The sequence below is a fragment of the Pedobacter rhodius genome (assembly GCF_027213645.1).
Lineage (GTDB): Bacteria > Bacteroidota > Bacteroidia > Sphingobacteriales > Sphingobacteriaceae > Pedobacter > Pedobacter rhodius.
In genome coordinates this window covers 288358-403700 of record NZ_JAPWGL010000004.1, presented here as the reverse complement: position 1 = coordinate 403700, position 115343 = coordinate 288358, and the positions used below count along the sequence as shown (strand labels likewise).

General features: G+C 41.9%; 106 protein-coding genes, 1 pseudogene and 1 riboswitch (1 of these 108 running past the window's edge). Of the genes and pseudogenes, 58 read left to right on the top strand and 49 right to left on the bottom strand.

Going from position 1 to position 115343, the window contains the following annotated elements:
• Positions 1–78 precede the first annotated feature (78 nt).
• Genes O0931_RS16090 through O0931_RS16075 form a run of 4 tightly spaced genes read left to right on the top strand, consistent with a single transcriptional unit; the run spans position 79 to position 6208 of the window.
• Positions 79–219, top strand: coding sequence for a hypothetical protein (locus O0931_RS16090; protein ID WP_269416499.1), 141 nt, complete (start codon positions 79–81; stop codon positions 217–219).
• Between the two features lie 33 nt (positions 220–252).
• Positions 253–1575, top strand: coding sequence for a TlpA family protein disulfide reductase (locus O0931_RS16085; RefSeq protein WP_269416498.1), 1323 nt, complete (start codon positions 253–255; stop codon positions 1573–1575).
• Positions 1576–1590: 15 nt separating this feature from the next.
• Positions 1591–4809 carry a SusC/RagA family TonB-linked outer membrane protein gene (locus tag O0931_RS16080; protein WP_269416497.1) on the top strand — a complete coding sequence of 1073 codons (3219 nt, stop codon included), beginning with the start codon at positions 1591–1593 and terminating at the stop codon, positions 4807–4809.
• A 28-nt stretch (positions 4810–4837) separates the two neighbouring features.
• Positions 4838–6208 (top strand): RagB/SusD family nutrient uptake outer membrane protein, encoded by a 1371-nt coding sequence (locus tag O0931_RS16075; RefSeq protein ID WP_269416496.1) that lies wholly within the window; start codon positions 4838–4840, stop codon positions 6206–6208.
• Between the two features lie 58 nt (positions 6209–6266).
• On the opposite strand, the gene O0931_RS16070 is transcribed toward O0931_RS16075, so the two are convergent.
• Positions 6267–6518, bottom strand: coding sequence for a DUF6520 family protein (locus O0931_RS16070; protein WP_269416495.1), 252 nt, complete (start codon positions 6516–6518; stop codon positions 6267–6269).
• 118 nt (positions 6519–6636) lie between these two features.
• On the bottom strand, positions 6637–7059 hold the full coding sequence (locus O0931_RS16065) for a MauE/DoxX family redox-associated membrane protein (protein WP_269416494.1): 423 nt from the start codon (positions 7057–7059) through the stop codon (positions 6637–6639).
• An 88-nt stretch (positions 7060–7147) separates the two neighbouring features.
• On the opposite strand from O0931_RS16065, the gene O0931_RS16060 reads away from it, so the two are divergent.
• Complete coding sequence (locus O0931_RS16060) at positions 7148–10177, top strand: lantibiotic dehydratase (RefSeq protein WP_269416493.1); 3030 nt, start codon at positions 7148–7150, stop codon at positions 10175–10177.
• On the opposite strand, the gene O0931_RS16055 is transcribed toward O0931_RS16060, so the two are convergent.
• A complete protein-coding gene (locus O0931_RS16055; protein WP_269416492.1) occupies positions 10165–10902 on the bottom strand; it encodes a LytR/AlgR family response regulator transcription factor in 738 nt (245 codons plus the stop codon). The two genes, O0931_RS16060 and O0931_RS16055, sit on opposite strands and share 13 nt — an antisense overlap.
• A complete protein-coding gene (locus O0931_RS16050) occupies positions 10899–11564 on the bottom strand; it encodes a sensor histidine kinase (protein ID WP_269416491.1) in 666 nt (221 codons plus the stop codon). The genes O0931_RS16055 and O0931_RS16050 overlap by 4 nt, the downstream gene beginning before the upstream one ends.
• 687 nt (positions 11565–12251) lie before the next feature.
• Between O0931_RS16050 and O0931_RS16045 the strand changes: the two genes are divergently transcribed.
• Together O0931_RS16045 and O0931_RS16040 are read left to right on the top strand one after the other, a co-directional pair.
• Positions 12252–13412, top strand: a complete 1161-nt coding sequence (locus tag O0931_RS16045) for a hypothetical protein (RefSeq protein ID WP_269416490.1) — start codon at positions 12252–12254, stop codon at positions 13410–13412.
• Positions 13413–13701: 289 nt separating this feature from the next.
• Complete coding sequence (locus O0931_RS16040; RefSeq protein WP_269416489.1) at positions 13702–13965, top strand: helix-turn-helix domain-containing protein; 264 nt, start codon at positions 13702–13704, stop codon at positions 13963–13965.
• Between the two features lie 586 nt (positions 13966–14551).
• Here O0931_RS16040 and O0931_RS16035 read toward each other — a convergent pair.
• From O0931_RS16035 to O0931_RS16025, 3 genes are all read right to left on the bottom strand, one after another.
• Positions 14552–17293 carry a family 78 glycoside hydrolase catalytic domain gene (locus O0931_RS16035; protein ID WP_269416488.1) on the bottom strand — a complete coding sequence of 914 codons (2742 nt, stop codon included), beginning with the start codon at positions 17291–17293 and terminating at the stop codon, positions 14552–14554.
• 508 nt (positions 17294–17801) lie between these two features.
• On the bottom strand, positions 17802–18395 hold the full coding sequence (locus O0931_RS16030; protein WP_269416487.1) for a hypothetical protein: 594 nt from the start codon (positions 18393–18395) through the stop codon (positions 17802–17804).
• 343 nt (positions 18396–18738) lie between these two features.
• Positions 18739–19053: a hypothetical protein gene (locus O0931_RS16025; protein ID WP_269416486.1), complete on the bottom strand. Its 315-nt coding sequence runs from the start codon at positions 19051–19053 to the stop codon at positions 18739–18741.
• A gap of 264 nt (positions 19054–19317) precedes the next feature.
• Between O0931_RS16025 and O0931_RS16020 the strand changes: the two genes are divergently transcribed.
• The 5 genes from O0931_RS16020 (at position 19318) to O0931_RS16000 (ending at position 22279) form a co-directional block, all read left to right on the top strand.
• Entirely contained in the window at positions 19318–19500 is a 183-nt protein-coding gene (locus O0931_RS16020) for a hypothetical protein (RefSeq protein WP_269416485.1), read from the top strand.
• A 399-nt stretch (positions 19501–19899) separates the two neighbouring features.
• A complete protein-coding gene (locus O0931_RS16015; RefSeq protein WP_269416484.1) occupies positions 19900–20742 on the top strand; it encodes a helix-turn-helix domain-containing protein in 843 nt (280 codons plus the stop codon).
• A gap of 25 nt (positions 20743–20767) precedes the next feature.
• Positions 20768–21130 carry a response regulator gene (locus tag O0931_RS16010; protein ID WP_269416483.1) on the top strand — a complete coding sequence of 121 codons (363 nt, stop codon included), beginning with the start codon at positions 20768–20770 and terminating at the stop codon, positions 21128–21130.
• A gap of 16 nt (positions 21131–21146) precedes the next feature.
• Positions 21147–21674: a DUF892 family protein gene (locus O0931_RS16005; RefSeq protein ID WP_269416482.1), complete on the top strand. Its 528-nt coding sequence runs from the start codon at positions 21147–21149 to the stop codon at positions 21672–21674.
• A gap of 143 nt (positions 21675–21817) precedes the next feature.
• Positions 21818–22279, top strand: a complete 462-nt coding sequence (locus O0931_RS16000) for a PA2169 family four-helix-bundle protein (RefSeq protein WP_269416481.1) — start codon at positions 21818–21820, stop codon at positions 22277–22279.
• Between the two features lie 125 nt (positions 22280–22404).
• Here the strand turns inward: O0931_RS16000 and O0931_RS15995 are convergent, their stop codons facing one another.
• Both O0931_RS15995 and O0931_RS15990 read right to left on the bottom strand, forming a co-directional pair.
• Complete coding sequence (locus tag O0931_RS15995; RefSeq protein ID WP_269416480.1) at positions 22405–22860, bottom strand: response regulator; 456 nt, start codon at positions 22858–22860, stop codon at positions 22405–22407.
• Positions 22861–22976: 116 nt separating this feature from the next.
• Entirely contained in the window at positions 22977–23297 is a 321-nt protein-coding gene (locus O0931_RS15990) for a hypothetical protein (protein WP_269416479.1), read from the bottom strand.
• Between the two features lie 447 nt (positions 23298–23744).
• Between O0931_RS15990 and O0931_RS15985 the strand changes: the two genes are divergently transcribed.
• Positions 23745–24638 (top strand): bestrophin family protein, encoded by an 894-nt coding sequence (locus O0931_RS15985; RefSeq protein WP_269416478.1) that lies wholly within the window; start codon positions 23745–23747, stop codon positions 24636–24638.
• A gap of 63 nt (positions 24639–24701) precedes the next feature.
• On the opposite strand, the gene O0931_RS15980 is transcribed toward O0931_RS15985, so the two are convergent.
• Positions 24702–25916, bottom strand: a complete 1215-nt coding sequence (locus O0931_RS15980) for a sensor histidine kinase (RefSeq protein ID WP_269416477.1) — start codon at positions 25914–25916, stop codon at positions 24702–24704.
• Positions 25917–26270: 354 nt separating this feature from the next.
• On the opposite strand from O0931_RS15980, the gene O0931_RS15975 reads away from it, so the two are divergent.
• From O0931_RS15975 to O0931_RS15965, 3 genes are all read left to right on the top strand, one after another.
• Positions 26271–26630, top strand: coding sequence for a response regulator (locus tag O0931_RS15975; RefSeq protein WP_269416476.1), 360 nt, complete (start codon positions 26271–26273; stop codon positions 26628–26630).
• A 1-nt stretch (position 26631) separates the two neighbouring features.
• The gene (locus O0931_RS15970) at positions 26632–27162 is read left to right on the top strand and encodes a DUF892 family protein (RefSeq protein WP_269416475.1); all 531 of its coding nucleotides are present in this window, start codon (positions 26632–26634) and stop codon (positions 27160–27162) included.
• A 240-nt stretch (positions 27163–27402) separates the two neighbouring features.
• Positions 27403–27714: a YtxH domain-containing protein gene (locus tag O0931_RS15965; protein WP_269416474.1), complete on the top strand. Its 312-nt coding sequence runs from the start codon at positions 27403–27405 to the stop codon at positions 27712–27714.
• A gap of 267 nt (positions 27715–27981) precedes the next feature.
• On the opposite strand, the gene O0931_RS15960 is transcribed toward O0931_RS15965, so the two are convergent.
• The 9 genes from O0931_RS15960 to folE all read right to left on the bottom strand — a co-directional run bounded on the left by O0931_RS15960 (position 27982) and on the right by folE (position 35335).
• Complete coding sequence (locus tag O0931_RS15960) at positions 27982–28818, bottom strand: PRC-barrel domain-containing protein (protein WP_269416473.1); 837 nt, start codon at positions 28816–28818, stop codon at positions 27982–27984.
• Positions 28819–29126: 308 nt separating this feature from the next.
• Positions 29127–29585, bottom strand: a complete 459-nt coding sequence (locus O0931_RS15955) for a MaoC family dehydratase (protein WP_269416472.1) — start codon at positions 29583–29585, stop codon at positions 29127–29129.
• A gap of 273 nt (positions 29586–29858) precedes the next feature.
• Positions 29859–30050 carry a cold-shock protein gene (locus O0931_RS15950; protein ID WP_131531728.1) on the bottom strand — a complete coding sequence of 64 codons (192 nt, stop codon included), beginning with the start codon at positions 30048–30050 and terminating at the stop codon, positions 29859–29861.
• A gap of 473 nt (positions 30051–30523) precedes the next feature.
• Positions 30524–30817, bottom strand: coding sequence for a TIGR03643 family protein (locus O0931_RS15945; protein WP_269416471.1), 294 nt, complete (start codon positions 30815–30817; stop codon positions 30524–30526).
• Position 30818: 1 nt separating this feature from the next.
• On the bottom strand, positions 30819–31499 hold the full coding sequence (locus O0931_RS15940; RefSeq protein WP_269416470.1) for a MarR family winged helix-turn-helix transcriptional regulator: 681 nt from the start codon (positions 31497–31499) through the stop codon (positions 30819–30821).
• A gap of 28 nt (positions 31500–31527) precedes the next feature.
• A complete protein-coding gene (locus tag O0931_RS15935; protein WP_269416469.1) occupies positions 31528–32583 on the bottom strand; it encodes an oxygenase MpaB family protein in 1056 nt (351 codons plus the stop codon).
• On the bottom strand, positions 32580–33830 hold the full coding sequence (locus O0931_RS15930; protein WP_269416468.1) for an NAD(P)/FAD-dependent oxidoreductase: 1251 nt from the start codon (positions 33828–33830) through the stop codon (positions 32580–32582). The genes O0931_RS15935 and O0931_RS15930 overlap by 4 nt, the downstream gene beginning before the upstream one ends.
• Positions 33831–33941: 111 nt before the next feature.
• On the bottom strand, positions 33942–34658 hold the full coding sequence (locus tag O0931_RS15925) for an SDR family NAD(P)-dependent oxidoreductase (protein WP_269416467.1): 717 nt from the start codon (positions 34656–34658) through the stop codon (positions 33942–33944).
• Positions 34658–35335, bottom strand: a complete 678-nt coding sequence (folE, locus tag O0931_RS15920) for a GTP cyclohydrolase I FolE (RefSeq protein ID WP_269416466.1) — start codon at positions 35333–35335, stop codon at positions 34658–34660. The genes O0931_RS15925 and folE overlap by 1 nt, the downstream gene beginning before the upstream one ends.
• Before the next feature lie 439 nt (positions 35336–35774).
• Between folE and O0931_RS15915 the strand changes: the two genes are divergently transcribed.
• From O0931_RS15915 to O0931_RS15890, 6 genes are all read left to right on the top strand, one after another.
• Entirely contained in the window at positions 35775–36737 is a 963-nt protein-coding gene (locus O0931_RS15915; RefSeq protein ID WP_269416465.1) for a hypothetical protein, read from the top strand.
• 429 nt (positions 36738–37166) lie between these two features.
• Entirely contained in the window at positions 37167–37880 is a 714-nt protein-coding gene (locus O0931_RS15910; protein ID WP_269416464.1) for a class I SAM-dependent methyltransferase, read from the top strand.
• Between the two features lie 316 nt (positions 37881–38196).
• Positions 38197–42678: a PAS domain S-box protein gene (locus O0931_RS15905; RefSeq protein WP_269416463.1), complete on the top strand. Its 4482-nt coding sequence runs from the start codon at positions 38197–38199 to the stop codon at positions 42676–42678.
• Positions 42668–43048 carry a response regulator gene (locus O0931_RS15900; protein WP_269416462.1) on the top strand — a complete coding sequence of 127 codons (381 nt, stop codon included), beginning with the start codon at positions 42668–42670 and terminating at the stop codon, positions 43046–43048. The genes O0931_RS15905 and O0931_RS15900 overlap by 11 nt, the downstream gene beginning before the upstream one ends.
• Positions 43049–43411: 363 nt before the next feature.
• Positions 43412–44629 (top strand): MFS transporter, encoded by a 1218-nt coding sequence (locus O0931_RS15895; RefSeq protein WP_269416461.1) that lies wholly within the window; start codon positions 43412–43414, stop codon positions 44627–44629.
• Between the two features lie 108 nt (positions 44630–44737).
• The gene (locus O0931_RS15890; RefSeq protein ID WP_269416460.1) at positions 44738–45982 is read left to right on the top strand and encodes an arsenic transporter; all 1245 of its coding nucleotides are present in this window, start codon (positions 44738–44740) and stop codon (positions 45980–45982) included.
• A 728-nt stretch (positions 45983–46710) separates the two neighbouring features.
• On the opposite strand, the gene O0931_RS20185 is transcribed toward O0931_RS15890, so the two are convergent.
• The 7 genes and pseudogenes from O0931_RS20185 to nhaA form a co-directional block, all read right to left on the bottom strand.
• Complete coding sequence (locus O0931_RS20185; RefSeq protein WP_371566363.1) at positions 46711–46959, bottom strand: ArsR/SmtB family transcription factor; 249 nt, start codon at positions 46957–46959, stop codon at positions 46711–46713.
• A gap of 64 nt (positions 46960–47023) precedes the next feature.
• Positions 47024–47761, bottom strand: coding sequence for a metallophosphoesterase family protein (locus O0931_RS15885; protein WP_088300345.1), 738 nt, complete (start codon positions 47759–47761; stop codon positions 47024–47026).
• A 3-nt stretch (positions 47762–47764) separates the two neighbouring features.
• A complete protein-coding gene (locus tag O0931_RS15880) occupies positions 47765–48535 on the bottom strand; it encodes a metallophosphoesterase family protein (RefSeq protein ID WP_088300344.1) in 771 nt (256 codons plus the stop codon).
• Entirely contained in the window at positions 48535–49620 is a 1086-nt protein-coding gene (arsB, locus tag O0931_RS15875) for an ACR3 family arsenite efflux transporter (RefSeq protein ID WP_088300343.1), read from the bottom strand. Before arsB ends, O0931_RS15880 begins: the two co-directional genes overlap by 1 nt.
• Positions 49621–49637: 17 nt before the next feature.
• Positions 49638–50108, bottom strand: coding sequence for a DUF6428 family protein (locus O0931_RS15870; protein WP_269416459.1), 471 nt, complete (start codon positions 50106–50108; stop codon positions 49638–49640).
• A gap of 58 nt (positions 50109–50166) precedes the next feature.
• The gene (locus O0931_RS15865; protein ID WP_088300341.1) at positions 50167–50496 is read right to left on the bottom strand and encodes an ArsR/SmtB family transcription factor; all 330 of its coding nucleotides are present in this window, start codon (positions 50494–50496) and stop codon (positions 50167–50169) included.
• Positions 50497–50554: 58 nt separating this feature from the next.
• Positions 50555–51728, bottom strand: a pseudogene (gene nhaA, locus O0931_RS15860) (Na+/H+ antiporter NhaA).
• A gap of 270 nt (positions 51729–51998) precedes the next feature.
• Between nhaA and O0931_RS15855 the strand changes: the two are divergent.
• The 4 genes from O0931_RS15855 (at position 51999) to O0931_RS15840 (ending at position 57113) form a co-directional block, all read left to right on the top strand.
• Positions 51999–53537, top strand: coding sequence for a SulP family inorganic anion transporter (locus O0931_RS15855; RefSeq protein WP_269416458.1), 1539 nt, complete (start codon positions 51999–52001; stop codon positions 53535–53537).
• 295 nt (positions 53538–53832) lie between these two features.
• Positions 53833–55029, top strand: coding sequence for a sulfite oxidase (locus O0931_RS15850; protein ID WP_008245487.1), 1197 nt, complete (start codon positions 53833–53835; stop codon positions 55027–55029).
• Between the two features lie 92 nt (positions 55030–55121).
• A complete protein-coding gene (locus O0931_RS15845) occupies positions 55122–55718 on the top strand; it encodes a DUF305 domain-containing protein (RefSeq protein WP_082489588.1) in 597 nt (198 codons plus the stop codon).
• 3 nt (positions 55719–55721) lie between these two features.
• Positions 55722–57113, top strand: coding sequence for a beta-propeller fold lactonase family protein (locus tag O0931_RS15840; protein ID WP_056095402.1), 1392 nt, complete (start codon positions 55722–55724; stop codon positions 57111–57113).
• Positions 57114–57119: 6 nt separating this feature from the next.
• Here O0931_RS15840 and O0931_RS15835 read toward each other — a convergent pair whose 3' ends face one another.
• The 5 genes from O0931_RS15835 to O0931_RS15815 all read right to left on the bottom strand — a co-directional run bounded on the left by O0931_RS15835 (position 57120) and on the right by O0931_RS15815 (position 61485).
• Positions 57120–58106: a YeiH family protein gene (locus tag O0931_RS15835; protein ID WP_008245480.1), complete on the bottom strand. Its 987-nt coding sequence runs from the start codon at positions 58104–58106 to the stop codon at positions 57120–57122.
• Positions 58107–58223: 117 nt separating this feature from the next.
• Positions 58224–58973, bottom strand: a complete 750-nt coding sequence (locus O0931_RS15830) for a substrate-binding domain-containing protein (protein WP_008245473.1) — start codon at positions 58971–58973, stop codon at positions 58224–58226.
• Between the two features lie 11 nt (positions 58974–58984).
• Positions 58985–59905, bottom strand: coding sequence for a molybdate ABC transporter substrate-binding protein (locus O0931_RS15825; RefSeq protein WP_056870676.1), 921 nt, complete (start codon positions 59903–59905; stop codon positions 58985–58987).
• A gap of 19 nt (positions 59906–59924) precedes the next feature.
• Positions 59925–60380 (bottom strand): DsrE family protein, encoded by a 456-nt coding sequence (locus O0931_RS15820; RefSeq protein WP_008245470.1) that lies wholly within the window; start codon positions 60378–60380, stop codon positions 59925–59927.
• Between the two features lie 19 nt (positions 60381–60399).
• Positions 60400–61485: a c-type cytochrome gene (locus O0931_RS15815; protein ID WP_082491480.1), complete on the bottom strand. Its 1086-nt coding sequence runs from the start codon at positions 61483–61485 to the stop codon at positions 60400–60402.
• Positions 61486–61629: 144 nt separating this feature from the next.
• On the opposite strand from O0931_RS15815, the gene O0931_RS15810 reads away from it, so the two are divergent.
• From O0931_RS15810 to O0931_RS15800, 3 genes are read left to right on the top strand one after another with little or no spacing between them, the layout of a single operon-like run.
• Positions 61630–62529: a LysR family transcriptional regulator gene (locus tag O0931_RS15810; protein WP_056095397.1), complete on the top strand. Its 900-nt coding sequence runs from the start codon at positions 61630–61632 to the stop codon at positions 62527–62529.
• Positions 62522–63028: a hypothetical protein gene (locus O0931_RS15805; RefSeq protein ID WP_056095394.1), complete on the top strand. Its 507-nt coding sequence runs from the start codon at positions 62522–62524 to the stop codon at positions 63026–63028. The genes O0931_RS15810 and O0931_RS15805 overlap by 8 nt, the downstream gene beginning before the upstream one ends.
• 40 nt (positions 63029–63068) lie before the next feature.
• Positions 63069–63458 (top strand): YidH family protein, encoded by a 390-nt coding sequence (locus O0931_RS15800; protein WP_008245456.1) that lies wholly within the window; start codon positions 63069–63071, stop codon positions 63456–63458.
• Positions 63459–63618: 160 nt separating this feature from the next.
• On the opposite strand, the gene O0931_RS15795 is transcribed toward O0931_RS15800, so the two are convergent.
• From O0931_RS15795 to O0931_RS15780, 4 genes are read right to left on the bottom strand one after another with little or no spacing between them, the layout of a single operon-like run.
• Positions 63619–64911: a voltage-gated chloride channel family protein gene (locus O0931_RS15795; protein WP_008245455.1), complete on the bottom strand. Its 1293-nt coding sequence runs from the start codon at positions 64909–64911 to the stop codon at positions 63619–63621.
• Between the two features lie 18 nt (positions 64912–64929).
• Positions 64930–66210 carry a phosphopyruvate hydratase gene (gene eno / locus O0931_RS15790; protein WP_008245454.1) on the bottom strand — a complete coding sequence of 427 codons (1281 nt, stop codon included), beginning with the start codon at positions 66208–66210 and terminating at the stop codon, positions 64930–64932.
• A gap of 58 nt (positions 66211–66268) precedes the next feature.
• Positions 66269–66682, bottom strand: a complete 414-nt coding sequence (locus O0931_RS15785; RefSeq protein WP_008245453.1) for an EamA family transporter — start codon at positions 66680–66682, stop codon at positions 66269–66271.
• 4 nt (positions 66683–66686) lie between these two features.
• Positions 66687–67241 carry a phosphatase PAP2 family protein gene (locus O0931_RS15780; protein WP_124910972.1) on the bottom strand — a complete coding sequence of 185 codons (555 nt, stop codon included), beginning with the start codon at positions 67239–67241 and terminating at the stop codon, positions 66687–66689.
• 42 nt (positions 67242–67283) lie between these two features.
• Positions 67284–67352: riboswitch (Fluoride riboswitch) on the bottom strand.
• A gap of 227 nt (positions 67353–67579) precedes the next feature.
• Between O0931_RS15780 and O0931_RS15775 the strand changes: the two genes are divergently transcribed.
• From O0931_RS15775 to O0931_RS15740, 8 genes are all read left to right on the top strand, one after another.
• The gene (locus tag O0931_RS15775) at positions 67580–67918 is read left to right on the top strand and encodes a four-helix bundle copper-binding protein (protein WP_008245450.1); all 339 of its coding nucleotides are present in this window, start codon (positions 67580–67582) and stop codon (positions 67916–67918) included.
• Between the two features lie 1544 nt (positions 67919–69462).
• Positions 69463–70854 (top strand): TolC family protein, encoded by a 1392-nt coding sequence (locus tag O0931_RS15770; protein ID WP_269416457.1) that lies wholly within the window; start codon positions 69463–69465, stop codon positions 70852–70854.
• Positions 70855–70861: 7 nt separating this feature from the next.
• Positions 70862–74083, top strand: coding sequence for an efflux RND transporter permease subunit (locus O0931_RS15765; RefSeq protein WP_331283632.1), 3222 nt, complete (start codon positions 70862–70864; stop codon positions 74081–74083).
• Positions 74084–74095: 12 nt separating this feature from the next.
• Entirely contained in the window at positions 74096–75175 is a 1080-nt protein-coding gene (locus tag O0931_RS15760; RefSeq protein WP_269416456.1) for an efflux RND transporter periplasmic adaptor subunit, read from the top strand.
• 68 nt (positions 75176–75243) lie between these two features.
• A complete protein-coding gene (locus O0931_RS15755; protein ID WP_269416455.1) occupies positions 75244–75474 on the top strand; it encodes a hypothetical protein in 231 nt (76 codons plus the stop codon).
• On the top strand, positions 75471–76037 hold the full coding sequence (locus O0931_RS15750; protein WP_269416454.1) for a hypothetical protein: 567 nt from the start codon (positions 75471–75473) through the stop codon (positions 76035–76037). The genes O0931_RS15755 and O0931_RS15750 overlap by 4 nt, the downstream gene beginning before the upstream one ends.
• 31 nt (positions 76038–76068) lie before the next feature.
• Positions 76069–76251 (top strand): hypothetical protein, encoded by a 183-nt coding sequence (locus tag O0931_RS15745; RefSeq protein ID WP_056095295.1) that lies wholly within the window; start codon positions 76069–76071, stop codon positions 76249–76251.
• Between the two features lie 88 nt (positions 76252–76339).
• Positions 76340–76696, top strand: coding sequence for a response regulator (locus O0931_RS15740; protein WP_269416453.1), 357 nt, complete (start codon positions 76340–76342; stop codon positions 76694–76696).
• A 73-nt stretch (positions 76697–76769) separates the two neighbouring features.
• On the opposite strand, the gene O0931_RS15735 is transcribed toward O0931_RS15740, so the two are convergent.
• The 12 genes from O0931_RS15735 to O0931_RS15680 form a co-directional block, all read right to left on the bottom strand.
• Entirely contained in the window at positions 76770–77159 is a 390-nt protein-coding gene (locus tag O0931_RS15735; protein ID WP_056095288.1) for a YidH family protein, read from the bottom strand.
• A gap of 340 nt (positions 77160–77499) precedes the next feature.
• Positions 77500–77955: a DsrE family protein gene (locus O0931_RS15730; protein ID WP_056095285.1), complete on the bottom strand. Its 456-nt coding sequence runs from the start codon at positions 77953–77955 to the stop codon at positions 77500–77502.
• Positions 77956–77959: 4 nt separating this feature from the next.
• A complete protein-coding gene (locus O0931_RS15725) occupies positions 77960–79039 on the bottom strand; it encodes a c-type cytochrome (RefSeq protein ID WP_199562757.1) in 1080 nt (359 codons plus the stop codon).
• A 12-nt stretch (positions 79040–79051) separates the two neighbouring features.
• Entirely contained in the window at positions 79052–80392 is a 1341-nt protein-coding gene (locus O0931_RS15720) for an MBL fold metallo-hydrolase (RefSeq protein WP_056095282.1), read from the bottom strand.
• 122 nt (positions 80393–80514) lie between these two features.
• Entirely contained in the window at positions 80515–80796 is a 282-nt protein-coding gene (locus O0931_RS15715) for a hypothetical protein (protein ID WP_146202964.1), read from the bottom strand.
• A 110-nt stretch (positions 80797–80906) separates the two neighbouring features.
• On the bottom strand, positions 80907–81320 hold the full coding sequence (locus tag O0931_RS15710) for a DUF6691 family protein (RefSeq protein ID WP_056095276.1): 414 nt from the start codon (positions 81318–81320) through the stop codon (positions 80907–80909).
• Positions 81321–81331: 11 nt separating this feature from the next.
• On the bottom strand, positions 81332–81889 hold the full coding sequence (locus O0931_RS15705) for a YeeE/YedE family protein (RefSeq protein ID WP_056095272.1): 558 nt from the start codon (positions 81887–81889) through the stop codon (positions 81332–81334).
• A 163-nt stretch (positions 81890–82052) separates the two neighbouring features.
• Positions 82053–82391 carry a rhodanese-like domain-containing protein gene (locus O0931_RS15700; protein ID WP_197413310.1) on the bottom strand — a complete coding sequence of 113 codons (339 nt, stop codon included), beginning with the start codon at positions 82389–82391 and terminating at the stop codon, positions 82053–82055.
• Positions 82392–82407: 16 nt separating this feature from the next.
• Positions 82408–83028, bottom strand: a complete 621-nt coding sequence (locus tag O0931_RS15695; RefSeq protein ID WP_056095270.1) for a class I SAM-dependent methyltransferase — start codon at positions 83026–83028, stop codon at positions 82408–82410.
• Between the two features lie 7 nt (positions 83029–83035).
• The gene (locus O0931_RS15690) at positions 83036–84454 is read right to left on the bottom strand and encodes an MBL fold metallo-hydrolase (protein WP_056095268.1); all 1419 of its coding nucleotides are present in this window, start codon (positions 84452–84454) and stop codon (positions 83036–83038) included.
• A gap of 85 nt (positions 84455–84539) precedes the next feature.
• Positions 84540–85337, bottom strand: a complete 798-nt coding sequence (locus tag O0931_RS15685) for a sulfite exporter TauE/SafE family protein (RefSeq protein ID WP_056095265.1) — start codon at positions 85335–85337, stop codon at positions 84540–84542.
• Between the two features lie 124 nt (positions 85338–85461).
• Positions 85462–86103, bottom strand: a complete 642-nt coding sequence (locus O0931_RS15680) for a Crp/Fnr family transcriptional regulator (RefSeq protein ID WP_269416452.1) — start codon at positions 86101–86103, stop codon at positions 85462–85464.
• A 553-nt stretch (positions 86104–86656) separates the two neighbouring features.
• Between O0931_RS15680 and O0931_RS15675 the strand changes: the two genes are divergently transcribed.
• The 21 genes from O0931_RS15675 (at position 86657) to O0931_RS15575 (ending at position 113825) form a co-directional block, all read left to right on the top strand.
• Positions 86657–87589, top strand: coding sequence for an efflux RND transporter periplasmic adaptor subunit (locus tag O0931_RS15675; protein WP_159435276.1), 933 nt, complete (start codon positions 86657–86659; stop codon positions 87587–87589).
• Positions 87582–88796: an efflux RND transporter periplasmic adaptor subunit gene (locus O0931_RS15670; protein WP_056095258.1), complete on the top strand. Its 1215-nt coding sequence runs from the start codon at positions 87582–87584 to the stop codon at positions 88794–88796. Before O0931_RS15675 ends, O0931_RS15670 begins: the two co-directional genes overlap by 8 nt.
• 285 nt (positions 88797–89081) lie before the next feature.
• Entirely contained in the window at positions 89082–89519 is a 438-nt protein-coding gene (locus O0931_RS15665) for a hypothetical protein (RefSeq protein ID WP_056095255.1), read from the top strand.
• A gap of 108 nt (positions 89520–89627) precedes the next feature.
• Positions 89628–90116: a DUF3347 domain-containing protein gene (locus tag O0931_RS15660; protein WP_056095252.1), complete on the top strand. Its 489-nt coding sequence runs from the start codon at positions 89628–89630 to the stop codon at positions 90114–90116.
• Positions 90117–90233: 117 nt separating this feature from the next.
• Complete coding sequence (locus O0931_RS15655) at positions 90234–90806, top strand: DUF3347 domain-containing protein (protein ID WP_056095249.1); 573 nt, start codon at positions 90234–90236, stop codon at positions 90804–90806.
• Between the two features lie 7 nt (positions 90807–90813).
• Complete coding sequence (locus O0931_RS15650) at positions 90814–91290, top strand: heme-binding domain-containing protein (protein WP_056095245.1); 477 nt, start codon at positions 90814–90816, stop codon at positions 91288–91290.
• 12 nt (positions 91291–91302) lie between these two features.
• Positions 91303–94086, top strand: a complete 2784-nt coding sequence (locus O0931_RS15645) for a multicopper oxidase domain-containing protein (RefSeq protein WP_082489585.1) — start codon at positions 91303–91305, stop codon at positions 94084–94086.
• A 12-nt stretch (positions 94087–94098) separates the two neighbouring features.
• Positions 94099–96636, top strand: a complete 2538-nt coding sequence (locus tag O0931_RS15640; RefSeq protein WP_090985884.1) for a heavy metal translocating P-type ATPase — start codon at positions 94099–94101, stop codon at positions 96634–96636.
• Entirely contained in the window at positions 96620–96943 is a 324-nt protein-coding gene (locus O0931_RS15635; RefSeq protein WP_056095240.1) for a hypothetical protein, read from the top strand. Before O0931_RS15640 ends, O0931_RS15635 begins: the two co-directional genes overlap by 17 nt.
• Before the next feature lie 716 nt (positions 96944–97659).
• Positions 97660–99840, top strand: coding sequence for a TonB-dependent receptor (locus O0931_RS15630; protein ID WP_056095233.1), 2181 nt, complete (start codon positions 97660–97662; stop codon positions 99838–99840).
• Between the two features lie 419 nt (positions 99841–100259).
• Positions 100260–100580, top strand: coding sequence for a DUF6660 family protein (locus O0931_RS15625; RefSeq protein WP_146202963.1), 321 nt, complete (start codon positions 100260–100262; stop codon positions 100578–100580).
• 104 nt (positions 100581–100684) lie between these two features.
• Positions 100685–105067, top strand: coding sequence for a CusA/CzcA family heavy metal efflux RND transporter (locus tag O0931_RS15620; RefSeq protein ID WP_109932806.1), 4383 nt, complete (start codon positions 100685–100687; stop codon positions 105065–105067).
• A gap of 10 nt (positions 105068–105077) precedes the next feature.
• Positions 105078–106310, top strand: coding sequence for an efflux RND transporter periplasmic adaptor subunit (locus O0931_RS15615; protein ID WP_056095224.1), 1233 nt, complete (start codon positions 105078–105080; stop codon positions 106308–106310).
• Between the two features lie 148 nt (positions 106311–106458).
• The gene (locus O0931_RS15610; RefSeq protein WP_056095221.1) at positions 106459–108651 is read left to right on the top strand and encodes a heavy metal translocating P-type ATPase; all 2193 of its coding nucleotides are present in this window, start codon (positions 106459–106461) and stop codon (positions 108649–108651) included.
• A gap of 3 nt (positions 108652–108654) precedes the next feature.
• On the top strand, positions 108655–109188 hold the full coding sequence (locus tag O0931_RS15605; RefSeq protein WP_197413309.1) for a divalent metal cation transporter: 534 nt from the start codon (positions 108655–108657) through the stop codon (positions 109186–109188).
• The gene (locus tag O0931_RS15600; RefSeq protein ID WP_056095217.1) at positions 109178–109921 is read left to right on the top strand and encodes a ZIP family metal transporter; all 744 of its coding nucleotides are present in this window, start codon (positions 109178–109180) and stop codon (positions 109919–109921) included. Before O0931_RS15605 ends, O0931_RS15600 begins: the two co-directional genes overlap by 11 nt.
• Positions 109922–109930: 9 nt before the next feature.
• Complete coding sequence (locus O0931_RS15595) at positions 109931–110617, top strand: DUF1345 domain-containing protein (protein WP_056095215.1); 687 nt, start codon at positions 109931–109933, stop codon at positions 110615–110617.
• A gap of 22 nt (positions 110618–110639) precedes the next feature.
• Positions 110640–110816, top strand: a complete 177-nt coding sequence (locus O0931_RS15590) for a DUF2188 domain-containing protein (protein WP_167398035.1) — start codon at positions 110640–110642, stop codon at positions 110814–110816.
• Between the two features lie 98 nt (positions 110817–110914).
• Positions 110915–111163 (top strand): hypothetical protein, encoded by a 249-nt coding sequence (locus O0931_RS15585; protein ID WP_147273669.1) that lies wholly within the window; start codon positions 110915–110917, stop codon positions 111161–111163.
• Between the two features lie 3 nt (positions 111164–111166).
• Complete coding sequence (locus O0931_RS15580) at positions 111167–113116, top strand: LTA synthase family protein (protein WP_056095210.1); 1950 nt, start codon at positions 111167–111169, stop codon at positions 113114–113116.
• 7 nt (positions 113117–113123) lie between these two features.
• Complete coding sequence (locus O0931_RS15575) at positions 113124–113825, top strand: HD domain-containing protein (RefSeq protein ID WP_146202961.1); 702 nt, start codon at positions 113124–113126, stop codon at positions 113823–113825.
• A gap of 66 nt (positions 113826–113891) precedes the next feature.
• Here O0931_RS15575 and O0931_RS15570 read toward each other — a convergent pair whose 3' ends face one another.
• Positions 113892–115118, bottom strand: coding sequence for a hypothetical protein (locus O0931_RS15570; protein WP_056095202.1), 1227 nt, complete (start codon positions 115116–115118; stop codon positions 113892–113894).
• Positions 115115–115343 carry the 3' portion of a QcrA and Rieske domain-containing protein gene (locus O0931_RS15565; protein WP_056095200.1) on the bottom strand. It continues 218 nt past the right edge of the window, so 229 of the gene's 447 nt are visible here — the last part of the coding sequence; its start codon lies beyond the right edge, outside the window — the gene reads right to left on this strand; the stop codon is at positions 115115–115117. The genes O0931_RS15570 and O0931_RS15565 overlap by 4 nt, the downstream gene beginning before the upstream one ends.

The following is a 115343-nucleotide window of genomic DNA, read 5'->3' as shown; positions in this document are numbered from 1 at the left end:
CAAAAAACCGGAATCATTTATAAACCCATAGTACTGATAAGGTAAAGCTTTTAGAGACTTTACCAGGGCGCGTATTAGATGGGTAAAATGTTTTTTGAGCCGGATATCGGTGCAGAACATTGGCAGATGAAAATAACCGTATTCGTGTTGCTTCAGAAACGGATTAAAGACGGCAAGATAGATGGCTTTAAAATTCAAGCAAAGCACTTTACAGTTTAATTTCTGATTTTTTCACGTTTAAACTAAATTAAAATGAAGCTAAAATTAAGCTTCCTGCTACTCCTATGCTCTTTTTTTAGGGTACAATCGCAGGTTACAACAATACAAAAAACGGCTCCTGTTTTAACCAGGACAGGGATTACGGTAGGGCAGAAAGTACCCGATGTAATTATACAAAATATAACTGGCTTACCAGCATACGATAAAAGTACAGCTTTGCCACTTTCTGCTTTTAAAGGAAAAATGCTCATCCTCGATTTCTGGGCAACCTGGTGTGCACCCTGTATAGCAATGAACCCAAAGATGGAAGCCTTACAACAGCAATTTGATGGCCGGGTACAGTTTTTACCGGTAGCTTATCAATCTTATCAGGATGTAAACACTTTTTACCGGAAACTGGAAAAACAAACCGGAAAATATCCAGCACTTCCAATGGTTACCGGAGATACCATATTGGCACGGCTGTTTCCGCACCAGACTTTACCACATTATGTTTGGATTGGAGGCGACGGCATTGTAAAAGCCATTACCGATAGACAGCCTATTACTGCAGAAAATATAGAAAAACTGTTAGCTGAAGGCTCCCTGTCTTTAAGGGTAAAACAAGATGAAAAAAAAGTTTATAAATCTGATGAACCATTGTTTTTTGCCGGAACAGATTTAGGCGAAGGGCTCTTTCGTTCGCAACTTTCGGGTTATGTACCAGGCGCCGGTCGTGGCATGTACAAGGATGTTGAAATTCAGATGAATGAACCTGTAAGACGTATAACAGCACGTAACCTGACGATACCGGAACTCTTCAGGCTGGCCTACAAAAAAGAACGAAAAGAAATGTTACTTGAGGTATCAGACACGGCACAGCTGGAGCCTAAAAAGGTAGCAAGTATAGATTTTCTGGACTGGCTTAAACAGGGCCGGGGTTATTGCTATGAGTTAATGGTTCCTGAGCAATTAAAGAATAACGCCTATACCCTGATGCAGGATCAGTTAAAAAGTTTCTTCTCTGATTACCATATCGGTCTGGAAAAAAGAAAAGTAAAATGTTTGGCGCTCGTCCGCACATCCACTACCGATAAACTGCACACCGCAGGCGGTGTGCCATCTGCCTATCTCGATGGCTTCGGGGGTAAATTCAAAAGCTGTTACTTATCTGTATTTCTGAGCCGCATGCAGGTGCCGCTACAGGGGAATCCATTACCCTTAATAGATGAAACCGGCTATAAAGCTATGGCCGATTTGGAACTAACAGCTAATATGGGCAATCTGGATGACGTTAATAAAGCCCTGGCCCGCTATGATCTGCGCTTTGTTGAAAAACCGGCAGACATAGAAATGTTAGTGATTCGCAACCGATAAACCTCAAACTAAATCATGAAGAAAATAACATTATTATATACCATTCTGCTGTCGTTCTACATTTTCCCCGTAGCAGCTCAGCAAACCATAAGGGAAATCAGGGGAAAAGTTATTTCAGCTGATAGCCGGATTGCACTACATGGTGCAACCATCCGAGTAAAAGGCGCCAGCCAATTCGTGTTAACAGACAGTTCAGGAAATTTCCAGCTAAAAATAAGTACTGCAAGCCTTATATTACAGGTATCATACATAGGTTACAGGCCGACTGAAGTAAATGTTCCCGCTCCCAACAAACCGCTGATAATTGTACTGGAAAGCGCAACGTCGCAATTGGCAGAAGTAGTGGTTTCAACCGGCTATCAAACCATACCTGCTGAACGGGCAACGGGTTCTTTTGTACAGGTCGACAATAAGCTGCTTAACCGCAGGGTAAGTACCAATCTTCTGGAAAGACTGGAAGATGTTACGCCGGGTTTGCTTTTCAACAAAGGTAAATCCGCCGGAGCCAATCTCATTAGTATTCGCGGGCAAAATACAATTTACGGCAATGCCAGCCCGCTAATCGTGCTGGATAATTTCCCTTATGACGGGGACATCAGCAATATTAATCCAAATGACGTGGAAAGTATTTCAGTATTGAAAGATGCCGCGGCGGCTTCCATTTGGGGATCGCGTGCCGGCAATGGTGTGATTGTGATTACCACTAAAAAAGGAAGCTATAACCAGCAATTGAAAGTCAGCTTTAACGCCAATACCACGGTCGGCGCAAAACCGGATTTGTTTTATCAGCCTCGAATGTCATCTGCCGATTTTATAAGTGTAGAAAAGCAGCTATTTGAGAAAGGTTTCTATGTCAATGCGGAAACAGGCTATAACAACCCGGCAATAACACCCGTTGTAGAATTGCTTATCGCCCAGAGAGACGGAAAGATCGGTGCCAGCCAGGCAAATGCGCAAATAGCCGCTCTAGCCGGGAATGATGTACGTAACGATTTCAGCGGTTACCTTTATCAAAAAAGTGTTAACCAGCAATATGCCCTTAATCTCAGTGGCGGAAATGAGTATCAGCGATTTAATATCTCCGGAGGTTATGATCAAAACCGGGATAACCTGGTATCAAACGGTTTCGGTCGTTATACGCTGAATGCCGGACAATCCTTATCCTTACTGAACAAAAAACTGGAGGTAAACACCGGGTTTTATTATACACAAAGCATTACCACTGCAAATAATCCCGGCACAAGCCTGATAGGCCTTAATACGGGCAGCGGAATCTCATTATATCCTTATGCAAATCTTGCAGATGCTGCCGGGAACCCGCTCGCGATGACGCACGATTACAGGCAAAGCTTTATTCAGAATGCAAAGCAGCAAGGCTTATTAGACTGGACTTATAAACCGCTGGAAGAAATCAGTTTGGCGGATAAAACACGAAAATCGCTCGACTACCGCCTGAATATCGCTGTTAACTATAAAATCATGCCTTACCTTTCGGCATCAGTATTGTACCAATATGGGCAGACGATTTCCAATCAGCGTAATCTGCAAAGCCAGCAAACCTATTATACCAGGAATCTGATTAATAATTTTACAACAGTTGATGCCAATGGACAATTAACTTATGGCATCCCACGCGGCGCAATCCTCGACCTGGATAATGCTACGGCCACCAGTCAGAGTTTAAGGGGACAACTGAATTTCAATCGCCAATGGAGGGACAAGCATAGTTTGACCGCAATAGCCGGCTATGAAATTCGCGATTTTCATACAATGGCTAACAGTAACCGTTCTTATGGTTATGATGACAGCCACGCTACTGCGCTACCGGTAAATTATATCAGCCTTTTTCCGCAATACGCTATTCCGGGATATTCAACTACCATACCTTCCAAAAACAGCCAGGTCGATCTGACTGACCGGAACATTTCCTATTATTCTAATGCGGCTTATACTTACCTGGACAAATACACCATATCAGCCAGTGCCAGGCTCGACAGGAGTAATTTATTCGGTGTAAAAAGTAATCAGCAAGGGGTACCTCTGTATTCAGCGGGTGTTGCCTGGAATATTAATAAGGAAGATTTTTACAAAATAGACTGGCTACCCTATATGAAGCTTAGATTTACGTATGGTTACAATGGTAATGTAAACAAAAGTCTTTCTGCCTACACGACTGCCCTATACCTGAACGGTAATTCCATTAATACCGTTTATGCACAAATCGTAAATCCGCCGAATCCTGAACTGAGATGGGAGCGTGTGCGTATTATTAATATCGGACTGGATTTTGCAAGCAAAAATAACCGTATCAGTGGTACCGTTGAACCTTATTTTAAACGGGGCTTTGACTTGATCGGTGATATTCCCTATGCACCTTCAACCGGTATAACCACCTTTCGTGGCAACACCGCGAATACGCGCGGTAAGGGAATCGACCTCACATTAAATACACAAAACCTGGCCGGTGAACTAAAATGGCAGACCAGTTTCTTTTTTAGCCATGTAAAGGATAAAGTGATTGATTACACATTGAAACAACCTGCAAATTTTTATGTCAGCTCTGCTGACAATGAAGTTTACCCCTTAGAAGGCAGACCATTTTATGCGCTTTATAGCTACGAATGGGCAGGACTTGACCCGCAAACAGGTGAGCCACGGGGATATTTGGATGGCAGGGTAAGCAAAGATTACGCACAGATATTAGCTTCTGCTACTGCAGATAATATTGTATACAATGGCCCTGCCAGGCCAACCACTTATGGTGCGGTAAGGAACACTTTTACTTATAAGCAATTCGCAATTTCTGCAAATATCAGTTACCGTTTTGGCTATTATTTCAGGCAACCAGGCATCTTTTATAGTAATGTTCTTTCCGGGCGAGGTTATTACGAAGGTCGTTATGGTGAGCGTTGGCAGAAACCGGGCGATGAGTTGACGACCACTGTTCCTTCTCAACCTGATGCGATAAACAACGCCAGGGACGACTTTTACAATTATTCGTTAGCAACCGTTCAAAAAGCTGCAAACATCCGGATCCAGGACATCAACTTGTCGTACGAGTTCAGCAGGAACTTATTTCCACGCCTTCCATTCAGCAGAATGCAGGTTTATGTATATGCCAATAACATCGGCATCATTTGGAAAGCTACTAAAACGCATTTCGATCCTGATTATCCTGCTGCTGATTACACACCTGTCAGAACTGTCGCAGCAGGTATTAAAGCTGATTTTTAAAAATTAATTAGACCAAAATTAACATTTTATGAAAAAAATATTTTTTATATCGATTTTGCTGACAATAAGTTTTTCTTTCCTGTCTTGTCAAAAAGAATTCCTGGCTAAAAAGCCGGATAAGGCTGTGCTCGTTCCTGCTACACTGGAAGATTTCAATGCCCTGATGGACAACCTTACTATTTTTAATACCGGAACTGCTTTGCAGGAGATTTCAGCGGATGATTTTCAGGTCACAGACGCCACCGCTGCCTCATTCACTACTACCATCCAAAAAAATAGCTATACCTGGGCAACAGACATTTATGAAAACCAGCCTTGTAGCGACTGGAATATTCCTTATCAGCAGGTTTTTTATGCTAACGTCATTTTAGATGGCCTGGAAACCGTTAAACAGGATGCTGCTTCATCAGCGAACTGGAATGCAGTAAAAGGAAATGCCCTTTTTCACAGGGCTTTTGCATTTTACAACCTGGTTCAGCTCTTCGCCAAGGGTTATGACAAAAGTACAGCCAATACAGATTTGGGCATTCCGATTCGACTTACCGCTGATGTTAACCAGAAAGTAGGAAGAGGATCTGTGCAGCAGGTGTACGATCAGGTTTTAAAGGATTTGCTGGATGCGGAAAAGCTGTTACCGGTACAAACAGCCTATAAAAGCCGACCATCAAGGGCGGCCGTTAACGCTTTGCTGGCCAGAATTTACCTGAACATGGAGAATTATGAGCAGGCAAAAAATTATGCAGCCTCCGCACTTGCCCTCAACCGTTCGCTCCTTGATTATAATAAACTGAGCCTGACGGCAATAAATCCCTTTCCATCTTCGCCTGCAAATGACAATCCTGAAATCATTTTTTATGAAAAATTGATTTCCTATGGATTTACTTCGTCCACCAGAACTACTGTTGCAGACGATTTATATCAATTATATGCCAGCAAAGATCTCCGGAAAAGCATATTTTTTGCCGGAAGCGGGCCATACTATGTAAAAGGACGTTATACGGGATCCAGGTTGCAGTTGTTTGGTGGTTTAACAGTCGATGAAATGTATCTGATCCATGCTGAGTGCCTGGCCAGAAGCGGCAATTTTGCTGATGCGATAAATGAACTCAATACGCTATTGGTTACCCGTTGGGTAAAGGGAACTTACACGCCATTAGTTGCGGCAAATGCAGATGAAGCTTTAAACATTGTTCTACAGGAAAGAAGAAAAGAGCTTGCCTTTCGTGGCTTGCGTTGGGGAGACCTGAAAAGGCTGAATAAAGATCAAAGGTTTGCAAAAAAAATATCGCGAATGGTGTCGGGTACGCTTTACACACTGGCGCCCGGCGACAAGCGCTATGTATTACCGATTCCTTTTCAGGAAACTTCGACAAGTGGGATACCACAAAATGAACGGTAAATTAAAAAAGCAACCGGCGTGATGCCGGTTGCCTTGGTTAACAAACTGTTAGGAAAGGTTATTGAGCAAAGTCGCCAAGTTCCTGTGAAATGTAACCATTTGGATTCGTGTTCGGGTCTTGCCCGGCAGGGTAAGTACGGGTACAAACATTTGAAGATGCTTCACAGCTGTAATCGTCGGTTATACGTACATAAGCAGTTCCTTGTTTTCCCCATTTAACATTGTCAAACTTGTTGGCAGAAGATGCTACGGCAACGCCCGAACCCAATAAGAATGCGATAACAGCGAAGTTTAATTTGATACTTTTCATAATTACGAATGCTTTATTACATCAAAAAACATTCAGAAAAACTTTATTAAATAATGATGCCTACTCTTTTCGCAGGTTTTCAGCTTTCCCCTGTGTAATTGGATAACGGATGCAGGCCTTATGTGGCGGGCCTCCGTTCTAAAAAATGAATGTACAGGACAGTAAAGTTTAGTACTAAAAAGAAACAGTTAAATATAAGATGGGCCGTCCAGTCCATTTGGTTCAGGATTCCCCCGCAGGAGCAAGGAACCCTGTCCCAGTAATGGAGCACTACGAGCGCAATGTAAATGGTAAAAGCCAACAGCAGGCCGAATGAAAATAATAGTCCGATAAGCACAGTGCGATTGAAACATAGAAATAGTGCTGTAATAATTTCTGCCGGCAGCAGAAAATATAATAGGAAACTGCCCAGCCAGTGGGGAAATGCCTGGTTATAAAGTTGCTGCCTGAAATCTGTGAACGAAACGAGCTTACTAAAAGCAGCATAGGTAAACAGCAGCACAAGCAGTATAGGAATAAGTGATTTTACTAATGTTTTCATGAGTTACGATTTACTGAAACAAAGTAACCTGGAATAGCAAAGTCAAAACAGTATGAAATAGGTAGTATACCCTTTTGAGAAATGACAGATGAACGAAAAAAATTCAAATAATTATCAATTTTTGCCACAGGTATTCTTGCGTGCGCCCTATTACAGTTTTAGCGGTTATGACCTTAACCGCCTGCCCGAAGTACTGGAGGAACAGGCTTTCAGGAATGCGGTTTGGCTGGCCAGTCCGGAATTTTACCGCTTGCTGGAAAAAAAGAAATTTGATTTTAATCAATTAAAAGATAAGGAAAAGCATACGCTTTACAAATATTATAACCGTATGTGTTTCCGGTCTACGCCATTTGGCAGTTTTGCTTCCTTTACTTTGGTAGAATGGGGAAATGACTTGCAGATAAAGCTGGCAAATAATGATAAAGCGGTTTTGCACCTCTTACCTGATCAGCAATTGCTCCATCAATTACGGAACACATCACAAAGTATATCACCGTTGGCCAATTTGATGGTTAACCCATCTTTATATCGCTTCGAAAATGTGTTTCGTTATATTAAATCAACTGTAAACGAAAAAGGCCGCTATTCTTTTTTTCTGGAAGCTATTTCAGGTATTAAATTTAATTCAGCTTTATTTTCATTTTTAGGTGTAAAAAAAGTTCCGCTAAGCGATGTGATGCATTGGATAAAGGTTCATGGTGAATGTACAGAAGAAGAGGCATTGGATTACATCGGGTTTCTGGTAAATGCGCAAGCGGTTTACAGTGATATGCATGGCGGTATAATCGATACAGAACCTGCCTGCAACGGGATGAACCTGCCGGGATGGAACGACTTCTGGAAAACTTACCGTTCGGTTACAATGCATAGTGATTTTTTACTGGATAAGATTGCCGGTGAATTAAAACATATTTCCACCGGACGAACTGATACTGCTAATACACAACCTTTTTATGCAGCGTTGGAACGACCTGTTGAAAGTGGTAGTATGGATATGGCTATGCAAAAAGCGCTTTCTAAAGCTGTACAGGTTTTACAGTTGTTATCTGTTTATGAGCAGCCGGAAGATTTTTCCCGCTTTGTAAGCGAATTCCGTGCACGCTTTGACCGTGAAAAAGTTCCATTGCTCCTGGCGATCGACCCTGATGCAGGATTACCTTATGGAAGTACGGAAGCTTCAAATCCTAATCCTGGCATTTTAGAAAATCTCGTATTCCCGAAAAGGGTTTCTGAAAATAACCAGGTAGGATGGAACACCGTTCAACAATTACTGTTTAAACTTTGGATCGGCGATACGCTTCGCGATCCCTGGTCACCTTTGCAAATCAGTGAGGAAGATCTTCTGCAACTTGAAAGTAATAATAAAGCTTTACCGCTGCCGCAATCACAGGCAATTATGTATAGAGACACGGGAGAACATTTAATTATTGAAAGTTCAGGTGGCGCAACCGGTGTTTCGCTTATCGGGCGCTTTTCCAGCTTTAGTGAACATGTTCACGCCTGTTGTCTTGAGCTCGCAGGCCTGGAAGCCAAAGCCAATCCTGATGTAGTTTTTGCAGATATCGGTCAATTCTCAGACACACATGTCGATAATATTAATCGCCGCATGCCGATCTATCCATACGAAATACCGTTAAACGTTTATCCGGCACAGCAGGAGGAAAACCTAATCTGTCCGGACGACCTGCTGCTTTCTTTTCAGGGAGATGAATTAATATTAGAATCACTACGGCTCGGTAAAAGGGTTATACCACGATTAACCACTGCTTATAATTTCAGAAATAATCATTTACCGGTTTTTAGATTCTTGTGCGACCTGCAATTCCAGGGCATAAAAGCCGGACTATCATTCGACCTTGAAAACTTTTTCCCCGGCCTGACATTCTATCCGCGTGTATCTTACGGACGTGTAATTTTCAGCCTTGCCAAATGGAATTTTAAAGAGCGGGATTTGGATTTGCTTATCGGGGATGGATCGGTAGCATTACCGGATGCACTGCAGGCATTCCGTAGAATCCATCGTATTCCCCGGCATATTAGCATGGGTTTGAATGATCAGCAACTCGTGTTTGATCTGGCCCAGGCCAACGAAGGCAGGTTCTTTGTGCAATGCCTTAGTGGACTTAAAAGTATAAGCATTACAGAATATCTGCTGCCGGACCGCGCTGTTCAGACAGGTAAAAAACCACTCGCCGGGCAAATGATTGCATTTTTGGTACATAATCAAAATATATATCAGGCAATTAAGCCGGTGAAAAGAGCGGCTATAAATCAGAAAAGCCGTAGCTTTATGATGGGAAGCAACTGGCTTTACCTAAAAATATATTGCATACCCAGGGCGTCAGATACAATTCTTGCGAAAGTGATTTTGCCTTTTCTTACAGGCCAGCGTAAGCAGATAAAAAACTGGTTCTTTATCCGGTACAATGAGAAAGGTTATCATTTGCGCCTTCGAATCCAGGCAAGAGAAAGTGAATTAGGTATTTTATTGGTTGCTTTGAGGAAGAAAATGGAATCCGGCGGATACCACAAACTTATTCGCAACTACCAGGGAGACACTTATCAAAGGGAAATTGAAAGATACGGCCATCAGCTTATTAATGATGTTGAGCGTTTCTTTCGGGCAGGAAGCGATTTGGTCATATGGGTTATTAAGGCAAGACAGGCAAATAAGGAAATCTGGAGTGAATTTGAACTGGCACTGATTTCTGCCGACCGGATAATATCGTGTTTATTGCCAAACTATGAACTTCGGTTGATTTATCTCGATGAAGTTATAAAGAATTTTTTAATAGAATTTAAGGCAGATAAAGTTTTTAAAATAGCAATGGATAACAAATACCGCGAAATGAAAAAGGTAATAGCCGATTTGCTTGTTAAGAAGGTAAAGCTGAAAGTATTTCGATTATTTCTGAAAGAAATTGATGCTATAGACAGGCTTACGACGCATTATTTGCCGGTTCAAAAAACTGCTCTGCTTGCCGACCTGGTACATATGCAATTAAATCGTACGTTTTCCGTACAGCAACGGCAGCAGGAACTGCTGGTTTATTATTGCCTGCAAAAATATGTGGCATCTGGCCTGGCGCGTACCAAACCGATTAATCATTCCGTATGACGTTCTCTTTTGCTAATCAATGTGTCGCGCTGGATTTTTTCACGGAAGGCCGCCCGGAACGTACCACCTATGGGAAGGTTAAGTTGTTCAGAAACCCTTACCTGTGCGTATTCTACCGATCGGATAATGGCGTGATTGATAATAAAGGATTGATGAATCCTTGAAAAAGTTTGTTCAGGTAATTTGGATAATATTTCCGAAAGAGTAAGGTAAGTTATGATCTTTTCCTTATCTGTGTGAATGTAAATGTAGTTGCCAATATTTTCAATATAACGGATATCCGCGATGGTAATCCGGTTAAACTGCCCTTTAATATTACTTTTCACGAAAAAGTATGGACTGGAATCATTACGCTGCGGCTGGCTGTTGATATTTGACATCACTTTGGTAACAGCTTTTAAAAACCTCGGGTAATTGATCGGTTTAAGCAGATAATCTATGGCATTTTTTTCAAAGGCTTCGGGCGCGTACTCACGAAAAGAAGTGATAAAAATAATACTGCTCGCCGGACCAATTAGGTCAGCAACATCCAAACCGTTGAGTTGCGGCATATCAACGTCAAGGAAAATAAGTTCTGGAGATTGTTTATTGCATAGCTCTTCTATTGCTAAAAGCGGATTGGTTGCAGTGCCTGAAAGTTTTAGACCAGGTGTTTGGTTAATGTATTTTGAAAGTACCTCTATGGAATGTTGTTCGTCGTCAATGATATAACAGTTCAGGTTCATAGGCTTAAAGTTAAGGTTAATTCATAAAATTCACCTGGTTCGGAGATATCCAGTTTATAATTACCGGCATAAGTCGTATCCAACCTTATGCGTATATTTTCCAGGCCAAGTGCTTGTTGGCGGCGTGGGTGTTTGTTCTTTGGCTTCTTAAGGTTACGGCTGAAAAATATCAGTTTGCCAGCTTCGTCGATTGTTATATTTAATATACCTGGCTGACCAGCTTCTGTCAAGTTTCCGTGCTTAAAAATGTTTTCTGTAAGTGTTAACAAGATAAGCGGAATAATTTGAAAATTACTGAAATTGCCATACATTTCTATGGAAATATATAATGGTTTTTCAAAGCGATAACGGTTGAGGGCAAGCATGTTTTCGATTTGTTCTACCTCACGTTCCAGGTTAATCTTGCCATTATAATTGGGTTCTTCGAGACTAAACCGCATAATTTCCGCAAGCAGCCAGATACAATGGGCAGCATCGTCAGAATATTTTTGGGCATTGCTGTAAACAAAATTCAGCGTATTGAAAAGAATGTGTGGTTTGATTTGTTGCTGTAAATAGGCATTACGAGATTTCGCAAGTTGGGTTTCCAATTCTGCCTTTTCTTTTTGTGTAACGAGTTTCTGTTTTTCCGCTTCAACCGCTTGCTTTCGGAAAAATGACATATGACCGGCAGACCAGTAAAAGGTTGCTAATACCGTAAAATATAAGCTTCTGAAAATATTGCGTTGTAGAAATCCTTTAGCATATATGTATATACTATCAATATAAAATTGCTGGTTATGTAAAACGTAATCAACTAAGCTTTTAATAATTAAATATGTCGTTATTAATAAAAAATAATAGACGATTCCTTTTAAATATTGAGCATTTAAATGGTTAAACGTCAAATTTAATATTGTTAAATAGGCATAAAAAAAGCTGATGTTTATGAAATAATAAGTGATATAGATATAAGGAGATTCTAATATACCCACAACCATATAAACCATTAATAATTCATAAGAAATAAATAAAATCCAGCATATAAAATGAAGTACTACAGCCTTTTTCAGTAATTTATTCAATCTTAATGAATCCCTTATCATAATTGTAATTTAACCTCTCAGATGCTTCAAATTTGTAATAAAGGTGTTAACAATTGATTATAGTCTTAATTTAATAAAAAAAAATAAATCATAATGAAAACAATCAAACTTCCGCTAAAAAAATCCCAAACCATTAATCATTTTACTAATGTTAAAAACGGGAAAAATGAGACAGATACTACAAGTACGTCTATGAGTACAATTACAAGCACGCATATTTTTAATAAATAGAGGTGCAGAGCGCATCAGGCTAATCTTTTAAATATGCTCAAAAATGAATTGCAGTATATAGAAGAAATACTCTTTGCTCCGGAAACTTTCTGTACAGATGCAATATCGGAAATCGACATTGGCTGGCAATGTAAGTTAATCCGTCAGGCGTGGGAAAAAGCAATTTTTTCAGACATATCTGAGCATAGCCTGGTGCGTTATTTTCATTATCATCTTGATGGTCTTACCAAGCTTCTGGACGGTCTTTCATTATATGATTATGGCGATAATTTGAAGAACATAGAAGAAGCACTTCTGGCGCTTATCGATCGGATAAAAAGTTTTTATTCAACTTATTTCAATCCGGATGCATATGCGCCTGCTGCTTATCATCAAAGGTTAATCGGGCAATTAACTGGTAGCATAGGACTTATCAAAGAAAACTTGCAAACCGCCATGCTAAGTTCCGAATTGAAAACCTGCTTGTTCAACTGGCTATCTGAAATGACAGAAGTGGGTGATGATATTAGATATTCTTTTCGTTCACTGGGCTATCTCGAAGAACTTATACGTCAAATACCAAGCATAGATTTCTGCTCAGGTAAGGCTGAAGAAATACTGGTTGCAATTCTTTGTCGCTCAAATTTCAATTATCTTTCTTTTTTTGTTTACCGGCAGAATTACATTCGCGAAGTTTTAGTAAGTTTTACTTCGGCGCAGGAAAGACTCGATTATCTGCAAGAGCAAAGAGCCAATGTTCTGTCATGTCCCGAAGCTAAAAAATTAGGTTATGACACTTCCTGGCCTTCATTAAAAATAATGCTGGGTGAATGGTTGCAGGAAGAAATTTGCTTAACAGAACAAGCTTTGCGTAGAGAAAATGAAATCAGAGCCGAAACAAACGTACCTAAGCTGCCAATTGAAATGTCAGTTGCGCATATGGCTTGCCTTATCCGCTTACTATTTGAGGAAAGTGTGTTTGCAACCAATAACCTCAAGTTAATTTTTAAATGCTTTGCAGGTCACTATCAAACTAAAAGACAATCTGTGATTTCACCAGGTAGTCTGAGTAAAGAATTTTATAGTATTGACCAGCACACCGCCGCCCGTGTGCGGGATTTGCTGCAGAAAATGGTACAACGGATTAACCGTAACTTTTTCCCGGTATTGGTTGTAATAAATGCAATAATCCTTTCTTGTTCAGATAAGCGCTGAGCTCACCCAGCCAGTTGTAACTAAATCCTTTCTTACTGACTAATTGCTCAGGCGAAATAGAAGCAATATCTTTTAATGTCTTGAAACCCATTATTTCGCAATCATCACAAAAGCTTTTGCTAAAGCCAAGCTTACTGAAGGAGATAGACAATATTTTATCAGCATTCATTCTTTCTTAAATATCTACTAAGCATATAAAGATAATATTTTTGTTTCTAAATAGGTGTGCCTTTATAGAAGTTTCTAATTAGGAGTACCTGTAGCGCGGCATTTTAGTTTATTTTACCGTATGACAAGAGGTAAAAATGACGACAGCAATGAAAATGCCCGGCAAATTTTAAAAAAGATTGGAACGCGAATAAAATTTTTAAGAGAAGCGAAAGGTGAATATAATTATGAAAGATTCGCCTTTAAACATGACCTTAATCGCTCACAACTATGGCGGTATGAAAATGGAGAAGATATGTATGTATCATCTTTTCTGAAAGTACTTGCGGCGTTGGACATCAGCGTTACTGATTTTTTTAATGAAGGCTTTGACAAAACCGCTTAGATAAGCATTTTAGTTAACGCTTTTATGTATTGACCTAGATATTCGTTTTTTATTAAAAAATACGTTTCATAGTTATGCCATTAATTACAATCAAAAGGTTATGAATAGAATATATAATTCTGGTTATTATATTTTAATCCATTCTCCATCATCTAAAGCTAAGAGTTTCTTTTCCCCCCTTTAACTACCGTCAACATAATAACCACACACTCACAGGTTCGCCGGTAGGTTGATTGAATATTGAATTAATTGTAATACCGGTTTCCATCTTTACCAGAATAACAATACCTCTTAAATAGTCAGCAATATATGTAAGCATAAGCCTGTTTCCAGAGATTTAGTATGTTCATTTTTATTGGGCAATTGATGTTATTCTTTTGGAACGAGGCTTGATGGTTTGAATTCCATATCAATAAGGAATATGTTCAATCGTTGAAGTTGCACATGAGAAAAGAACTTCAATTTATTCTGAAATAAAATAAATTTTTTGCGAAGGCCTCTATACAGATTAAACGGAAAAACAGTAGGAATGACTTCAATTTCTACTGTTTTTCCGATTTTAGAAGCGACAACACTGCGTAATCTATTATTTACTTTTAACTACGAAAAGGTACTTGCCAGAACCAACCTGAATGGAATGCCTGCCTTGTTCTAAATTCCTGTCTGCTATATTCATGTCGATAATTTCTCCATTTTTAGTGATTTGCGAATTAGCTTTTACCGGTAAATAGATGGTTGCTTTGGCATTCGCCGGTATTACCGTATTTAATTCAAATACGCCATTAACCAGTTTCCATTCACTTTTGATTAACCCATAAGGCGATACATATTCTGCCTTGGCAGCACTCACATCACCCACTATTTCCGGGCGGATATCAATCTGACGGAAACCAACCGAATTTTCAGCAGGTCGGATTCCGGCCAGGCCACTATAAAACCATTCCATTAAATGCCCGAGCATAAAATGATTATTAGATGCATTATCTGCACCTTGCCAAGATTCGGTCAGCGCAGTAGCACCTTTAGCAAGCTGATAACCATAACCAGGAACATCTGAACGGTTGTTCATGTCATAAATTACATCCGAACGGCCTGAATCGTCTAACACACGCAGCAAATAACGGTAACCGATATCACCTGCAGTAAGTGTATTATTATGTTCTTTAAGCTCTTTTACAATATTTTGAACTACTGCAGCTTTATTTTCAGGTTCCACCAATCCCATATAAACAGAAATTGCATTTGCTGTTTGACTTCCTCTGCCATATTGTTTGGTTTTCTCATTAAAAAAGGCGTCATTATATGCTTTTTTAACTTCAATTGCCTGATTTTTATAATCATTTGCTTCCGATGGTTTTTCCAGTAAATTGGCTATTTTCTCCATCAATGTTAAGTCGTAATAATAGGTTGCTGTAGCGGTTATGCCATTCGGCGTAAGCTGAGAAGGTCCGGGCTCTTTCGGGCCGATATCATACCAGTCGCCCAGTCCATGAGAAAGGATATGCTTTTTCGCTTTTGTTTCCAGGTAAGCTACATATCGTTTCATCATAGGATAAGCTTCCGCCAGTACATCCTTGTCTCCGTACCACTCATATATGTACCAGGGCATAATAACAGAATTGCTTCCCCATTCGGGTGAATCGCGAAAAGGGCCGCCAAATCTTGCATATTCGGGCGCTGTACTGGTTACCAGTCCTTCCGGTGTTTGTGCATTCATCATATCTCTTACTACTTTTCGGCAGAGACTTGCAATGTCATAATTGTAACGGATAGATGGGCCTACCAGATGTGCCTCTTCCAGCCACCCCAGTTTTTCGCGGTGCGGGCAATCTGTAAATACACTGGAAGTATTGCTTCTGATTGCCCAGTCTATAAGCTTAAAGGTTTTATTGAACAGTTCATTTGAGCAAGAAAAATTCCCGATGGTTGCTGCCGAATTACGGGTATGTAGACCATAAATTCCGGTTACAACAGGTAAGTTATCTGGGTTAGGCTGTCCTTCAGGAACAGCTCCTTCTACCTGTACATAGCGAAAACCATAATACATAAACTGAGGTTGCCAGCTTTCTGTTCCTATACCTTTAAGTGTATATTTAAGGAAAACCGGTGTCCCAATCGGTTGGGTGGTTATCGTTCCATCACCGGCAAGCAGTTCAGCTGGTTTTAAGGTAACGGTTTCGCCTGTTTTTCCTTTTACCACAAGTTTTGGAATACCCGATGCATTTTGTCCCAAATCATAAACCCAGATACCCGGTTTCGGCTGAGATACTTTTTTTGGTGTAAAGGTATCGAAAAATTTAAGTGCTGTTGCGGTTTGAGGGGTCAATTGTTCCGGACCATCCACTACAAGTGCCGGTTTCCAGGTCTTATCATTAAAGCCCGGCATTTTCCAACCTGTTTGTTCCAGTGTTGCATTATAATCTTCACCGCCATAAATACTCGAATAGGTAACCGGGCCCGGAGCTACTTTCCAGGAGTTATCACTAATGATATTTTCGGTTGAACCATCTGTAAATTCTAAAACGGTACGCATAATCATTTTCGGGTAACCATAAGCCAAAGTAAGTTTATGGTAACGCTCGCTTGGAACATAGTAAAACCCATTTCCCAGCATTACGCCAAAAGCATTTTTACCCTGCTTCAGTTGTTTGGTAACATCAAAGGTTACGTATAAAGCATGCTTTTCAAATTCCGTCCAACCTGCATCCATAAAATGGTCGCCTACCTTTTGGCCGTTTAAACTTAAATCAAAATGCCCCAGGCCGGCAATATATACTGTAGCGCTCTTTATTGCTTTTTTAAGCACAAATTCTTTTCTTAATATCGGAAGAATATCATTCTTTACCAGATTATTATCTCCCTGTGCAGGAAGGAAGCGTTGCGCATCCGGTAAGCGTTCATAAGCAATCCAGTTTGCGCCATTCCAATTTCCAGACAGGCTCATCTGCCATTTTGATGGCACAGACCATGACGAGCTATTTTTATGGTTATCCCAAACCATTACTTTCCAATAATAAACCTTTGTGGGCTGCAATTTGGCTCCGTTGTATTTAATCTGGATAGATGCATCCGAAATCACTTTCTTGGTGTCCCAAACATTACCCAGGTTTTTACTAAGCGATAAGGGATTATCCGAAACCAAAATCCGGTAGGCTGTTTGTACTACATTTTGATTCTGCGAAGTTAATTGCCAGCTCAAACGGGGATTAAGCGTTTCGATACCCAATGGATTATCTCGGTATTCGCATTTAAGACCGGTTACTGCTACCTGTGCAAAGAGTTGGGTTAATAAACAGGTTAAAATAAAAGTTATTAAGGTTTTTTTCATCTAAATAAGGATTGTTTTTTTCTCACAAGGCAAATAATTAAGGATAATGGAAATGAATATTAACTTCATTTAAATTGATTTGTCTTCTTCTCCCTGTAGGATTGCATGTTATGGTATATTTGGTTAGGTACTCATTTTATGAGTTATCAGAGATAAACCTAGTAATTTTAAATACTAATAAATTGTAATTTTTGATTATTCAGATGTATATTTTGACTTTTAATTGCGGAAAGACAAAGCGTTATTTTTGAGCATCGTCAAAACATTTTACCAATAATAACAATCTGTTTGCTGTAGGTATAATGAAAATAGCTATCTTGATATATCCTCCATTGACCGGGTTGTTATAATGCCTAAAGGCTTTGGGAATAGTTCTTTTTCTTTTAGGCTTGGCTGCCTTAAAAGGTTGGCCTGCCGTAGAACTGCCAGGTTATAAGTCTTAAACTAGTTTAAAAAATTAATGGCCACACATTAACCCTAAGCAGAACACAAACTAAAGCTTAACTTTTCAATTCTTTTTATATATATCAAATTTAACAAATGGCACTTTACCAAAGTTTTTAACTGTTTTAACATCGGTTTTTACCTCCTCGTGTGATATGGCATGAAAATGTTCTCCACCATCTTTATATAAAAACCAGTTCTTTTCCTGAGCTGCGTATTTGAAAGTTATTATTCGGGTCCATCGCCAACCGCTGCCACCATAATGTTCTACAGAAAAATATCCATTCTTGATGGTTATCCCGGTAAATGGATCTCCCATTTGCCCGCCGCAGTCTACACAATATACAGCATTATCATTTTGGGTGGCTAACTTATAGGTTTTATCGGCCTGGCCTATCAATAGCAGCAAAGGCCGTTTTTCAGGATGACTTATTACATCTGAGGTTTTTTCTTCACCTTTTTTATATAGTACCATGATAGCATCCGGGTAAGCATCGCGATTTAAATCTCCTCTAGTGAGATCAAGCACATCATAATCTTTCGGGATAAAGTTTTTAAGGTTGGCTGGAACATCAACCGATAACTTTGGGGTTTGAGCTACACTTTGTAAACCTAAAACAGTTAGCAAAAGCGATAATAGAAGGTTTATAGGCTTCATTATAAAATAGGGTGGTTGTCATTATATAATTTATGTATAACCAAACTACTGGTGAAAAGTTTTTGTGCTCAGGTGGGAATTATGATATCGGGAACTTATACAAAAGCAATCATTTTAATACTATTGTTTTGTGGAAGAAAACATGCCGGGCATATTGTCGACCTGGATTTATATTACAGCCCGGCATTAACAAAAAGGCAGACATTTGAATATTTATTTTTCTGTTTTACTGCGTTGAATAAATGATACAAGCGGTAAAAACATTGATTAAAGATTAATATAAGAAGCAATTGTGCTACACATTCAGCGTATAGAAATTATTTACCCGTTATTTCTTAAGAATCTAAAAAATATGGTCGTCGCAGATATCATCTTGGTCAGATTCTGGCAAGCCTGCCAGAATAAGTGAAACTTCTTTCCCAATTTCCTCAATTGGCAATGGGAGAACAGAACCTTGTTGATGAAGGCCACTGGATATTATTTCAAGATCATGGCTATGCACCTTAGCAAGCGGTACTTCAATCCATACGCCGCCCTTTTCCTTAATTGCCGTAATTATACGGTCATTAAACATTATGGCAAAATAACTTTCTTCAGGTAGAATGGTATATGATTGACAAGCCTCACCCTGGCCTATTTTTACGTTAAATGGTTGCATAATGTTAACCTTAAGATATATGCACTGACAACATTATTTAATTAATAGTGTTTTGAATAATCGCACATATAGCAATTTGGATTAATTAATCTGCATGCTCTGAAATCTGTTACCATTTTGCCGGTGATAATTTCTGTTTCAAATTGCCTGTGAAAATTCCATATTCCATGCATATGGTACCCTTCAAATCTTAAATGATTACGAACGAATAAAGCTACAATGCACATAATAAAGATAATGTATGTGAAAAATTAGCCATCAATCTTGGAAAAACTTTTACAAAGTTTTTGTGTTTTACAGATAAAAAACGATATGGATAATCTTAATAAAATTTCGACAAATCCCGCAACATTTATTTTTGATGAAGAAAATGGTGAAATTACTTATGGCCACAAGGCTATAACGGACAGCGATTCCAAATTCGGGGATACCGACTTTGAAGACTAATTTATTGATTTAGGCCGACAGCTTTCAAACTTCTAAAAGGAATTTAGTTATCAGGCAATTTTACCCTTTTTCAGGGGTAAAATTGTTCCGTACTTCTTTTAATTTTAAATCTCTCCTAAAACAACATCAAATTTTTGATATTCATTTCACAATATGGCTTTCCAGGTTAACGGATCTTTAAATTAGGTCCGGAAGCGGATTTTCATAGGAAATGCTTGCCACTATTAAACTGACCGGTTAAAAGTTAAATCAAAATATAAACACAAAACTGCCTAAATCTTTTATAAAGCTGCCAAAATACGCTTAAGGGCTAAATGGACAAAACAAAGCAACAAACCATATGTTGCCTTTACAGCGCTATGAAGCTAACCAGCTAATATCGGGTGCGTGTTTATAAATATGAATACTTTTAATATTACCGATACGACTGAAATTGAGTACTATCTGAACGTTTTTCCCGAAATGATTTGTATTTCGGGCTATGATGGTTTCTTTAAAAAAATGAATGCTGCCGTCTCCAGAACGCTCGGCTACTCACCGCTCGAGCTGATGGAATACCCAATGGTTTCTTTTATTCATGATGAAGACCAATCCAGAACACTTAAGAAATTTGAGGAACTGAAAAAGGGTTTGCCGCTAACCAATTTTTCAAACAGATTTATCGCGAAGGATGGCCAGGTTATTTATCTTTCCTGGACCTCCATTGCTGTTGGTAGGGATGAGGTAATTTTTTCCATAGCAAGAGATATCACTTACCGAAAACACCTGGAAGAATACAACAGGGTGTCTTCTATCATGGAAAAAATCCATGCTGAAGAGATAGAGCGAAACCAAAAGGCTGGCTGGAAGGATGAAGTGCAGTACCGTCTCGACAGCCTTAAAGTAAATTTAAGTACAACCCTGGATGATGGTGAACCTGCTATGGCAGACAAGTTGTGGCTGAACCGTTTTGAGGCCACCGTTAAAGAGCATGCCGGAAATAAAGAGATAAAGCTCCGCTCCATTAGCAGTCATTTGGCGATGAGCGAACGCCAGCTCTTCAGGCATGTAAAACGGATATTAAACATTACACCCAATAAGCTGGTCAGGGTAATACGTCTGCAGTTGGCATGGGAAGCTATTGCCTCAGGAAAATACAATTCAATTGCGGAAATTTCAGATATAGCCGGTTATGGATCCCGGCCATATTTTAAAAAGCTATTCTTTCAGGTCTATGGAATCAGGGTTGAAGAACTTATTTAGTTTGGCAATAATAAATTAGCTGTAGATGGGAAAAAAAATACTTGTTGTTGAAGATGATAAAGACATTTTGTTCATTATTGGGATGGTACTGGCCGATGAAGGTTATGAACCTGTACTCTTTGATAGCGGGCCTGATGGTGCAGATATACGCAGGCATATGCCGGATCTTATTTTAATGGATATCAGGATTCAGGGCTATATAAAAACAGGCGCTGAAATTTGTGAGGAATTGAAATCGACCCCGGATTTTTATTCAATACCAATACTGATGGTCTCTGCTGAGGCAAATATTGAATCCCTTAGCCTAAAATGCCATGCGGATGGTTTCATCGTCAAACCGTTTGATATATTAGGATTGGTTAATAAAGTAAAAGAATTCTTAACTTAGCTTCAATCTATAATTTATGAACGAAGATCAACGAAAATCAAATTCCTGGAAAAAAATCAAACTGGGCTCAGATAAACTTAAAGTGTTTTTCGTTAACCATCTGGACAGGATCTATTCTGCCAAAAGGCATCTGGTAAACAAGCTGCCATCGCTGGTGGATGAGGTACAATTTTCTGAACTAAAAGAAGCAATTATCCAAACGGTAAACGATGTACAGAAACAGATCGCCAGAATGGAGATCATCTATGCGCTTCTTGATGCCGAGATTTCCAAAACCAGTATACGCGGCCTTTCAGGAATGATAGATGATGCCTTCGACGCAATAAATGCACAGAAAGGAGAACCTGAGCTTCAAGATCTTTCCATCATTTTTTACCTGCAGAATATAGAAAGCGTTGAGATGGCTTCATTCCAAATCCTGCAGATGGCTGCCGTTAAACTTAACAATGCGCAGATAAGTAAGCTGCTTAGCGAAAACTATAGAGAAGCAAAATCCGACAGGACTTTTCTATTACTTATTTCTTCAAAGTATATTGTCAGCTAGACGGAAATTACTGTTTTGACAATTTTTTCTGTTGTTTAGAATGACGGGCTATTGTTAATTAATGTAAAATATTCAGATAATCACCAGCTGCTTTAAAAACATTTTCCAGCCTTTGGTGTTTTTTAGTTATAATTTTTAAAACTATGGAAACCCAAGAAAATATCGTTCAGGTCTTAAATGATCTTATTGAAATTAATAATGACAGAGCCGATGGCTTTGATAGAGCTTCATCAGATCTCGAAGCTGAAAATGTAGACCTAAAAGCGATTTTTGATAAGTTCGCTTCAGATAGCAGGGAAAATGTAATTGAGCTTGCCGCACTTGTGGGCCGAAAAGGTGAGAATCCTGATACGGGCAATACCATATTCGGAACACTTCACCGGGCATGGATTGATGTAAAGGCAAGCTTTGGTGGAAACGATCGCCACAGTATCCTGGCAGAATGTGAACGTGGTGAGGATGCAATTAAAAAAGCTTACCGCGATGCGCTTCAGGAGAATGAGCTTGGTGAGCAGGTAAGAGAGGTTCTTTTAAAGCAACAGGAGGGAATTTCTACAGGGCACGATACGATTAAGGCGTTGCGTGATGCACAAAAAGCATTATAACCTGTTTGGTAATTCTATAAAAAAGAGGGCAGATTTAAGCATCATATGCTAAATCTGCCCTCTTTTTTTTATGCCCTGTTTTTTGACTGAAAATATAGATTACCTATCCTTGAACCAATTTTGTTTTATGTAGCCGGTTGACCAAAACCGGTTGACTGTGGCATTATATTTTTAATCACAGATTTTATTTTTGGCATAAGGCCGCTATCACTTCGTTTCTCTTTAAGCAATGATCTTATCAGATCCAATAACTCTTTCATTGTAAACGGTTTTTCCAGCACAGCATCACATCCATAATCTGCAACCGATAATAATATGTTTGCATATGCAGAAGTTATAATTATAGGCACATAATCGTAGCCATCCAAACCCCTGATTAATGCGCAAAGTTCTCCGCCGTTCCATTCCGGCAATATATAATCCAGTAGGATCAGATCCGGACCGAATGATTCGATCATTTTTAACGCATCCTGCGGATCGTAGCAGCCCTGGCATTCATAACCATGATAACTCAGTATATCCTGAATAGTTTCCATCAACATCAGGTCATCTTCGACGATGAATATTTTCTTTTTTTCCATCTGTGTGTTTTTTGATATTGATAACAATATTTTCTGCTTCTGGTTTGTTCTTGTTTTTAGTGCTGATGAGTTCTGCTTAGCTATTTTTTTAAAGTTTGTAAGCTTTTTTCGATACATTAGTGTAAAGACTGAATTTTTCCATTCTCCAGCTGTGCGATACGAAATATCTCCTTGGAAAGTAGTGTGATGTTTTCAGCGAGCTCCTGTAGGGTACAATTCAAAATGTCAATAGGAATCGGGAAGCCGGTAACATTTTCAATCAGTTCGAGCTCCAGCGTGCACGTATTCACGGTGTCTCTATTTCCCTTTAGCGATCTGAAAATTTCCAACGCTACATCTTTATCCGAGCCCAGGATAAACCTCCCATATGAAAGTTTACTGTTTTTTAATTTTAGGGCTATATCAATCGTAAATTCTTTTTCCATAACTCCGGTCATTAAAATTATGAGTGCCAGAATTAGATTATAAATGCGATCCTGCGCGGCATTTATAATTTGCTATTAATTTCAATTTTTCTTAAAAGTGTCTACAGGAATGGATTCAAAAATGGCACCAACTTTAATTTTGCACAATACGAATGATAACGTCTGAAATTTTTTCATTTTTTCTGAAAAAATTTCAGTTCGGTCCTGAATTTTTTTCAGCGCTATATACCTAAAAATTTTAACCAATACACATCGGCATTGCACGTGAGGTGCTCGAAATCTGATTTTTGCAAATCATACTCCTATAACATTTGCCATTAATAACAGTTCGTAAATCAGGAATTTTTAGTGGGAAAAAACCGTAGTCTGAAGCTAAGTACCGGATTTTGAAGAAAACTCTTTGGACATAAAAATCCATTTTTGCAATTTTACGTACGATTTAAAAACAGACCATTGCTTATGCTTTTAAGAAAGAAAATTCCATTTAGCTACATCTTCAAAAAAGTCAGAAAAGAACTTCTTTATGTGCTGATGATAGGGCTTGTTGTTTACTACATCACAACTGTTTTTCGTAACGTAATTCCTGAAATGCCCCTGGGGATACCTGCATTTTTAGGTACCGCAATTTCAGTTATACTCTCCTTTAAACTAAATCAGTCCTACGACCGTTGGTGGGAAGCAAGAAAAATATGGGGTAATATAGTAAACGAAAGCAGATCTTTTGTCCTCCAGCTGCAGTCTTTTGTTTCGGGTAGTAGCAGGGATGATATAAAAAAGATAGCCTTTCGCCATATCGCCTGGTGCTATAGCCTGAGCAAATCCCTGAGGGATAAAGATGGGGCACAGGGACTTGAAGAATTTCTGGATGCTGATGAGATCGTTCAGATCAGTAAGCACCGTAACCGTCACCTGGCAATACTTCAGCTAAATACCATGCATATCGCAAGATTGCGTGATGAAGACAAACTTAATATTTTTAGCCACGTCCAGATAAACAACACCCTGGTAAATTTCTCTAACGCGATGGGTATGGCCGAAAGGATCAAAACAACCGTTTTTCCGGTTACCTACCGCTATTTCCTGCACCTGAGCATCTATCTTTTTTTGATTACGCTATCTATCTCACTTAGGGATATCGAAAGTTATTTCGAAATTCCATTGCTTCTGGTTATTTCAGCTGCGTTTTTCCTGCTGGAAAAAACGGCCAGCCATATGGAAAATCCTTTCAGTAACCTGCCTACTGATACGGCAATGACCACCATCTGCACAACCATCGAAACAAATATAAAGCAGCTTCTAAATGAAGATGCAATTCCTTCAGTGGCTGAACAGGAGACCTTCTATATATTATAGCCTGAGGTGCCGGAAGCTTAAATGGCGGATCAAATTATTTAGTATGTTAAGCATGTAGCAAAACTATTTTACCGTGTTGCGAATGGTGAATGAAAACCTGCTGCCTTTAGAAATTTCAGATTCTACCGATATTTTACCACCCAGCTTTTCGATCAAAAACCGCACCGTATGAAGTCCGATTCCGGTACTGCTCTGATTGAAACAATCTGATTCGTTAATGGTAACATTTTTAGAAAAAATCTTTTCCAGGGCGTCATTTGGGATACCTATTCCATTGTCGGATACTGAAAACATGGTTTGCCCATCCCCAACCTGGCAGCTTATTTCTATCCTGCAAACATCCTTATCATTATAACGGACCGCATTGGTCAATAAATTGATGAAAATTTGTTGAAGCGCTATTTCGGAAGTCCTGAAAGCGTAGTCCTGCTGCGGAATCTGGATAAGAACGTTTTCCGGCATGCTGATCATGGATATTGTCTTGGCTAGAAAATCCTTTAAGTTTATCTGCAAATGGTTTTTGGTAAGTATTTCCGGACGAAGAGAATAGTCCAGCATATCGTTAACCAGCTGAGTAAGCTTTTTGGAAGAACTTAGGTTTGTTGATGCAAGTTTAATCCCCTTTTCATCTTCTTTATCCTGAAGGTGGCGGACAAGCATTTCGGCGCTCATGGAAATGCTGCTCAACGGGTTTTTCAGATCATGGGCAGCAGTAGTAGCGAAGCGCTGTATAAATTCATTGGTTTCTCGGAGCTGAAGGTTAGCTTCACTCAGCTTGCGCACTTTTTTTCTAAGTTCCATCTGCGCAATAACCTGTTTGGAAAGAATCTGCATCGCATCTAACTGCCGGGGCGATAACTTTCGGACTATACGGTCTATAACGCAGATAGTACCCAAGGGCATACCCTCTGTACCAATCAGAGATACTCCGGCATAAAATACAATACCGGGATCGCCCTTAACAAGGGGATTTTCCGCAAACTTACTGTCTGCGCGTGCATCGGGAATTTCCATAATCCCGGAATGTTCCACAATAGTGTGGGCACAAAAGGCATGTTCTCTGGGTGTACCATCAATATCGAGACCAATAGCACTTTTGAACCATTGGCGCCTTTCATCTAATAAAGTTATAAGTGCGATAGGTGTTCCGCAGATTTCTGACGCCAGCCTGGTGATCCCATCAAAATCTTCTTCCCGCTGGGTGTCAATAATTTGGTAAGAATCCAGGACTGACAAACGCTGGGATTCGTTTTTGGGATAGGGAATTTTCTCGTTCAAATTTGTTTATTATATATGATAAAAGTTTCCAAATTTAAGGCTGAAAAAATTTATCCGGCAAATATACCAAATTTCGTCTTGGGATGTCTTAAATCATTTCCGCTGCCGAAATTAGGATTTTTTATAAACATAATTAGAGGTATAAAGTTTTACTAAAAGGTTTTATTCTGCTATACCATTTGTTTTTGACCTGGCTACCTGTACGCAACAGGTGTACAGACACACCTGAGTCATCACTACCGAAAAACATTTTTAACAAATTTTCCTTTAGAATGCAAAAGGGAACGCTATATTTGGCCTGATTGGTCGTGGGTCAGCACCAGGCGGCCAAAATAAAGTTTCATTAGACGGTCCATGTCAAAAAAAATACTTTTCATCGAAGATGATCCCGATATTTATGAAATACTCAATATCATATTTGAGGAAGAGGGCTATGAAACCGTTGGGTTCAGAACAGCGATATCGCCAGCCGAAATCGCGCTGATACATCCCGATCTGGTACTTCTTGATGTCAGGATTTTAGGTTCAGAAAAGTCCGGTGCCGAAATTTGCTCCGCTTTAAAAACAAAAGAGGAGTGGAAGAGAATCCCAGTGATCCTGCTTTCAGCAGAACGGAATTTGGAAACTATCGGAAAACTGTCACTGGCGGATGGTATTATACAGAAACCATTCGGGCTCAGTGAACTATTGAAAGGTATTAAAGAATTCTTATAGTATGAATACAGCAAATAATGATTTTACGGGGCAAGAAGCGAACGCAACCCTGCGGGCTTTTTTTATCCAACACCTCAACAGTATATATTCTGCCAAATCCCATCTTGTGGCAAACCTGCCTTTACTGCGGGACCTTGTAGAAGATGAAAATCTGCTCATGGGTATCGGGGAAACGATTGATAACGTTGAAAAACAGATTGCCCGAATGGAAATCATTTATAGCCAACTGGATACTGCTCCGCCCGAAGAAAAGACCATCGGACTGAAAGGGCTTATTGATGAGGCATTTTTAGCCATCCAGGAGCAATCCCAAGATCCCATGCTCAGGGATATGTGTATTTTGTTCTACCTGCAGAATATTGAAAACGTGGAAGTGGCATCCTTCCAGCTGCTGCGGATGGCTGCGGTAAAGTTGAACACCGGACAGGTTGGACAGTTATTGAAAGATAACTTTGAAGAAGCCAAGAAAAACAGGACATTGCTGCTATTAATTTCAGCAAAATATATTACTTCCGCTTCAGATAGTAATTAGTCTGCAGTTTCTGAACATGCAGATTTGCCAAGACCGGGCAGCTTGCCGGATGAGGATATCAGGAACTCCTGCGCGGCAGATAATAAGCTTATTATATAGTAAAGTTCAGGATTCGGCAGTTTATTATCCAACCGGACACAAGAAAACAGAAGTTTTTTTTATTTGAACGCAATTTAAAATGAAATCGCAAACAAATCGGAGAGTAATGGGTTTATTAAAAAAGTTCAAACACTCAAAATCATGAATGATAATTCAAAAACAGTAGTTGCATTGCTTGCAGGACTTGCGGCAGGTGCTGCCCTTGGTATACTATTTGCACCGGATAAGGGTGGTGAAACAGTTGACAAGCTCTCACGGTCACTATCTGATCTTAAAGACCGGATTTTAGATCGGGCAAAAGATGAGTTGGAACGCCTGGTTGAGACCAGCAAGGAATATGGTAACAGCACGGCAGATGCTTATGAATCAGCTAAAGAAGGGCTGAAAGAAAAAGCTGTTTCGATTAAAGAAGAGGTAAAAGATTCGGCAATAAATACTATTGAGCAAGCTTAGATAATATGCGCCACAATTAGTATATCACGGTAAAAAACAAAAAGCGGCCCAGGCCGCTTTTTTTATTATAATATCTATTCTTTGTATTTAGGCATTTTCTACACTGTTTTCAGTGGCTGAAAGAAGATGTGTAATAGCCTCTTTGCCTGGCTAATGTAGAAAAGCGGTGTGTTTTTTGGTAGTGGGGTTATAAATTATCTTTTGAAACCGACTCTGATGGGGTATTTCATAATGAGTACGGATCGCTACTGAACGACAATCTATCGATTACGTGTTATGGTTATGTACGGTAATAGCCTGCCCTAAATCAATAATAAGTCTGTCGTCCAGCTTATCCATCGTTCGCCATTCTGTGCCTTCAGAACAGGCTTCCGCATATATAACCCCTATTTTATTTTCTCCATCAAGAATTCTGTATGTACCATTTTCTTGTGGTTCAACCGTAAATATTCCCGCTTCTGTATCAACATTGAACTGTTCAAATTTCACTGTTGTTTTATTCCCGCCCTCCTGCTCTATACTTTTTCCTGATTCATTACGGTTGATAAGTTCATGGATTGTATTTTGCTCTTCTTCGCGGTTATCAGAAGCTGATTCGGAAACGTTTTCTGCAAATGAAGAACCCGCTCTCCTGGATATTACATTTCCCCTGTCGAAGTGATGATGGCGGTAAAAATCCTGATAATCCATTTCCGCAATTTTCTCTTCTATTCTTAAAGCCGCCGGGCTCCCGATAGCTGATCTGATTTCTACTTCGGTAGCCCTTGTAACTTCACCGATAATATACCGGGGCATTGCTATATATTGATTCTCGTGCAAAACGGGTATAACCACCTCTTTTTTATCCGCCCCAAGGTTTGCAAAGCCTATCGGGATGAGTATTGCTTTGTCTTCTAATTCCGATAGCCTGCTATCAAGATCTACAATAATATAACGAACAGCATGCTCTTCCGGATCAAACAATAAATCTCTCACCTTGCCAACCGAACTTCGGCTTTCATCTACTACAGGCCAGCCGGTTATATATGCTTCTCCGTCAATTATTTTATAGTCCTCATTTGATAATTCTTTGAGATTTATATATTCTATACTTCCTGAATTCATGTTCTTTTGTTTAAAGGATAAATCTTTTATCCGTCTTTTAAACATCCCCTCAGGCAAATGGTTTTCATTTGTTTAATTGTAATGCAATTTTCAAAGAAAGATGAAGCGATCTGCACAAAAGGCTATACCAGGCGAGCAGAGCTATACCGCTTTTTCAGATTTAAATAGTTAGCCGAAATATTTAAAATGAACTAAATATCCTTGTTTTCATAGCTGTGGGTAATAAATCTGATGGTCGTAAAAACACATGCACTATTAGGAATAATCATGCATTATTTTGGAATAATTCGATGTTCGAAACAGGTGGTTTATGCAAAATGGTATAAAAATACCACTTCGCCTTTATAGGCTGGCTTCTCAGATCCCTTAATCATAAGTATCGCCTCGATGTTTACCTTTGTTATTCCTCGCAGGTCTGCGATTGAGAGTAGCTTTGCTTTCAGCTGCACCTCGCTTCCGGAAGTAACAGCCTGGCCAAACTTAAAATGTTCAATTCCATAATTGATTTCCATTTTTATGTTTCTAACCTCGGCGATCTGTTTCCAAAGATATGGTATAAGTGAGAGTGTTAGATAGCCATGCGCGATTGTGGTCTCGAACGGTCCTTCGTTCTGCGCCCTTTCCGGATCCACATGTATCCACTGATGATCGAGGGTGGCGTCAGCAAAATGTGTGATTTGACCCTGATCTATCCTATGCCACTGCGAAACACCAAGTTCCTTCCCGAGGTGGGACCTGTATTCTTCAAAACTATTTATTATCAACATTTATTTTAATCTATAATTTTTGAAAAACCATTAGAGCATTTTGCCCCTTTAAACCGCCTGATTAAGCTTTAAGGGTAAAAATATTTAAAAAAATGAGTTCCAAAAATTTTTTTAGAATTTTTTAATTTCCGCTCATCAATTAATTGATTAATCGTTTTTTTAAACGGATTTGTTCTTATGGCCCGATTGTGTTTTAAATTGAAAGGGCAAGCCAAGCCAAAAAAAAACATCCGCTTTTTGACGGATGTTTTAACAATGTATGAAGGTTATATTTTATCCTATCTTAACGTTGATTGCGTTCAGACCTTTTCGGCCCTCTTCTACATCATAGCTTACTGAATCATTCTCACGAATGTTATCTAATAAGCCAGATACATGTACAAAAAGTTCTGCATCGCCATTAGCTGGTACGATAAATCCAAAACCTTTTGTCTCATTGAAAAATTTTACTGTTCCTTGTTGCATATATTCATTTAATTATTTTCAAACATAACGAAAATATATTGAAAATCAAAATGTTATATTCCGGCACATGGGTACTATTGACTTGATTTTGCCTTATTGTTTGTTGCCATCGAGAAATTATGAAACAACGTACAGAGACTGGGTTGTAAGCAGTTGAATCCCCGGTTAGTAATGATTACCGGTATGAACAGAAAACTACTAAGGCAAAAAAAAGATGCTTGTTTAATGTTAATAAAATTAAACTAAACATAAACTGATGGAACTTTTGATAGTAAGATTTTAAAATATAGTTTTCTAACCGTTTGTACTTAATCGTGTTTTGGTTTCAGCTATGATTTATAACAGAAAGCGTTCCTGAAAGTTTAGAGAATTCGGTGTCGTATGACTAAGCGGAAAAGAATTTATCGATTATTCTTTATACATATAAATCCTTCTAAAAAAGAAGTTGCACTGTATTTTCCCGGTTATTTGGCTTACCGAAAACTTTTTTTACTGATTTTATTGAAGCTGATTTGCCTCTGCCTGTCGCATTTAAAAGTGAAATCGTTTTGAAAACTAAGCATGGTGTGCTTTGTGGCTCGCCCCTGAACGCGGGTACGCCACCGCTTAAAAGAACTGCGCTTAATTTGCTGGCGCATTAATTCGATAACCTGTTGCTCGCTGAGGCCGAATTGAAATTTAATAGCGTCAAAAGGTGTTCGATCTTCCCAGGCCATTTCTATAACGCGGTCGGTATCCAGTAGATTTAAAACAATTTTCCCTTTCATTTCAGGATAGATTATCTTCGATGAAATTTTTTAAGTCTGTTTTGCTTAGAATGGTCTTCTTCTCGTAATGGTCGAGATGAAAATCTTCGAGCTTTTGAAGCAGGTATTGTAGGGTAAATTTTTCTGCCAGGGATAACTTTCCCGTTATCATTTTGCCAACGTTATTCATGTCTGCAAAAACGCTATAAAGCAGTTTACGACCTTCGTTAGTTATGGCAATGTGCTTGCTTCGTTTATCTTTAGCATCGTTCCATTGGGTAACCAAACCCGCCGAAATCAGCCGTCGGATAACCTCCGTACCCGATGTTTTTTCCTGGAGATTATGTTTAATTAACTCGGTTTTGGAAAGCTTATCGTGCGTCATCAGGATGGCAAGCGCCGTAAAATCTTCCGCTGTAAGTAAAGGGGTTTCTTCAAGGGCTTTTTTGATATACAATTTGGCGTACCGGCTCATAAAGACAAATAATCTGCCGATATTGTTATCTAGCTGATAGGCAATTTCAAGGGTTTTTTCATCGTTCTTGCCAAACCTGGTCTCGTTATTTGTTTCAATTGCTGAACTGTTGACTTTACTCAATAAAAAACCGGTAAACTGTTGCAAAGATATTTCTTTCCCAGGCTGTTCTTCATCAAGGTCTTCAACAAGTGTAATCAATTGGTGGATAAGCTGGTATGATTTCATATTTTGTCATTAATATATTTTAGCCGGTTTATTGCTGAATATGCAGGCTTTGTTTTTTAAATGCAGCATAAGCCTGATGGTAAAGGTGCACGCTATCACCACGTAATTTGAAGCCTTTAAAAAAGTTTATTGTTCTAATCAATGTGAGTTTATACTTTGGAAGTTCAGGCGCCTGGATGTTGAGCATATCTGCAACATCGTTGCCCAAAAGATTTCGCATCAGGCCAAGGATGTCATTGTTACTGACTTTCCTTCTATTTAAGGTTAAAATATGCTCGATGAGCGAATTGGTAAGTTCCCGCCCGTGATCCGAGATACGGAACTGACGATTTTTAATAACTAAGTCTAGCTGTGTCGCCATTCTTCCATTTTCTGGTAACAAGTCTTCATCCAGTCCGGTTAAATATCCTATAACTTTCCAGAGGTGCAGAAAGGCGATCTGTTCGCGGTTGCTTATGGTAATGCCCAGTTTACGAAGGCCATGAACAACGATCAATGAGAAGGAAAGGTTTGTCCCTGCCATATCTTCCTGATTAATCGGCATGCCCCATTTCTCATTCCATTTACCACTCTGCAGGGTGTAAAATCGAATGGCCGCATGTACTATTCGTACTTTCAAAATCTCATTAAAACCATTTCCACTCTTCGATAAAGCGGCAGGCCCCATAACTTCCCAAACGAAAACCGCCGTATCGTACAGGCGTTTGGTTGTATTTTTCCTAATCTTTTCTGACAGATACAATACCATAGCTCCATCTGCAGCGGTGTAGCAATAAGGAAGTGATAATAAGCCGAGCAGGCTCATAATATTCTGCGCATGCCGGGCAAAAAAAGCGTTACCCTCCTGAATAAGTTCTGGTTTGGCCCATAAGGGAAGCTCCCTGCTTTGGCTGATAAAATCGAAGCCAGGGAACATTTCATCCAAATGCGCTATTGAAAATTTTCCTGTAAGCCATTGCTGAAGCTGCAGTTTCCGGTCGTTATCCGAGAATACATATTTTATAAATTCATCAGCCACCCGATCGCCCGATTGTCGTTTGATATCTAAAAATTCCTTGTTATAAATTCCCTTTGTCGTCATCATTTAGCCATGTTTTGAATAATTACTTCTGCGGCGATTCTTCCGCTTTTCATTGCGGCATTAATCGAGCCGTTCAATAGATAATCACCGCAGAAATAGCATTGTTTATTCAATGCTGTTTCATCAGCAGCTAATTCGTTAGTTACTTGGTCATCATTTGGAAGGGCGTAATTAATATGATAAGTTTTAAGGTGTTTCCAGCTCAGCGCATCAGCGTACCAGTATTTCAATTCCTCTAAAATTTCTTGTTGAAGAAGTTTTTCATCCTTATTCGAATGGTCGCCAATAAGAGATAACGATATCAGCGCCTGTCGGTTCTTCGAATAATCTTTCGAAATCGTATTCATAACCGCAATATTGTTGACCAGCTTTCCGGGCAATGAATTAAGTGCTATCAACGGTTCGTTGAAGGGTTTGTGTTCAGCGGTGAAATAAACATTGGTTACCGAACAGAAATTTTTTGCATTTTTTCTATGCGGGAAAGGCAGGTTCAATTGATCTGTAGCAATGATTACAAAATCTGCGGTATACGACTCGCCATTTGTTGTGGTCACACTTCCCGGTTCTACGGTCGAAATCCTGTTGTTCAGCAGTAATTCATTCGGCGAAAGGCATGCCGCCAGTTGTAGCGGTATCATACCCATACCTTTAGAGGGGACAGCTGCATTTCCCTCACCAAACATTTTAAAAACAAATTCGAACATCCTGCTCGACGTTTGCAGTTTATCTTCAAGGAAAATACCTGTAAAAAACGGGCGAAAGAATTTATTGATTATTAAGCTGCTAAAGCCTTGCTTTTTAAGGTATAGGGCCGTTGTCATCTCCTGTGCTGCGAAAATATCAGTAAGCGATTTACCGTTAAGCTTTAACTTCAGTTTCAAGATTCGCAATTTATCGGCAAATGTTCCCGCTTTAGAAAATAGAGTGCTGAGGAGCGACCCGGGTTGCCGGAGCGGATCGCCGATTTTGCTTACTTTATTTTTGTCCAATATCAAGGCACCCGGATCGAAACTGCGCAGATCAAGCGCTTTATAGTCTAATAATTTTTTTGCTTCAGGATAAGCGGTTAACAAGACTTGAAAACCTCTGTCTAAAAGAAAACCATCAACCTCGTCTGTCCTTACTCTACCACCTACGCCATCAGAAGCTTCGAACACCAAAACTGATTTTCCGGCATTTTTCAAAACCTTTGCCGCGGTTAGCCCGGCTAAACCCGCACCAATTATAATTACCTCTGCATTTTTGCTCATGGTTGTTACTAATTATTTACAAGCAAATAATTTACTATTCATTTTATATATGGGGTTGTTCAAAAACTTTAGTGCTGTAAAACGCTCCAAGTTGTGATTGTAATTTGTTCGTCACCCTGTTTTCAAAGTGCCCATTCCGCCATCAATTCCGATGATCTGGCCAGTAATCCAACCGCTGTTATCTGATAACAGAAAAGAAATCAGTTTGCTGATATCTTCTGGTTTCCCGATTTTGCCCAGCGGATGCCGTTTGGCAGATGCCTCGCGTTTTTCTGGTGTGCTCAGCAGGTTAGCCGCCATAGGTGTATCCGTTAATGAAGGCGCTACAACATTTACCCTTACCTTTTGAAAGGCGAGTTCGGCAGCCAATGTAATAGCCATTCCTTCTACAGCACCTTTAGCAGCCGCGACACTTGCATGGTAAGGCATTCCGGTTTTCGCTGCTACCGAACTTATCAGTACGATGGAAGATCCTGCCGCATTTTTTAAAGAACGCATTGCCTGTTTAATTATCCGGGCTGCGCCCAAAACGTTAAGGTTAAAATCCAAAAGAAAATCGGCATCTGTTAGCCTGGCAAATGGTTTTAAATTTATGCTGCCAACAGCATACACAAGACCATGCAGTTGTTCAGGTAAAAACACTTCGATGCCATCAAGATTTTCGGTTACATCGCCTTTAAGAAACCGAACATCTACCGGCCATTCATCTGATGATGACCTTGAAATGGCGTAGATATTAGCCTTTTCCGCCTGAAGTAATTTAATTAATGACAGACCTATGCCCGAACTTCCGCCAACAACAAGTATATTTTTTCCGTCCAGTTTCATTATCCGATATATTTTAAGAATTCATTTTTTGTTTCCGCGGATAAAAATTTGCCGCTGTATTCTGCGGTAACCGTAGAACTTCCTCCATCTCTGATGCCCCGGCTCGATACACAATGGTGATTTGCATCGATAAGTACCGCCACATCTTCGGTGTTTAATACTTCCCTGAGCATTGCAGCGATTTGTATCGTAAGCCTTTCCTGAACCTGTGGCCTTTGCGAACAATATTGCACAATTCTGTTTAATTTAGATAAGCCGATTACCTGGCCGCTGCTTATGTAAGCAACATGTGCCTTACCCACAATCGGAACGAAATGATGCTCACAGTTGCTGAAAACGGAAATGTTGCGCTCCACAAGCATCTGATTGTACTTATACGGATTACTAAATAAGGTAGGCTTTGGCATATTTGCAGGGTTTAATCCCCTAAAAATTTCTTTCACATACATTTTCGCTACCCGCTTTGGTGTGTCTTTTAAGCTATCATTATCCAAATCTAAACCCAATATTTCCATGATACCTTTAAAGTGCTTCGCGATAAGCTCCATTTTGGTATTATCATCTATTTCAAATGCGTCGGCCCTCATCGGCGTATCATGAACAGATATCAGAGATTCCATTTTAACTGTTCGGTTCTCTTTTAAAGACATTGATTCTTCTAAACTGCTATCTAACATTAATTATTGATTTTATGACTAATCACCAAATGTAGTACAATATTGAATCAATAATTGTTTTAATAGTTCAAAAATATGCTAATTATAATCATTTTAAATTGGCTGTATATTTATGTTATTCGTTTGATTTAACGTTTAAATCCGCTGGGCAAATCAGCAAATTTTTTTGCCTGATTGCAGGAATTGGCGACAGTTGCAGCCTATTTTAAGATTCGAAGGATGTTGAACCGCGATATTCTGAACTAACCTATAATAATAATCTAATGCTATAATGGAAGGACTTCGCCTAATCCCGAATAATCTCTAATGTGGAAAATATCATATAAGTCAATTATTGAGCATAAACTATCTTCAATTTTTGGGTTTTTTTACAAATTGATTTGATCGTTCCGAAAAGGATGTTCAAATTAGCCATTGAATATCAAATCTCTTAACCATAATGATCATTGACATAAATAGACTGACAGCCCTTGTCTCTGCCAGAATAGTGTTTTTTATGTTTTTCTTGCTCTGCACCGGCCGCTATGCATCCGCACAGCATACAGCAGCGAAGATAATTCCCGCTGAGCTTAGCGAAACATCAGGTCTGTTCATCTCAAAAGATGATCTGTTTTTTGTACATAATGATAGTGGCGACACCTCGCGGTTTTTTGCCATTGATGCTAAAGGCAATTTATTGTCCACGTTATACTTCAAGGGAGATCTTTCTAAAAAGCATTTTGGAGTAACAGATTGCGAAGATATGGCCGGTGGCCCGGGCCTTGTAAAGGATAAACGCTACATCTACCTGGGCGATATCGGAGATAATGGTGGTAACCGCCCTTATGTTACCGTATATCGTTTCGCAGAGCCGAATAAGTTCTCAAGTAAAATGGAGATCGAAAGTGAGGCCGTCTACCTCAAGTATCCAAATGGTCCTCAGGATGCTGAGACTTTAATGATTGATCCAATTTTGAAAGAACTGATCATCATTTCCAAGCGACAGGATACCGTTGGAATTTATTCAACTTCTCTCATCTTCAAAAACAAGGATACGGTTACAATGAAAAAACGCGGAAGCCTTTTCCTGCCAGGTAAAGGTTTGGCAAAGTATGTTGTTTCAGGAGACATATCCCGTGATGGGCGACAGATCATATTAAAAACCTATACTAATGTTTATTATTGGCTGCGGAATGGTAAAGAGCCGATTTCACAAACATTACGAAGGATACCAACAAAACTACCCTACATCCTGGAGCCACAAGGAGAGGCTATTGGTTTCAGTCCGGATGGAAAGGCCTATTATTGCATCAGCGAAGGAAAAAATGCAGTTATTTACCGTTATAATATTCCTAAAATTCCCAACCTTGCCTCAAAACAAGTGCTGCCTTCCTCCGGGGTTCGTCCTTCCGGCCCGCTGTAAATTATGAAGACCTGTTTATAAAGCTAAACCCATGGTGTCGCCGTTCAGGATGTTAAATAAAGATGCAATCAAACCGACGTCCCGGCCTATCCAGAAAGATCCCTTAAAGTAAAAACATGTTTTTGATGAAGTAAACCAAATTCAGGAATGACTATTAATCTGTTTCGCTGAAAATTGAACAGCTCAAAATGCTCATAATTTTATCAGCTAACGATAACCCTTAGAATCCGTACTTTCAAAAGACGGAGTAAGCCTAATGGAAGTATTGGCAATTTCAAAATCATAAAACATTTTACTGTGCAACATTAACCCGTTCTTACAGGTTGTATTTTAAAAAATATGGAGTTTTAAATCATCCGATGTATTTAAAAAATACCTTTTGTAAACTTTTGTATGCTGCTTTTCGTTCCTTTTATAAACTATATCATTATGAAAATATCACATCTTTTAATTCCTCTTTTGTTTTTGATATCGCTCCATACTGTATTTGCCCAAGATCAATCACCCTACACTTTTAAAAAGCAATCTGCAAATGGTACTGGTAAGGTTTACATGGGCAGAGAAATTGCCCGGGTAATGAGTTTTGAGGGCGTAGAATGGCTTGAACGCAACAGCCGAACGCAGGAAGAAAATACCAATCTGGCCTTGGATTCTCTGCCGCTTAAAAGCAATAGTGTAGTGGCCGATGTCGGTGCGGGATCAGGATTTTACACTTTTCGGGTTGCCAGGCGCATTCCGAAAGGCAAAGTCTATGCTATAGAGATTCAAGATGATGCTATTGCCTATCTTAAGAAAAAAGCACTTGATAACCGATTGACTAACGTTGAGGTCATTAAAGGAACAGAAAAAGCCCCGAATTTACTGGCCAATTCAATTGATTTGGCGTTTATGGTTGATGTTTACCACGAATTACAACACCCAGCAGCCTATTTGGCGGCCTTAAGGAAAGCACTCAAGCCCAATGGCCAATTGCTGTTACTTGAGTACAAGGAGGAAGACCCTTCAGTAGCCATCAAACCCGAACATAAGATGAGTGTAAAGCAAGCGAAAAAAGAACTTGCTGCCAATGGCTTTAGGCTGGTCAAAAACGGTACGTTTCTGCCGCTGCAACATTTTCTACTGTTTGAAAAAACAGGCAATTAAATGCAGTCGCCTCGCTGGCGCATCGATGAGCTGACCAAAGCACTGGCGGCTCACAACTTAAGGGTGGCCGATTTATCCATTCGGTCTTGATCGGCTTTAATTGTTATCCCATGTGTTTTCCAATTTATTTTTACCTCATTTGAATCTTTAGCCGGATCATAGATTGACGTAAAAATACCTTTTTTTTCATTGAATGCCCAACCTGTGAGATTGTCTTGTATATTACACTGACTTTTGGCGTCTGCATTAGGCGACTTTGTGTTTTTTTCACCATATTAACATTGCAGAGTACCTAACCGATTACAAATCCAGTCTTATGGAAGTTTCTTTACAACAAGATTTCGATCACGCTACCTTATTAATGTCTAAGCTTTTGCAGGTGCTGACTTGTCCAGCAATTGTTTTAAAGATTAGTGATTCGGACATAAGCATAGCCTGCACTAACGATCAGTTCGTAGCATGGGGAACCATGGTCGGCTTCCCTACCACAGAAGCATTTTTAGCGGTTTTTTTTATGGGTGAGGCAGGGGAGACACTTTCTGACCATGTTTTTCGAACTCAAAATACAAAGGAAAGTTCGTCATTTGCAGTTAGCTTGGGAAGGCAGATGTTTTCAGGGGCTGAGGCTATTTACAGCTTCGAGAATCACTATCTATCTGCCCAAAATAACACGACATATCTGCTTCAAACAATCAAGATGGAGGGCGCCCTTTTAGCGGATGAAGGCTTAAAATCCTCTATTATAACCAACACTGACGAAACTTTTATTATTATAGACCGGGACTTTATTGTTGTGGATTTTAGTGTAAAGACTAAAATTTGGATACAAGAATATCTTAACTTAAAACTCGAAAAAGGCAAATCAGTGTTGAATTTTCTATCAAAAATAGATTTTCCTGAGTTTTTTAAGCTTTATGAAAAAGTAGTTGGGGGACAAACAGCGCATTACCCGTTGGAAGTTGAAAGTGATACCAAGCATCCGAACAAAATTAGTCTCACTTTTAAACCCTCAACCAGCCCGAAAGGGCAGGTGGAGGGGATATATATCAGCGCTGGAAATGTTAATGAACAATCTTCCATGCAAGCGGAGCCAGACATTCAGCAACCCGGGCACACGCTTATCTATGAAAATCTCAGTGAAGCCGTTTTTCTCCTTGGCGTTGAGGAAGACAGCCATTTTAAATTCATTTCAATAAATCATGCTTTTACAGCCGGTACCGGTTTAACGGAGGCGGAAGTGGTCAACCGGTATCTGGAAAAAGTCATCCCCGACCCTTATCTGCAACCTATCCTGGAAAAATGCGGTCAGGCCGTCGAGCAGAAAGATACGGTCCGCTGGGAACTTTCCGTTTCATATCCTTCGGGGATAAAATTTCTACTCATTTCCATTACGCCATATTGTGATCAGCAAGAATCCGGCACCAGGATTGTTGGTTCAGTTCAGGATATTACTCAAAGAGTTACTATAGAACTGCAAGCCAAAGCCCGGGCGATGACGCTGGCAAAAATACTGCATTCATCGCCAGATATCATCTGTACGATAAATGAACATGGCTATTTTACGGGTATCAATGCAGCCTGCGAAAGAATCTGGGGATATAAACCTGATTTTCTTAAGTTCAGATTGGCAAGAGATTTTGTCCCGGAAACAAATCGCCCAGCATTTGACAATTTCCTTCATGATGTAAAATCCGGACAACCTGTAACGGCTTTTGAAAACTCCATGCTGAATTTCCTTGGTAAACCCATATCGATGCTCTGGTCAGCCAACTGGGATAAGGAAGAGCGGCAAATTTATTGTACGGCAAGAGAAAACACAGCGCAAAAGTTAGCGGAAGCGAAACTTATTCAGAGCGAAAAACGTTTCCGTGCACTGGTGCATGACGGCTCGGATATGATTGCCATACTTGATGAGGCCGCGACTTACATTTACGTAAGCCCGTCTTCCAAATATGTGCTGGACATTGAACCTGAAAGCTTTATAGGACGAAATGCATTTGAATTTATTCATCCCGAAGATATCGAAAAAACTAAACTGGAATTTTCTTCTGCTACAGGGCAAAAAAAGCTTTCGCTCAGTCCGTTCAGATTCCGTCACAACAACGGATCCTGGAGATGGATACAAACGATAATTACTGACCTGAGAAATTCACCGGCAGTTGGCGGTTTTGTGGCCAACTCACGAGATGTTACCGACATCATGGAAGCCCAAAATAAGGTTTTAATCAGTAATGAGCGTCATCGGTTCGTAGGTAAGGCAACATCAGATGCAATTTGGGACTGGGACATCCTCTCAGGTTCAATTCATTGGGGCGAAGGCTTTACTACGCTATTCGGTTATAGCCAAGATTTCCTGAACGCTGATATCGGAATCTGGAAAAAACACATTCATCCACTTGATAGCCCCAGAGTTGAAAAGGGTTTAGACGCTTTTTTGTCTTCAGATAAATCAAACTGGCGAGATGATTATAAGTACCTGAAATCAGACGGAACCTATGCACATGTTGTAGATAAAGGTTATGTCATCCGCGATGCCTTCGGCAAAGCGGTCAGGATGATCGGTGCTGTACAGGACATTACCATTCGTAAGGCTGAGGAAGCCCGCTTACGAGTGCTTGAATCTGTTGTAACCAATACCGTTGATTCGGTTTTGGTGGCCGAGGTTTCCCCTGAAGGTAGCCTGATGACCAAAATAAGTTTTATCAACCATGCATTTGAAAAATTGACGGGCTACACCTCTGAAGAAGTTATCGGTCGCAGTCCATGGTTTCTTCAAGGCTCGGGAACAGATAGGTCTGAGCTAAAAAGGCTTATGACGAGCATTAAAAATAACCGGACTTACAAGGGCACGATTATTAATTACAGAAAAGATGGTACCCCGATTTGGGTGAATTATTCAGTTACCCCGGTTCTTGATGGCTCAGGTAGTTATGCCCACTGGATAGCCATTCTCAGAGACGTTAGTCAAGAGAAAAGAACTGAACTACAACAAAATTTACTGTCTGAAATATCTTTTGTTTTTAACAGTGACCTGGGCTTTAAAGAAACACTGAAAAAAGTTCTGGTGAGGATTTCAGCTTATGGACAGTTCGCATTTTCGGCGATCTGGACAATAGATTCTAACTCTGGAAAATTAGAGCCGATGGCTCATTATTTTGCTGATCGGGCGATTAAGGCATCAGCCGATTTGCGGATTTCAGATCAGTTGGGGAAAATTTTAGCTGAACAGATTAAATTGAGCGGAAAAAGTGCAGCATGGGCTGAAGAAGAGTCAGGTGTTTTAATACCCGCCGGCATCAAATCAATTTCAGACATGCCACTCTTTCACCACAACAGAATCGTTGGGGTATTATTGATAGGATCAATGAAGATTGGCAATCCAAAAATGGCCGACATTCCCCCGGTTTTGGATAAACACCTCGGTACGGAACTCCATCGGAAACAGCTGGAGCGCGACCTTCACCACATTTTCAATGTCGCTCCGGATATTATTGCAATAACTGATTTTGATGGAAATTTTCGAAAGCTCAATCCTGCAGCATCCCAACTTTTAGGATATTCCATTGAAGAGTTGCTATCCAGTCCGTTCAGTCATTTCCTGTATCCCGAAGATCGCCGGGGCAACAAGAAAGATTTGGAAAAATTGCGTAACAGTGGTAAAGCCTATTATATTGAGGAACGGTACCTCACCGCTCAGGGTCGCACCAAGTGGCTTGCCTGGACGTCTCAGCCCCTTGTCAAAGAGAAGCTGATCTATTCTGTGGCCAAAGACATCACTGAGAAAAAAGAATTAGAAGGTCTTTTGCTGCGTTCTAACAGCATTGCCAGGATTGGCAGCTGGGAGTTTACTTTTCCCGATGGAAAAATTTACTGGTCTAAAATTATGAGGGAAATACTCCATGCCAGAGAAAGTTTTCAACCCGACCGGGATAGCTTCATAGGAGAGCCATGTTCTCTTGAGGATAAAAAAAGGATAACGCAGATTACGAGTGATTGTATTTCCTCAGGCGAACCGTGGGACGAAATGCTTCAAATCAAGACCTATACTGGCGACTGCAAATGGGTAAGGACAATAGGCAGTGCTGAATTTGTCGATGGTAAGTGTATCAGGATATTTGGAAGCTTACAAGATATTGATCTTCAAAAACGAACAGAAGCCTCCGCAACCGAGGCCAGATTGGCTTTGGAAGAATCAGAAAGGAGATACAGTGAATTGTTTCACTTAAGTCCGCTACCCATGTGGGTATATGAATTTGATACGCTCAAGTTTTTGGATGTCAATCAAACCGCGGTGGATCATTACGGTTATTCCCGAGATGAATTCTTGAACATGGACATTAGCAATATCCGGCCGGTGGAGGAATTGGACTTGCTTAAACAGACCTTAGAAAAAACCCGGAAAGATGAAGATGTTGTATTTCAGGGCATATTTAAACATAAACTTAAGAACGGTCAGATAATTAATGTGGACATCAAAAGCAATACGATTATTTTTAAAGGGAAAAGGGCAAAAATAATTGTTTCTACAGATATCACTCAGCGGCTTAAACAGTTTCAGGCAATCGAACTCAGGAATGAAAGGCTTCGGGAAATTGCATGGATACAATCGCATAAAGTTAGGGCGCCACTTGCAAAAATATTGGGTCTGGTAGATTTGCTTTCTCTGCAGCCCGCGCTGGCTCCTGAAACGCAGAAATTTTTGCAGTATATTGAACAATCTGCAAATGAACTTGATTTGGTAATCAAAGAGGTTACACAAAAATCAGAGGAACTAAATTTACCTGGCAGTGGGTACTGACATATTAATCGTTGATGACGATCCGGCAATACTTTTTATGCACCAATTTATAATTGAAAACCTTTTGCCTGATGCTAAAATTTTTACTTTTGAAAATGGCCGGCTAGCGCTCGATTTTATATTGCTAAGTTCAGGTTTAAATGTTACCGTATTTCTGGATATCAATATGCCTGTAATGAATGGCTGGGAGATGCTCGATGAGTTGCAGAGTGCTCCGGGAAATCCTAAACCTAAAGTTTTTCTGGTCACTTCTTCAATAAATGCGTCGGATGTGGCGAAAGCCGAAACTTATGAGATGGTCTCCGGTTTTATAAATAAACCACTTAAGGCTAAAGATATTTCACGGATTTTTGACGAACCCGGAGTGTGATGTAGCTTGGGGCAGAAATCTATCTGACTTAACGGAGCGTTGAGGCGTTCAGGTGTAGACATAATTTCTGTAATACAATCTATCAATACCTTGAGTGCTTCAGGCATGCAACAAAAATTACTGTTCCTGTTACGTAATTTCAATAAGCTATTGGTGTTCATGAATTAAATTTCCGGATTCCAATAGAGATGGCTAAACTCCTTCCCATCTAAACGTATAAACATTTTTTAAGGCCATATTTTTCGCTTTAGCTAATGGCTTTTTATGGCCATTGTATCATGAATGACTTAAATTTCTAAAGTCATAAAGTTATTCTTCCTCGGTGTTCGAACAAAAGTTTAGAATTCTTGTTAAGGCTTTCATATGGATAATTCACAGCACCTCACCGTTCGGGATAAAAAAATAATCTGGCCTTTACAGTCACTTAATTTTTTTATGGCCGACCTTCAGGCGGGCGTGGGACCTTTTCTTGGTATATTTCTTTTGGCACATGGCTGGAAAAGTGGACTGATTGGTTCGGTGATGACCTTAGGTGGCGTAGCCGGAATGATCATGACTATTCCGGCCGGAGCCCTTATTGATGCGACGAAGAGAAAAAGAACTTATGTGGTGATTTCGGCCATTTTTACCATAGTGGCTTCATCCATCATATTATTAACCCAGGAATTCTGGTTTGTGAGTATCTCTCAGGTGGCCACAGCCATTGCAGGTTCTGCTATTGCCCCGGCAATGATTGCCATTACCCTGGGCATTGTTAAGCAGAAAGGGTTTAACCGGCAGAATGGTCACAATCAAGCTTTTAATCATGCCGGCAATGTCGTCGGTTCAGCGCTTTCCGGCTATCTGGGGTATAAATTTGGCATGCCTGCAATCTTTATACTGGCAGCTTTGTTTGGCGTCTTGTCTATCATATCGGTGCTGCTTATTCCGGCAAAAGCTATCGATGATAATGCCGCACGTGGAATAAGCGAGCAGGGAGGAAGTGGCCAGATAAGTGGATTTAAAGTACTGTTTCAATGCAAGCCTTTGCTGGTTCTTGCAGCGGCGCTTGCACTTTTTCACCTCGGAAATGGTGCTATGCTTCCCCTTTACGGACTGGCAGCAGCAGAGGGACATAATAGTAATCCATCTATTTTTGTGGCGATGACCATAATTATTGCGCAGTTGGTGATGATCATCACTTCGTTGCTGGCGATGCGTATGGCAGAAAAGAGTGGTTACTGGTTTGTGTTATTGATATCTTTTATTTCATTGCCTATCCGTGGATTTATTGCATCCTATCTGCACAGTCATATTGGTATTTATCCCGTGCAGATGTTAGATGGAATTGGAGCAGGATTACAGAGCGTGGCTGTGCCGGGTTTGGTTGCACATCTGCTAAACGGTACAGGGCGGGTGAATATTGGTCAGGGGGCGGTGATGACGGTTCAGGGCCTCGGCGCAGCTTTGAGTCCGGCAATAGGCGGCTGGATGGCGCAGGGGATGGGCTATGATGCTACATTTTTAATTTTGGGTAGCTTCGCAGTTGGTTCTATTTTGCTTTGGATAATATTTTCTAAAACATTAAAAGAATCTTGTTAACAAGAGATTAAAATATAATGAAGATACAAAATCGAAGACTCGCTAAATACCGATTGTAATAGCTGATATTATCCGGAATGCCAGAATATTTCTACACTAAATTAAACCATGAATAATATATTAATCTGGGTGATTTCATTTCTTGCTATAGCAGGCGTGATTGTCCGGCCATTTAAAATAACAGAAGCCATTTTTGCTGTTTCAGGCGTTTTTTTACTGTTAATTTTCGGATTATTAAATTACCACGAAGTATTAACAGGTATTGAAAAAGGCACTGACGTTTATCTGTTTCTGACGGGGATGATGCTACTGGCGGAAACTGCACGGAAAGAAAAACTCTTTGAATGGCTGGCTGCTCATGCTACAGTTATGGCAAAGGGATCTCCGGCAAGGCTCTTCCTGCTGATTTATCTGGTTGGTGTTGTGGTAACGGCTTTTCTATCGAATGATGCCACTGCCGTGGTACTCACTCCGGCCGTGGCTGCTGCGGTAAGTGCCGCAAAAGTGAAGCAGCCACTTTCATATTTGTTCATTTGTGCGTTTACTGCAAACGCCGCTTCTTTCCTTTTACCCATTTCAAATCCGGCAAACCTGGTTATTTACGGTAGTCAATTACCGCCATTGGCTGTTTGGCTGAGCATTTATTTGATTCCTTCTCTTTTTGCGATAGCGGTTACCTACATTGTTTTGTACCTCACCCAGCGGAATAGCTTCAAAGGCAGTATTGCTATTAATATTGATATCCCTAAACTATCAACCGGAGGTAAAACGGCGCTTATTGGTATTGGTCTTACGGCGATTGTTTTACTAATTGCTTCCAGTCTGAGTATTGATTTGGGTTTTCCGACGGCTATAACCGGTATATTAACAACTGCTATCGTATCGGGCAGTATAAAAAAGAATCCAATCGGGGTGGTAAAAGGAGTTTCTTGGGCGGTGATTCCTTTGGTGGCCGGTTTGTTTGTGATTGTTGAAGCCTTAAATAAAACCGGGATGATTCAAACCTTTACCAGCATATTGCATCGCAGTATTGATCAGTCATTGACTGCTACTGTGTGGTATAGCGGCATATTCTCAGCGTTTTCCTGTAATCTGATGAATAATCTTCCAGCCGGCCTCATTGCCGGAAACGTGCTGCACAACGGAGTTGCTCCGGGAATGGTCAGAAGTGCGGTACTGATTGGCATCGACCTGGGGCCTAACCTTTCTATCACAGGATCACTGGCTACTATTTTATGGCTGGTGGCTTTGCGACGCGAAGGCCATGAAGTAAGTGCATGGACGTTTTTGAAACTTGGTGCAATGATTATGACCTTAGCCCTTATTGCTGCACTGGCCGCATTGTGGATTTAAGCCATTTGCAGTTGAACTTTGGTATGTAAGCTTGAATACGGATAGTAGGTCTGATAAGCTATCCTTTCCAATAAATAAAATATAAAATAACTGGTAGTGTATCATTTTAATTTAAAGAGTACCTATCCGCCGCCCGTCATTGCGTAACAATAATTTTAATCATTAAATACCAAGCTTCGCTTTCTATGCAGAAAAATCACTATCCATATTAATAACATTGAAATCAATTTATAAATGATTGAGTAATGATTCTAATTCTATTATTTAGCAATAATACAAAATTGAGAATAGGGACAATGTATGTTTAAATGCTCCGGATTGTTTTACCTATGTTGTACCCGAACAAAAAAGCCTTTAGCTTTTTATAGCTAAAGGCTTGGTAATCAGTGTAGAGTCAATCCGCGGAAGTTCGAACTTTTATGAGCATTGCGAAGCGATAGTTGATTTTGAGAATTTGTTAAACAATAAGGTGGAAAGGCAGTATCGTAAAAAGAAATTACTATAAGTTTTACCAAGGAATTTATCATTTTGAAATCTATTCCAATAGCCTCTTCAATGAATTGTTTCGCCCATTTTTGTATTATCAAGAAACGACCGTTTTTTGATAATTGGAAGAAGAGAAATAATGATCGCAATATTTCTCTTGCTCTGCCGTGTATTAGAACCCCTAGCTGAACTATCATAGATAGCTTAAACCTTGGTCTTGCAGCTTTGAATTGGTGCTTGCTCTAAAAAACTGTTAAATAGCAAATTAAATTGTTCAGAGAAATCCAAAAGGCGTACCAGTTAATGCAATAACGTGATCGTAAATTTGAGGTATTCCCTTTTATAAGTCCAGCAACTTCTAAGGCTTTAAGATGCTTTGCAACTGAAGATTCTTCAATTGGCAGATCGTTTATTACTCCTTCAGTACAACTTTCTTTCCTTGCAAGCCGGATCATTATAGCCATCCGGGCTGGGTGTGCCAAGACCCGCATGAACTTTGCAAGCTGCTTTTCTATTGGCGCATAGTCTCTGGTGTTGACCTCCATTTGGTTAGTGTTATTTGGCTAGTCGCAATGCATCTGCAAATTCACTTTGCAACAAACTATTTTCAATAGCTCTTGCTGAGGCTTCTACGTCATATTCAAACCTTATAAACTCTACCTGTATGCTGTTTTTATCTGATAGGGAGCTGTCTGCAGCAATGGTAAGTATCACATAGCAGCCCCTGGGATCTCCGTCTTTAGGCTTTCCTACCGACCCGAGGTTAACTACGTGCTTAAACTTATTATCATTATCCTCTAAAATACGATGGTAAGGCTTGTGAGAATGACCAACAAAGAGCATGTCTGCACCTGCTTCCTGCATCATATCTAAAACATACTTTTCATCCGTATCTATTAAAATATATTCATCTATACTTCTGGTGCTGCCGTGGGCAAAAACAAGATTGAGTGTTTCGGATTGTAGTTTGTATTCCAATTTAATGTGCGCAGGCAGTGTCTTCAGGTAATCTCTATTATCCTGGCTGATTAAATGATACGCATAATTCTTCCCTGGCTCCTGGAGACTATTCGGGGTTGTAATTAATTTTTCAACCTTCTGGTCATGATTACCTTTCAAAGTTCCGATTCCACGCTTACGGATCTCCTGGATAATTTCGTTTGGATAGATGTGGTATCCCACCAGATCACCGAGACAATAAACGGCATCGGGTTTTTGGTCATCCATATCGTCTAACATTGATTTAAATGCAGGTAGATTGGCATGAATATCTGAAAATAGTGCTATTCTCATACCTTATCCTCTACGCAACATGTCTGCATATTCATTCGGAAGAGGACTATCCTCTACGGCTTTAGCTGCCTTTTCTATATCATACTCAAAGCGAATAAATTCGACTTTAACACTGTCCTTATTGTTTACTGTACTATCAGGGTTGATGGTTAAAATAACATAACCACCCCTTGGGTCGCTGTCTTTTGGTTTACCTACTGAGCCAATATTAATGGCATGCCTGAAATGATCCGCACCTTCATTCCCTGAGTTTAAAATTCTATGATAAGGCTTGTGGGTATGGCCAAAACACATAATATCTGCATCTGCCTGTTCCATGATCCGAAGCATGCTTTTTTCATCACGGTCTTCAAAAAGGTATTCATTGACCTTACGGGGGCTACCATGTACAAACAGAATATTGCGTTTATCGTGGTTCAACTGGTATTCTAGTCTAATGTGAGCAGGAAGGGTTCTTAGATAAGCACGCTGTTCGTCCCTTACCACTTCGTTTGTGTAGGAGATAGAAACCTTACCTAATGCTTTTTCTTCTTCTGTTTTATAGGCACAACCGCAATCATCACTAGACCTGCCAATACCCCAGTCATAATTTCCTGCGATAGTTGGTATGCCTCGTTTGCGAATTTCATCTATTACTTCGTTTGGCCAGATGTTATATCCAACTAAATCTCCAAGGCAATAAATTGCATCAGTGTTTCTGGTTTCAACGTGTTTAAAAAAGGCTTCCAGGGCAGGAAGATTAGCATGGATATCTGAAAAAAGTGCAATTCTCATTAATGTATGGTGTTTAATTTTTTTGACGGATAGTATTTCTTGCGGAAGTAAAAAGCAAGGTTGACCAGGGCAATCAGTGCCGGGACTTCAACCAAAGGGCCAATAACGCCCGCAAATGCTTGTCCCGAATTGATTCCAAAAACACCAATAGCAACTGCTATGGCCAGTTCGAAATTATTTCCTGTGGCCGTAAAAGCAATTGATGTACTTCTTGAATAGTCTGCACCGAAGTAACGGCCAGCAAAAAAGCTGATCACAAACATGATAGAAAAATAAATAACAAGGGGTATAGCAATTCTCACTACATCCATTGGAATTTGTACAATCAGTTCGCCCTTCAGGCTAAACATAATTACGATAGTAAAAAGTAGCGCTATCAAAGTAATTGGGGAAATCAGCGGGATAAACTTGTTTTGAAACCAGTCTTCACCTTTCAGTTTAATAAGGCCGTACCGACTGATTATACCCATTGCAAAGGGAAGCCCCAGGTAGATTCCTACGCTTTTAGCAATCTCGGAAATGGTGATGTTTACTTCAAGGCTCTCCAGACCAAAAAAAGGTGGCAAAACGGTAATAAAGATATAAGCAAACACACTGTAGAGCAATACCTGAAAAATGCTGTTCAGTGCAATCAAGCCTGCTGCATATTCCCTGTTACCCTCTGCAAGCTCGTTCCAGACCACCACCATAGCAATACACCTTGCCAGGCCAATAAGGATCAGCCCAACCATATATTCCGGATAATCTCTTAAAAAAGTGATTGCTAAAAAAAACATTAGAAGTGGACCAATTACCCAATTCAGAACCAGGGATACGCTTAAGACTTTAGTGTCTTTAAAAACTTCTCCCATCTTTTCATATTTCACCTTAGCAAGTGGCGGATACATCATTAAGATCAGTCCGATAGCTAATGGGATGTTTGTGGTTCCACTGGAAAACGAGTTTATAAATCCGGAGGAAGATGGTAGAAAATAGCCGGTAGCTACACCGATACCCATCGCTAGAAAAATCCATAGTGTAAGGTACCGGTCTAAAAAGCTTAATTTTCTTCTTTCGGCAGCAGGTGCACAGTTGTTTGCAGACATAGTTTATGATTGATTATTTAGCAGCAACCGCCACCTGGTGTACACGCTGATCCTGAAGCAGCAAGATTCTGAAATTGTACTTTTTGTTTTACTTCAGGAACACCACATAGTTCCGGAGCAAGGCACGCTGTTGTCTTAGCAATAAGCAGGAAGTTTTTACCATCGTAACCAAGGTCGTATTTACCAATAGTTTGAGCCTGGTATTCTACCTCAATTTCCAGATCTTCCATCTCCAATACTTCTTCAGAAAGAGATATGATGTTTAGCAACTTGCCTGCTTTCAAACGATGCTCAAAATCGTTGGCATCCCAAAGTTGGAAGTTGGCTACTTTTTCATGACGTACCGTACCGCCACAATCAATAAAATCTTTAGTAACAACACCAACTTCGGTCACATGGAAATGTTCAGGAACTGGTGTACCGTTTTCTAATTGAAAGTTTACGCTTTCAGCCTGCGCCAAGTGGGCTTTTATTTCTGATAGTTTCATAATTAAAGATTTAAGTATTTTTATATTGCAATTAAACGATTGATTTGATTAAAAAAAGCTAGCAGCAGCTAGCTTCTAGCTTATATGATCCAAGGAAGGCACCGATTTGGGCTTCCAGTAATTTCCATGTTTCAGGGTTTATGCAATAGCAAACGCTAACCCCTTCGATGGTACCCTGGATAATCCCGACAGACTTTAATTCCCTTAAATGCTGGGAGATTGTAGCTTGGGCAAGACCCAGCTCCTCTACAAGATCTCCACAAATACAAGTATTGAAAACTAGTATTCTTTGCAGAATAGCAATACGTGCAGGGTGAGCCATTGCTTTTAATAGCTGAGCAAGCTGGTTCTGCTCGGAGGTAAACATTTCGGTTTTTGTAAGTCCCATATAATATTGCAATATTACGATTTATTAATGAAACAACAAATTTATCAGAATATTAATTTTAATTCTTCTGATCTCTCTTTTTGCTGCTAAGGTTTAAAATCAAATAACCTAATAGTCCTGATATTACGGAGCCGACAAGAATTGAAAACTTTGCTTCCTGAACAAGCAGCGGGTCAGCGAAGGATAAGATTGATATAAATATGGACATGGTAAACCCGATACCTGCAAGTAGGCCAACACCAAGGATATGAACCCATTTTGCATTTTCAGGTAGCTCACTTAGCTTAAGCTTTACGCTGAGCCATGATATAAATAATATACCCAAAGATTTACCAATAACCAGACCTAGCACAATGCCCATTCCCAGACCTGTAAAAAGCCCTTCTACCATGCCGTTTTCAAAACGGATGTTGGTGTTGGCCAGTGCAAATATTGGAATGATCAGAAAATTAACGGGTTTAGTAAGTGCATGCTCTAGTTTTTCCAGTGGAGACTCTTTATGATCTGCTGTTGTGGGTAGTGTAAGCGCTATCAAAACTCCTGCAATAGTTGCATGAATGCCTGAGTGATGAACAAAGTACCAGATAAAAATACCTGGAATTAGGTAAAAGGCAAGGTTCTTTAACCCGAAGCGATTAAAGAGGAACAGTAGTATCAATATAGCCCCGGAATAAACCATATTCATATAGTGGAGATCCGAAGAGTAAAATACCGCGATTACTAATATTGCAAGCAGATCATCAACAATAGCCAGGGCAGCTAGAAAGATCTTTAGGGAAAGTGGAACCTTTACTCAGGAGCGATAGAATGGCTAGTGCAAAAGCAATGTCTGTAGCCATTGGTATACCCCATCCGCTAGCAGTTGGCGTATCACGGTTAAATATGGTATAGATTATTGCCGGCACAATGGCACCACCAATCGCACATATAATCGGAAGTATTGCCTTTTTAGGTGAGGAAAGTTCACCTTCCACAATTTCCCTTTTAATTTCAAGTCCCACCAAAAGAAAGAAAATGGCCATCAGGCCATCATTGATCCATAGCGCAACAGAATACTTTAAATGTAAACTGGTGGTTTCATATCCAATTTGATTCGCTAAAAAGTTATCAAAGCCTTCACCCAGTGGCGAGTTTGCTATTATTAAAGACAAAATTAAACAGGAAAATAAGATAATCCCACTTGATGTTGTAGAGTTGAAAAAGTCTTTAAAAACCTTTTTGTTGATCGACATTGGCATATTTTTCAAATATAACATTTTCATTTTTACGGTCTAAATCTGCCTCCTGTTAATTCAGACACCAGAGCAAAACCATAGGTAATGACAGATTTTAAAAATATTTTTCTATTTTTGCATCAATCGAAATGAGAAAAGTTAAACAAGTTTCATATAACCCTGTGACAAAGCCCTGAATTCTTTCAGTGACTCTTTTCTCCCTTAGCATAATCCCTTGCTAGGGCAATGCCCCTTATTTTATAATTTTTGACCTTTAATTTTATTGGTATGTTCTTACGTACACGTTTTTTTGACTTATCTCAAAAAGTCAACTACAAAACCGAAATTTTGGCTGGCATCACTGTGGCCATGACCATGATGCCTGAATCGCTCTCCTTCGCTATCCTTGCGGGTTTCCCCCCCTTGGTCGGTCTTTATGCAGCTTTTATTATGGGGCTTGTAACCTCAGTTCTGGGCGGTCGTCCAGGTCTGATCTCAGGCGGTGCAGGAGCAGTCGTAGTTGTGCTGATTGCTTTGATGCAGGCGCATGGAATTGAATATGTATTCGCCGCTGTAGCCCTCGCCGGCGCCTTTCAGATCCTGGTAGGTCTTTTCAAGCTTGGGAAATTTATCAGACTTGTTCCCCAACCGGTAATGTATGGCTTTGTTAATGGACTGGCAGTTATTATATTCATGGCCCAGATTGAACAGTTCAAAACCATCATCAATGGAAAAGAGGCCTGGTTGACCGGTAGCCCACTTTTAATCATGGCCGGGTTGGTTGCGCTTACCATTGCTATCGTACTATTCTTTCCAAAGATAACAAAGGCGGTACCACCATCCCTGGTTGCTATTATTGTTGTTGTTCTTGTCGTCCTCGGGTTCGGTATCGATACTAAAACAGTAAGCGATATTGCCTCTGTCAGCGGAGGGTTTCCACCATTTCACATTCCTCAGATTCCATTGACATTTGAAACCTTTCAAATTATATTGCCCTATGCCGCGATCATGGCAGGAGTTGGGCTTACCGAGGGGCTGTTAACACTTAACCTAGTAGACGAAATTACTGCAACCAGGGGGAATGGTAACCGTGAATCAATAGCTCAGGGTATTGCCAATATTCTGAATGGCTTTTTCTATGGTATGGGAGGATGTCCAATGATTGCTCAGACTTTGGTAAATCTTTCAGCAGGGGCGAGAGCCCGCCTGTCGGGCATAGTGGCAGCACTCACTATTTTGCTTATCATTCTGTTTGGCGCACCGATAATTGGTTTAGTTCCAATGGCTGCCCTTACAGGCGTGATGATCATGGTGGCCGTAGGAACCTTTGAGTGGATCAGTTTACGGATCATCAATAAAATGCCAAAACAAGATATATTTATTGGCATACTGGTGGCTGCGATCACCATTTGGCTTCATAACCTCGCCCTTGCAGTTTTAATTGGTGTAATTATATCGGCACTTGTTTTTGCCTGGGAGAGTGCAAAAAGGATTCGTGCAAGAAAATTCGTGGATGGAAGTGGCACCAAGCACTACGAAATTTATGGGCCATTGTTTTTTGGTTCAGTTACAGCGTTCACTGAAAAGTTCGATGTTAATGAAGACCCATCTGAAGTAATTGTTGATTTTAAGGACAGTCGAGTGTCGGATATGTCTGCTATTGAAGCATTAAACAAGTTAACAGAACGATACCATCTCGCGGGTAAAAAACTTCATTTAAAACATTTAAGCGAAGATTGTAGGCTACTACTTAAAAACGCTGAAAGTGTTATTGATGTTAATATATATGAAGATCCGACATATCGTGTCGCTATTGACAAATCTTAAGTATAAATTAGAAATTTGGATGGAGCTTTTTATATAGCTCCTCCAGTATTTCCGTTATCATTATTCCCTCGTTTTTTGAAAGATGACTGCTAGTCCTATCACTATTCCACCGTTTTTTGATAGAAATTGAGATGAGTATTTGATAAACAGTTATAGAACTATTGTGTCTTTTCTAGCAGGCCAGCGATGAAGTAAAGTCTACAGTTGTTTCCTTTCAACCATCAAGAAAAAGGAAGAATACAAGTTATCCTATGAGAGATTTTTGGCTATATTGTAATCACCTACATTTATTGAAATGAAAAACGACAAAACATCACAAAACTACACGTTAAACAGACGTAATTTTGTTACTGGAATTATCCCGGTGATAGCTGGCGCAACAATACCATCCTGGGCTTCGGCGAAGGAGATTCAACAAACCAGAGAAGACAATGACTTTCCAGGACTTATTACGCGAGAGAAAAAGCCATTAAATATGGAGTTTCCATTTCCTACGTTAAAAAACAGGATTACTCCAAATAACCAGTTCTTCATCAGGAGTCATTTTAATATTCCCAATATTGATGCTACAAATTGGGAATTAGAGATTGGCGGCAACACCAATCATGTCATAAAGATCAATCTGAGCGAACTTAAAAAGCTTCCTGCAAAAAAGGTAATGGCTACTATAGAATGTGCCGGAAACGGACGTGCTAACCTCGCCCCAAAAGTGAAGGGTTTAGGATGGGAACAAGGTGGGATCAGCAATGCTGAATGGACAGGAGTACCTTTATCCGTATTGTTAAAGAAGGCTGGCATAAAGGTGGGTACGGTAGACATTATTTTGGAAGGGAATGATGAGGGGATGATTACAGAAGAGCCGAAATCACCAGGAAAAATCAAATTCGCCCGAAGCATTCCGTTAAATATAGCAATGCAGGATCACATCATCATCGCCTATGAAATGAATGGAAAACCATTGAGTGCTGAACATGGTTTCCCGGCAAGGGCAATTATTCCAGGATGGTATGGTATGGCATCTGTGAAATGGCTGATGAAAATTACTGCATCTGAAAAGCCGTTTGATGGCTATTGGCAGACGATTGAATATGCTTACTGGAAGCGTGTTGAAGGACTACCTACCTTGACGCCCGTAACCACTACATTGGTTAAGTCTGAAATATCAAGGCCGGTATTGTTTGAAGCGGTGCCGGCTGGAAAACCTTATCAAGTAAGGGGTGCAGGATGGTCAGGTGATAGTAACCTATCGAAAGTAGAAATAAGCACGGATAAAGGAAATTCATGGCAACCAGCAAAATTAATTGGTCCTGCTATCCCTTTCGCCTGGCAGCTATTTGAATTTGAATGGGTGGTTCCTGCTAAGACTGGAAGATATAGTTTAATGGCTAGAGCGACAGATCAAAATGGCAAAACGCAACCCATGGAGCATGATTTAGACAGAAGAACTTACATGGTTAATTTTATCTCGCCAATTGATGTAGATGTAATATAGCTCAATAAGAACAAATTTCAGGATCTTGCGGTTATCGCATAAGGCTTGTTTGGCATAAACAGTTTATCACAATTAATATTCTACATCAAACCATGATCAGATTCACGTCTATACTTCTACTATTTGCTAGTTTCTCTGCACGAGCACAACATGAACACATGCAAATGGCAACTAAAAAAAATGTCTTCCTTGGGCAAATGGCTCATATGATGATGAAGATGGATGAAATATCAGCTACCACATCTGCAGACAGAGATTTCATACAAATGATGATCCCACATCACCAGGGTGCTATTGATATGGCAGAAGAAGAGATTAAGACCGGAAAAAATAAAGAAATGATTCAGCTAGCTAAAAGTATCAAAGCTGAGCAACAAACCCAGATTCAGCAAATGCGACTCCTGCTCAGCCATCCTGAAGGATTTATCGCTACAGGCAACCAACATCAAAACGCCAACCAGAAGATGATGAAAGTGATGATGGAACAAATGCCTGAAGAAAAACAATTGTCTGATACTGATCTGTCCTTTGCAAGGATAATGCTTCCTCACCATCAGGCTGCCATCGACATGGCTAAAGTTGAGTTGCGGTATGGAAAAAATAAAAATGTAAAAAGACTGGCCGAGAATATTATCTCAGATGAACAGATAGAAATCCAACAAATGAAGACATTTACAAACTCCCATTAACATATGAAAAAGATATCCTTGTTTACGCTATTAATATTCAGTTTTGCCCTACAATCAAAAGCACAATCAATCTATGCCCAAGACAGGGTTTATACAGGCAATCAGATATCTAATACGGTTTCTGTCTTAGATCCCTCAACACAAACGCTATTAGGAAATATTGTTCTTGGTAAACCCCAACCTGATATCTTAAGTCCTCTATATAAGGGACAGGCCCTGGTTCATGGCCTGGGTTATTCCCCTAAAAGGCAATTACTAGCAGCGGTTTCCATTGGATCAAATTCAGTAACCTTTATTTCAACAGCAAAAAATAAAGTTTTAAAAACTGTTTATATCGGACGTTCACCGCATGAGGCAACCTTTAACCCTTCAGGATCACAGGCATGGATATCGGTAAGAGGAGAATCGTATATCAGCGTAATTGATGCAAATAAACTGATTGAAATCAAGCAAATTCCAGTAGCCGACGGCCCGGGAATGGTTGCTTTTACTCCAGATGGAAAATGGGCTTATATTTGTTCCAGCTTTACTGCAGAAGTGGATGTAGTGAATGCAACTTCTTATGCTATTGTAAAGCGTATTCCAGTAGTTAGTCCATTTTCTCCAAATATATTCTGTAGTCCTGATGGGAAATGGATTGCATTGACACATAAGGATGTAGGGAAGATCACTGTCATCAGCACGGAGACAAATACGATACATACAGTACTAAATACAGGTCCAATTACCAACCATGTCACTTTTACTTTAGTTAATGATTCACCTGTGATGCTGGCAACCATTGGCGGAGAAAACAGCTTAAAAGTATTTAGTGTTTCACAAGATTTCAAGCTTACTGATAGCGTTGCGACAGGATCATTGCCACATGGCGTCTGGACTTCGGCAGATGGTAAATTTGCATATGTCGGATTAGAAAATGATGACCAGGTACAAGTGGTTGATCTGGTAAAAATGGCCGTTGTAAAAACCATTGCTATTGGACAATGTCCGCAAGCATTGTTGTACGCCGCTAATGCCAGCCCTGCAAATGCCTCAAAAGAAAATTTAACCCCGCTTAATCTTGCAGACAAAAGTCAGGTGATTAAATTGATGAATAAGGATAATTCAATGTCATCAGGCATGCTAAACGTAAGAAGCGTAGGCTTGACTGATCTTGTCCAACAGGACTTTAAAAAACTCGAGCCAAATACTTCGTATACTTTAGCGTTAACCAACTCCTCAAATGATACGTTTAACGCAGATTATGTCATCAATTCTTTTAAGACCGATGAAAAAGGAGCTTTTAGCGGTCAATCCTCGGGGATAATTAAGAGTGTAGGAACAGGTGGCGCCGATTATAAACATGTGGTTCTTATTGATGATCTTTCAAAAAAGCTGGTGATGATCAGTAACTAATGTATTTTAAACCAAAGATATAACTGCCCATAATGCAGCACTTGAAATTACTATCCATAAAATTACGCCTTGTAACAGTGGCATTATCCCCACTGCTTTCAAGATAGTAAATGAGAGTCCGCTTCCTATCAGGAACAAGGTTAAAGTTAAGCCTGCTTTTGCTAATGCTACAAAGTAGGGCGCAAAAGGCTTAATAAAAGGTAAGTAGGTGTTGGCGATCATTGCCAGGATAAATAGCCCTATAAAATAGGGTATACTAACTTTGCTATTGTTGCTTTTGAACAGGAAAGATGTACCAAACGCTACGGGAACAATCCATAGTGCTCTGGCTAACTTAACAGTTGTGGCTATCTGTAGTGCTTGTTCACCATATTTACTGGCTGCCCCAACAACAGAACTGGTATCGTGAATAGCAATGGCACACCACATACCAAATTGTGACTGTGACAAGTTAAGCGCATGTCCGATAGCGGGGAAAAGAAATAAGGCCACCGAGTTGAGTATAAAAACAGTACCCATTGCAACGGAGATCTGTTTTTCTTCTGCGTTCATTACAGGCGACAATGCAGCAATAGCACTTCCACCACAGATCGCCGTTCCAGCTGATATCAAAAAAGATGTTTTACGTTCTATTTTAAATACTTTTCCCAGGATAAAACCAATGATAAGCACTCCGAAAATAGAAACTACGGTAAACAGTACGCCTTCTTTTCCTGCTTTCATTGCACTGAATACATTCATTCCAAATCCTAGCCCGACAACAGAAATTTTTAGCAGCAGGTTTGTGGCCTTGTGATTTAAATGCAGATAGGGATGTTCCATTAGTTGCGCCAATACTAATCCTAGCAATAAGGCTAAAGGAGGCGACATAAATGGAAAGAGGCACAGCAAAACTGCCAGGATGAAGATAATTTTACGGGTGTTTAAATTTAAGTTTAGCAGGTTACCCGCCTTTATTTTAGAAGAATTTGAATTGTCTTTGATTTGTGTCATAATTTTGATTGTCTTTATTTTCTAATTCAAAGATCCATAACTAATAAACCCCGATCAAATCATTAAAACTTATCTTCCATAACTTCATGTTATAGAAGATAAGTTTTTAGACATTATTTATTCCCAACCCCATTTTTTGAAAATGAGATGTCCTTTATCGGATTGCATAAACTTGATAAAATCCTCAGTTTCCGACTTATGCGTACCAGTGCTACCCCTCACTACAGGTGTACCTCTATAGACTGTTTGTGTAACAGGAATCCTAACCATTGAGGTGAGGTCTGGTAAACGGTTATGCCAGGAGCCAAATGTTATCCAGGCATCATATTGAGGATCATTTTTCCATGCAGCAATACCCAATGCCGAATTTGCAAATGTACCTGCTATACGCTGCTGTATGTTTGCAATCAGATCTTGTCGACCTGCCAAATCTTCCCAAAGCCCCATTTGCCCAGCCCCATTCACATCAAGAATTTTCACACCTGGTTTACAGAGATCGCCCAGATTTTTGATGTTTTTAGGATTGCCGGGCCGTACCAGGATCGCTGCCGCACGTTTATATAACTCTGTCCGAGAGTTCGCCACTATCATGTTTGGGTGGTCAGACATGAATTTTGAAAGCATGTATTCTGCTCCTCCAAAGAACAGATCTGCATGTTTCATTGCATCCGGCATCCATTCATTATCTGGCCCGGCAGTGACTTTAATTACGATATCATGCTGCTTTCCAAAAACCTTCGCACATTCATTGATCGGTCCGAGCGGCCCACCGGGACCATAGACATATAAAGTATCGTTTGGGATTTGTGCATTCCCAATGGTCACTACAGCAACGACTGACAATATGGTTAAAAATATATTTTTCATTGTGTTTATGTTTAAGGTAAATCAAAACCAAACTTTTTGTAGATGGCAGCAGCCTGCGGACTGATCAAAAAATCCATAAAATCTTTTGCAGCGGCCGGATGTGGCGCATCTTTTAACTGTCCCGCTATATATTGCGCATGGATATTCTCTTTTTCAGGAATTTCAATGAGCTCAACAGGATGGCCAATCATTTTCTGATAGTAGGCCTCAGTATACCATACTGGAGCGGCGTCACTTTCGTTGTATAGGATCCTCATTGGTGATTGGCGATGATGGATCATGGTAAGATAAGTAGTCTTATCTTTAACTTTATCTTCCATGATGGTAGATTTTAATGTTTCCCCTCCAGCTTTCACATAGGCTTCTTCAATACGTTTACCGATCCCTTCATTCTCTGGATTGGGCATACTGATCCTCAGCTCTTTATTTGCTAAATCTTTGAGTGACTTCAATGCCTTCGGATTTCCCTTTTGGACCATGATTGCCAACCTGTTTCTAGCATATAAAGTCGTTTTGCTAAACCATTCAGGGGTCATGTCTATCCGGTTCTTACCAGCTGTATAAACATCCGGCTTTAAGGTAATTCTCATGTTGCCCACCACAATGCTACCGGTTTTTATTTGTTGGGCTAAAATGCCTGGGGGAAGCGTTTCGGCAAATACCCGCTGATAATGTGGATATGACTTTTTAAAGGCTGCAATTAATTCGTCAATGCACATAAACTGGTTACCGGCAAAGAAAACCACCAGTTGGGGATCATTAATGTCTCCAAAAAGATCAGGCACATTGTCTACTCCAGGTACTGTGAACTGAACTTTACTTTCAGGTGGAGTATTCCAGGGCGGATCAAAGCGATGATCCTGGGCCTTAACATTTCCACAAAGCAATAAAAATGCAACTGTGGCTAAAAAGGTGTGATTTATATATTTCATGATTTTCTAATTATTTGGTTTAAGGATGTACAACTGCCCATCCCTGATATTGACGGATGATGATTTCACCATTGCCGCTGGGTACATAACTGATAAAATCAAATAAGGTATTTTTTTCGATTTTCCTTTCTCTGACGGTATTTTCACATTGTGCAAGAATTACTCCTCTGGATTGCAGTTCTAACAATGTTTTTTCAAAAGATCCGTTCTTCTGGTAAACAGCTACGCCATCTCCAAAGGCAATAAGTTCTGCATTGATTTTCCCTTTTAACCTGGGATCGTCGAGTGCATTTTTTAGGTTTCGAAGTGTTCCTGCAATCTTTTTCTCATCACCGTTATTGATTACATACAGTGCCTTATAATTTTTCAGGGTGGCTTTTGCCCCTGTAAAATTAGCAGGTGTAGCTTGGGCAAAAGTGGCCGAGGTTGCTGCGATCAGCAAAAATAATGTACAGATTAAGGTTATTTTTTTCATGATTTTAGATTTTGATGATTTATTTAGTTGTTAGTTTTACTTGTTTTTCGGAGGTTACAATTGGTGCAAATGGACCATACTTATGTTGATTTTCAGAAAATTTGTCGGCATATGGTCCGTATGGCGCATCAAAAGGTTTTTTTAACAAATCAGGGTAATCTTTTCCCTGATCTTTATGTGGTCTTGGCTGTGAGTTCACAAAAGCAGCGAGATCCCAGGCCTCCTCATCACTTAACTGCGCATCTCCATATCTGGCACCATATGGCATATTGTTCTTTACGAACCCCGCAAAGTTACTGAGTCTATACATCCCTGCGCCATCATTGTAGCTGTGTTTGCCCCATAATGGCGGATAAACATAAGTTAGTTTGTCTTCATCGAGTATTCCCTCACCATTTGCACCATGACAACTTTGACATTTACTGGTATATAAAATCGCTCCATGTTTGACATTCGCTGCCCTATCCAGGAATTTTAATTTTTCGGTTCCCGTTCCAAACACTTTCTCCCCTTTTTTTACACCTGTTCCAAGCCATTTCATATAAGCCAGCATTGCCTGTATCTCTTTACTAGATTCGTCTGGTACTTTGCCTGCAAGACTTCGATTGAAGCACTCTGCAATACGTGCCGATGCAGGTTCAACCTTTCCTGATCTGCCACTCATTTTAGGAAAACTGGAAATAAAACCAGCATAATTATTTCCGAACAGTTTGGTTCCACCCTCGAGGTGACAATTCTGACAATTCATACCATTTGTAATACGGGCTATGGATCCATTTGGCCCAAAATATTTGCTCGTATGTGCTATTAATTCTTTGCCATACCTGATCATCTGGCCGTACTTGGTGTCCGCCGGAATCGTATTTTCATCAGGCGCTTTCCAGGCATCAGCAGGTACAACCTGGCTTTTGACGTTAACAGCAGCTATACCGGTTTCCACATCCTGTTTGGTTTTTGCTGTCACTACATCTGGCTGCCCATTAAAAAATAAAGTGCAGATGAAAATGGTTCCACAAGCAACAAATAGAAACGCAATGATAGCCGTTGTCCTGGCTGTATATATAAGTGCTTGTCTGATTTCTTTTTCTGTTGATTCCTTATTCATAACCAATATTTTTCTGTTACAAATGTGCATTTATTCTACTCATCAGAAAAAGCATAAAAAGTTATTGATGATAACGTAAGGTTATGATGTCAGTACCCGTTGAAACAAATTGTTTGTATCTTAGGTTATCTACTAAAACCGTGTATGATAGATTTCCGTTTGCAAGTATTTTATGCTGTCGCTAAAAGGCTGAATTTTACAAAGGCCTCGGCAGAGTTATTTATCAGTCAGCCTGCTGTAACCAAACACATTAAAGAATTAGAGCAGGAGTTCAAAATGTCATTATTTGAACGCAGTGGAAACAAAAAAATCAGCCTCACCCCAGCCGGCGAATTATTGTTGCATTACGCAGAACAGATTTTTGGAACTTACCGGGAACTGGAATATGATATGAATCTACTTACTAAACAGCATAAAGGAATATTGAGGATTGGTGCCAGCAGTACTGTGGCACAATATATCATTCCACCTGTATTGGCACAGTTTCACAATAAGTTTAAGGATATACAAATTCAACTGGTTACCGGAAACACAGAAGATGTAGAGCAGCGTTTGATTGCTAAGGAAATAGATTTTGGAATCATTGAAGGCATCTCCCGGAACCCACAGATTAAATACGAACAATATCTAAAAGACGAGCTGGTGCTGGTGTGTTCTGGTCACAATTATGCCATGAAAAAGGAAATGATCAAACCGAATGAGTTGAAGGATTATGATTTATTACTTCGTGAACCTGGTTCTGGTACACTAGATGTTATTGCATATGCTTTAAAAGCACACCAGATAAAGGTGGGGGACTTAAATATAGAAATGCAGTTAGGTAGTACCGAAAGCATTAAATCCTATTTGATTCACAGCAAATGCCTGGCTTTTTTATCTATCCACTCCATATTGAAAGAGCTCAAGAATAATGAATGCCGCATCATAGATATCAAGGATATGGTTATCGAAAGGCCGTTTCATTTCATTCAGCTTCATGGTCAGCAGGACGCTCTGGCGGAACTATTTATGCGCTTCGCTAAAAGCTACAACTATAATGTATAGTGTTACCGAAATTTCGAGGCAATATCAGCCAGCTAAAGTGCTGCTGCTCTTTGTTTCTGAAGCTCCTGGAGGTGACGATAAACATTTTTACCTGGGAAATACTAATCTGTTTCGAACAATTTATCTTGCATTTAGTGAGGTATTTGGCGATTTTAAATCTGTAGAAGATTTTTTGCAGTTCTTTAAAGGCACGGGATGCTTTTTGGAACATCTAACTTGTACACCTATTGATAAATCGTCAGTTAAAATCAGAAAAAACCAGAGGCAGGGGGGAATAGAGCAATTAGCTCATAAAATCAGAACATATCAACCCCGATTAATCATGATCCTAATGAAAAGCATTGAACAAGAGGTTAAAGAATCTATTGACCTATCAGGCTTATCGTTTATCGAAGAAATTGCAGTTACCTGCTATCCTGCCGGCACTGAATCAAACAGGCTTACTTGCATCCGGGATACCAGGGTTATCATCTCCAAACTGGCATCGATATTGACATAACATGCAAATATATTGCTGTAATATACCGATACAGAACAAGATGAAAATTCAAGATCAGGAAAACACCAAACAGCATGCAGGAGACCATTTGGCTAATGAAAGAACATTTTTGGCCTGGATCAGAACCAGTATTGGTATCATGGGATTTGGCTTCGTGGTGATGAAATTCTCGCTATTTATCAAGCAGATCAGTGCCGCACTGGGGAGTAAAGTGCCCCTGCACCAAACCGGAGATTCCCGCATTATCGGGATTTTTCTAGTTGCCCTGGGAGCAATTACTATCATTTGTTCTTACTTAAGATATAATTCAACGAAAGAACAATTGAATCAGGGGGTGTATTACCATTCAACACTTTTTGTTAAAGTTTTAACCGCTTTAGTTTTCATAGCTAGTATACTTTTACTGCTCTACCTTATTAAAACAACATAGGCAGTTAAATCATCTGTACTTGATGCTTTAGAAAAGAGAGGAAGGAAAGCGGTCGATATAGCGTTGTTTTTTGATATAAATTGCTGATTGCATTGGTCAAGGATCTTATAAAAATTTCACCTCTTTATGATAATCCACAGGAACAGGATAAGTCAATATTTTATGTTCCCGTAAATATTTTGGGTACCGCAATACGCTGTGAAGAATATATACCTGAATGGCCACTGAAAAAATAGGCTGTAAAACAGGCTACCGCAAAAAACATGGTGTATTCACTACCAAAAAGTTCTATACCCATAATCGTACAGGCAAGGGGTGTATTCGTTGCACCAGCAAAAACAGCAATAAATCCAAGGGCAGCAAACAAACTAACTGGAGCATTTAATAAGGTCGAAAGTGCATTGCCTAATGTTGCGCCAATATAAAACAAAGGCGTTACCTCACCACCTTTAAATCCAGTTCCTAATGTTAAAGTTGTGTAAATGGTCTTCCATAACCAGCTCCAAGTATCTGCTCCACCAGGCTGAAAAGCAGAGGGAATTGTAACGGCTCCTTGGTATTCGCTATCCACGCCCAAACTTAAGTAATCCGGTTTCCCGATGGCGTAAGTCAAGCCTATAATAATCAGACCACCGATAACAGGAATAAGCCACTGGATCTTACATACTTTAGAAAAAAAGGCCTTGATCTCATGCACCATTACAGCAAACAGGTAGCTGGCCAGACCAAACAATGTGGATGCTAGAATAACCTTACTAAGCAGGAGTAGGTTTACCGGCAGGTATTCAGATAGAAAGTAGGCACTTTTCTCTATGAGATCGATGTGATAAGCGGTATGATGGATGCCCCAGGCAGAGACAGTAAGATCACCAAGCACGCTGGCAATTAATGCGGGAAGTAAAGCCTTGTACTCTATTCTTCCAATGGCCAGAACTTCCATTGCAAATATGGCACCGGTGAGCGGTGTTCCGAACACCGCCCCAAACCCGGCTGCAATTCCCGCGGTAAGGAGCATCTTGGTGTCTACCTCATTTAGCTTAAACCAGCGGCTAAACATTCCTGCGATGCTTCCTCCGATTTGTACCGCGGTTCCCTCTCTTCCAGCCGATCCGCCAAACAAATGGGTAATCACTGTAGTTATTAAGATTACTGGCGCCATCTGCCTGGGCACTCCACCACCCGGCCTATGGATTTCATCCATGATCAGGTTATTTCCTTTTTCTGAGGACCTACCAACTGACTGATAAATCAGGTGGATCACAATACCTGCTAAAGGTAGCAGAAAAATGAGACAGGTATGCTGAAAGCGAAAGTGAATGGCCCAGCCTAGCAGCCAAAGGAACAAGGCAACCATACTTCCTATTGCAATGGCAACAGGAAGTATAAGCAGCGTCCATCGAACCGCATATTTAAAAACCGAAAGGTGTTCAAATAAAAATTTATTATGTTTCATTGTAGGTTAGCGGCTGATTTATAATTTTTTATAAAAAGTATTGATTCCTGCAAATGATGCCCTATCACCAAGTTCTTCTTCTATCCGAAGCAACTGGTTAAATTTAGATACCCTTTCAGAGCGGCAGCCACTTCCTGTTTTGATGTGCCCCGCACCGGTAGCGACAACCAGATCCGCAATTGTCGTGTCTTCAGTTTCACCACTGCGGTGAGAAATAAAGCAATTGTAACCGTTTTTTTGGGCTAGTTCTACGGCCTTTAGCGTTTCGGAAACTGTACCGATCTGGTTCAATTTAATCAGTACGCTGTTTGCAATGCCCTGGTCGATTCCCTGCTGGATAATACTCGGGTTGGTGCAGAATATATCATCTCCAACCAATTCCACTTTGTCTCCCAAAAGGCTGGTCAGCTTTTTCCATCCCTCCCAATCGTTTTCGCCCAACCCGTCTTCCAACAGGATAATTGGGTACTCTTTTAACCATCCTTCCCAAAAGCCAATCATTTCATCTGTTGTGATCCGTTCTTTAGAACTTTTATAAAATTCATATTTTCCATTATTCCACATTTCGCTGGTCGCTGGGTCAAGACAAAGGGAAATATCCTTGCCTGGAGCAAAACCGGCAATATGTATCGCTTCCATGATGATTTGGACGGCTTCCTCATTAGAACTCAGATTTGGCGCAAACCCACCTTCGTCACCAACTCCGGTATAATAGCCTTTCGCTTTTAGCAGACTTCTCAGGGAATGAAAAACAGCTTCGCCCATACGGATACTTTCCTTAAACGAGGGGGCGTTATGAGGGGCAATCATAAATTCCTGAAAATCGATGTTGTTATCAGAATGCCTTCCCCCATTAATGACATTCATGCACGGTACGGGCATTACGTAACCTTCCCTTTCCACTAGCTGCCTATACAAGGGAATCCCTTTTGCAACGGCCGAAGCCCGGGCGAAGGCGATTGAGGCCGCAAGCATCGCATTTGCGCCGAGCCTTGATTTATTCTCGGTTCCATCCAGACCAATTATATGATCATCGAAGGCCTGCTGACCCTCAAAGGATAAGCCGGTGACTGATTTGCCGACTTCGACGTTAATCCCTTTTACTGCTTTTTCCACGCCTTTACCATTATAGCGCTCTGGATCACCATCTCTAAGCTCTACGGCTTCTTTTTCACCCGTACTTGCCCCGGATGGAGAAATACCCCTTGCTGTTGTTCCGTTAAGAGTGACTTCTACTTCTACTGTCGGATTGCCCCTGGAATCCAAAATTTCACGGGCATGAATTTTAGTTAATTTCATAGTTTTTTGTTTTATATTGATTTTTAGTATTTCGGTTGCTTACAAATAATTGAGTTTCTCAAAAGATCAAAACCAGTGTTCCCCCAATGATCAGCAGGGCACCAAAGAATACTTTCAGGGTAAGAGCTTCTTTCAGGAACACCATTGCAAGTATAATAGTTAGGGCAACACTCAACTTATCAACAGGGGCGACCTGGGACACTTTCCCGATCTGCAAAGCCTTGTAGTAGAATATCCAGGACAAGCCGGTGGCAAGGCCAGATAAAAAAAGAAATAGCAGGTTATGCTTTGACAGTTCCGTAATTCCTTTAAGTTCGCCTCTGGCCATTACGATCCCCCAGGCTACAATCAGTATTACCACCGTTCGTATGGCAGTAGCCAAATCAGAATTGACATTGGTTACGCCGACTTTTGCAAAGATGGCCGTAAGGGAAGCAAAGAAAGCTGATAATAGCGCGTAGATCCACCACATAGTTTTATGTTAATTTTCCGTTATTGAATAATTCCAAAGTAAATGAGTACAAGAACCGTTGCTCCGGCAATGATCCGGTAAATGCCGAACCAGCGGAAAGAATGCTTTTGAAGATAGGTGATGAAAGAGCGGATGGCCATCCATACATCCCACCCGCACCTGCTTTACTTAAATGAATGATCGTAGTTAGATTCGGTTCATGGGAAGGGCGTAGACGCTTAACGGTGTTTTTAATCAGTCCTGAAGCAATCTGATCTGCACTAGCAACTAGTAGCGCAATGGTAATAAGAACCTGCCAAATTTTTTTGCAGAAATTCTGGAAGAGGCAATAAATAATGAAGGCATAAAAAGGAAGCCAAAAACGCTTATCACTGGCCCAGTACATGATCGTATCCCAGAATGCATTATGGTGCTGATTTATCCACAAGAACCATTCAGTTTCAACCGGCAGGACCATTGCTAACACTGATCTCACTTTGGCAGACAGACAAAGTAAGACAAGCGCAATTAAGATAGCTGCCAGCAATAAGAGTTGAGAATTTATTTTTAATTTTTTCACCTACAATACTTTGACCGGCAGATTTTATTACCTGCTGGAATTTCTATTGTAGGCGCCATCAGCTTTTGAAAAAAGCGGTTGAATCGGAAGGACACCATTTCCGTATTGCAAATATAATACTAATAAAATGATGTGCAAAATCTTAAAGTAGGTGTTGAGAATTTAATTTATCACTATTCCTCCTTATTTGAATACGAGAACCAGTTTCTTATTCTTCTACCGTTTAAACAAGCATCATATCACGGGATTAAAGCTTTTCTTAAACAAAATGAAACCGCCTGGAAATAACCATGTTATCTATATAGGAATTTTTTTTATAACCCTAAAAAATTAAAGTTATGGGATACCATGAATGGAAAAACTGTATTGATGCATGCTTAAAGTGTGCTTCAATTTGCAATCATTGTGCAAGTTCATGCACTCAGGAAGAAGACGTGAAAATGATGGCGCGGTGTATTGAGCTTGATATGCAATGTGCAGCCATCTGCTACTCTGCCGCTCAATTGATGAGTATGGGTAGCTCTTTTGCTCAAGACATTTGCCGTATTTGCGCAGATATTTGCCAGCAATGCGGAGATGAGTGTAGTAATCATCATACCCAGCATTGTCAGGAATGTGCAGATGCTTGTAAGGCTTGTGCGGAAGAATGCAGAAGAATGACAGGAGTAGCTGCTTAAGATGCCAATCACCGTGAGCATTAATTGATTAAGGGCAGCATTCTAGTTGCCCTTTCATTTTTATAAATAGGCAAATTTATTCCATTCATTTTATTTTCATTATTCCCTCATTATTTGATATTTACCAAGGTTTGAGGTTGTTCTTGGTATGTCCTTTCTCTAGCCTTAAAAAAATGGGTTTTTTAGGATATGATTCTCATAAACTCATTCCATTATTCAAATAAGAATTTCAGTTTTTGATGATGAGTACTTGATAATTCGAATTCTATGAAAATGAAGGCTAGATGCGAGTTGAGGAATGCATTAAATAATGCATGAACTTTCAATTCCCGCTTCATCAAATTATTTCAAAAAACAAAAAATACAAATTTCATTTCAATGGCGGTGTTAAATCAATCACGTTGTTAAACCGAGGGTATGTACCTTCTAAATTAAATGCAAGCTACATGGCATTTGCGCATAATTGTAAAAAAATTTAGACCAAACGGATTTCCCCCCGTTTATCCTATAATTGAATAATATTCAAGCTGATCGATGTTCGCAATTGAAACTAATCCACATGCTTATTTGGCTAATTAGATAGCAGTTTATGGAGTTCAACACTGATGTCTAGACAATTGGTGTTTTATAAATAGTTGCGGTATATCTTAATTTTAGGGAAAATTCTAAAAAGTTCGAACCGAAAAATTCAATTTAATCTATTGTAAGTGACTTATTTTCAAGTTCTTAATGTTTAAAAAATAAGAGGCATACTTTTTAGATGCCTCATATTGCCACTTAGTAGGGTCAACCCGCGGAAGTTCGACCCTTTTTGAGCATTGTGAAGCTGTGGTTAATTTTGATAAAGTTTTGAACAACAAGATGGAGGGACAGTATAGGAAAAAGAAATTATTCGATGACAATCGAAAGTAGGGTGAGAAATATCGTAACCTAATATTTGTTGATATTTTGTAACGGTTTTGTTGCGGTTTATCCTCTCATCTTTTTAGATTAATGCAGATTTTAGCGCCTATATATTTAGGTTGTTAAAATTGAAGGGTTTGAAAGTTAAGCAGGTACCAAATTGCTCTATAATTGGAGTCGTCTTGCTGTACCTGATTATCTCTTTGGGCAATATCTTTTTTTTATCCAACCTCTCCCTTTTAGAGTCCGCCCGGGGAATAAAATCAGCTGCGCAGTACAAAGGTAGCTTTTCTCCGCTTGGAAAGGATTCAAAAATTACCAGACAATTTAAGTGTATCCTTGATGAACGCAAGAAAACCGTGCTTCCTGTTTTGGAAGCTTTTCTTATCGGCGTCATCTTATTTTTGGGGCTTTCGCTTTTAGCCTCTAACCTAAACAGGTATTTTCTTGAGATCAGATACAGGATTGCCGGATCAGTCCCAATTTATATTTCCAACCAGGTCTTTCGGATCTGAGATTTATCTCAATTTTCTTTTATTGACAGGTCCTTCATATGATGAAGTGACGACGGCCGGTTAATCACCGTGTTTCCTGTCCAAGACGTCCGTCAAATCTTTTTCCTTAAATTTTAATTTAAAGACATGATCCGTATTAAACAGATTTTCTGTTTGTTCCCACTTTTATATATGGGGCTGGAAAGCCATGCCCAAACCTCCCCAAAGCCCATCGGGATCGTTGATCTGATCGATCACGTGACCGCTTTTTCACCTTCACTGGCCGCTGATTCAGCAGCAGTTGATATTCGTGCCGCCCAGTTAAGAGAGACCGCGGCGAATGCCCTTCCAAATCTGAAGCTTAATTATCAGGCAGATCTGGGCTCAAACAATAACGTGGCAGGACCTTATATGGCCTTTGGTATAGTTCCCTCCAATTCCAGAGGTGTTAGGACTGAAAGCACTACCAAGGCTACACTTACTAATCTTGGTATTGTCTCCCTTGATTGGGAGGTCTATAATTTTGGTGCCTATAAAGCTCAGAATGCAGTCGCCAAATCAGAACTTGTCGCTGAACGATCCAAGTTTGCCCAGCGCCGATACCAGACAAGGGCCATCGCTATTGATGATTACCTGAGTCTACTAAAGCTTCAGGACATGCTATCCATTCAAGCAAGCAATATCAGTCGCAATGAGCAGATCAACCGTTCGATTTTATCCCTTGCCAGAAGCGGTGTGCGTCCGGGTGTGGATACCAGTATCGCAGGGGCCGAACTCTCCAAATCAAGGTTGAACTATATTGAAATGGACAATACCTACAGACAGGTTCAGCTCGACATTGCAGCAATCAGCGGGCTAAATCCGGAAAGTATTGTCGCTGACAGTACGATCCTGGATCGGCTAAAATCGCTTGAGGTAAACCTATCGGTAAAACTGACTGACAGTTCAAGTCATCCGCTGCTTGATTTCTACAAAAGCAATTATCTAAGCAGCGTTGAGAAGGAAAACCTGGTCAAAAAAGCCTATAATCCAAAGGTAAGCCTGCAAGCTGCTGCCTGGTCAAGGGGATCAAGCATTGATGCCAATGACAATTTCAACAGTCTCTCGAATGGCTTGGAATGGCAACGGGAAAATTACCTCGTGGGCGTAGGGATCAGTTATAACTTATTTGATCTGCGCAGGCGTCAGTTGAAGTTTAGGACCCAAAAGGCCAGTAGCAATTTTTACTTAAAGGAACTACAGCAGGAAAGGTTAATGTTATCAAATGCCGCCCTTCAAGCAGGACTTGAGATCAGTACCGCGCATAAGAGACTCGATGAAATACCAAACCAGCTAAAGGCAGCGGCCGCAGGGTATCGCCAGAAGCTCTCGCTTTACAAGAACGGGCTGACCGACATCATTGAGCTCAATGCAGCCCTAACCATCCTTTATCGTGCAGAAACCGATTTTGTCAACGCAAAATATCTGTACATCCGGGCGCTTTTTCAAAAGGCTATCGCCACCAACCAAGTAGATTCACTGTTAAACACATTAAAATAATAAAGATATGTCAATGGTTACCTCGGCCCTGAAAAAGCCGATTACAACAGTGGTGATCACCGCGAGTTTACTGCTCTTTGCAGTTCTCAGTGCGTTGAAGATCCCAATAGATATTTTCCCCCAGCTTAATTCGCCGACAATATATGTTATTGAATCCTACGGAGGTATGTCTCCACAACAGATGGAGGGCTTCTTCTCCACTCGTCTACAGGATCAGTTTCTTTATGTTAATGGCGTTAAGAATATTACCGCCAAAAACATTCAGGGTTTGACGATGCTAAAGCTGAGTTTTTATGAAAGCACCAATATGGCAGAGGCTTCTGCCCAAGTTGCCTTGCAGGTTAACCGGGCCATGAAGTTCTTCCCTCCAGGCGCATTGCCTCCGCAGGTGGTCCGCTTTGATGCCTCTTCACTGCCAGTAGGCCAGCTTGTACTCTCGGCCAAATCCCGCAGTCTGAAAGAAATCTATGATATGGCGGCAACGCGTATCAGGCCCATGTTTTCCTCTGTCGCAGGGCTTTCAGCGCCACCGCCATTCGGTGCCAATTCCCGCTCGATTACCATTAGTGTAGATCCGAGCAAATTAAGGAGTTATAATCTGACTCCGGACGAGGTGGTAGGGGCTTTATCCAAGTTCAATGTCATGTCTCCTTCGGGAAATCTAAGGTTGGACAATACCATGATGGTGACCTCTATGAACTCCCTGGTTAAAACGGTCGATGAATTCAACAACATTCCAATAGCTACAAAAAACGGCGTTTCAATATTGGTAAGGGATGTGGCAAGGGTTGCCGATGCAGCGGATGTTACCGTGGATTATGCATTGATCAACGGGAAACGGTCTGTGTATATTCCTGTGGTCAAAACAGCAGACGCCTCGACTTGGTCAGTGGTAAAGTCCTTAAAGGCCAAAATCCCCGAAATGCAGAGCCTCTTGCCGGACGATGTCCACATCTCTTATGAATTTGACCAGTCTGTTGCCGTTATCAACTCGGTAAAAAGCCTGATCACTGAAGGTGGTCTTGGTGCACTATTAACGGGCCTAATGGTATTGCTATTCCTGCGTGATCTGCGAAGCAGTCTTATCGTGGTGATCACCATTCCGGTATCGATTTTAATTGGGGTGCTTTTACTAGGCATGTTCGGTCAGACCATAAATATCATGACCTTGAGCGGTCTGGCACTTGCAATAGGGATCCTGGTCGATCAGGCAACGGTGACGATCGAAAATATCCATCAGCACCTGGAAATGGGCAAGCCCAAACGCGAAGCCATTTACGATGCCTGTGAAGAAATCGCATTCCCGCTGCTGCTCATCCTGCTGTGTATTCTGGCCGTATTTGCACCATCTTTTATGATGAACGGGATACCAAAGGCGATGTTCCTTCCATTGTCCCTTTCAATCGGTTTTACCATGATTGTATCTTTCATCGTGGCCCAGACCCTGGTTCCCATTCTATCCAACTGGATGATAAAGGAAGAACGTTACCAGCACTATGACCATGGTAAGATCCATGCTCATGCAGGAGAGGCCCTGGACGAGAGGCAAGGAGAGCAGGTAGAAAAGCATCTGCAAAATGAAAAGGATGAACCGGAAAAAAATGATTTCTTTGAAAGGGTGAAGGTGCGGTTTATGGCAATCATCCAGCGGTGGATGCCGATGAAAAAAGGTATTGTCGGGATTTATTTAGTTCTGGTCATTGCTCTCGCGGGATTGGGCTTTGTATTTATCGGCAAGGACATGATGCCCAAACTCAACAACGGACAGTTCCAGATCCGCATAAAAGCGCCGGACGGTACCAGATTAGAGCGCACCGAGGAGAAATTTAAGCAGGTACTTTCCATTATCAATCAGACAGTAGATAACCATATCGCTGTTAGTTCGGGATACGTTGGGCTTATTCCGAGTAGTTACGGAACAAGTAACTTATATATCTTCAATACCGGTACCCATGAGGCTGTGCTTCAGGTGAACCTTGATGAAGATTATAAGGTAAATATGGATGAGCTGAAAGATGCGCTGAGAAAGAACATCGCTTATAAACTTCCTGACCTACGTATCACCTTTGAGCCGATTGACATGACCGAAAAGATTATGAGCCAAGGCGCTGCAACTCCTATTGAGATCAGAGTAGCAGGAAAAGATATGGACCAGATCGAGTCTTACTCTAATAAGGTGCTCTCTAAACTTAAAAAAATAGATTACCTCCGTGATATCCAGATTGCCCAGCCCCTGCACATTCCCGTGGTTTCTATTACCCTTGATAGATTAAAGGCGGCGCAGTTTGGGCTGAACGTGGTTGATATCGCAAGGTCAGTTACTGCAAGTACCTCATCCAGCCGATTTACTGAGAAGAACCAATGGCTCGATGAAAAAACCGCCTATACCTACCAGGTACAGGTACAGGTTCCAGAGTATGTCATGAATACAATGGATGAGCTCAAAGAAATTCCTTTGGTTAAAGGGCAGAGCAGTCCGGTACTGGGCGACATCGCTACTTTCAATACCAGTTACCTTCCAGGAGAATATGACCGCTCCGGGCCAAGACGCTTTCTGACCGTGAGCGCAAACATTTATAAAAAGGATCTTGGAACGGCAACTGCTGATGTAGAAAAGGCACTAAAGTCCGTAGGCACGCCTCCTAAGGGACTAACTGCTGAAGTGAAAGGTATGTCGAGCCTGTTGACTGAAACACTATCTTCTCTTCAGGGCGGACTTGCTTTTGCGATATTGGTGATCTTCCTGCTGCTTGCGGCCAATTACCAGTCTTTCAAGCTTTCACTGACGGTTCTTTCGACCGTTCCTGCTGTAATCCTTGGGTCGCTTACCGCATTATTGCTTACAGGTTCTACGCTTAACCTGCAGAGCTACATGGGGATGATCATGTCCACCGGGGTGTCAGTGGCCAATGCGATACTTATCGTGACCAACGCCGAAAAACTCAGGCTGGATTACAAGGATTCTACCCGGGCGGCAGTGGTGAGTGCCGGGATTCGTTTAAGGCCGATCCTGATGACCAGTTTTGCGATGATAGCCGGGATGATCCCGATGGCCTCCGGTATGGGCGAATCCGGTGAACAGACCGCGCCGCTCGGCAGGGCTGTTATTGGCGGGCTATTCTTTTCAACCCTTGCCGCGCTCTTCATCCTTCCGCAGGTTTTCGCTTGGGTACAGAAAAAAAGCAGTTTAAAAGAACCAAACCTAATGCCTAGAAAAACAAGAATTTAAAAGATAAACAACATGAAAACCAGATTCATTCCCATCATAATAATTATAAGTACTCTGGCCGCCTGTGGCGGAAACCAGAAACCTGTGGACATCAGTCCGGAAAAAAACGGTAAGGAAGCCAAATATGAAACGGCTAAGGTTGAAGAAGAGGCCCTATCGAGTTTTACCCGCATTCCGGGCGTGCTCAAGCCTTTCAACCAGGTAAATATTTTTCCAAAGGCCAACGGCTTTGTAAAGGCTATACTGGTCGATTTGGGTTCTAAGGTGACCAAAGGCCAGCTGCTGATGACCCTGGAAGCACCGGAACTCGAATCACAATTGCAATCGGCAAATTCCCGTTACCTGCAGGCACGGGAGACCGCATCGGCGAGCAGTGAGAAATACAGACGTCTGAAAGAAGCAGCAAAAGAGGAAGGTTCGGTATCTCCGCTAGAACTTGATAATGCGCTTTCCAGGATGAAAGGAGATAAGGCCATAGCTGAGGCTGAGCGGTCAAATGTATCCTCCGTACGTACCATGCAGGACTACTTGAAAGTATATGCGCCTTTTGACGGGGTGATCGTTGACAGGAATGTATCACCGGGAGCACTGGTGTCGGCGGGCAAATCTTCGGACCTACCCATGCTGGTATTGCAGGACCTGACCCACATGAGGCTTGAAGTTTCTATACCTGAGGATTATGTAGACAAAGTGGACCTAAGCCAGATGGTCAAGTTCCGCTTCAATGCGCTGCCGGGGGAACAGCGCCAGGCCAAGATCAGCCGGTCTGCAAATTCACTGGGCAACATGCGCCAGGAAATCGTCGAGGTTGACATGGCCAATAAAGATAACAGGTTGAAGGCCGGCATGTATGCCGAGGTTGAAATCCCGCTTAAATCCGGTGCGACTTCGCTTCTTGTGCCTAATTCTGCTATCGTGCGTTCTACAGAACGGAAGTACGTAGTGGAAATTGCAAATGGTAAAGCCAAGCTCGTTGACATTAAGGAAGGGATGAAGGGAAAAGAGATGACCGAGATTTTTGGTTCCATCAAAGCCGGGACAGAGATTATTTCGCCCGCGAACGATGAGATCAAAAGCGGTCAGGCGCTATAAAACATTGCCGGGCGGATATTAGCCGCCCGGCAAATCTTTTTATTAGTCAGATAAGAAAAAAGGAAAATATGAAAGATTTAGAATTTAACCATGAGTTTGAAATTGCGGGAAAACACATTTGCATAGATGTCCCAAAAGAAAGATGCAACCAGGTCTACATCGAGGGAGAGCTGGTTGGGACGGTCTGGGAATGTAAAAAACAAGGGGTAATATCCTTTGTATCAAGAGATTTTAAGCTTGCCCCTTACCTGGAAAGCATTGCGGCCGAGTTAAACATTTTTTACAGGACCTCCCTATGAGTGCCTATGCCGGATGGACATTTCAATCTTTTCTGATCTGTTTCCTGTTATTGATGACTGTAAAGGTAAAGGCGCAAGATCAAACTGCCGTCCCCAGGATATCGGTAGGCTTTGTCATGGGCTTTCCGACCGGAAAGACGGCTAAAACTTATGTCAACGGATACGGGGCATCAACAAAAGTGGAATTCAAGGTTTCGGAGCACCTCAACCTAACCGGATCTGCGGGCTATATGACTTTCCGCTACAGGGATGAGGTAAAAAAACGTCTCGATTATTTAGGAGAGCCAACAAGCATGAATGGTGTTGTTCCAATTAAAGTCGGAGCAAAATATTACTTTGAAGGTATCTATTACGCTGCCCTTGAGCTTGGTGCAGCAAATACCCTTGGAGACCGACTCAATACCTCTTTTGCCTACGGACCGACTTTGGGTGCCAGCATTCCAATTTCCAAGCATTATAGTGCAGATCTCGGCCTTCGTTATGAGGGTTGGAAAAGCAGCGGAGGGCAGGTTTCCTTTTTTGGACTTCGTTTGGCTCTGGCAATTTCAGGAACTAAAAAATAATAGGCAAAATATTTAACCTAAAATTTAAATTATGACAGAGAAAAATATTTCACAACCATTTGAAACTTTTGACCATAATAAATCCTCAGCAAAGGGTGGAGATAACGCATATCACCCCGCAAACCAAGATAGAGAGGTTTTATTGCGTTACCTGCTGGAGCGGTTGAACCTGGAAACCGGCCATCTCAATGAGAAGCGAAAATTGAGGAAGTAGGGGCCTTTTTAGACCTTTAAAAAAACATTCGTAGGAATGGCAAATCAGATTTATTATAACCATGGGCAACCCACAATATGCATGACAAATGGAAAAGATGATATATCTTTTGGAAAATGATGAGGGTATAACCGAAGTATTACAGCTTCTTTTTAACAGTGAGGGGTACGGGGTTTCCGCGTTTTCTTCGGTAAGCTCGTTTATGGCAGGGCTAAGTGAGCATGTTGCAGATCTTTTTCTGCTGGATGTTATGCTCCCCGATGGAAACGGCATTGAAGTCTGCAGTTACCTGAAGTCCTTAGAGAAAACCCGGAATGTTCCGATTATCATGATGAGTGCTCATGCGGACCGTTATGACATCAGAAGGGGCTGCGCTGCAGAGAATTTTATTAAAAAGCCTTTCGATATTCACGACCTGCTGCGTTTGGTAGCGAAACATATTTGACCGGTGATAAAGTACGGGTTCTCTCAAGTTTGGTATTCGTGCTCACAATCAGTGTTTCCATGACAGAGATCCGCTAAGTCGTTCTTACAAGATATATCAACAAAAGCATGCTTGAAATGAAAATAACCACGGTAAGGACTTTGATGAGTGTAGAGGAATGGTAATAACTGCCTTGATTAATAAGTGTATGAGTTTTTTGATAGCGCATAAATGCCAGGATGATGGTCAGTGCGCCTACCCCGACAAGAAGTATTCCTATCCTCTGTGAGTTGCCGGTTTGGTGTACGACGGCTTTGGCCCCAAGAGCGAGAGTGATCTGCTTGATAAAAAGTGAAAACTTTACCACCACAAAACCAAAGCCCATAATTCCTATGCTAGTTCTTATCCAGGCAAGAAAAGTCCGTTCGTTGGCCAGATGGTCACCAGTGTTTGATTTAGGAATGGCTTGTTCTTCTTTTTCCATTATTGATAATATTGGTTGACGGATCACCGCATGCCTGATTAACAAAATTTTATCAATGCTGTTTGGGCGAGTACTGTTTTAATTGTGTAGCTTTTCGATAAATTCCCTAGCATTTTTAAATGCGTTACTCCGCACAGCACATACGATGATAGACAATTTTGTCGAACCTTTTGAATTTTAGTGTTGCCGGCATAAGCCATTGATATTTAAACATGACAATAATTTTCGGCGTTTGCGGCCCCGGGTGAAATGGATCCGGCACAACTGATCCTAATCTTTGCATCGTATCGAAATACCAATTTGCACCTTTTAAAGATTCACTGCCGTTTTGGTTTTTACATTAGGGATGAACGATTACCCATCCTTCCGCCGAACGGATGATGATCTCTCCGTTGCCGCTTGGCACATAGCTGATGAAATCGAAGAGATCTGACTTATCGATTTTCCGCTCGCGAACGGTATTCTCGCACTGCGCAAGAATTACGCCCTTTGACTTTAGCAAATTAAGCTGCTCAAGGAACTTTCCATCCTTGCGATAAACCGCCACGCCATCCCCGAAGGCGATAAGCTCAACCTCCAGTTTTCCCTTCAATCTTGGATCCTCCAAAGCATTGTTGATGTTCCTGAGTGTTCCCGAAATATGTTTTTCCTCGGCACTGTTAAGTACATATAGCGCTTTATATGATTTCTTTTTTGCAACAGCACCCGTAAACGGTTTTTTTGTCTCCTGTGCAGATACATTGGTGGTGATGACCATCATGATGACAAGCTGGAGTAAGATCAGTAATTTTTTCATGTTTCTATTTTTTCTGTTTTATAGGTGCGTGCTGTTCAGCCATGTCAATAAAGGGACCATATTTATGCTGCTTTTCGCTAAAGTGATCTGCATATGGCCCGAAGGGATAATCTATTGGCTTTGTGTACAGGTTTTTATAGTCGTTTTTGGAATCCAGGTGCGGTCTGGGCTGCGCATTCACAAATGCAGCTACGTCCCAGGCTTCCGCATCCGTTAAGTTCGGATCTTTGTAGGTGGCGCCATAAGGCATGTTGTTTTTGACAAATCCTGCAAAATTTCCAAGCCTGAACATTCCTGCACCATCGTTATAGCTGTCCCTGCCCCAAAGGGGAGGGTACATATATCCTTTTCCATCAGGTGAGGCAACGCCTTTGCCCGTTTCTCCATGACAGCTGCTGCATTTGGAGGCATATACCATTTTCCCCTTCAGGGGATCTGCAGGCACATCCAGATATGGGATTTTTTTTACCGAATTATCCGCAATGGAATGTGCGGCATCCTGTTTTTTTCCAACCCATTTTAAATAGGCCAACATGGCGACCATTTCCCTGGAATTTCTTCCCGGAGCTTTGCCGTTCATGCTTCGCTCGAAGCACTCATTAATCCGTTCAAAGGCTTCTTCCTTTCTACCGCTTCTTGCGCTCATTTTTGGAAAACCTGCATAAAAGATGGAGAAATTATTCGCAAAGGGCCTGGTTCCTGCATCCAAGTGGCAGTTCTGACAATTCATACCATTAGTCAGCTTTCCTACGATACCCTGCGGCCCTAAATAGTATGCCGTACGGACAATCAAATCCCGGCCATACCTGATCAGATCCGCATCAGCTTTGCCCTGAAGCTGCATCGTATCAGGCGCCTTCCAATATTCGGGTTTAGCAACACGGCGCTCTAAAGGTTTTATTTGATTCTTTTGAATGGATGGATTAGGCTTATCCGCATAGAAACTTTTTGGAAGATGAAATCCGCTGAGTGCTAAAACAAGAGAAAACATGATCACAACGAATAGAAATGACGTCCATACGAGATATTTTCCAAACCGGGCAAATACCTGCAGTTTATCCTCGTTGTTTCTTTCTGTTTTCACACTTTTAAAATATTAATTCTGAAAATCCTTAATGGCCTCACCAATATCAAGCACCTTTTGCTTGCCATCAATAACGGATGCAATCAGTGAGCTTGCAGCCGCACTTCTGTATCCACCGGCGCAGTGTACTGCTACGGGTTGCTCCAGCGGAATTTCGTTTACCCTTTCCCTTAAATTTCCCAGTGGAATATTTATGCTGTTCTCAAAAATACTGTTTTCCATACGCTCTGTCTTGTTCCTCACATCCACAATGGTATATCCATTTTGGTTCTCTTTAAAATTTTGGATATCGATAATCTCATCCGGGACAGTTTCTACTGCGTTTATAAAACCGCCGGCAAGCTGCGTTTCATACCCGATGGATGCGGTCCTCGCGATAAGACTATGCAATGTAGCAAGATTTTCTGCCATAAGATAATAAGGCTCTTCAGGCTTCACAATGCTGCCCAGCCAGGTTTCAAATTTGTTTCCATCCATGATATTTACAGCGCCTTCTATATGTCCCTTCTTAAAAACATCTTCCCTTCGCGTATCGATAATTAGGGCATTTGGTTTTAAGTTTTCACCGGATTCCATGATCTGAACCGCACTTACCGAATCTTCAAACGGTGCTGCGCCTTTCTTGTTCAAGGCCACATCAAAAGGGAAGTAAAATGGAATGAATGGCTGGTTTTCATTTAATGCGCTCACAAAATCGGCCTCAGTCATTTCCTGCAGTGACCAGTTACTTCTTTTTTCAGCACCAATGGTACTGCTATTGGCCTCGCTCAACGCTTTTCCGCAGAGCGTACCTGCCCCGTGTGCCGGATACAGAATCACTTCATCTGAGAGTTTCATCAGTTTGTCCCTTAATGAATGGTACATTTGGGCGGCAAGGAAATTGCGTTCCGCCATTGAATCACCTCCGCTTTCCCTTAAATCCGGCCTTCCGCAGTCACCGATAAAAAGGGTATCTCCGGAAAATAGCGCTTTTTGTTTCCCATCGTGTTCGAGCAAAATACTGATACTATCCGGAGAGTGCCCCGGGGTGTTGATTGCCCTTAAGGTGATCTTTCCCAGGGTTATCGTCTGGTCTTCATCAAATGGGGAAAACAGGTAGGACGGCGTATTGAGTTTGCTGCAATATATTGTTGCGCCGGTCTTATGATGGATTTCAAGATGAGCACTCACAAAATCCGCATGCGGGTGCGTCTCGATAACACCAACTATTTTGGCCTGGTGTTTTTCGGCAAAATGGTAATATGCAGACGGATCCCTGGAGGGATCGATCAATATGATTTCATTCCGGCATTCGCTCAGTACCGCATAGCTGTAATGGGAGAGGTGCTTGTCTTCAAATTGTTCTATTTTCATGTGTTTTTATTTTTGATTAATGTGTTTAACGGTATGATTCCTGCCTTTGCCAGGTTTACATCAAATTTACCCTTTAGCGGTTCTTCGCACTGTAACTTTTGTCACAGCGCCCCAAAATCTTCTCAGCAGTTTCTGCCTGCACTTTCATCATATTTGATCGGAGAGAGGACATGGAGCAAAAGGGTTCTGGCATAGCGGTAGTTGAAGGTGAACAGTAGGATGACCGGCGAAATAGTGGTTGCGATGATTGCCCACTGCTCTTCTTCGCCAAAGATCATGAATGCCGGAATGCCCGCATTGACAAGTTCTGCGACAATGAAAACATAGCTCACATACATCGCTCCGATAAAGAAGCCCGGCTCTATCTCATAGTTCAGGTTGCAGCAGGCAAATTTTTTATTCATCTGATCATATTTCCAATGGAACATGGAATGGGTATATAATTTTCCCTTTCGGCACCTGGGACATCTATGGTCTATTATAGCCCTTAGTTTGCTCATCAGATTCTATTTTATTAATGAGGGAGCTTGCTTTTCATCGCTCCGTATAGATAGGTGCCCAGGAGCGCACCAAGGATGACCACCGCCATACCGGCATATCCGCTCCCAAGGTTGACGAACATGGGGCCGGGACAGGCGCCGGTGAGTGCCCAGCCCAGGCCGAAAATGGTGCCGCCTAGTAGGTATTTTATATAGGCCTTGTCCTTATCGTGGAAGACAATCGGATTTCCGGCCAGATCCTTGGCTTTGAATTTTTTGATCAGCCATACTGCAATTACGCCAAGTACAACGGCCGTACCAATAATTCCATACATATGGAAAGACTGGAAACGGAACATTTCCTGGATCCTGTACCAGGAAACAGCCTCAGACTTGGTCATGATGATTCCGAAAAGTGTTCCTGCAAGAATATATTTTATGAATTTCATTTTTTTTAGATTTAAAAGATAAAAGGCATGATGAGGAAAGTCATGATCAGGCCACCAACAAAGAAACCGATTACGGCTACTAGTGATGGTACTTGCAGATTCGAAAGCCCGGATATGGCGTGACCAGAAGTACAACCGCCTGCATAACGAGATCCAAAACCGACTAATAAACCACCGATGAGTAAAATAGCCAGCGTTTTTAAATCTTTCATTGCTTCCAGTGAAAACAGGCCGGTTGGATTTAACCCACCATCGAACTTAATGCCCAATTGATTTAAATCGGAGATTGTGGCGGATGATAATTTTACGGGAGATGGACTGCTAAGGTAATTTGTAGCAACAAATCCACCTATTACCGAGCCGATAAGGAACATGAGGTTCCAGGTCTGGTCTTTCCATTTAAAATCAAAAAATTTTACTTTCCTGCCTGCTCCGGCTATGCTGCACATCGTTCGCAGGTTTGATGAAAAGCCAAAGGACTTTCCGAAAAAAAGTAGGATGAGCATAATGAGTACGATCATGCTGCCCGAGAAATACCAAGGCCAGGGTTGTTTAATAAAATCAATCATGTTTTTTTAAATGAAATGTTAATATGGGTGTTTTTGTTGTTGTTAAAAGGTAATGCCTGTGGCGGTTTGAGCAAGTAAGTGCTGAATCATTTTAGCAAACTGCCATCCCGAAGAAATCCGGCCGGCAGCGTTGAATAGATCAATATTTCTTGAATATATTTCTTCATTTTGGCCAGGTACCGATACCTCCAACCAGGTTGAATGCTTCCACCCCAAGTTTTCTCATCTCCGATACCGCTGAGGAGGAACGCTTTCCACTTCTGCAATAGAGGAAATACCGCTTGGCCTTATCCAGCTTTGCAAGTTCTAAAGAAAAGGCAGAACCCAGGAAATCGATATATATGGCTGAAGGAAGCGCGCCTGGGGCATATTCAGGCTTTGTCCTTACATCTAAGAGGACTGCGTCACTGCTTTTTGTAAATTCGTTTTTGAAGTGGTAGCCATCGAGGTTGTACGCACCTTTTGAAAAAAAACTGCTGATCATTTGAAGTAGTTTATTCATTGTATTTATTCGTTTCTTATTGCTCTGTATTTTTTTTAAAGCTGCAGAACAGAAAATCCTGCGTGCTTTGCATTGGGGTAGTGTGCTCTTGCGGCCTGCACTCTATTTCGGTAAACCCTTCTCTAAATATCTCGCGCAGCGTTCTTTCACTGTATCTTGAAACGGGCAGGCCACTGCATTTTTCTGGTCCGGTGAGCGAAAAAGTCGCCATGACCAAGTATTCTCCGGTAAACTGACCTGCCGTGTTTGCATAACTATGGATTTCCTCTGATGAATGAAGGAAATGAAAAGTGGCCCGGTCATGCCAGACTGCATAACTTCTTTGCGGCACAAAATCCCTGATGTCTGTCTCGATCCAGTGTATCCTGCCAGACAGTTCTCCAAGCCTTGCCTTTGCCTTTTCCAATGCCCGGGAAGATATATCCACTACGGTAATATCGCTGTAGCCTTCCTGAAGCAAAAAATCCACAAGCAGACTGTCTCCCCCGCCAATATCGATTATCGGAGCAGATTTATCCAGATTGAACCCCGTTATCATCTCCATTGAAACTGTGGGGTAGACCTGCGTCCAGCTGACCTGGTCAGGACTTTTTTCTAAATACACCTTTTCCCAGTGCGATTTTTTCTCATTTTTCATATCCCTTTTATATTAAGGTACTTGGACATACAAATGCTGTAGTCGGAATACATCCGTTTTCCTGTATGGCCTTAAAACCACCAGCCACATCGATGAGGTTGTGGTACCCGCGTGAGCGCATGATGGAATTGAAAATAACAGAACGGTAACCACCTGCACAGTGAACAAAGTAGGTCTTGGTTTTATCGACGGTGCCGAGGTTTTCGTTGATATAATCCAGTGGAAGGTTGACAGCACCCTCGACATGCTCGCTTAAGTATTCCTTTGTTTTTCTGACGTCCAGAATATTTACCTCCGCTTTTTTGCCGATTTCGGCCAGCCGGGCTACACAAACCGATTTTATCTCGTCGGTTTCCTGACCAGCTTTTTTCCAGGCAACGACGCCGCCATCTAGGTAACCTACTGCACCATCAAATCCTACTCTTGATAAACGGGTGAGCACCTCTTCAATTCTACCCTCATCTGTAATAAGTAAAATAGGATGTTTAATGTCCGGGATTAAAGTTCCTACCCAGGGGGCGAAATTTCCATCGATGCCAATATTTACCGAGTTTGGGAGAAAGCCTTTTATAAAATCCTCTGGAGCTCTTGTGTCGAGAATTACCGCTCCTGTTTCATTTGCAACCCGCTCAAAAGCATCGGGGTTAAGGGCTTGCATGCCTCGTTCTATCACTTTGTTAAAACTATCATATCCATGGATGTTCATCATGACGTTTTCAGGAAAATATGCAGGAGGCGGTAAAAGACCATCAGTAACCTCTTTAATGAATTCGTCTTTGGACATGCCTGCCCTTAGCGCATAATTGGTCTTCTTTTGATTTCCCAAAAGATCGGTGGTCTCTTTGCTCATATTTTTTCCGCATGCGCTACCCGCACCATGTGCAGGATAAACCATAATATCATCGCTTAAAGGCATGATCTTATTGCGTAAAGAATCAAAGAGATAACCTGCTAGCATCTCACTTGTAAGCTCACTGACCGGTTTCTGTGCCAGATCGGGTCTTCCCACATCGCCTATAAAAAGCGTATCGCCGGAGAACAGTGCTATTTCCTTTCCTTGCTCATCGCTAACCAGGAAACAGGTGCTTTCCATGGTATGTCCTGGGGTGTGCAACACTTTAATCTTTGCCCCACCAAGTCGCAACACTTCTCCGTCTTTCGCACCGTAAAAATCAAAGTCGGGTTTTGCATTCGGCCCGTAAACGATTTCTGCGCCGCTTTCTTTAGCCAGATCAATGTGTCCGGATACAAAATCGGCATGGAAATGTGTTTCGAGCACGTATTTTATTTTTGCGTTGTTCTTCCGTGCACGTTCCATATACGGACTAACCTCTCGAAGCGGATCGATAATGGCCGCCTCTCCGTTGCTTTCTATATAATAGGCACCTTGTGCCAGACATCCGGTGTAAATTTGTTCTATAATCATGATGATTAAATTAGTATGTCAAAATTAATCCTTAACGATATGGTCGTTGGTGACTTTTGTCACACAAGGAGTTTGTTTCTGAAGGTTACTTAAATATTACCTCTTTTAGAATGATGTAGCAACCCATAACCAGTACAAACCACCCGAAACCTTTCTTCAGTTTTCCTCCATCTATTTTTTTGTTTATCATTCCACCTACCACGATACCGGCAATGGCAACGGTAGTAATTTTGGCGAGAAAGATCCAGTCGATATGGAAATGTCCAAGATCGCCGGTGAAACCGATGAGCGAATTAAGCGCTATGATGAAAAGTGAAGTACCTACGGCCTCTTTCATGGGTAAGCCCACTAAAATAACAAGTGTAGGAATAAGTAGAAAGCCACCACCAGCACCCAAAAAACCAGTAGCGAGGCCGATGGCAATGCCGTATAAAAACAGTTTACCGATGTGAAGTGGGGGTTTTTCTATTCGGGTGCTGCTTTCTGCTCTTGCACCTTTAATCATCGCTGTTGCAGCCGCTACCATCAAAACTGCAAAGAGTACCATCATGAGCATGTTTTCTGTTAACTCAAAATCGCCGATTTTTATTATTATCTTGGGTATAAGGGGGATAATGAATTTGCGGGTTAAGAATACAGTTGAGATGGATGCACTACCAAACAGCAAAGCTGTTTTAATATTCACCAGCCCACGCTTAAAATTCCCGACTGTACCTGCTAAACTTGTAGAGCCAACGATGAACAATGAATAAGAAGTAGCCAATAGCGGATTAACCCCAAATAGGTAAACCAGTACCGGCATGGTGAGGATAGAACCGCCACCGCCGATCAATCCAAGCGAAATTCCAATTAAGGCAGATGCAACGTATGCAATGATTTCCATTTCTGTTATTTTTTAACAAAAATCGAGTTATCATCTACCAATGTTGGTGACTTTTGTCACACTCATTATATTTTCAAGAAGTGATGCCTTTCGCAGTAAAAATAACTTTATTCTTTTTATGGGCTTAGGCTAAATATTCGATGTAATTACGGTACATCTTAATTTCTCCTGCCTGCTCCATTTTCTTAAGCAGCCTTGAAATTACTTCCCGGGAGGTGTTCAAATCAGATGCAATTTCACTGTGGGTAAGGTGCAGTTCTTTTGTGTTTAAATCTCCAGCTTGCTTTTTCAGGTAAAAGGCCAGCCGCTCATCCATTGCCTTAAAGGCGATATTATCGATGACAAAGAGGAGTTCTTCAAAGCGCATACGGTATGTTTCAATGACAAAGTAATACCATGTTCTGTAATCCCGCATCAGCTTATCCATCAGGGCAATCGGAATCATGAGTACCTTGGTCTGTTCAATGGCCTTTGCCATTACCTGACTGGTTTCCTGTTTGGTTGCGCATATCATGGAAAGTGCACACGCATTTCCTGGCTGGAGATAATACATAAAGAATTCCTGTCCATCTTCTCCCTCCCTGTAGAGCTTTACCATGCCTTCTACGACAAGCACCGTGGAGCGCATATTCTGCCCAGTTTGCATGAGCATATCACCTCCCTGAAAATCCCTAAGCGTCGCATTCTCGATAAGGATGGTCTTAAGGGCAGGTTCAAACTGGGGAAAAAGTCTTTCGATGTATTCCGCAATGGTCATATCTTTCATTTTAGCTGTTTTGGATTTTAAAGATAACTATACTGCAGGCCTGCGCCAAAATTCTTTAAAATATTGGAATACATTTTTTGGATATAGAATAAAGGGTATAATAAATTTACAAAGAAACTCTCTATGGTTCCCTAATTAAAACATGCAGCGCGTTTTTTCCAAAGTAAACCTAACACTTCGTCCAGGGATAAAGCTGACAAAAATCACATATTGTTTTTTATTTTTTATCCCTTGTTAATCTTTATGTTTTTTGATCGACCCGGAAAGAAATAGCCCGATCAGTGCGACTTTTTAAAGGTACCACCATAACTATGAATCGTAACAATGAGGTCATAATTAGCTTCTGAGGCGTGGCTTACTAGTCTTTGGGCATTTAATTTTATATATTGAATTAAAGTGGCTCAAACGCTTGCTGGCTTAAGACTTATTGTTATCCAAATAGGATCAGTGGGGATCTGCTTTTTAAAGGGTCCCCACTTTATGGACTACTTGGGGCAATTTCCTGATGGCGGCTAATATATTTTTTTACGTTGCGGTTTTTCAGTTTCTGCCTATGTTCCCAACCCTGACCCATCTTATTGAATACCTATTTGGAATATATATTCCGCTTCCCGTTCAGACTTTCGGTTTCTTTGTGGCCCTGGCATTTATTTCTGGTTACCTGCTGTTTTCTGCTGAGCTTAAAAGAAAGGAGGCTGCAGGACATATAGCACCTGTTGAGATTATTATACAGCCTAAGAAGGAGATTTTGTTATGGGAATGGATAACCAATGGATTTTTAGGTTTTCTTATCGGGTATAAACTGGTTTATGCTGCAGGGAACTATGCTGCTTTTGCTGCTGAACCCGGACAAATCATCCTCTCTCCAAGGGGAAGCTTACCGGGAGGGTTGCTGCTTTGCGCAATTCTTCTTTTTACCGTCTACCTTAAAAAACGCAGGCTTTCTCTGTCGGACCATAGGCCGGTTCATATTTTAAGGCACCCTTACCAGATTATGCCTGAGCTGATCACCTGGGCTGCCCTGTTCCAGGCCATTATCAAGATCGACAGAAATTCACTGGCCAGCTTAGAGTTAAATCAACCGGTTAAGATTACCCTGCCGGATCTGCCAGGTAAAACGTTATATGGGAAAGTAGATTTTATTGAACCTACCCTTCAGCAAGGTGACAAAACGGTTAGCGCAAGGGTTTATCTGGACAATATGGAACATCAGCTGAAGGTAAACAGTCTAATCAATGCCTCAATAGAGACGGGAAAATCCAAAGGGCTTTGGATACCGAGGTCTGCTCTGCAGGATCTTGGGCAGACAAAAATAATCTGGCTAAAAAAAGGCAGCTTATACTATGCACATAGTGTAAATATTGGGACTTTCAAAGGGAACGAAATACAGATAACAAGAGGCCTTTCCGCAACCGATACCCTGGCAGTAGATGCAGGGTATTTAACAGACAGTGAGAGTTTCATCAAAACAAAGGGTCATGAATAACATAAAAAGAATTAACCTGAAAAGGATCTGTGCCTTACTGATTATTGTGCTTTCAGTAAGTATATTTAACAGCTGCAAACAAAAAGCAGAGCCGGCGGCAAAAGCAAAAAGCAAATTTTACTATACCTGTTCCATGCATCCACAGATACATGAAGACCATCCCGGCAACTGTCCGATCTGTGGCATGAAACTGATCAAGGTCGAACTTACTGGATCAGGAAATTCTGCCACGGAAAAAATAACATTGACAGCAAGCCAGATTCAGTTGGCAGGCATAACAGTTGATACGGTAAGGGAAGAAAATACAGGGGGCGAAAAACTTCTGACCGGAACAGTTGCCACGGACGAAAGTAAGGCGGAAGAGATCAGTGCAAGAGTGGCCGGACGCATACAGCGTTTATTTGTTAGGTCCGTTGGAGAAAAAATAACAATAGGTCAGGCAGTGTATTCCATTTATAGCGAAGACCTGTTATCAGCCGAAAAAGAATACCTTTTGGCCAGGCAGCAGCAGAAGGTATTAAATAATCCTGACGTCGATTATGAGGCCATGATCAAGACAGTAGAGCACAAGTTATTGTTATGGGGCCTGAACTCCGCCCAGATCATAAATCTTTCTTCTTTGTCCAAAACTTCGGCCACTGTTACCATATACAGCAAGGTTAACGGAACGGTAAGCGACATAGCCATCCACGAGGGTGATTACGTAACTGAAGGGATGGCTATATTAAAAACGCAAGGGTTAGCCAATCTATGGATAGAGGCGCAGTTATATGCCGGCGAAAGCGGAAACTATAAGGAAAATGACATGGTGAATGTCTCTTTTCCAGATCTGAACGGACAGGTTGTTAAAGGCAAGGTGGAATTTGTAAATCCTGAACTATCAGATGAATCTAAGGTTGTGCTCATCCGGATCGCAGTTCCAAATACGCAGGGGCTGATCAGGCCGGGGATGTTGGCATACATTTCCATTGGTAATGGAAAACAGAATGCTGTTGCTGTGCCCACATCTTCAATACTAGCAGGAGGTAAAGGCAATAAGGTATGGATCAAAAATCGTGATGGAAGTTTTTCTGGAAGAAAGGTCAATACCGGAGCAGGGAACGGGGGCTATGTGCAGGTATTGTCTGGCATTTCACTAGGTGAAATAGTGGTCACCAGTAGAGCCTACCTCTTGGAGAGTGAATCGATATTCAAAAATGGAGGGTAAGGTTATGATTTGGTGCGTCATATCTTATGGATAAATACCCATGGTAAGTAAAATTTGGCATAGTATGTAGCTTGATTGCGCTAATACTGTCTGGACCTTGGTGAAAAGCAAATCCAGCATTTGACAGGTCGGAGTCTGCGAAACGAAATTACTTTTCGAGGGGCCGAAAAATATTGAAACAAGTTCAATGTCAGAAATTTGAGGTGATTTTCTAATATAATTATATAAAAGATATGGGAAATTATATAAATTTAATTTTGCATCTTTATATAGATTTGTAGTCTGATGAAAACCAAAGCCATCTTTCTTTTAGTGATTTTTCTGCTCAACACTGTTGTTGGCCTTGCCTGTGCAGTTGGAATGGAAAGAGATAATCATGGAGAAAGTGATGTACATGTTTCCTCTAAAAAGAATAATCACAAACATGATCATCAGCATAAAGGTGCACATGTGCATAAACACAGTGCTTCAAATGGACCGAATCTTTCAAAAGAAGATCCCTGTTGCAAGACTCTGGTCAACGACCTTGTGGTTCAGGGGAAGCTTGTTCCCCAAAGCGTTAAAAACCAGGTTATCCTACCTGTTCTATTGCTTCCAGATTATAATTACAACTTTTTAATTCCTTCTGTCAAACTGGCTCTCAAAAAGAGCGTTTACGCCGGACAGCGGGAGCGGCCACCCAACAGGGACATCCGGATTTCCATCAATAGCTTTCAGATATAAGATTTCACCAAGAATTACCAATAGAGCCCGTGTTACATTGACATGGTGCCTGGCTTTCGCGCGGCCAAAACTCCTGCGGAAAGAGTGTAAACATTTAATCTTAAAATCATGAAAAAAATATTTTTTCTGGTTGCCCTATTGGCAATCGTTTTCACTGGCCGCGTCCTTGCGCAAAATAGCCAGACACAGTCACTTTTAACTTCTTATTACGATATCAAAAATGCATTGATAAATGCAGATGCGACAGTCGCCGCCTCAAAAGCCACTGAGTTTTCCAGAGCGCTGGGCAGCATGGACATGAAGTCAATGCCAGAAGCCGATATGAATATATTTATAGGTTTACAGGATAAGCTTGCCTTTGATGCCAAGCACATATCGGAGAGTAAGGATATTGCCCATCAGAGAGAATATTTCGCAACTTTTTCTGCCAATCTTTTTAAACTGGCAAAAGCCGTTAAACTCACCAAAGCGCCTGTTTATTATACCTATTGTCCATTGAAAAAGAGCTATTGGCTTTCTGATAACGCTGGTATCAAAAACCCTTATTTCGGTAAGCAGATGCTGACCTGTGGTGCAGTAAAGGAGACTATCAAATAATTCATATTGTTATTGAGCGGACATTTAGCATTGTGATGTTTTGGTCCGTTCAATATAGCTGTATGCATATATTCTACATACAGCTCGAAATAATTTATTCAAGATATATCAAAAACAATGAAAACATTAATATATAGCCTTCTGGGCCCACTATTTTTCCTTGCCGCCTGTACAAATGGCAAAAATGAAAAGCAAGATTCCGCTGTTGCGGATTCCACGACCAAAAATGTTTCTAGGGAAACCAATAATGTAAAAAAATCCCAAACGGCTGCGCTTTTATCCGGCTATCTGAAACTGAAAAATGCCCTGACCACGGACGATGATAAACAAGCTGCCGCCGCAGGCAGTGAAATGGTCGCAGCGTTCGCCAGTTTTGATGAAAAATCATTGACTTCGGAGCAGGCCAGGGCATATAGCGATATTCGGGATGATGCCAAAGAGCACGCAGAGCATATCGGTTCCAATGCAGGCAATATTGCCCATCAACGTGAGCATTTCGATATGCTGAGCAAAGACATGTACGATATGATCAAGCTCCTTGGCACTGACAAGCCCCTGTATGTGGACCGTTGTCCCATGTACAACAATAACAAGGGTGCAATCTGGGTGAGTGAGATAAAGGAGATCAAAAACCCTTACCTTGGAAAAACGATGCCCACCTGTGGCACTGTCAAAGAAGAACTGAAATAGCACAAAAATGACGGGCATAAAAAAAACCTTTCTTGGGCTATTAGTTATCTTCATGCTTATGCAGATCTTACAGCCTGCACGCAATAAAAGCGCGCAGGCTATGCCTCAGGATATATCCACACTTGTTCCTATGCCTGATGATGTGCAGGGGATACTTAAAAAATCATGTTATGACTGTCACAGCAACAACACGGAATATCCATGGTATGCCTATGTTCAGCCGCTTCACTGGTACCTTAACAGTCACATACGATCGGGAAAAGAGGAGCTGAACTTTAATGAATTTGCCGGCTATACCTTGCGGAGGCGTCAGAACAAACTGCGGGCCATAGAAAATAGCTTAAAAGATGGTACAATGCCGCTTTCCTCTTATAGCCTGATCCACAGAAATGCAATATTAGATCCAAGGGAAAAGTCGATACTCATAAAGTGGGTACAGAATTCAAGGGATAGTTTGAACAGAAAGAATCTCACTGCTCTTTAAATTAACAAAGAAATGAAAAATATATTAACAGTCTTTTTATTGATAATTTATTCTGTGGTTTCCGCCCAGGATATGAAGGGAATGAAAACGGACAAGAACGGCAGTGCTGGTCAGTCCAGGGTAATCTATACCTGTGTGATGCACCCGGAAATACAATCGGAAAAACCCGGTAACTGTCCAAAGTGCGGAATGAAGCTTATCCTGCAGAAAGGTAAAGTGGATAAGGCAAAGACAGCTGATCCGGGCAAAAAGAAGCAAGGTACAAAAAAGGGAGCTATGGAAGGCATGAAAATGCTGGCAGAAAAATTGGAAAGTAAGCCAAAAGAGGAATCAGTAACCTATACCTGCCCAATGCACCCTGAGATCCATGACTCCAAACCTGGCAACTGTCCCAAATGCGGGATGAAGCTAATCAGGGAAAAGCCCAGGTCAGCGCCTGAACAGAATGGGGGAACAAAGGAAAGTTCCAAAAAGAGTGAGGATATGGGGGATATGGCGGGCATGGCAATGGATGATAACAGTTCTGACATGGAAAATATCAAAACTGCAAAGGCCAATTTGGGCCCGATTAAGACCGTTGCGAATAAATTTCCACCACGTACCGTGCGTTATGATCTTTACATAGCCGATACAACGGTAAATTATGGGAGAAAATCAAAGCGGGCAATTGCGGTAAACGGTCAGATCCCCATGCCCACACTGACCTTTACGCAGGGCGATACCGCCCTGATCTACGTGCACAATAATCTCGACGAGGAAACCGCGCTGCACTGGCACGGACTTTTTCTTCCGAACAAGATGGATGGTGTTCCTTTTCTGACCCAAATGCCGATCAAACCGCACACTACCTACATCTATAAGTTTCCCATCGTCCAACATGGAACGCACTGGTACCACAGCCACAGCGGCCTTCAGGAACAGATAGGTATGTATGGGGCATTTATCATGAACAAACGTACGGAGTGGGATATTCCAACCCTTCCAGTAGTCATTAGCGAATGGACAGATATGAAGCCCGAGGAGGTTCATAGAAGCCTGAAAAATGCCAACGACTGGTTTGCCATCAAAAAAGGGACTACCCAGAGTTATGCAGAAGCGATCAGGACCGGACATTTTAAAACAAAGGTAGCCAATGAATGGAAGCGCATGAATGCCATGGATGTGAGCGATGTTTATTATGAAGCCTTTCTCATCAATGGGAAAAATCAGAACGAACAGCCGCAGTTCAAGGCTGGGGACAAGGTAAGGCTGCGTATTGCAAACGGTGGAGCCTCAGATTATTTCTGGCTTAAATATGCAGGGGGCAAGATTACCGTTGTCGCTACCGATGGAAATGATGTGGAGCCTGTAGAGGTCGACAGGCTGATTATAGCGGTTTCCGAAACCTATGATGTAGTGGTCACGATTCCGGAAAATAAGAGCTATGAATTTTTGGTCACTCCTGAAGACCGTACGGGATCAGCATCACTATGGCTGGGCAAGGGAGAAAAGGTCCATGCAGAGAAAATGCCCAAACTGAAGTATTTTGCCGGAATGAAAATGATGAACGATATGATGGATATGAGCGGCAATATGGTACAGATGGAAGGCATGAAGATGCAGAACCAGATCATGGATATGAATACGGTGATGTACCCGGAGGTAACCGGTGAAGAAAATTCAAAAACAGAGAAAAAAATGAAGGGGATGCCTGGTATGCAGATGTCTGGTGACAAGAGCATGGCAGGGATGAATATGGAGGCAGAAACCGCCGATATCGTTACTCTGAACTATAATATGCTTCGAGATCCAAAGAAAACAACCCTGCCAAAAGGCCCATGGAAGGAACTTAAGTTTGACCTTACAGGAAATATGAACCGTTACGTCTGGACGCTGGATAACAAAACCGTTTCTGAAAGCGATAAGATACTGATAAAAAAGGGCGAAAATGTTAGGATAATCCTTTACAACAACAGTATGATGCGCCATCCTATGCACCTTCATGGCCATGACTTCAGGGTAATTAACCGGCAGGGAGAATATGCCCCGATGAAGAACATTATCGACATCATGCCCATGGAGCGGGATACCCTTGAATTTGCAGCAACAGAGCCAGGAGGCGACTGGTTCTTCCACTGCCATATTCTCTATCACATGATGAGCGGTATGGGAAGGGTATTCAGTTATGAGAATTCTCCGCCTAATCCCGAAATCCCGGACCCCAAGCTGGCACAGCGAAAACTTTTCAGTGATGACAGGGCATTTCATCCAATGGCACGCATCGGAATCGAAACCAATGGCAGCGACGGAGAGATTATGCTCGCCAATACCCGTTACCGCTTTACCACTGAATGGCGGATTGGGTTTGACAAGGAAATGGGCTATGAAAGTGAAAGTCATTTTGGAAGATATATCGGGAGAAACCAATGGCTATTGCCCTATATCGGATGGGATTTTAGAAAAAGAACGGTTGATCCCTTGGACAAGAATGTTTTCGGGCAATCACTTTCGCCGGGAAACAACCTTTTCGGGCAGGGAAATACCAAAAATTTCAGGCAGGTATTTCATTTGGGAGTTCAATATACCCTACCACTGCTGATCGTTGCAGATGCTTCCCTCGATCACAAGGGGAATGTCAGGTTTCAGCTGATGAGGGAAGATATCCCCGTTTCCAAAAGACTGCGCTTCCAGTTTATGGTCAATACCGATAAGGAATATATGGCCGGATTCAGGTACATCGTTACTAAGTATTTTGGGCTTTCAACACATTATGACAGTGATATGGGCTATGGCGCCGGATTGACATTAAGCTATTAACAAATCAAAAACATGGAACACACCTATAAAATAACCGGAATGAGCTGTCAGGGCTGCCGGAGCAAAGTCGAAAATGTGCTGAATGCGATTGATGGCGTTTCTGCACAGGTGACCCTTGAACCTGCTGAAGCCGTCATAACTATGCAAGAACATATCCCGACGGAAAAGCTGCAGGAGGCTCTTTCTGCCGCCGGACATTACGGTATTGAAATGGCAGTTCAGGGAAAACATGTTCTAAAATCTTCAGAACATCCTAATCATGATCATTCAACCCATGAGCAAAGTCCCAAGGTTGAAAATGATGATAAAAATGAAGCGGGAGGCCTGTTTTATTGTCCTATGCACTGTCAAGGTCAGAAGACTTATGATAAGCCAAGTCATTGCCCTGTATGCGGGATGGACCTGGTAAAACAGCCTGCCAAGAAACAGGCATCTCAATTTACCTGCCCCATGCATCCCGAGATTATCAGGGACAAACCAGGATCATGTCCGCTCTGCGGAATGGACCTGGTACCTACAGGGACAAACCTTGAAGAAGAAGATAAAACTTATGAAACCCTGCTCAAAAAGTTCAAGATTGCAGCAGGTTTTACCATACCCATTTTTGTTATTGCCATGACGGAAATGATTCCCAGCAATCCTTTGTTTGATCTAATGGAACTTAAATACTGGAACTGGGTTCAGTTTTTTCTTTCTATTCCGGTGGTCTTTTATGCAACCTGGATGTTCTTTCAGCGTGCATGGCAATCCATCATTACCTGGAAACTGAACATGTTTACACTGATTGGGATTGGTGCCGGGGTATCCTGGGGCTTCAGTATTGTCGCCCTTCTATTCCCCGGAGTTTTTCCTGATCAGTTTAAAACACATCACGGCACCGTTTTCGTTTATTTTGAGGCGGCAACCGTGATTCTTACGCTGGTACTTCTCGGTCAGCTTTTGGAAGCCCGGGCGCATGGCAAAACCAACAGCGCCATTAAGGAGCTGTTGAAGCTGGCACCTAATTCAGCAACAAAAGTGGTCGGGGATAAGGAAATATCAGTATCTATTGATGATATTCAGAAAGGAGATCTGCTGAGGGTAAAGCCTGGTGAAAAAATTCCGGTGGATGGTAGTATTAAGAACGGGGAAGCTGTAATTGATGAATCCATGATCACAGGAGAACCCCTTCCTGTTGAGAAAAAGATAGGGGATAAAATCAGTTCAGGAACCATCAATGGTAAAAAGACCTTTGTCATGCTTGCCGAAAAGGTAGGCTCAGAAACACTGCTTTCCCAGATCATCGAAATGGTCAATTCCGCCAGCCGCTCAAAAGCGCCCATCCAAAAGATGGCCGATAAAATTTCAGGTTATTTCGTGCCTGTTGTGGTATTGATTTCTATTGTAACGTTCGTGGTATGGGCAGTATACGGCCCCGATCCGGCCTATGTTTATGCTTTTGTAAATGCAATCGCGGTATTGATTATTGCATGCCCATGTGCGCTAGGCCTGGCTACCCCAATGTCGGTAATGGTGGGAGTAGGGAAGGGCGCTCAGTCTGGTATACTGATCAAAAATGCGGAATCTCTTGAGAAAATGAATGCTATTGATGTAGTGGTCATCGATAAAACTGGTACGGTTACAGAGGGAAAGCCCTCGGTTGAAAGTGTGGTTAGCGTAGATAAGGGCTTTACCGAAAAACAGATCCTGGAGAAAATTGTGGCTTTGAACAGCAGCAGCGAACATCCATTGGCACAGGCAACTTTGCGTTATGGGGAGGAAAACGAAATATCCGTTAAGGCTATATCCGACTTTGAGGCCGTTACCGGGAAGGGCGTAACAGGCAGTCTGAATGGGGAAAGACTGGCTTTGGGGAACCAAAAACTGATGGAGCATGTTAAAGCGGCGATTGATCCTAGTCTGTCCGAGCAGGTTAGTGCCGCTCAAAGGCAGGGCAAGACGGTTTCTTATTTGGCCGTTGGAAATAAAGCAGTGGGGTTTGTTGTGATTTCGGATAAGATCAAGCATTCCAGCACAGCTGCTATTCTAAAGCTCCAGCAGGAAGGCATCAAGGTAATCATGTTTACCGGAGACAATGAGGATACAGCGAGGGCAGTAAGCGCAACTTTAAATCTGGATGGGTTCAAAGCTCAGATGTTGCCTGAAGATAAGCTGAATGAAATAAAAAAACTACAGGCCGAAGGCAAAAAGGTAGCCATGGCAGGTGACGGCATCAATGATGCCCCTGCACTTTCCCAGGCTGATATCGGGATTGCCATGGGCACGGGAACAGACGTTGCTATCCAGAGTGCCTCGATTACATTGGTGAAGGGGGATTTAAACGGGATCGCAAAAGCAAGGTTGTTGAGCCATAAAGTAATGGGCAATATCAAAGGAAACCTGTTTTTTGCCCTGGGATACAATGTATTGGGGATTCCGATAGCGGCTGGTATTTTATATCCGTTTTTTGGAGTTTTACTTTCTCCCATGATAGCTGCACTCGCGATGAGTTTTAGCTCGGTTTCCGTTATTTTGAATTCCCTGAGATTGAGAAATGCCAAAATCGACTGATATTTTTTTAGTAGAGGAAAAAGGCAGATGCTGTTACCGATGGCCGTTGCGTGAGGATAACAGGGGATATTTGAAAACGCTTCCGGCGCATATCAGGTTAGAATATAAACTGAGCGGTGAAAAACTAAATCTTGTTTTCGCGCACGGCAGTACCAGTAGTATAGATGAATACATACTGATAGACACAGATGCAGACTATGTTTTGGAAATGCTTAAAGAAGCTGATGCAGATCTGCTTTTTGTGGTGCACTTCCACAAGCCGTATCACAGAATTTGGAAACCCCATATTGAAAGTTCAAACATGTGATCAACCTGGGATCCCTCGGAAAGCCTAACGACGGTGACCCAAGGGGTTGTTACCTTATGTTCACTTAAATGCAGGCTGTTCTACAACCGATGCAAATAGTATTGAAATTGAATTCAAGCGTGTCGAGCACGACGTGGAAGCATCCCCCACAGCTATCATAAACAGTCCCCCTGTCCGGTGAGTTTGCTGATGCCTTGAAGCTTGCGAAATAACCCCAATCAATTGGACAGTCAAATTTGAGGGTGCCAGGCTCTTATTCTTCATTTACAGATCTTGCAATCTATTATATCACATAACAACAACACAGAGTATTAGTAAATTTTATACTTTTACACCGTGAAATTCATTGCCCTGGTTTTATCTCTCATCGTATATACGCTAACCGCGGTACCATGCTGCGCTTTAGCGCGAGAAGATAGCCATGTACTGAAAACCGATAAAGCGGAAAAACATGCTTGCAGTGAACATAACGATAATTGTTGCAAAGGCTGTTCACCGTTTTATGTCTGTGGTACCTGTATCGGCTTTACCATCACTACACGGACAACGATCGTTTTTGCGGCCCAGCTTTTACCTGTACAGCATAATACGGCTTACATCCCACTTCAGCTACAGGCCATTTCAATTTCTATCTGGCAGCCGCCCAAACTTTCGTAGTTTATTTTTCCCTCGTCCTAACCGGACATATTTATCGAAATCATTATTTAAAGATCATTATGAAAAGAACGATTGTGGTTTTGGCTATACTGTTGTTTACAGTTACCGCCTTTGCCCAAAATAGATATAAAGCCGTCATCAAAGACGCAAAGACAAACCAAGTACTTCCAGGAGCTACGTTAAAAGTTCTTGGAACGACCATTGGCGCTAAATCAGATAGTGCAGGTAATGCAAGTATTAATGGTATACCCTCAGGTAAACAGATCATTCAGTTTAGTTATGTAGGCTATCAGACCAAAACTGATACGCTGACCTTTCCCCTTGCTGAAACTAACGTTTTGACTATTTTACTTACTGCAGCTGAAGAAGACCAGGAACTAGAGGATGTAGTGATCTCAGCTACAAGGAGCAGCCGTACCATTGATAATATTCCTACACGGGTTGAGGTCATCGCCGGGGAAGAACTGGACGAAAAAGGTAATATGAAACCTGGCGACATCCGCATGATGCTGGCAGAAAGCACAGGCATCCAGACCCAGCAGACTTCTGCGACCAGCGGAAATTCCAGTATCCGCATACAGGGACTGGACGGAAAATATACCCAGATCATTAGGGACGGTTTTCCATTATACTCTGGTTTCTCGGGTGGATTGGGCCTGCTTCAGATTGCCCCATTGGATTTGCAGCAGGTAGAGGTGATCAAAGGTTCATCGTCCACCCTTTACGGAGGTGGAGCAATTGCTGGACTGGTGAACCTGGTTTCTAAAAAACCGACTGAAGCGCGTCAGCTTAATTTCCTTTTAAACGGTACTTCTGCTTTGGGACTGGATGCCAGTGGTTTTTATGGACAGAAATTTGATAAAATAGGTATCACGGTTTATGGTGCATACAACAAAGGGACTGCCTATGATCCTTCTGATATTGGCTTAACCGCTATCCCCAAGTTTGACCGTTTCACCCTGAACCCCAAACTATATTTTTATTTCAATGATGCGACTACGCTTTTGGCCGGAATCAACGCCACAACTGAAAAACGGATTGGCGGCGACCTGGAATATGTGAAGGGAAATGGCAGTGCTGCCCATTCTTATTTTGAGGAGAATAAAACCGGGCGTTACAGCTCTCAGGTTGAGTTGGATCATAGACTGAGCGAAAAGGAAAAGCTTGTTATCCGCAATTCGGTGAGCTATTACGACCGGAGTATTGGGTTGCCAAATTACCTTTTTTCAGGCGTTCAAGTGTCAACCTACAGTGAGGCCAATTATAGCCGTAACGGAGAAAAAGCAGACTGGGTGTTGGGGGTGAACTTTTTGACCGACAATTTTAAGGAAGACCAGAACAGTGACAATGCACTCAGAAGTTACAATTATAATACCATTGGGGCATTTGCACAGAACACCTGGAACATATCTAAAAAAATTAGTCTTGAATCAGGAGTAAGGGGAGATTACCACAATGAATACGGATTTTTCTTCTTACCAAGAATTTCCGGATTGTGGAAGATCAATGAACATTTTTCTACCCGATTAGGCGGTGGTCTGGGTTATAAGGCACCAACTGTATTTACCGAAGATGCTGAGCGGATCCAGTTCAGAAATGTAGCGCCTTTAGATGTGGCCAATACAAAGGCGGAACGCTCTTATGGCGCCAACTATGATGTTAACTATCGCACCTCATTGTTTGACGGAGCGGTTGGATTCAGCATCAATCAGATGTTTTTTTATACCCGTATCAATAACCCGATATTGCTGACTGCTGCTAATGGAGCCAACCTGACCTATGTTCAGCCTAAAGGTAATTTAGATACCAGGGGAATGGAAACAAATGCCAAAGTAACCTACGGTGATTTTAAACTTTTCATCGGTTATACATTAGCGGATGTGAACCAGCATACAGGAGGCACCAGCACAAATTATCCGCTGGTTTCAAAGCACAGGGTAAATAATGTATTGATGTATGAGCTTGAAGATAAATGGAAGATCGGTGCCGAAGCATACTATTTCAGCAAACAGAAGTTAAACGATGGTGCCACTGGTAAAAGCTATTGGACAGCTGGTCTGATGGCAGAAAAGCTTTGGGAACGGTTTTCAATTTTTGTGAATTTTGAGAATTTAACGGACACCAGGCAGACCAGCTTTGATTCGATCTATACAGGTAGCATTACTAGCCCTGTTTTCAGGGACATCTATGCGCCTGTAGATGGGTTTGTAGTAAACGGAGGGATAAAATTCAAACTTTAAACCTGTAGTAATCGACTTTTCTGGGTAGTGGATTCACATTTTAGCCGGGCCAGGGATTTGATGGCCAAAAAATCCCTGGCTGGCTGAATAATTGAAGCTTTCGGTGCGGTTAAAAGACATTTCCCATCAGAAGAGTCTATGCTGGCCGATAAGGTCTGTTAGTGGAAGATTCAGGCTTACCTCTGGACTTATCTCATCAATAAATGAAAACTTCCTTCCCTTTTTACCCAGATTATATGAAGTTTTTTGATTTGGGCAAAGAAGGTTTCCGTTTGGTTGTTCAAGTGGTGGAACTTTTGAATGATGGGTGAAAACCTATAGGCTATGATTATTTTAATAAAAAAGTATTAAATTTTTTCAAACCAGGACTAAAAAAAAATGTTCCTAAATAAATTTATATATTTGGTAAAATTTTGAAAGTGAAAATATCCAGTTTGTTTCTCTGCTTCATTATCGTAATACTCAGCTGCATTCCATGCGCTGACGTATTGGCTATGGGTAAGTTGCATGGTGGACCATTAACTGAAAAAAGCATAACAACCCATTCTACAGAAAAAGAACGCAGTGATTTCTGTTCACCGTTCTGCGTTTGTTCCTGCTGTAATACCACTTCTGAAGTTATTTCTTCAACACCTCTTGTGGTAATCTCAAAACCAATAAGCTCAGAATATAATGAAGCTTACATGGGTGAGGTTATCTCTTTACCATTATCTGTTTGGCAGCCGCCTAAATTAAGTTAAAAATCGATCTTCATTTCGATGCTATGTTTTTGCCCGTATAATCCATACGAGGCTACGCTGTGCATTGATCTGGTTTTTTTATTTTTTACTTAATTAAACAAATAATGCTGAAAAAAATTATTCAGTTTTCAATAGCGAATAAGCTTGTAATAGCCCTGTTCACTTTGGGGCTGATCGCATGGGGCGTATATTCCCTGAGACAACTTCCCATTGATGCCGTTCCTGATATCACCAATAATCAGGTTCAGGTCATAACCCTTAGCCCATCCCTTGCTACCCAGGAGGTAGAAAGGCTTATTTCCTATCCCGTAGAACAGACCATGTCCACCATACCTGAAATAGAGCAGGTACGCTCCATTTCAAGGTTCGGACTTTCGGTTGTAACTATCGTATTCCATGATGATGTTGACATCTACTGGGCCCGGCAACAGGTAAACGAAAAGCTTGCCGAGGCCAAGAATAACATCCCATCAGGACTTGGTAATCCAGAAATATCACCCATATCAACAGGTCTTGGGGAGATATACCAATACGTGATCCATGCAAAGCCTGGATTCGAAAAGAAATTCAACGCGCGCGAGCTGCGCACCATCCAGGACTGGATTGTAAGGAGACAGCTCCTTGGTACGCCGGGCATTGCAGAGGTCAACAGTTTCGGTGGCCTTTTGAAACAGTATGAGATTGCGCTTGATCCCGATAAGCTGCGGAGCCTTAACCTGAGCATCAGCGATGTTTTCGCAGCCCTTGAACAGAACAACCAGAACACGGGGGGCGCCTATATAGACAAAAAGCCAAATGCCTATTTTATTAGGAGCGAAGGCCTGGTCGGCAATCTTGATGACATCAATAAGATCGTTGTCAAAAACAATGCGAACGGAATCCCGGTGCTTATCCACGATATCGCCACCGTACAGATCGGTAGTTCCATCCGTTATGGCGCACTTACCCGTGCAACAAAGGATGGTGAAGGTGAGGCTGTTGGCGGTATAGTAATGATGCTGAAAGGCGCAAATGCCAATAACGTGGTAAAACAGGTGAAGGCTAAGATAGACAGAATCAGTAAAACTCTACCGAAGGGGGTAACCATTGAGCCGTTCTTAGATAGAAGTGCGCTTGTTGATCGTGCCATGGGCACAGTAGCCAAAAACCTCATCGAGGGCGCCCTGATTGTTATTTTTGTCCTGGTTCTTTTTCTTGGAAATTTTAGGGCCGGGCTGGTTGTTGCCTCAGTGATTCCGCTTGCCATGCTATTTGCGATTTCCCTGATGAACCTTTTTGGCGTATCGGGAAACCTGATGAGTCTTGGCGCGATAGATTTCGGACTTATCGTCGATGGGGCCGTAATTATTGTGGAAGCCACAATGCACATCCTCTCTGGGAATAAGCTTGGCCGCGCTTATACACAGGCCGAAATGGATGAGCAGGTTGAAAAATCTGCCGTGCGGATGATGAGCGCTGCGGCATTTGGACAGATCATTATTCTGATCGTTTATCTTCCCATCCTTGCCCTTGTAGGTATTGAAGGCAAGATGTTCGGTCCTATGGCACAAACCGTTTCCTTTGCCATATTGGGAGCCTTTATTTTGTCCCTTACCTATGTTCCTATGGTTTCCTCGCTGTTCTTAAGCAAAAAAGTTGCCCACAAAAAGAATTTTTCAGATCGGATGATGGATTTTTTTCAGCGCCGTTACACTCCAATGATCAAGGCTGCACTCAATAAAAGAATAATTGTTGTGGCATCATCGGTTGTTCTTCTGGTCATCAGTATTTTTATCTTTACCCGGATGGGGGGAGAATTCATTCCCACGTTGGAGGAAGGTGATTTTGCGGTAGAAACCAGGCTACTTACCGGCAGTTCCCTTTCCCAGACTATTGATAAAGTAAATCAGGCTTCAAAAATCCTTGTAGAAAAATTTCCAGAGGTGAAAGAAGTAATTGGTAAGGTTGGTGCTGCCGAGATTCCTACCGATCCCATGCCAATGGAAGCATGTGATCTGACCATAATACTCAAAGATAAAAAAGACTGGACCACTACCCATGACAGGGAAGAACTGGCAGAGATGATGAGTAAGGCACTTGAAGAAGTTCCCGGCGTGAGCTTCGGTTTTTCACAACCAATCCAATTACGCTCAAATGAACTTATCTCGGGAGTTAGACAGGATATTGGGATCAAAGTTTTCGGAGATGACCTCGAATCCCTCACCAGTATATCCCAAAAGATCGGGAAAATTGTTTCGGGTGTAGAGGGCGCAAAAGATCTCTATCTGGAACAGGCAACCGGTCTGCCGCAGATAGTGGTAAAGATCAACCGTGATAGGATTGCACAATATGGATTGAGCATAGGAACGGTTAACCAGGCACTCAATACTGCTTTTGCAGGACAGTCTGCGGGGCTGGTATACGAGGGAGAGCAGCGTTACGATATCATTGTTCGCCTTTCCCAACAGAACCGCCAGGGTATTGATGATGTTAAAAATGTCTATGTGACTGCCCCGAACGGCAATCAGGTTCCCCTTGACCAACTTGCTGACATAGAGTTTAAGATCGGCCCTAACCAGATTCAACGTGAGGATACCAAACGGCGCATCATAGTGGGGCTGAATGTCCGTGGCCGTGATATCCAGAGTGTGGTAACAGAGATTGAGCAGAAAATAAACGAACAGATCAAAATGCCCGCAGGATATTACATTACCTATGGAGGGCAGTTCGAAAACTTAAAAGAGGCGACACAAAGGCTTTCTATTGCCGTTCCGGTTGCACTTTTACTGATATTGCTATTACTGTATTTCTCATTTGGATCTGTAAAACAGTCGATACTGATTTTTTCTGCTATTCCGATGGCCGCAATCGGGGGAATATTTGCATTAATCCTGAGGGGAATGCCTTTCAGCATTTCCGCCGGTGTTGGATTTATTGCATTATTCGGGGTAGCCGTGCTCAACGGAATCGTACTGATTACCGAATTCAACAGATTGAAAAAAATGGATAAATATAGTATAAGGGACATTGTCCTCAAGGGAACTGCTATCCGTCTGAGACCTGTACTGATGACCGCAACTGTAGCCTCTCTTGGGTTCCTTCCAATGGCAATATCCAGTGCAGCAGGCGCTGAGGTGCAGAAACCGTTAGCAACCGTAGTAATCGGGGGACTGATTACTTCCACCATATTAACCTTAATCGTACTTCCAGTGCTATATACTTATTTTGAAGGTTGGAAAAGCAAAAAAACTGCCCTTCCAACAACTGTAGTTACCCTAGCGGTGTTTTTTGGACTTTTCATTTTATCGGGACAGGCGCAGGCGCAGACGGTTCCCACCAAGGGTATGAGCCTTGAGCAGGCTTTGAGCACAGCATTGAGTAATAACCAGGCTTTGAAATCCTCAACCCTGCAGATTGGCAGGCAACAGGCGCTAAGGGGATCCTCAACAGATCTTGGAAAGACCAGCTTTGAGGTGCAGTACGGACAGATGAATACCATCAAACGCGACAATAACTTTTCGGCCTCTCAGAACATACCCTATCCGGGGCTGTTCAAAAGTCAGCGCAACTTGTATGATGCGCAGATCAGGGGAGCCGAAATCGGCCTTCAGGTAACACAAAGAGAACTTTCCTATCAGGTGAAAAGCGTTTACGCCCAGTTGGGCTATTTCATTGCCCTTCAAAAGCTTTACAAAAGCCAGGACAGTGTTTACAGTAACTTTCTGAAGGCCGCCTCACTGAGGTACCAGGCAGGAGAGACCAATCTGCTTGAAAAAACTACCGCCGAAACTCAGTATAATGAGGTTCGCAACCAGATGAGCAAGAACGAAGCTGATATCCTTGCCTATACCGCCGAACTTAAGCGTTTGCTCAATACCAGGGAACAGATCAGTATCATGAACGCGGACTTTGGCCAGGTAGTCTGGAATGTTAGCCAGGCTGATACCATTACATCAGAAAATCCAATTCTTGCGCTGCAGGCCCAGCAGATAGATATTGCCGACAAGACGGTAAGGCTCGAGCGCTCACGCTCCGGCCCCGATTTCAGTATCGGCTATTTCAACCAGTCCATTATCGGAGCACAGAATGTTGGCGGTCAGGATCTTTATTTTAATGGAGGCAAACGTTTTCAGGGAGTTTCCGCCGGGATCTCCATACCGCTTTTCTTTAAGCCTTTCTCCTCAAGGATAAAAGCCGCAAAGATAGATAAGCAGGTAGCCGAAAGCGATTTTATCCTTTCCCAGACAGATCTTCGTGGAAGGTATGAGCAGGCCTTCCAGGACCTTCAGAAAAATTCCAGAAGTATCGCCTATTATAAGAACAGTGCCCTGCCGAATGCCAACCTGATCCTAAAGCAGTCCCAGATTGCATTTCAGGCAGGGGAGATCGGCTATGTAGAGTATCTGCAGGCCCTGCGTACCTACTCTGATATCCGCTTCAGCTATCTGGAGGCCATCAACCAATACAATCAATCAGTATACACATTACAGTACCTAAAAGGTCAATAACAATATAAAAATGAAAAAAATATTAAAAGCCCTCAGCCGATTATCTTACATTGGGGCACTGGCAGTAGTGCTTTCTTCCTGCGGCAGCAAGGAAAAAGATGGCGCTGGAACAGAAGCCTCTGCAGACAGCACGGCCACCGAGGAAAGCAACTCAGTAGAGCTCAGCCAGTCACAGTTCAAGTCTGTAGGGATAGAGCTGGGAAGTCCCGAGCTCCGTGCACTCAGCGGTATGCTGAAAGTAAATGGCTTTATTGACGTGCCACCACAGAACCTGGTGAGCATTACCACTCAGATGGGCGGTATTGTAAAATCCACTCCGCTTTTACAGGGGACAAAGGTGAGCAAAGGTCAGGTTATTGCCATACTCCAGAATCAGGAATATGTGCAGATGCAACAGGATTACCTGGAGAGCAAAAGCCAGCTTGAACTTTCGGATTCTGAATACAAAAGACAACAGACCCTTGCCCAGCAAAACGTTAATGCTCAAAAAACACTCCAACAGGCCAAAGCAGCTTATCTGGGAAATCTTGCAAGGGAAAATGCATTAAAGCAACGTCTTCAACTGATCAATATCAATCCGTCCTCGCTAAACGCCGGCAATATCCGTAGCCAGATAAATATCTACTCGCCGATCAATGGCTATGTAACCAAGGTTAACGTAAATACGGGCAAATTTGTGGCCCCCAATGATGCAATGTTCGAAATCGTAAACAGTTCGAATCTCCACGTTGAGCTCAACGTTTTCGAGAAAGATGCACAAAAGGTAAAAAAAGGACAGAAGGTGCTTTTTTCACTCACCAATGATTCAACCCAGCGTACTGCTGTCGTACAGCTGGTAGGCGGTGAGATCAATGCCGATAAGACCGTGACCGTTCATGCTATTGCCCAGGGAAGCGCCGGGTTTATCCCTGGTACTTACCTTAAGGCTTTCATCGAAACAGGTGCCGTGCAGGTAATGGCTTTGCCTTCTGCAGCGGTTGTAGACTTTGAGGGCAAAAAATACATTTTCGTCCAGAACTCGGCGGAAAAAAAGGCAAAGGAACCAGCAAAAAACGAGTCGGGAAACAAAGAAAGCGCCACTGAGGCCGGCCATCATTTCGAAATGGTAGAGGTTACAACGGGTATATCCGATGGCGGTTATATAGAGGTAACTATGCCTTCGGGACGGGATTTTACAGGCAAGGTTGTACTTAAAGGTACATATGATCTGCTGTCAAAAATGAAGAACAGCGAAGAAGAGTAAAGTCCCCACAAAGAATTTTTAGTACACACATTGAATAAAAGGTGCCTCGTTAGGGAGGCATCTTTTTAAAAAAAGTGAACCCACACGGGCAGAGAATACAGATAAAGCGGTTGCCCTGAATATTCAACAAAAATCAATTTACCCCGATATGGAAAACAAGAAGAAAAAATCCGACACCAAATCATCTGCCAAAAAGCCTGTAGTCCGGAAGGAAGGCTCAGATTCCAAAGAAACAAAAGCGAAGCCGGTAAAGGAAGAAACCAAAACTTCTTCACAGCCTATTTCTGAAAAACCATCCAGGAAGGGAAAAGAAGCTGAAAAGGAGAAAGAGGCTCATCTTGACCATGCTGAAGAGGAAGGCCATGATCATGAACATGGCGGGATTTTCGGGAAGAACACGGAAATGATCTTCGCCTTTATCTGTGGCGCGGCGCTGGGGATAGGATTTGGAATTTCTTTCATAGACGGTGTTCCCGAATGGGCAAGCCTTGCACTCTACATAACAGCCTATTTCTTTGGCGGTTTCTTTACGGCCAAGGAAGCAGTTGAAACTATATTGAAAGGTGGCTTTGAGATCGACTTTCTGATGCTGGTCGCCGCAATCGGCGCAGCGATCCTGGGCTCCTGGGCCGAAGGCGCATTATTGCTCTTCCTGTTCAGTCTGGGACATGCGATGGAACACTATGCGATGGGCAAGGCAAGAAAATCCATAGCTGCCCTTACCAGTCTGGCTCCCCCGACAGCCCTGGTTGTCCGGGATGGCAAGGAATCTGAAGTGCGCATCGAAGAGCTTCAGCTTGGAGATGTCATTATCATCAAGCCCAACAGCAAGATTCCGGCAGACGGAGTGGTTGTAAAGGGTGAGGGCAGTGTCAATCAGGCCCCTATAACAGGAGAGAGTGTGCCAGTGGACAAATCACCCGTACCGGACGCATCAAAGGACTATTCTGCCGAAAAAACCATCAAGCCCCAGTTCCGTGTATTTGCCGGAACAATCAACGGAGCATCGGTTCTGGAGGTTAAGGTAATCAGGGAAGCCAAGGATTCTACCATCTCACGCCTGATCAAAATGGTAAATGAGGCGGAAAAACAAAAATCCCCAACGCAGCTATTTACCGACAGGTTCGAAAAGTATTTCGTTCCAGTTGTACTGGTTCTTGTGACCGCACTATGTTTTGCATTCCTGGTTATCGATGAGCCTTTTAGCAAAAGTTTCTACCGCGCGATGTCCGTACTGGTTGCTGCCAGCCCGTGCGCTTTGGCGATTTCTACCCCAAGCGCAGTACTTAGCGGTATTGCAAGGGCTGCACGTGGCGGAGTCCTTATAAAGGGAGGGCGGCCACTGGAAGATCTGGGCGAACTCAACGCCATCGCGTTCGACAAGACCGGAACACTTACCGAAGGCAAGCCCCAGCTCACAAACGTGATTCCACTGAACGACATGTCAGAAGAGGAACTAATGGGTATTGCTGTTGCAGTTGAAAAACTCAGCGACCACCCGCTGGCCGAAGCAATTGTAAAAGGCGCACTCGAAAAGATGAAGAAAAAATCCGTTCCTGAGGCACATAACGTGAAAGGCATTACCGGAAGAGGTGTTCAGGCTGAGGTCAACGGTAAAAAAGTATTCATTGGAAACAAGGCCCTTTTTGAAAAGGATGGAATACCCGAAGATATTCTCAAACAGGTTGAAGAGCTGGAAAAGGGCGGACATACTTCAATGCTTGTCAGGGTCGATAAAGATTTCATCGGCATTCTTTCCCTTATGGATGTTCCCCGTGAAGAGGCAAAACATGTGCTTAAAGAACTCGAAGAGCTGGGGATCAAAAAAATGATTATGCTAACCGGGGACAACCAACAGGTTGCAGAAGCGGTAGCTAAACAGATCGGTGTAACCGAGGCATGGGGCAACCTTATGCCGGAAGACAAAGTCAAGGCAGTACAGAAACTCGCCAAATCAGAAAAAATGGTTGCGATGGTGGGAGACGGCGTGAATGATGCCCCGGCCATGGCCAAAAGTACCGTAGGTATCGCTATGGGCGCTGCGGGATCTGATGTTGCTTTGGAAACAGCAGATATTGCCCTGATGGGCGATAAGCTGGAAAGTCTTCCCTTTGCCATCGGGCTTAGCCGTAAAGCCCGGGGCATCATTAAACAGAACCTCTGGATTTCCCTTGGTGTTGTCGCCGCACTTATTCCACTGACCATACTGGGTGTCGCTTCGATCGGACCGGCAGTAATCGCCCACGAGGGATCGACGTTGGTCGTAGTGTTTAATGCGCTGCGCTTACTTGCTTACGACAACGGACATAATAAAAAAGCACCGAAAAAGAGGAAAAAATAAGGCATGTTCAAAAAGGTTAAAAAATTCCTGAAAGCCCTGGGGCCGGGCATCGTTACCGGTGCGAGTGACGATGACCCATCAGGTATTTCCACCTATTCACGGGGCGGTGCAAAATATGGTCTGGCAACGCTTTGGGCAATGATCAATACATTCCCCCTGATGGCTGCAATCCAGGATTGCGACCGTATCAGGCTGACCAAAACGCTTAGGAAACACTATCCAAAATGGGTATTGTACCTGTTGATCATATTCAGCGTGCCGGCAATCGTCCTGAACATTGGTGCCGATATCGCTGATATGGACGCTGTGGAGCATCTCATATTTCCTGCCGTTCATGCAATTGTTTTTAGTGTGCTCTTTACCGGAGTACCTCTATTCTTCATCATCTATCTGCCTTACTCGACACTTGGCTCAGTGCTGAAATATCTGTTCCTGACCCCCATGGAGATTCTTATCGGCACATGCCTCGACCTCAATCTAGGGTACCTTTCCTTTGGTGCCTATAGATTTTATTTAAGAAAGAATTATGCAGGCTAAACAACTTATTTCATTAAACATACTGCTGTTTGCAGCGTTTCCGGTCGTCTTACTTATAGTCGGTGGAATGATCGTAACCTGGAAAAAGCCCACGGCTGCTGTGCAGAGTACGATCCTCCACTTTGCTGCAGGGGTAGTTTTTTCAGTCGTGGCAGTCGAGCTTTTGCCAGATATGATCAGGATCCATGATACAACCGCGATAATTATAGGTTTTACCTTGGGTATTTCGGCCATGCTTCTGATCAAATGGTATACCGCCAGGCTTGAGCTCAAAATGGGCGGAACAAACGACAGCAAGCTGTTGCCTTGGGGAATGCTTATCGCGGTAGGCATTGACCTGCTCTTGGACGGTCTTCTTTTAGGGATAGGATTTGCAGCGGGATCAAAAGAAGGAACCCTGCTTGCACTGGCACTTGCGATGGAATGCCTTTCGCTGGGACTTGCAGTAGGTACCAGGCTGACCAAGCTTGGAAGTTCCAAAAGGAGGCTGATCAGGGTGCTCTCGCTATTTGGCCTGGTTTTTCTATTGGGAACAGGGGGAGGTTTTTTTATGCTGCATTTTACAGGAGAAAAAGTACTGGAACTTGTGCTCTCATTTGGTAGCGCAGCATTACTGTTTTTAGTTACCGAGGAACTTCTTGTCGAAGCCCATGAAGAAAAGGATTCTCCATTTTTTACCGCGGCTTTTTTCTTAGGATTTCTTCTGTTTATGGTTCTGGGGCTCATTATTTAATCTAAACCGATGAATATTATCGCTAAAATCAGTCAGTTCGATGCGCACCATAAACTTTACCTCTCCCTGGGTGTTGCTCTTGCCGTCCTTGGTATTTGCTATGCTACGGAACTGGAAGCCTCTGTCAGGTTGATGGTTGTATGGCTAAGCTATGCAACAACCAGCATAGCGCTTGCATGGACAACCATTAGCTCCTCGCATCCCAGTCAGATAAAACACGATGCCCATGCGCAGGATTCAAGCAGGACGCTCATTTTTCTTTTTGCCATAGCTGCTGCATTCGCCAGTCTTTTTTCCATTATTATCCTTTTGCGTGAAAATTCGGAAAAGACCGATCAGGGCCTTTTTATGACTATCGTTATTCCGTTGCTCTGCGTGGTTAGCTCATGGTGGTTGGTTCATACGGTCTTTACCATGCGATATGCACATTTCTATTACTGTGACATCGAGCATGAGAAGAAAGGAAAAATAGAAAAACCCGGAGGACTGATCTTTCCGGGAGGAGAAGATCCCGATTATATGGATTTTGTCTATTTCGCTTTCGTGGTTGGAATGACTTTTCAGGTATCTGACGTAGAAATCTCCTCCAAACGGATCCGAAGGCTTGCATGGATGCACGGTGTTCTTTCATTTGCCTTTAATACAGTAATAGTTGCCCTGACAATCAATGTGCTCTCGGGCATGATCCAAAAATAATTTAATTTAAAACTAAAAACCTATGGACTGGACACCAGAAAATTTTCCACTTGAGATGAAGGACCTTGACCCAAGGGTAAGGGAAAAAGCGATCGAGATCGCCAACGAGCTTAGAATTACCAAAGAGGTAAGCGAGCTCAATATTGTTGAGGTCGCCATCAACAGGGCCCAGCAATGGTTTATCAGCCTGGAGGGATAATGGCAGTGCAAAGACTATCCCCTGATCACACAAAATATAATCCAAACCGCGGAAAGGTATCCACAAGGCTCCTGACCGATCTTAAAACATTGAATAAAATGCAGATCAAAAGAAACAACAGGCCCAGGCCTGCTGCTGCCAGGGGTGGGGGAACAGCTCCAAAAAAGAAAAAGGCCAAGGGGCCAAAGAAATCGGTTTTCCTGATGGTATTTTATTGGATACTGGCGCTGCTGCTGGCACTCGCCATTTATTTTAAAGCCAAACATTTCTATAATTCACATTGGGACAAGGATACCAACGAAAAAAACAACGATTCTGTTATCAACACCCCCGGATCTAAAAAATAAACCATGAAGCAGATTTTTATGAAAAGCCGATATAGTGTACTATATTTCTTTATCTTTTTCTTCATCTGTGTCTCGACCATGCTGAGGATCAGTTTTACTGCGATTTCGCTCGGAAAGGCGGGGCTGGGATTTGGAGAAATCCTCACCGCCTTTGCTAAAGGATTCGTCTTCGATCTTGGGGTGGCCACATATTTCAGTGTAATTTATGCCTTTTATCTGCTCATCCTTCCCCAAAAATGGAACAGGACTGGATTTAACAAGGTGTTTACCCATATCCTTCTTTTTCTGATGGTCTTGATTTCGGTATTTTCTTTTTTCGCAGAATTTACTTTTTGGCGGGAATTTGAGAGCCGTTTTAACTTTATAGCAGTAGATTATCTGGTCTATACTTATGAGGTTGTGCACAACATCAACGAGTCCTATCCGCTGCCGCTTTTGATTTCAGCTGTTGTCATAATCTCCTTTTTATGGAACTATCTTATGAAGGGGGCGTTCAGGAAGAGCTTCGAGTCTGCTACACCTTTTGCCCGTCGATCGGTAAATACAGCCCTGATCATTCTGACAGCAATATTCTATACGATCGAGATAGATAACTCCTGGGGGGATAAAAGCGGTAACCGTTATGCGGCAGAAATTTCCAAAGCAGGGATATATTCTTTCGTAGCGGCCTTCAAGGCGAATGAACTTAGCTACGATCAGTTTTATCCGATGCTCACAAATCAGCTTGCCTTCAATTTGGTAAGAAAAGAACTCTCCTCTTCCTCTAGCAGGTTTATTTTCAAAGGTCCTTCGGTACGTAGATCGGTTCTGGCCGGTAATGGCCAGACGGAACCCAATGTCATCATGGTGGTCATGGAGAGTTTCAGCGCTGATTATATGGGCACTTTTGGCAATACACAAAAACTGACACCTGTTCTGGATTCGCTGGCCAAAGAGAGCATCCTATTTGAGCGCATGTATGCAACAGGCACCCGTACCGTGCGAGGGATGGAGGCGCTTTCCCTCGCCGTTCCGCCAACACCGGGGAATAGTATTGTAAGGAGGAGCAATAATGCAAACCTGAGCACAATAGGCAGTATTTTTTCCAAACGTGGGTATTCCACAGGCTTTTTTTATGGCGGGGACGGTTACTTTGACAATATGAACCAGTTCTTCGGAAGCAATGGCTATGACATAACAGATAGGGGGAGGAAGCTTACAATGGGTGATGCCTATCTGGGAAAGCGGACCATCCTGAGCGATAGCGAAGTGAGCTTTGAAAATGCCTGGGGCGTTTCGGACGGGGATCTTTTCGCTGCGGTAATCCGTGATGCGGATAAAAGGCACTCGTTAAAGAAACCTTTCTACGATTTTGTCATGACCACTTCCAACCATCGGCCCTTTACCTATCCCAAAGGAAAGATAGATATCCCACCAGGCACGGGAAGAGAGGGCGCAGTAAAATATACCGATTATGCCATTGGGGAATTTTTAAGACAGGTCCGGAAAAAGCCATGGTTCAGCAATACCGTGTTTATATTCGTTGCCGATCACTGCGCGGAAAGCGCAGGAAAGAACGAGATTGATATCTCCCGTTACCATATCCCGGCGATGATATACAACCTCAATGGACAGCCCCCTTCAATAATTCCCAGCCTTTGCTCACAGATAGATCTCTATCCAACCTTGTTCGGCCTGTTGAAATGGGACTTTGAGAGCAATAACTTCGGTATGGATGTTAGATCAGCCGGGTACCGCCCAAGGATCTTGCTAGGAACCTATCAAAAGCTCGGTTATCTCCGTAGCGACACCCTTGTGGTACTCAGTCCAAGGAAGCCTCCGCAGAGCTATCATTATGATTTCAAAACCAATACACAGACCTCGGCGAAATCTTCTGAAACACTTGGAAGGGAAGCCATTTCTTATTATCAGAGTGCCTATTATCTCTTTAGGACAGGCGGATTAAAAAAATAAGAATATTATGAATTATTATCAGTTATTATTGATCTGTGTGCTAGCGGGGTCTGTGATCCTGCTAACAGGTAAATACTTTTTTAAGCGCAGGCGCAGAAACATCTTCAGTATGCTTATAGGAGATGTTCAAGCTTATGTAAGCTATCTTTTTGAGGAGCACTGGCAGGCTGACCTGGCATACCACGATCTGGATCATACCAGACTTGTGGTCAAAAGGACCCAGGAAATCGCTTCCAATTTTCGCCTGGATGACCTTCAGGAATTCATACTTTTCTCTGCCGCATGGTTTCATGACACCGGGCAGCTAACTGGGCCTCCTGCCGGCCATGAGCATCGAAGCGTGCGGCTGATGGAAGAGTTTCTTTCAGATAAAGGGATTGCACCGGATATCATTTCCGCCATCGGCCGCTGCATACTCTCCACCTCCATTCCACATAGCCCTAGCAATATCCTTGAAGAAATTATCTGTGATGCGGATACCTATAACCTGGGCAATGAGGAATTTCTCATCACCGATGCAAAGGTTGCGCGCGAAATGCAGAAAAGGGCAGATGTGGACCTAAGCCATTGGGATAAAGAAACACTTGCATTTCTATCAGCCCACCGTTTTTTTACGCCTTATTGCAAGTCTATGCTCTCGCAGGGAAAGCAAAATAATATCCATTTGGTGCGGGAACGCATAAAAAATAAATCAGGCCAAACACCCTAAATGGATTTGGACAATGAATGGGATATACTCTTAGGCTTCTTGTCGCTTTTATCCTGGCTGGTATCATTAAAAATAGGTTGACACCCCGAACTGCACCGCTCCGGTTCTGGCAGGCGGGTTTCCAAGGATATCCTTCTGCCACTGTTTTCGGTAGGAAAACCTCAGCACGGTTTGTTGCCTTGGCCTGAAACTGATGCCGGGCATTACGCTGAAAAGTTCATCACCAATATTCCCGCCGGTCTCCCTGAACTTCCCTACATTCCAGTCCACATACTCTACCCTGCAGGCTAAACTTACAACAGAATGCTGCCAGCCCAGAATCGTTTTTTTGATCACAGGTTGAACAATATCTATATATCCGCCCATCTGACGGCTCCCGAACTGCTGGGAATAGGTGTCGGGAACATCTACCCTGATCCATGCCCACTCAGCGGTGATGAAGGTCTTAAGTTTGGGAAGTGTAGTGTTAAAGTCTATGGCGAAAACATTTAACCTGCGTTTGTCATCGATAACAATTCCGTCCGACTGCCATTTATTGTAAACACCTCCCATATAGGATACGCCGAGTTCGCCTATATTGTTCCTGCGTACCGCAACCTTTCCCGTTAGAAGCGGCTGCCCGCTTGCAATTTCTTCAAACCTTTCCGGATTCCTTTTTGAGGCAGCCAGAGAGGTTCTGTTTTCAGGGTTTGCAATAATGGAATCGTCAAAGCTGCTTGTGGCATATAACTCGTAGCCCAGCATCCAGTCACCGCTATAGTTCTTGCCATAAATCCCGAATCCTGCACTGCTCCAGGTTGCAGGCAGCATCTGTGTCATGGCGATCGGACGGTCGGTGAATTCCCATTTAGGACCGTCATGGTTCTGGTTGAATGCACCAATGGGATTTAATATCATTCCACCCCTTAAATTAAGCAAGGGGTGCAGTTCCAGATCCAGCGCAGCAAATTCAACCGCTATTTCTTTTTCAGCAGGTTCAAATTCGATCTCGGAAAGGAACTTGATGCGCTTGGAAATGGTTGAGGCTACAAATAGCGTCATCCTTCTGAACTGGAACTGCTGTCCTTCAGAGATCCCGTCTGTACCCTGATACTGCCAGTTGGCTTCCATATACCCGCCCACTGATACCGGAAGTTTTCCCACGGCAATAAAAGGCCGTTCATAAACTGCATCCATGTTGAGTGAGTTTTTTGCTGTATCACTGGGTTTGGCCCTTAAAAGTTTCGGGTCGATCTGGGCAAAAGCCATCTGACCGATACCAATAGATATGATAAGCGTAAAGAGTTTTTTCATACTGCCTTCAGTGAAATTTTGATCCTGGTTTTTTCTATGGTAATGGGGAAAGTTCTTAAGTTTGCTTCTGCCGGACCATTTGTCATTCTGCCCTTATTGTCAAATTCACTTCCATGGGCCGGACATTGAAGCCTGTCTCCGAAAGCCTGGAGCTCGGTTCCCTGGTGGGTGCACTGCATCCATAGTGCAGAATAATTCAGTTCATCATGCCGGTAGATACAGATG

Bases quoted from the DNA above. Each gene is read 5' to 3' on its own strand.
- O0931_RS15795 (WP_008245455.1), bottom strand. From the start codon at position 64,911: ATGAAACATAATAAATTTTTATTTGAACACCTTTCGGTTTTTAAATAT.
- O0931_RS15775 (WP_008245450.1), top strand. From the start codon at position 67,580: ATGGGATACCATGAATGGAAAAACTGTATTGATGCATGCTTAAAGTGT.
- arsB (WP_088300343.1), bottom strand. From the start codon at position 49,620: ATGTCTGCAAACAACTGTGCACCTGCTGCCGAAAGAAGAAAATTAAGC.
- O0931_RS15850 (WP_008245487.1), top strand. From the start codon at position 53,833: ATGAAAAACGACAAAACATCACAAAACTACACGTTAAACAGACGTAAT.
- O0931_RS15930 (WP_269416468.1), bottom strand. From the start codon at position 33,830: ATGAGCAAAAATGCAGAGGTAATTATAATTGGTGCGGGTTTAGCCGGG.
- O0931_RS15895 (WP_269416461.1), top strand. From the start codon at position 43,412: ATGGATAATTCACAGCACCTCACCGTTCGGGATAAAAAAATAATCTGG.
- O0931_RS15800 (WP_008245456.1), top strand. From the start codon at position 63,069: ATGAAAATTCAAGATCAGGAAAACACCAAACAGCATGCAGGAGACCAT.
- O0931_RS15600 (WP_056095217.1), top strand. From the start codon at position 109,178: ATGCAGGCTAAACAACTTATTTCATTAAACATACTGCTGTTTGCAGCG.
- O0931_RS15735 (WP_056095288.1), bottom strand. From the start codon at position 77,159: ATGGAAAAAGAAGAACAAGCCATTCCTAAATCAAACACTGGTGACCAT.
- O0931_RS15830 (WP_008245473.1), bottom strand. From the start codon at position 58,973: ATGAAAAATATATTTTTAACCATATTGTCAGTCGTTGCTGTAGTGACC.
- O0931_RS16015 (WP_269416484.1), top strand. From the start codon at position 19,900: ATGAATACTTTTAATATTACCGATACGACTGAAATTGAGTACTATCTG.
- O0931_RS15660 (WP_056095252.1), top strand. From the start codon at position 89,628: ATGAAAAAAATATTTTTTCTGGTTGCCCTATTGGCAATCGTTTTCACT.
- O0931_RS15740 (WP_269416453.1), top strand. From the start codon at position 76,340: ATGGAAAAGATGATATATCTTTTGGAAAATGATGAGGGTATAACCGAA.
- O0931_RS15915 (WP_269416465.1), top strand. From the start codon at position 35,775: ATGATCATTGACATAAATAGACTGACAGCCCTTGTCTCTGCCAGAATA.
- O0931_RS15645 (WP_082489585.1), top strand. From the start codon at position 91,303: ATGAAAAATATATTAACAGTCTTTTTATTGATAATTTATTCTGTGGTT.
- O0931_RS15870 (WP_269416459.1), bottom strand. From the start codon at position 50,108: ATGAAACTATCAGAAATAAAAGCCCACTTGGCGCAGGCTGAAAGCGTA.
- O0931_RS16010 (WP_269416483.1), top strand. From the start codon at position 20,768: ATGGGAAAAAAAATACTTGTTGTTGAAGATGATAAAGACATTTTGTTC.
- O0931_RS15655 (WP_056095249.1), top strand. From the start codon at position 90,234: ATGAAAACATTAATATATAGCCTTCTGGGCCCACTATTTTTCCTTGCC.
- O0931_RS15680 (WP_269416452.1), bottom strand. From the start codon at position 86,103: ATGAAAGATATGACCATTGCGGAATACATCGAAAGACTTTTTCCCCAG.
- O0931_RS15955 (WP_269416472.1), bottom strand. From the start codon at position 29,585: ATGTTGATAATAAATAGTTTTGAAGAATACAGGTCCCACCTCGGGAAG.
- O0931_RS15890 (WP_269416460.1), top strand. From the start codon at position 44,738: ATGAATAATATATTAATCTGGGTGATTTCATTTCTTGCTATAGCAGGC.
- O0931_RS16035 (WP_269416488.1), bottom strand. From the start codon at position 17,293: ATGAAAAAAACCTTAATAACTTTTATTTTAACCTGTTTATTAACCCAA.
- O0931_RS15865 (WP_088300341.1), bottom strand. From the start codon at position 50,496: ATGGGACTTACAAAAACCGAAATGTTTACCTCCGAGCAGAACCAGCTT.
- O0931_RS15960 (WP_269416473.1), bottom strand. From the start codon at position 28,818: ATGAATTCAGGAAGTATAGAATATATAAATCTCAAAGAATTATCAAAT.
- O0931_RS15985 (WP_269416478.1), top strand. From the start codon at position 23,745: ATGCTTTTAAGAAAGAAAATTCCATTTAGCTACATCTTCAAAAAAGTC.
- O0931_RS15785 (WP_008245453.1), bottom strand. From the start codon at position 66,682: ATGTGGTGGATCTACGCGCTATTATCAGCTTTCTTTGCTTCCCTTACG.
- O0931_RS15805 (WP_056095394.1), top strand. From the start codon at position 62,522: ATGTATAGTGTTACCGAAATTTCGAGGCAATATCAGCCAGCTAAAGTG.
- O0931_RS15820 (WP_008245470.1), bottom strand. From the start codon at position 60,380: ATGAAAAAAATAACCTTAATCTGTACATTATTTTTGCTGATCGCAGCA.
- O0931_RS15590 (WP_167398035.1), top strand. From the start codon at position 110,640: ATGGACTGGACACCAGAAAATTTTCCACTTGAGATGAAGGACCTTGAC.
- O0931_RS15605 (WP_197413309.1), top strand. From the start codon at position 108,655: ATGTTCAAAAAGGTTAAAAAATTCCTGAAAGCCCTGGGGCCGGGCATC.
- O0931_RS16045 (WP_269416490.1), top strand. From the start codon at position 12,252: ATGCTCAAAAATGAATTGCAGTATATAGAAGAAATACTCTTTGCTCCG.
- eno (WP_008245454.1), bottom strand. From the start codon at position 66,210: ATGAAATTAACTAAAATTCATGCCCGTGAAATTTTGGATTCCAGGGGC.
- O0931_RS16070 (WP_269416495.1), bottom strand. From the start codon at position 6,518: ATGAAAAGTATCAAATTAAACTTCGCTGTTATCGCATTCTTATTGGGT.
- O0931_RS15620 (WP_109932806.1), top strand. From the start codon at position 100,685: ATGCTGAAAAAAATTATTCAGTTTTCAATAGCGAATAAGCTTGTAATA.
- O0931_RS15705 (WP_056095272.1), bottom strand. From the start codon at position 81,889: ATGATTGATTTTATTAAACAACCCTGGCCTTGGTATTTCTCGGGCAGC.
- O0931_RS16040 (WP_269416489.1), top strand. From the start codon at position 13,702: ATGACAAGAGGTAAAAATGACGACAGCAATGAAAATGCCCGGCAAATT.
- O0931_RS15730 (WP_056095285.1), bottom strand. From the start codon at position 77,955: ATGAAAAAATTACTGATCTTACTCCAGCTTGTCATCATGATGGTCATC.
- O0931_RS16080 (WP_269416497.1), top strand. From the start codon at position 1,591: ATGAAGAAAATAACATTATTATATACCATTCTGCTGTCGTTCTACATT.
- O0931_RS16025 (WP_269416486.1), bottom strand. From the start codon at position 19,053: ATGCAACCATTTAACGTAAAAATAGGCCAGGGTGAGGCTTGTCAATCA.
- O0931_RS15570 (WP_056095202.1), bottom strand. From the start codon at position 115,118: ATGAAAAAACTCTTTACGCTTATCATATCTATTGGTATCGGTCAGATG.
- O0931_RS15880 (WP_088300344.1), bottom strand. From the start codon at position 48,535: ATGAGAATTGCACTTTTTTCAGATATCCATGCTAATCTTCCTGCCCTG.
- O0931_RS15630 (WP_056095233.1), top strand. From the start codon at position 97,660: ATGAAAAGAACGATTGTGGTTTTGGCTATACTGTTGTTTACAGTTACC.
- O0931_RS15575 (WP_146202961.1), top strand. From the start codon at position 113,124: ATGAATTATTATCAGTTATTATTGATCTGTGTGCTAGCGGGGTCTGTG.
- O0931_RS16060 (WP_269416493.1), top strand. From the start codon at position 7,148: ATGAACGAAAAAAATTCAAATAATTATCAATTTTTGCCACAGGTATTC.
- O0931_RS15715 (WP_146202964.1), bottom strand. From the start codon at position 80,796: ATGAATAAAAAATTTGCCTGCTGCAACCTGAACTATGAGATAGAGCCG.
- O0931_RS15755 (WP_269416455.1), top strand. From the start codon at position 75,244: ATGAAAGATTTAGAATTTAACCATGAGTTTGAAATTGCGGGAAAACAC.
- O0931_RS15990 (WP_269416479.1), bottom strand. From the start codon at position 23,297: ATGACCGGAGTTATGGAAAAAGAATTTACGATTGATATAGCCCTAAAA.
- O0931_RS15745 (WP_056095295.1), top strand. From the start codon at position 76,069: ATGACAGAGAAAAATATTTCACAACCATTTGAAACTTTTGACCATAAT.
- O0931_RS15910 (WP_269416464.1), top strand. From the start codon at position 37,167: ATGAAAATATCACATCTTTTAATTCCTCTTTTGTTTTTGATATCGCTC.
- O0931_RS15670 (WP_056095258.1), top strand. From the start codon at position 87,582: ATGAATAACATAAAAAGAATTAACCTGAAAAGGATCTGTGCCTTACTG.
- O0931_RS15995 (WP_269416480.1), bottom strand. From the start codon at position 22,860: ATGGAAAAAAAGAAAATATTCATCGTCGAAGATGACCTGATGTTGATG.
- O0931_RS16030 (WP_269416487.1), bottom strand. From the start codon at position 18,395: ATGAAGCCTATAAACCTTCTATTATCGCTTTTGCTAACTGTTTTAGGT.
- O0931_RS16075 (WP_269416496.1), top strand. From the start codon at position 4,838: ATGAAAAAAATATTTTTTATATCGATTTTGCTGACAATAAGTTTTTCT.
- O0931_RS20185 (WP_371566363.1), bottom strand. From the start codon at position 46,959: ATGCGGGTCTTGGCACACCCAGCCCGGATGGCTATAATGATCCGGCTT.
- O0931_RS15825 (WP_056870676.1), bottom strand. From the start codon at position 59,905: ATGAAATATATAAATCACACCTTTTTAGCCACAGTTGCATTTTTATTG.
- O0931_RS15690 (WP_056095268.1), bottom strand. From the start codon at position 84,454: ATGATTATAGAACAAATTTACACCGGATGTCTGGCACAAGGTGCCTAT.
- O0931_RS15760 (WP_269416456.1), top strand. From the start codon at position 74,096: ATGAAAACCAGATTCATTCCCATCATAATAATTATAAGTACTCTGGCC.
- O0931_RS15610 (WP_056095221.1), top strand. From the start codon at position 106,459: ATGGAAAACAAGAAGAAAAAATCCGACACCAAATCATCTGCCAAAAAG.
- O0931_RS15885 (WP_088300345.1), bottom strand. From the start codon at position 47,761: ATGAGAATAGCACTATTTTCAGATATTCATGCCAATCTACCTGCATTT.
- O0931_RS15815 (WP_082491480.1), bottom strand. From the start codon at position 61,485: ATGAATAAGGAATCAACAGAAAAAGAAATCAGACAAGCACTTATATAT.
- O0931_RS16000 (WP_269416481.1), top strand. From the start codon at position 21,818: ATGGAAACCCAAGAAAATATCGTTCAGGTCTTAAATGATCTTATTGAA.
- O0931_RS16085 (WP_269416498.1), top strand. From the start codon at position 253: ATGAAGCTAAAATTAAGCTTCCTGCTACTCCTATGCTCTTTTTTTAGG.
- O0931_RS15945 (WP_269416471.1), bottom strand. From the start codon at position 30,817: ATGAAAGGGAAAATTGTTTTAAATCTACTGGATACCGACCGCGTTATA.
- O0931_RS16090 (WP_269416499.1), top strand. From the start codon at position 79: ATGGGTAAAATGTTTTTTGAGCCGGATATCGGTGCAGAACATTGGCAG.
- O0931_RS15970 (WP_269416475.1), top strand. From the start codon at position 26,632: ATGAATACAGCAAATAATGATTTTACGGGGCAAGAAGCGAACGCAACC.
- O0931_RS15950 (WP_131531728.1), bottom strand. From the start codon at position 30,050: ATGCAACAAGGAACAGTAAAATTTTTCAATGAGACAAAAGGTTTTGGA.
- O0931_RS16065 (WP_269416494.1), bottom strand. From the start codon at position 7,059: ATGAAAACATTAGTAAAATCACTTATTCCTATACTGCTTGTGCTGCTG.
- O0931_RS15615 (WP_056095224.1), top strand. From the start codon at position 105,078: ATGAAAAAAATATTAAAAGCCCTCAGCCGATTATCTTACATTGGGGCA.
- O0931_RS15770 (WP_269416457.1), top strand. From the start codon at position 69,463: ATGATCCGTATTAAACAGATTTTCTGTTTGTTCCCACTTTTATATATG.
- O0931_RS15650 (WP_056095245.1), top strand. From the start codon at position 90,814: ATGACGGGCATAAAAAAAACCTTTCTTGGGCTATTAGTTATCTTCATG.
- O0931_RS15935 (WP_269416469.1), bottom strand. From the start codon at position 32,583: ATGATGACGACAAAGGGAATTTATAACAAGGAATTTTTAGATATCAAA.
- O0931_RS15700 (WP_197413310.1), bottom strand. From the start codon at position 82,391: ATGAATAAACTACTTCAAATGATCAGCAGTTTTTTTTCAAAAGGTGCG.
- O0931_RS15845 (WP_082489588.1), top strand. From the start codon at position 55,122: ATGATCAGATTCACGTCTATACTTCTACTATTTGCTAGTTTCTCTGCA.
- O0931_RS15595 (WP_056095215.1), top strand. From the start codon at position 109,931: ATGAATATTATCGCTAAAATCAGTCAGTTCGATGCGCACCATAAACTT.
- O0931_RS15635 (WP_056095240.1), top strand. From the start codon at position 96,620: ATGCCAAAATCGACTGATATTTTTTTAGTAGAGGAAAAAGGCAGATGC.
- O0931_RS15940 (WP_269416470.1), bottom strand. From the start codon at position 31,499: ATGAAATCATACCAGCTTATCCACCAATTGATTACACTTGTTGAAGAC.
- O0931_RS15720 (WP_056095282.1), bottom strand. From the start codon at position 80,392: ATGAAAATAGAACAATTTGAAGACAAGCACCTCTCCCATTACAGCTAT.
- O0931_RS15695 (WP_056095270.1), bottom strand. From the start codon at position 83,028: ATGAAAAATGAGAAAAAATCGCACTGGGAAAAGGTGTATTTAGAAAAA.
- O0931_RS15685 (WP_056095265.1), bottom strand. From the start codon at position 85,337: ATGGAAATCATTGCATACGTTGCATCTGCCTTAATTGGAATTTCGCTT.
- O0931_RS16055 (WP_269416492.1), bottom strand. From the start codon at position 10,902: ATGAACCTGAACTGTTATATCATTGACGACGAACAACATTCCATAGAG.
- O0931_RS15905 (WP_269416463.1), top strand. From the start codon at position 38,197: ATGGAAGTTTCTTTACAACAAGATTTCGATCACGCTACCTTATTAATG.
- O0931_RS15810 (WP_056095397.1), top strand. From the start codon at position 61,630: ATGATAGATTTCCGTTTGCAAGTATTTTATGCTGTCGCTAAAAGGCTG.
- O0931_RS15840 (WP_056095402.1), top strand. From the start codon at position 55,722: ATGAAAAAGATATCCTTGTTTACGCTATTAATATTCAGTTTTGCCCTA.
- O0931_RS15675 (WP_159435276.1), top strand. From the start codon at position 86,657: ATGTTCCCAACCCTGACCCATCTTATTGAATACCTATTTGGAATATAT.
- O0931_RS15710 (WP_056095276.1), bottom strand. From the start codon at position 81,320: ATGAAATTCATAAAATATATTCTTGCAGGAACACTTTTCGGAATCATC.
- O0931_RS15975 (WP_269416476.1), top strand. From the start codon at position 26,271: ATGTCAAAAAAAATACTTTTCATCGAAGATGATCCCGATATTTATGAA.
- O0931_RS15965 (WP_269416474.1), top strand. From the start codon at position 27,403: ATGAATGATAATTCAAAAACAGTAGTTGCATTGCTTGCAGGACTTGCG.
- O0931_RS15925 (WP_269416467.1), bottom strand. From the start codon at position 34,658: ATGAAACTGGACGGAAAAAATATACTTGTTGTTGGCGGAAGTTCGGGC.
- folE (WP_269416466.1), bottom strand. From the start codon at position 35,335: ATGTTAGATAGCAGTTTAGAAGAATCAATGTCTTTAAAAGAGAACCGA.
- O0931_RS16050 (WP_269416491.1), bottom strand. From the start codon at position 11,564: ATGTCATTTTTCCGAAAGCAAGCGGTTGAAGCGGAAAAACAGAAACTC.
- O0931_RS15855 (WP_269416458.1), top strand. From the start codon at position 51,999: ATGTTCTTACGTACACGTTTTTTTGACTTATCTCAAAAAGTCAACTAC.
- O0931_RS15585 (WP_147273669.1), top strand. From the start codon at position 110,915: ATGCAGATCAAAAGAAACAACAGGCCCAGGCCTGCTGCTGCCAGGGGT.
- O0931_RS15765 (WP_331283632.1), top strand. From the start codon at position 70,862: ATGTCAATGGTTACCTCGGCCCTGAAAAAGCCGATTACAACAGTGGTG.
- O0931_RS15835 (WP_008245480.1), bottom strand. From the start codon at position 58,106: ATGACACAAATCAAAGACAATTCAAATTCTTCTAAAATAAAGGCGGGT.
- O0931_RS15640 (WP_090985884.1), top strand. From the start codon at position 94,099: ATGGAACACACCTATAAAATAACCGGAATGAGCTGTCAGGGCTGCCGG.
- O0931_RS15580 (WP_056095210.1), top strand. From the start codon at position 111,167: ATGAAGCAGATTTTTATGAAAAGCCGATATAGTGTACTATATTTCTTT.
- O0931_RS15665 (WP_056095255.1), top strand. From the start codon at position 89,082: ATGAAAACCAAAGCCATCTTTCTTTTAGTGATTTTTCTGCTCAACACT.
- O0931_RS16005 (WP_269416482.1), top strand. From the start codon at position 21,147: ATGAACGAAGATCAACGAAAATCAAATTCCTGGAAAAAAATCAAACTG.
- O0931_RS15750 (WP_269416454.1), top strand. From the start codon at position 75,471: ATGAGTGCCTATGCCGGATGGACATTTCAATCTTTTCTGATCTGTTTC.